The organism is Gluconobacter sp. OJA (assembly GCF_039638325.1).
In the GTDB taxonomy this organism is placed as follows: Bacteria; Pseudomonadota; Alphaproteobacteria; order Acetobacterales; family Acetobacteraceae; genus Gluconobacter; species Gluconobacter cerinus.
In genome coordinates, this window is the sequence record NZ_JBDIWI010000001.1 from 1927501 (window position 1) to 2042843 (window position 115343).

Below are 115343 nucleotides of genomic sequence, written 5' to 3' on the forward strand. Positions count from 1 at the left end.
TACAGCGCCCGACCTCGCGCAGCTTGTGGCGACGCAGCGCCGGATCGGATTGGTCCACGCCCGCATGCGCGTCCCGATGCACGTCGTCATGCATGGGGCACGCCTTCTTAAAAACACACTGAGAAAACTGCTTTTCGAGATTTTCCTCACACCTACCGATCTATCGACCGCCATCGACTACATCGAAAACATGATGGATCTGGCTATCGAAATGATGAGCCGAGAGTTCGTAAGGGATCTCCAGAAAGAAATTGAGACAGACGAAGCGTATCGACTTGTTACGCTCGGGCAGGACGTCACTCTTGAACGAGAAGTTCAACGTGCAGCACTCCTTGACTGGGGGCACAAGATTTTACTCGCCATTTGCTGCAACGCTCCCCCTCCCCTCCCCTCACTGGAAAGTTCAGGGTTTGGGCTTTGGCTCAATCACAAGGGAAGCCTGCTGTTCCCGAATACGATGGGTATCGAGCACATTCGAACCTCAATGCGTCGTATAGATCGTGTTCTGATTCCAGCTCTATCGGCTCAGGTTCCCCCTGACACAGCTCGCATTCACGAGCTACAGGCCCAGATAGAAGAAATCCGCTTCCTTATGGACGACCTTTTTAAAGAGAGTGAGGCACTTGAAAGCGGGCGCGATCCTTTAACCTCTACTCTTAATCGCCGTTTTCTACCGACGATCATGGCGAGGGAAGTCGCTCAATCTCTCCGTCGGGAAGTTCCGTTCAGCATTCTTATGATCGACATTGATCATTTCAAATCAATCAATGATCGCTACGGGCACACTGGTGGGGATGCCGTCTTGAGAGGTGTCGCTGAAAAGCTAATCTCCTCCTGCCGGACAAGCGACTTTATCTTCCGGTATGGTGGTGAAGAGTTTCTGATCGCGTTGGTTGAGACGGATATAAAGAGAGCGTTCCAAGTCGCGGAGCATATTCGTGAAAACGTCACGCATATTCTCACTCAGCCAACAGGTTCTTCATTTTCTGTGACGGTTTCGATCGGAGTAGCCACATTTGATGGACATCCGGACTATACCCATCTCATCGAAGATGCCGATCGCGCCCTCTATTATGCCAAAGCTGAAGGAAGAAATCGAAGCGTCATTGCGACCGATGCTTTAGCGAGCCTTCCGCAGCTTCAGTAAATTTATATACTCTAGGAAAAACACCCCTATCTGAATTTGTTCTTACACAAATTCAGATAAGAGAAGCGCACTTGAGAGCTTACTGCTCGTTCATTGCGGTATTCAGGATTGCAGCAAGACGGACACCTGCCTGCTGCAACCGAAGCTCGATGATTGGCCAAGCAAGGGCTGTATAGGCGTCCTTAATATCTGCTCCTTTAATCTGGGGAAGTGCGCCATAAGCAACAGACCGTGCCAGGGAATGGCTTTCGTCAGCCCAATCAATAACGGCATGGCGAACATCACCACCAGAAAGATCAGCCACCCAGTATGCCGTCTCATCAGGTGTGATAGTCGACCCCAGTCGAGTGGCTTCATCACGAGCACGACTGAAGTCGATGGAATAATGAGGCCCAACAACCAAATTAGCCTGCCGATCCAGCACGCCTTCATCCCATAGGGCATGGAGATTCATATGCCCATTTGCGGTATCGCCAAAATATGAAAGGCGGATAGCATTCCCGCCTTTATCGTTATTCCGCTCCGCAGCATGCAACGGCTGATGCAAGTCACCAACCAAGTGTACAACCCACTTCAAAGCATAAAGCCGCCGCTCCGGAGAGGCCGTGTGATCAGCAAGGGTTTTTTCCAGCTCGGGCAATTTCTCAACGACGCAGTTTCCATCCGCACAGTCGCGGGCCTGGTCATATGCTGGCTGAGAAACATCTGTATCAACGTAATGCCAAAGTAGAGTCTCTGGCTCTCCGCCCTTCTTTTTAGGAACATGTCCGATCGTATCTGGCCATGATGCGACCTGATCCAGCGTTTGATGACCTTCCATTGCCAAAAGTGCCGTTGTTGCTTTCGCAGCCGCTGGCGTCAGGCGATCCTGAGCAATATCCGCGACAATCGCATGGCCATACGGTCCCCAGGCGAACGCCTGAGAAGTCATTCCTATCGTAGCAGCACAGAGCAGAGGGACAGAAAGAAGCCAGGAGCGCATAAAAGAACCATCTCGGACGTTATGAAGTCTTATTGCTTTTCTCACCCTTCCCAAACACTCACAAGTGACTCTCTTGGTACACTGAACCGATTAAAATGACCGAACGGTTCGGCCTACCCCTTCCCTCATGGCTTCTGACCTCGTAGAGAGGATTAAGGACTAAAATGACTGAAATGGCGTGACGCAATTGCAAAAGCCACCTGCCCCGCTAGACCCAGCCCAATCTCCGCAGTGGAGCCTTACGTCAGAAGGGAACAGCCCTCTTCTGACACTTCGGGGTGTGTGGCTGGCAAGAACAGGAAACATTCCTCAGTTTCCGAAAGACGGGCTGCGTGCAGCACCTGCTGGAAGCACCATCACCTTTGATATGTCCCCCATCACCGACTGGGACACAGGGCTGATCGCTTTTCTTTGGGACATTAAACGCAGCGGGCACGACAGACATATTACTCTGGATGCTCAAAGCTTACCGGCCCCTGTAAGACAGCTTCTCGAACTCCTACCCGACGCCTCTGATGGCCCTCCTCCCGCGCCCGCCAAGCGTCTCCCCGTTCTTGAACGGATTGGAGGGCACACGATCAGTAGCCTCACTGAAATCGGCACCGTTACGAGTTTAGGTGGGATGACCCTTCGCGGAGGGCTTCAAGCTCTTACGGGGCGAAGCCGGATGCGTCTTTCAGATCTTCTGAGTGACACTGCAAATGCCGGCCCTCAGGCATTGCTAATTGTAGGCATCGTCAATTTTCTGATTGGTGCCATTCTTGCATTTGTTGGGGCGGTTGAGCTTCAGAAATTTGCTGCCGGTATTTACGTTGCAAGCCTTGTTGGCATCGCCATGGTTCGTGAAATGGCCGCCGTCATGACCGCCATCATCATGGCAGGACGAACCGGAGGCGCATACGCAGCGCGCATTTCCACCATGCAGGGCAATGAAGAAATTGATGCCCTTAACGTCTTCGGCATTCCAACATCCACGTATCTGATACTTCCGGCAGTCCTATCGCTCGTTATCACGATGCCATTTCTCTACCTCTACGGCTGCCTGATCGGCATGCTGGGAGGGTTCGTGGTCGCAATTTCCATGCTCGATATTACGGCTGCTGGCTATTTCCATCAGACAATCACATCCTTCGGTATCGGCCAGTTTATTTTCGCATTTGTTAAAAGCATTGTCTTCGGTGCGTTCATCGGGCTGACCAGTTGCCGGATTGGCCTGAAGGCTGGACGATCAGCCGCTGATGTTGGCATCGCTGCCACACGGGCTGTTGTGGTGGGAATTGTCGGCGTCATTGCGATTGACGCCATTTTCGCCGTTATCGCCGACGTGCTGGGAATCTGACGCATGACCGATACCAGAAAAACCGTTCTTTCAATGCAGGATGTCACTCTCGCATTTGGACCGAAGGTCATTCAGAAGAACATCTCTTTAGAAGTTAAGAAGGGCAGCATTTTTGCCGTTATGGGCGGCTCTGGCTGCGGCAAGAGTACACTTCTGAAAAGTATGATTGGCCTGCTTCGCCCCACGGCTGGCGAATATCAGGTCGATGGCGAAGATTACTGGTCTGGCACTGAAGCAGAACGAACAGAGCTCAACCACAGGTTCGGCGTTCTATTCCAGAGCGGTGCTTTATGGAGTTCCATGACTCTCGGGGAGAATGTCGCTCTTCCCCTTCAGATGTTCACGGACCTCAAGCCAGATGTCATTCGTCGGCTCGTAGAACTCAAACTGGGGTTTGTAGGTCTTCTGCCAGCCATCGACATGTCTCCGTCAGAAATCAGTGGCGGCATGCGGAAGCGTGCTGGCTTGGCACGAGCAATCGCACTGGATCCGGATATTCTGTTCTTTGACGAACCCTCTGCAGGTCTGGACCCAATCACGTCGGCACGCCTGGATGACCTGATTCTCAATCTCCGAGATGGTCTCGGCGCGACCGTCGTTATCGTCAGCCATGAACTCTCCAGTCTGTTTCACATCGCCGACGATGGAATATTTCTGGACGCGAAAAGCAAAATCCCCATCGCACACGGCTCTCCGCGAGACCTGCGCGACCACTGCGACGAACCTCAGGTCCATGCTTTCATGCATCGGGAACGCAACGAAGAAGGACGCAATTGATGAACAAGCAGGCTCTCGTAGGCGCCTTTGTTGTAGGTGGGATCGGTCTTGGCGTGGCAGCTTTTGTGCTGTTCGGCAATTTCCATCCCTTCACCCGTATGGAAAAAGCTGTCCTTATTTTCCATGGCGCATCGTCCGGCCTGTCGGTGGGTGCACCCGTTACCTTCCGTGGGGTTCAGGTTGGCGCGGTCGATAAGGTCGTCATCGAATATAACCCGCAGACACGAGACGCCTATATTCCGGTCTATGTCACGATGCGGCCAGACAATATTACCCTGACAAACAGCAGTGCCCACCATTTTCCAACAATCCGGAACCTCGTATCTCAAGGCCTCCGTGGAGAAATGAATCTCAAAAGTTTTGTCACGGGCTCTTCAGAGATCGACCTCGATTTTGCGCCTGATACACCAGCGGTCATGCATCCTGACATCGCCACCCTCACGGAAATTCCGACAAAACAGTCTTCCATCCAGGCGATGACCCAAACCCTTCAGAACCTACCGTTCAAGGAACTTGGCGACAACGCCAACGCGACCCTTGCCGCTGTAAGGGAGCTTTCTGACAAGCTGGACAGGGATATGCCGACCCTGATCGAAAGCATTCGTGCGACATCAGACCATAGTCGCGACATGATCGATGCGAGCAGAGACCTGGTTACGCACCTTCAACCGGAGCTTGAACATACCCTCAACAGCCTGAACCGACTGGCTGATGCCGGGTCCGATCAGTTGACTGCACGTGGAAAAGAGCTCCAAGCCCTGCTGTTAAGCAGCAATCAGACGATCCAGAAGGCTGGTGAAAGTCTGAACAATATTCAGAGCATTACATCTCCGCGCTCAGCGGACAGGGCTAACCTCGAAGCCAGCCTGCGCGATATCGCAGCAGCAGCCTCTGCCCTACGCGGCTTTGCAAACGATGTTGAACGTAATCCGCAACTTCTTCTGACGGGACGCCACTGATGAGACTGCACCTCGCCTCGCTCACTCTTGCTGGCCTGCTCCTCAGCGGCTGCTCCTCTCCACCAGTGCGGTTTTATACGCTCGGCGCGCCCGCCATCGGAAATGATCTGGCAGGCAGCACCGCATCAGCAACCGTATTAGCTGTCGATCCTGTCATTGTTCCTGACTACCTCGATAGTCAGGACATCCTTGTCAGAAATGGCGATCTTCTAGATCGCAGCGCAAATGGCCGATGGGCCAGTCGTCTGTCCAGAGGCATTACAGATCTCGTGACAGCGCAGCTCTCTCGCAGCTGGCCTTCTGTGTTCGTCACAACACATCCGACAGCAGGCTCTCCACAAACCCGGCTGGTGATCACTATCAACCGGCTGGATATCACGAAGTCAGGTCAAGGTACGCTAGAAGCAGACTGGTCCTTTGTCCCTGCTGACGAGCATCACCCGGTTGTACACCAGCGCGCCAGCTTCAGCACTCAGGGATCAACAGCCACAGATGACGGGATCACTGCCGTGACACGCGCGCTCGTGGATCAGCTTGCCGCTAAAATTGGAAATTCGTCCCCCGCAATGTGAGGGATTTTCAAATTTATAGAGGCCTTGAAAAAGGCCTCTTCTTTAATGTGTCTAGGCTTCTGGCTGCACATTCATCAACGCAGCCACAGCATCCCATGCGGGAGCAGCATCAGCAGCGCCATGACGTGTCGTTGCGAGCGCCCCGCACGCTGACGCAACCCGGACAGCCTCGGAAAGTGGCTTTCCCTGCGCCAGAGCGAAGGCCAGCCCGGCATTGAAACAATCCCCGGCCGCCACAGTATCAATGGGCTCTATGTGAAACGGTGCACTGTGACCGCTGCGTGTTCCATCATGCCAGAAAACACCCCGGCTTCCCATTTTTACAAGGACCGATTTCACGCCCTTTGCCAGAAGCAAGTCCGCAGCCCTCGCCGCGTCTTCTACAGTTTCTGGCCGAATGCCTGTTAGCTGAAAAGTTTCACTTTCGTTCGGGGTTAGAATATCGATTTCCTGCCAGAGCGCATCCAGAAGCCCCTTTTTCGGCGCAGGTGCCGGATCGAGCACAACTATAGCGCCCTTACTCCGCGCTTTACGGGCGGCTGCCAGAACTGCCTGCTGAGGCACTTCAAGTTGCAATAGAAGCACTGCCGCGCGCTCAATCCAGTCCGAGGCTGCGTCAACATCGGTTTCATCGACGGCCATGTTCGCACCACCAACAACGGTGATGCAGTTTTCTCCGCTCCCATCTATCCCGATCAGCGCAATTCCCGTGGCATGAGAGGCGTCTTCTCGCAGCGGAGAGAGATCCACCCCAAAACGCTCCAGCTCCTGGCGCGCCTGCGCACCAAAACCGTCCTGCCCTATACGCCCTGCCAACGCGACCTGAACCTCGGAACCGGACGCCAGACGCCCAGCCGCGGCAGCCTGATTACTGCCTTTACCACCGAGCATGACGGCATAGCTTTCACCATGCACGGTCTCCCCGGGAAGAGGCAGGCGAACGGCCCGAGCAGTTACATCAATATTGATGCTTCCGAAGGACAGAATCAGAGGCTTTGAGTTCGGCATCAGTTTGATCTCAGAGAATTCGAGGAATATTTCTTTAGCATCGGGGGCTAAGAGGCGTCAGCAGCAAAGGAACATCTTGTTTCCACGGGCTTTTTTTTCGCATTTTTGCCCCGACAGCTTCGACGTTGTTTTTTACTAAAAAGTCGTGAATTTTCGATATTAATGGTTTCATTACTAGGATAGGGTTTCGCAGGCCTTGGGGAAACAAGGGGGCCTTTTACCGGCGTTTCCACAGCAGAACCAAAAACATTTTAACTGACAGGGTAAGTCTAATTATGTCCTCTGCCAATCGACAGACATCCTCTCGAACTGCCACGAAAAAGGTAGCGTCCGCCTCTCGTAGCAAAAAAGCCACCCCTGTCGTTCTGGAGGCCGTTATCGAAGAGTCTCCTGTCGTGGTAGAGCCAGTTGAAATCACGGAAGAGCCTGCAAGCGGCCCATTTCTTCCTGACCTTGTCTGTGCTTTCGACAAGGCGTGGTACATGCGCGAATACCCGGATGTGGCAGCATCTGGCCTGGATCCAGCAACGCATTATCGGGACGCCGGATATCGGGAAGGCAGAAAACCCAATCGCTTTTTTGACCCGGAAAAGTATCGTGCAGCCAACCCGGATTTAATGGAATATGAAGATGATCTTCTGATGCACTTCATATTCTACGGTCTGAACGAAGGTCGCAGCATCAGCTAATCCCTCTTTAAGCTTATTACACAGCGGGGCGCAGATATCTGTCATTTCATGAACCCATGCGCCCTGCGGCTTGCCCTTCCCTCCTGAACAGAAGAGAGTTGTGTCTTCGAACTATGTCAGGAGTCCCTGTCTCGTGAAAAAATCTCGCCCCCGTCTCGCTATCGATATGGATGAAGTGATTGCTGACGCCTTCACCGCTCAGCGCCTGTGGTACAAAGACACGCATGGATATCGCTGGACAGAAAACGAGTTGAAAGGCCACCATTTAGGGGATCTGGCAACTCCGGAACACGCTGCGGGAATGCAGGCACTTCTGCATGATGGACATTTCTTTGCTGACCTTGACGTCATGCCCGGCGCCAAGGATGCGCTAAAATTTCTAAGTCAGCATTTCGACATTTTCATTACGACAGCCGCGATGGAATACCCGGCGTCCTGCGCTCCCAAGTTCCAATGGCTTCAGAAACACTTTCCCTTCATTCCCGCGCTGAACATCGTATTCTGCGGTCATAAAAGTATTCTTGCTACCGATTTCCTTATTGATGACAACGTACGACATTTTCAGCATTTTCAGGGACAGGGCATTCTATTCTCTGCTCCACACAACCTGAATGTGGAATGGTCCCCACGGGTCGCCAACTGGAACGATGCCGTTGAATATCTGATGCAGCAGCATCCAAAAACAGAAGCTCTATAAAACGCTTCTTTGCAGCCTCAATCCCGGAAATTACAGCATTGTAAGCTAATAGGCTTTTTTGCTTTTGGATTTGTGGTTCTGTTTAAGATACAGGTTTTCACCCTAATTTTTTCAGCTTCTGGTCAGTGAGCACATTCCGTTTATGTCCACCCCTTATCGCGCTGGTGCGTTTCGCCTCTCCCCTGAAGATTATCGCGCGCTAACGGATGCCGCCCAAGCAAATCCAGAAGCATACTGGCAGGATCAGGGAAAAAGGCTGGACTGGATTAAAGCACCATCCAGCGCGCACGACACCGGGACGGGATGGTTCTCAGATGGAACGCTGAACGCCAGTTTCAATTGCCTGGATCGGCACCTCAAGACCCGTGCAGATCAGACGGCTCTGATCTGGCAGGCAGAAGAAGCGGAGCACATCATCCGCCTCACATATCGTGACCTGCATGAACACGTATGCCGTCTGGCGAATGTCCTGCGTGATCACGGTATTCGTCGGGGGGATCGCGTTGCAGTTCACCTGCCAACAGTGATCGAAGGCGTGGTGAGTATGCTGGCCTGTGCACGGCTGGGCGCAATCCATGTCGTGCTGTTCGGCGGATTCTCGCCTGAGGCTATTGCAGATCGGTTGGCCGACAGTGGCGCCAGTTTGGTTATCACGGCCAATGTCGGGCGTCGTGGCGCGAAACGCATCCCTTTCAAGACGACAATGGACTCTGCTCTGAGCCTGCGTCCCGACAGCTTGTCCGTAAAGCATGTTCTGGTTGTTAGTGTCACAGACGAACCCGTCCCCATGCAGGCTGGCCGTGATGACATGCTCAATCCACTGCTGGCATCGGCTTCGGCGTCATGCCCAATTGAAACGATGGCCTCTACGGACCCGCTGTTTCTACTGTACACGTCCGGAAGCACAGGCAAACCAAAAGGCATTGTCCACGGAACAGGCGGATACCTGACCTGGGCCTCCTACACCCACGAACTCGTCTTTGATCATCAGGCAGGTGATGTGTTCTGGTGCACGGCCGATATCGGCTGGATTACCGGTCATACCTATGTAGTTTATGGCCCGCTCTCGAACGGCGGCACCGTTCTCCTGTTCGAGGGCATGCCGTCTCATCCGAAGCCTGGTCGCTGGTGGGATGTTATTCAGGCCCATAAGGTCACCACATTCTATACCTCTCCCACCGCCATTCGTGCCCTGATGCGCGAAGGAAACGATGTTCCCCGCGAATACGACCTGACCTCTTTGCGGGTACTTGGAACTGTCGGTGAGCCGATCAGTCAGGAGGCATGGTCCTGGTTCGATGATGTCATTGGTGGTGGGCGTTGTGCCTTCGTAGATACCTGGTGGCAGACTGAAAGCGGTGGCATCCTGATTTCGCCCGTTCCAGGCGCGGTCAAGGAAAAGCCAGCGTCTGCAACACTCCCACTTCCGGGCGTAAATCCCATCCTGGTTGACGACAAGGGAGATCCGCTGGAGGGCGCAACAGAAGGTGTGCTCTGCATTGATGGATCATGGCCAGGTCGCGCACTGACGATCTGGAACGACGATGCGCTCTTTGAAACAACGTATCTTCGCCCCTACCCCGGCCATTATTTTACGGGCGATGGCGCACGACGCGACGAAGACGGCTATTACTGGATCACCGGCCGGGTTGATGACGTCATCAATGTTTCTGGGCATCGCATCGGCTCTGCCGAGATTGAAGACGCTCTGGCTGCAGAACATGCGATTGTTGAAAGTGCCGCAATTGGTATTCCGCATGACCTGAAAGGTCAGGGCATCGTCGTGTATGCTGTGGCCCGTGATCCGTCCCATCCTGACTTGGAAATGCTTGCCGTTCGCGCCATCGCTGCGAAAGTCGGGCGTTATGCGGTGCCCGAAAAAGTATATATCGTCCCTGATCTTCCGAAGACGCGCTCTGGCAAAAATGTCAGACGCCTGATGCGCAAAATTGCCTGCGGCGAGACTGATGGCCTTGGAGACCTCTCCACTTTGGCTGATCCAGAAATTGTGGAAGTTCTGATCGCTATTGTTCAGGGCTAACCAACCGGCACGACCAGCATTTCCAACGCAAGCTGGTCGTTGTCCTGCGAGGTTAATGTGATGAAGCTTCCCCGGCGCCGAAAGCTTCCCCCATCATGGCGAACGGATGTTCTGGCAGGGCTTTCGCTCGCTTTTACAAACATCCCGCAGGTCCTTGGTTATGCCCGCATTGCGGCTATGCCATCCGTCACCGGACTTTATACGGTTCTTCTGCCTCTAGTGGGCTTTGCCGCCTTCGGCTCTTCCAGACATCTTCTTGTCGCGGCAGATTCCGCAACTGCGGCCATTCTCTCTGGCGCCGTTACAGCCATGGCTACACCAGGAAGCGCACACTACATGGCTTTGGTCAGCGCCACCGCGCTCCTTGCCGGGATGCTGCTTCTGGCGGCCAGATTGTTTCGCCTCGGTTTTTTGGCAGACTTTCTTTCTCGAACAGTCCTTGTTGGCTTCATGACAGGGGTCGGCGTCCAGATCGCCATTTCCATGTTTCACGACATGCTCGGCATCCAGACGACATCGCATAACCCCGTGATGCAGGCGGTCGAAACTCTCACTCAGGCCGATCATCTCAACCTGACATCCACCCTTACCGCCGGCGCCACCGTAGGCGGCTTGCTCTTTCTAAACCGGTTTTCCCCCCGATGCCCTGCCGCATTACTGGCTGTCATTGGCGCTATTCTAGCAGACAGAACAGTCCCATTCCTGACGCGGAATCTCTCGACGCTTGGCCCTATCCAAAGCGGACTGCCGACCTTCCAAATACCCATTATCAGCTGGAATGAACTGCTTGCGCTTTTTCCGGTGGCAGCCTCATGCGTCTTCGTCATCATCACCCAAAGCGCTGCGACATCCCGTGTGTACGCAACACAGTTCGACGAAGAACTGAATGAGAACAGGGATCTGACGGGATTGGCAGCTGCCAACATACTTGCGGCAGTCAGTGGTACCTTCACGGTTAATGGCAGCCCAACTCAGACAGCTATGGCAGTGCGAGCAGGTGCCCGGAGTCAGGTCGCACAAGTTGTCTTTTCTCTTTCCACCCTGATCGTGCTCCTCTTCCTCACCACGCCTTTGCAATACCTTCCACAATGCGTACTCGCTGCGATTGTCTTCACTGTCGCGCTGGGAATGATCGAAATCCGCGCACTGCTTTCAATCCGTCAGGAAAGCCCGGGGGAGTTCTGGCTTGCACTTGTGACAGCGGCAGTTGTTGTTGGCGCCGGAGTAGAACAAGGCGTTCTGACAGCCATCGCCCTGTCGCTGTTTCGTCATGTGCGCCACAGTTACGATCCTCACACGGCCGTTCTTCAACCCTTTACTCCTCAAGGCCCGCTGGAAGCCGTTCCAGCCCGCGGGGGCCTGGAGAGTGAGCCTGGACTCATTATCTTCCGCTTTTGTGCGGACCTGTTCTACGCCAACTCTACTCGCTTCAACCGAGACATCCTGACGTTGCTTAGCGATGCCCCGCACCCCGTTCGCTGCATTCTCATTGAATGCAGCCCCATCACGGATATTGATTATTCGGCAGCCAACGACCTGCGCCTGTTACTCGCAACACTCAAACAGAGGCAGGTAACGATGATTTTTGGACGCGTAAGCCAGGATCTCAGGGCAGATATGAACCGGCATCATTTGATAGTCGCAATCGGTCCAGAAAATATTTTTGAAGAACTTCACACTGCCCTTGCCGCCGCCAGGCGTTATACAGACGCGACAAACCATACACCGGGCAGCATCGCTCCCACACACACGCCATCATGATGACCTTCTGGACGACACCAAGATGATATTCCCCGCTTACTGGAAGACCGTCGGACCATGATGGATGGCGAACAGGACAAGAAAAAAGATCTCGGCAGGCGGCAAAGCAAAAAGGATCGCACCGCGACAGCGCTAGCGTGGGAGGCACTCCGGCTGTTTTCTACTCAGGGATATGAAGAAACGTCTGTCGAGCAAATCGCCGAAGCTGCCAATGTCTCCCGCAGGACACTGTTCCGATACTTTTCAGGCAAGGGAGACATCATCCTGGCCTGGACCAGCGACATGACTCAGGCATTTAATGATGCGATTGCGTCTGCCAGTCCGGATGCTTCGTTGCAGGATATGGTCCTTCTGGCCCTTCTTCCGGTTGTTCGAAGGATCACCGCCAACCGGGAATACGCCTACGCGCTCGTACAACTCCTTGAGCACGAGCCCGCACTTCGGAGTGTCAGTCTGCAAAAATATGAGGAGTGGGAAGAGGCACTTGCCAAAGCCCTCATGGACCGCCTCCCCCCGACAGATATGCCATCACTAGCTGCAAGACTAATTGCACGGACCGCGATTGCAACTTATCGCACAGCTGTGGACGAATGGATGAAGACCGAAGGCCGCACAGATCTGGAACATATCCTGCGCCGTGCCTTCACGTTCCATCCTCTTCTCTGGATGGAAGACAGCCCTCTCAGCCTTGGCTGAAAGGGCTTTATTGTCTCAAAGATCCAGTTCAATCGTGAAGTGATACGTCCGTGGCAGGCCAGCAACCGCAGAGTTCGTAGCGCTTCCACCACCGTTGATGCTCGAGGGGTAAACAGAAGCCCAGTAGCTCTGGTTCGTGACGTTATCGACCCCAAAGCGGAACACGAGAGGCTGGTGATAAACGTGCGTTGCATAGCGCGCGCCCAGATCCAGCGTCACATAAGACGGAGCAAACGTGGTGTTATATACATTAGCCGCCCGGCGCCCCATGTAATGCACGTTCGCATTGACAGCGCCGCCTTTAAGAAATGGCAGTCGATAATCAATCAACATGTTCGCCATCAGAGGCGGCACGCCAACAACCTGCTTGTAGGACGTCTTGGCCACACCCGTGTTCAGCAGTTGAGCATCCAGCCAGGTCATACCGCCCAGAATGCTCAGATCCTGCGTCAGATTTCCTGAGGCCTGGAATTCAACGCCGTAATTCCGCTGCACACCGTAATTGGAATAAACATACGTAACAGGGTCTGTATAAGCGAATGGGCGAGACATTCTAAAGCCGGCAATATTCAGCTGCAGTCTTTTGGCCACCAAAATCTTGTAACCAACCTCATACTCTTCTGAACGCAGAGGAGCTGTCACTTCGTTTTCATTCACAGCGCCTGCGGGTGCCGAAGTGCCAGCCTGCAATGACCGCCCCCAGGTGAAATAAGCCGTCTGATTGGCCGCCGGCTTATAAAGCAGACTTGTCATCGGGCTAAAGGCAGCGGCACGGCTGTAGGACGACGTTTTCGTGCCACTCGTTGCATAGTTATTGGTGCTCAGCCAACTCCAGGCCAGCGTGCCCATGATGGACCAGTGCTTGCCCAGAGAAATCGTATCCCCGGCCAACAAGGACTGCGTCATAGTATCAGCAGATTTATAACGTCCGGAATAATAAGGCTGTGCACTCGGAAATCTCTGTGGGTTGCCGATTGTCGCCTGTCCCAGAGTCAAAGTGCCAGTCGATGACGTCGGGTTGTAGTTCCCCATGACGTAACCGTTGGTTCCGATTTCGATCTGGTGCTTCAGTGGGCCCGTATGAAACGATCCATTCAAATAAGCCGTATTGCTGCCCGCCACGAAATCATTCGCCGTCGTCGCAGCTGAAATTGTCTGACGGTAAAGTCCCGCAGAGTTCAGCAGCTGGTTACCCGTACTGAAAACATTTCTGGCAGCATTCTGCCACATCCCACCCAGCTTCAGGCTCCAGTCATCATTGAAGTGATGAATGATCTTCATCAGGGCAGTATCGGTTTCCATGTTGTAACCGGCTTGCTTCTGACCATATCCCTTCTGGCTAAGATCAGGAGCATCCGGTAGCTGAATAGTCGTTGCGTACGAAAAGCCACCCGGATAGCCGCGCTGGGCATATGTGTACTGACTGGCATCAATCTGAATGACTGTCTTCGGTGAAAGGTGAATGTCGAAATCACCACTCACCAGGTTACGCCGCAGGTGGGAGTCTGCGACGTAACCCTCCCCGTTCTGGTTCAACAGGTTCAGGCGGTAGCCAAACCACTTGTTGTGGCCGACCCGACCTGAGACATCGAGGCTTTCCATGGGGGCGCCAATGGAATCAACACCCACCACAAAACGCTCTGTCTGCCGGTCTGTCGGGCGCTTCAATGTGAAATCAAATGTGCCCGCCGGATTTTGCGGACCATACACCGCACCAGCCAACCCATTCAGAACCTGAACACTATCAAACTGCTCCGCAGCATAAGGTGTGGTGATGACCATGTTGAGGCCATCCATACGCGTGTTAGCAATAACGTCGCCCTCAAACCCACGGGACTGAGGCCGACTGGTATTCGGATCACCACGCATTTCAAGCTGGGCAGATGGCACGAATGCAATCAGATCATTGATGTTTCTGGTCTGCTGGTTAACCAGAACGTCGTGCGGCACCACCATGACAGACATCGGCGTATCCAGAATGGATCGCGTGCCAAGGGGGCCAAGAGAGGCTTCCTTCGTGCGGTATTCTGCTGCCGTGCCACTTCCGTTACGACGATGAACAGTGATATTCTCAGGTTCAGACGCGCGTACAGACTTCTTCGTGGCTGCTTCCGGAGTAGCTTTTTCTTTGGTTTCTGCCGCATAAGAGGGAACATTACCCATGACAGATCCAGCCAGAAGGTACAAAGCCAGCCGCGAGAGTTTCATGCCTGAATCCTGTTCGTTGTTCTAAATTCTCCGCACCTTCTACATTTTGGCACTCAGTGCCACAATTTGAGTTTGCTCAAACTGCCTGATGTGGCGATCTTTTGAGGCGCACTGTCTCTTCAGAAACACAGTTCGTCATGGTCTGCATTCCGGAGCGCCGTTCTCTTAACTGGGATGTGCGGCTGGAAACCGCCAGAAAGCGGCTTTCTCTAATGCCCGATGTATCGTCCAGGCCGATGGAACACCATGAGCACACTACTCATGGCAAAAGCGCTTACGGCTGACAGCACAGCCTTTTCCCACGGCAAAAAGAAAGCAGACAGCGTCAGAATGGCTGCATCAATCATGATCTGAACGCGGCCGGCGTTCAGGCTACGACTTTTCTGAAGCCAGAGCGTGATAACGCCTGTCCCGCCCACACCCGCCTGATGACGAGCCAACGAGAGAATACCCATCCCAATCACCGTCCCGCCGAATATCGCCGCGAACAGAGGCTGGACATACGCAAGTTCCATAACGCTCGGAATAACGCTCGCGAGGGCAGTAATACCAAAACTGGCAATCGTGGTCTTAAGCGCGAAACGGGCACCCATGGCGCGAACGGCAAAAAGAAGAAACGGTATGTTGATGACCGTGAACAGATTTCCAGGCGTCATCGGCACGATGTAGGATAGCAGCAAGGCAATACCTGCCACACCACCGGTCACAAGCCCGGCCTTGTGCAGACACATCAGCCCCATCACAATCAGAGAACAACCAATCAGGAAGGCGTAAACATCTTCTGCGTGGGAGTGACGCAGCCCTGGGCCATAAGGCGAAGTCATATCCGGAAATCCAGTCGCTCGGCGGCTAAAGCTTTAAAAATAGCCGCGTCAGATCCATGAGAATTTCGCCAGATAGTGTAGTCCTTGTCCCCTGCACAGCCCCTTTCATTCCAAGGGAATATTGTTTCAATCGGGCTTCCCTGATCTTGTATGAAACTGCTGATAGAAGCCCGTTTTACGTATGTTTGGAAACACGGTTTTCACAGCCGGCGATTCTGGAACCATGCATTATGAGCGCGCTGAGATCACACATTTCCTGCGATACCGGGTTCGATAGCCGGACATCCGCGATATGCTCGTGAGCAATCTCCCCTTGGCGAAGGGAAACCGAGAGGATTTTTCCGGAAATCTCGCAACAAAGTCCGAGGTTTTGTCTCTCTGTTACAATGGTGACCAATTTTCGCCACATCGGGAGACCCTTGATGGCGCATTACGAACGGAGTTTTTTATGTCCACCAAGACTAAACGATCTGTAGCTCTGCTGATGGGCTTGGCACTCGCTATCGCCCCTACAATAGCGAGTGCTCAGGGAGGTCCAGGAGGCGGCCGTGATGGCGGTGGCCCAGGTGGCGGCGGGGGACATCGCGACGGTGGTGGCCCGAATGGTGGTGGAGGACATCGTGACGGCGGCGGCCCGGGCGGTGGCGGACGCGGCCAAGGTGGAAATGGTTATCGTGGAGGCCCGGGCGGAGGCGGCGGTGGCTTCCGTGGCGCAGGCCCTCATCGCGGCATGTGGCGCTCTGGTGATCGTTACAATGGTGGGGGCGTGTTTGTTGATAGCTGGCATAGATACCCAGGCCTTTATGCCCCACCTCCGGGATATCGCTGGATTGATTACGGTGGAAGCTTTCTCCTCGCCGCAATCACAACGGGCATCATTAGCAACGTCATTATGGGCAATGTGAACGGCCCGGCGGTGGTCGCTCCGACGCCGTATCCGAGCTACGGGCCTACCCCCGCTCCATACCCCGCACCTGGATACTAATTTCCAAGTTTGACAAAAGGCGCGTTACAGACGACGCGCCTTTACGAACCTTTTCCATAATAAGCGTCACAGACGGCCATCAGATATCGGTGGCCATACGCCGTCAGAGCCGGACTGTCCTTGCCCAGCGGTGAGAACCAAGAGCCAATTGCTTGAATTAATTCAACGGCTGCGGAGGCTCTTCCAGTGGAGGAGGCTCTGTCGGCAAAGGTGACGGCGGCATGGGAGGCTGAGGCGGTCGCGGGGTTGGTAGATCAACCACCCCTGCACTGACCGCCTTCAGACCAAACGGCGGATATGGGGAAGGCCCCGGCTCTTCGGGCAACTCCACATCTGGCCATTCGTCTGGCTCTGGCGTTTCCTCTTCCTCAGAGGGGTCATCAACCATCGGGTCACCATCTGGAAATAATGGATCCTCCGTACCCGGATAATCCATTCGAAAGACAGATCTGGAAAATGAGGTACTGACCAGGATCGACATGTTCGCCTCCTACAGGGTGAACACTAAATTCTTCACCACAGCAAAGGTTCAAATTATCTCAAAAGAAACCTGATAGGCGTTTGATATATGAGCGCGCCGGGAGAACGGAGAAGCAAAGCGACAAAGGCCACTTTCTTCTAGTATATTGCATGCCTCTCCAGTGACGGACACGGCGGTATTGGAAATGGCATCCGCACACGTCAGTTTTCTTTGCGGCCCGGATTGTCCCGTAGTACACTTGCCCTTATGCGCTACCTTCCTCTTTTTGCCCTCATTTCTCTTTCCGCATGCTCATCAGCCCCGTGGTTGACTGGCCAGACTGACAGCCATTGTGTGCGTGAGCAGATGTTTACCGGGACACAGGGCAATCCTCTTCCCTTTAGCCATGCGATGCAGGTGTGTGCGGTCGCAGCGCAGAAGAGCAACGACGGGCATCCAAGGCCTCTCGATTTTAGAGACGATGCGACACTGCAGGCGATGGCAGAAAACCCGGATTACAACACGACCTCTGCCTCATTTGTTCACCGAGAGGCAAAAACGAAGGTTCCAGGCGGTGTTCGAAGAGTGAATATCAACTAAAAACTCCCTACTCAGGGGAAGAGGTATGGACACGAAATTTTTCAGGATGCGAGAAATAAAGCAGCTTTAATAAGATTTTTATGCATAAAATTCATACAAGTAGCGGGCATTATCTTTTATAATCGCAACAAATAAATATACGCTTCGAATAGTATTTTACAGTCTGAGTAACATTTTATTTTACTCCATTCAGATGTTTTCCCTTGCATCTCAAACGCAATACCCCCATTGTCTTTTTAGCGGGTGCTTTTACTGGGGTAACCGGCGCATGTTGCGCCATTCTTTCTCCGTAAAAGTTATGATTTCGTGTGTGTTTTGTGCACGACCGCTATTGTTAAAAAAGGAGCCTCGTTATGGCAACAGGCACCGTAAAATGGTTTAACTCCACCAAAGGCTTCGGCTTCATTCAGCCGGACAATGGTGGTCAGGACGCGTTCGTTCACATCTCTGAACTTGAGCGTGCCGGCATCCACACCCTCAACGAAGGTCAGCAGGTCTCTTACGAGCTCGAAGCTGGCCGTAACGGCAAGACGTCTGCAGTAAGCATTAAGGCTCTTTGAAGCTTTAATCAGCAGCTCGTCTGTGCGAAAAGCCGCTCTTCGGAGCGGCTTTTTTTATGCCTAAACGCCCAATCTTAATTTAGGCGTATATGCCCCCTAGCCGCGTTAGCGCTGCACTCCCCTACAACTCGCCAGTTTCAGACTTTTAGCGCCCCGAAACAAATACAGAAAAAATATTTTACGTGTCATCAAAGGTAGAAACAGATATGTGCAAATATAATTTTATTGTCGTATATCTCTACTGATTTGAAGAAGGTTCTGTATGGCGCTATCCGCTCAAAAGAAAGAATGGATGGGTTTATTCTTTGCAATCTTTCTTGTCACGACCTTAGCAATATTTGGGTGGATCGGATGGCAGAAAGTATCTGGGGATGATTCCATCACACATGTCACCATCGCAAAAATCGTCTCTGTAGACAAAATCAATGCGGGCTTGGGTGCACCAACGTCATACAAAATAACGTATGACCTGCACGGAACAATGATCAGTAATTATTTTACGGATGATTGGTACCAGACACACAAGACAAGAAAGCATTTTCTTGTCACATACAGAATGTCGAACGGCTACCATATCGACAGCATTCGCTAATATCGAAATTTACAATCCACAGAGAGGGCTATTCATCGCCCCCTCCGCACAGTGCAGGATCAGGCCAAGCCTTCTTCCTGCAGCGCCCGCTTTGCAGAAGGGCGAGACATCACTCTCTCCCGCAATGCCCATGCTTTGCGGTGATGAGAAATATCCAGTTTCTTGAAAACAGCCCACGTCATGATAACAGCTGCGTAAGCGTCGGCTTGCGTGAAGTCGTCTCCAAGCCAGTAAGCTTTGTCGTCAGACAGCATATCCTCGAACTGCGTCATCCGCCGATGGATCTGTGCATGAACAGACTTCTCAGCCTCCTCCGTCAGGTTCGGGGCAAACAGGCCGCCGAATGCGCTGTGCAGATCACCACAGAACCCGAGAGCTTCCTGCAGTCTCGCTCGTTCGAGGGAGCCGTAGGCTGGCCGAAAAGCCAAAACGTCCGAATGATCTCCAATATACTGAAGAACTGCCGAATTCTGGGTTAAAACAACGCCCGGCTCAATCTCGATTGCCGGTACGGCTCCTCGTGGATTGATGGCAAGATAATCTGCGCCGGTCTCTGTTGTCTTCGTGGTCGTATCTACTTTTTCAAGCGTATACGGCTGACCGATTTCATTCAGAATAATATGCGCGGCAAGCGAACACGCACCAGGCTTGTAGTAAAGCTTCATAATCACTTCTCCATTGCGCGAAGACGCAGGGAATAGAATGATCTTATTCCTCATCCGAGAAAAGGCGGGAAATATCCCGCCTTCTTTATGCGAAAAAAACTCAGGGCTGCTTTTCAAAAGCTCCAGCAATGGTCAGGCTAACGTCATCGCCAACATAGGGAACATACTTTTTGACGCCGAAGTCACTGCGATGGATTGTTCCCGTAGCCTGGAAGCCAACCGTGTAGGCCTTGTCCATCGGGTTCACACCAGCGCCAACGAAGTGCACATGCAGAACAACGGGCTTCGTCGTGCCATGAAGTGTCAGATTACCACTGACAACTGCATCTTCAGCACCTACCGGGGAAACTTCCGTCGAGACGAAAGTCGCATCCGGATATTTCGCAGCATCAAACCACTCATTGTTTTTCAGCTCATCCGTCAACACCGAGCTGGATGTCGCCACGCTGGAAACCGGAATTGTCACGGAAAGCTTCGATTTCTCCGGATGGCTGGCATCCAGCTTAAGGCTGCCACTCACGTTGGAGAACTGTCCCGAATAGTAGGAAAAACCAAAGTGCAGGACTGAAAAATTGACCTGGGTATGGCCAGCTTCAACCTTGTAAGAGCCACTCTTCACATCGGCCGGCGCAGCGGCAATGGCAGTAGTGGATACAGCAGCGCAAGCAAGAGCTGCAAAAGCACCAGAGAGTATTTTCTTCATGGGAGGATCTTTCTTTTTTGAATTGAAACAGAAGCAAGTTCAACCGAAGCGGAAGCCGGACAACGCCTTCCCCATGACGGTATCACTATAATCTCGGACACCCGGGTCCGTTCCTGCCGCGCCCGCCACAAACATCAATGGTAACAGATGCTCGGCCTTCGGATGGCAGTCTTGAGCAAACGGAGCATCTGTCCATCGTGCCAGCCGGGACGAACGCTGGTTAGGCTCCTCACTTACAGCCCAATAAAGCCAGTCATCGAAATGCCGAGACTGCTCGTCAGCCTCTGCGTCTGGACGCAGGAAACGTCGCAGATTGTGATACGTCATCCCGGCTCCCACCAGCAGCACGTTTTCATCTCGTAGCGGGGCCAAAGCTCTGCCGATTTCCATCACGTCCTCAGCCGTCGCATTCAACGGTAAGGAGATCTCAACGACGGGAATATCGGCCTTTTCGAACGCCAGCATGAGCGGAATGAACACTCCGTGGTCAAACCCACGATAGGCATCTCCACCACTCGCAATTCCCGCCTTTGCAAGAAGATTCTGAATACGTTCAGCAAGCTTCGGAGAGCCTGGGGCCGGATACTGGAGCTCGTAAGTGTGGGCAGGAAAGCCGTAATAGTCATAGATCAGTTGGGGATGAGTGCCTGTTGTCACAGTAACCCGGTCAGTTTCCCAATGCCCCGACATAACAACCAAAGCAGCAGGACGCTGAGGCAACGTAGCAGCGACCCCACGCAAATGCTCCGCCATTCGATCCCAGACATCCGGCCAGTCCATGAAAAAGCAGGGACCACCCCCATGAGGAATAAAAATAGCAGGCTGGCGTTCTATCGGCCCTGTCTGCCTCGAATTATCCGTCATGAGAAACTCCGTCGTCAGTCGATCTGCCGCGAAGGTTGTCATCAAACTGGGACAACGATAATCCTGACTACAGGAAAGTCATCTGGCACCAGGAGTGTGAAGTGCTCGACCGGATTACCAGTATGCAAGCCTTCGTTCGGGTGGTGGGACAAGGAAGCTTTGCTGCTGCCGCACGGTCTCTGGGCCTATCCCAGACGATGGTGACAAAACACGTGTCAGCGCTCGAAGCCCATCTGGGCGTAGCACTTTTCCATCGCAGCACGCGCCGTCTCTCACTGACTGAATCTGGGCAACTCTATCTCGATCGGTGCCAGAAACTCCTGAGCAGCCTCGAAGACATGGAGCAGGAAGTCACCGCAGGCGCAGCCGAGCCCCGTGGGCTGCTGCGCATGAATACGCCCGTATCTTTCGCCATTCGCCATGTCGCCCCTCTCCTGCCAGAGTTCAGCCAGAAATACCCTTTGGTGACAGTCGAACTGGGCGTGGATGATCGCCGCGTCGATCCTATTGCTGAAGGGTGGGATTTAACTCTCAGGATCGGCCATCTGTTGCCCAGCAGCCTCAAAGCCCGGCGTCTGGCGCATATCAACTTCACGCTTTGTGCCGCCCCCTCCTATCTGGCCAAACACGGCACTCCGGCCACGGTCAGTGACCTCGAACATCACACCTGCCTCGGCTACACCCTCAGCGACCCCGTGGGCACCACACGCTGGAGTTTCGGACGCCGGGGAGAACGGACCATTCCGGTCAAAAGCAGTTTGCGCTCCAATAATGGAGACGTTCTGCGCACGGCAGCATTGGCTGGCCAGGGCATTCTTTATCAGCCGACATTTATTGTCGCCGATGAGCTTCAGTCAGGCCTTCTCAAACCTATCACGCTCGATACTCCCTTGCTTGAAGGGCCAGATCTGCATGCAGTGTATGTGCCCACAACGCACGTTCCGCTCAAAGTCCGAGTGATGATCGATTTTCTGGCGGCACGTTATGCGCCCGTTCCTCCATGGGAGCGAGCAAGTCATCAGTCCTGAAGGCGATATCTGGCTCTCACCAGCACATCCTGTTCAAGCATTTGCAGAACGTCCCGCTGCTCCTGAACACCGACAAGAACGACCACTCCCCGAATTGTCGATCTTGCCCCCGTCACATGATCCTGAAAAACTTGGGCCAAGACCATCGACAGCCCCTCTCGCGAGCAGCAGGAACACCCAATGCCGTGTCTCTTGCGAAATGGAGAGGGTGCTGGCAAGGACACTACGTCTGACCAGCCCTCTCCCGGTACATCCGCTACAAGAACGACGTCTGCCCTGCGCGATGACGGCCAGTTAGAAAGATCCGTGACAACCGAGAGAAAGAGCTGAGACATCAGTTGTTCAACCGGCCGCTTGGTGCCGCAACAGGGTGGCGCCCCCATGTGTTGGTGACAATAACGCCAGCCATAACAATGGCACCGCCAATGAGTGTCCGGAACGTAGGAATCTCATGGGTCAGAATATAGGCCAGAACCATCGTGACAGGCGGGAGCAGATACAGCAGCGCAGCGCCCCGCGTAGCTCCCAGATGCCCGATCACAAAGGCCCAGGCAGCATATCCGATTGCGGCGGGGAAAATGCCCAGTTCCAGCACGGATGCCCGTCCTGCCCATGATGCATGAGAAAAACTGGCCAATCCTTCTGGCAGCCATGGCAGCAGGAACAGAGCACCACTGATCAGAATATAAGCGATCGTTGTAAGAGCACCGTACCGACGGATCAGCCCTTTCTGAAGATTCGTGTAGAGCGCTCCGCAAACAGCAGCTCCGAACACGAATGTCGCACCTGAACCGAAGGACAATCCCCCGGCCTGCCCTTGGGCAATTAGAACAACACCAGCAAAACTCAGGATGGACCCAGCCCATCCCAAAAGAGACATGCGCTCACCAAGAAACGCCATGGCGATGAGCCCGGCCATAAGAGGCGCTGCGCTGATAAGGAGGCTCGCGGCCCCCGCGGAGACTGTCACTTCGCCACAGTTAAAAAAGATATTGTACAGCGTGATGCCAACCGCACCGCATCCCAGAACCTGCGGAATATCAGCTTTTTGCAGACGAGCTGGGCGTTTCCAGAGCAGCCAGCCCCCCGCAGCAATGGCGGCGATGGCATATCGTACGGCCGCGAGCGGGATAGGTGCAAAGTCATGCAGGGCAATACGCACAACCGGATACGCACTGGCCCAGGACAGAATGGCGACTGCTATAAAGAGTGGAAGGAAACGACCAACTGAATTTGTCATTGCTGTTCCGCGAGAAGGGATTCCCAATTCAGGAAGATGCACCACATATGACAGGCCTGTTAAAAGAAGGACAGGACAGATCCGGTTTGCCAGCAGCTTCCCTCAACCGTTATACAGGCAGGCCTCCATGCTGGGCCCAATCGCCTGGCATAATATCCCGTCCTGATTTTATTCCTGAAGAGCGCCTCAATGTCCTCACGTCCCCATCTGCTTGATGCCCTGTCAGACCAGGTTCTGCTGTGTGACGGTGGTATGGGATCGCGCGTGCAGATGCTCGATCTGGAAGTTGAGAAAGACTACTGGGGCCAGGAAAACTGCACGGAAATCCTGAATCTTTCCCGCCCTGAGCTGGTTCGCGAAATTCATCGCGGCTATTTCGAAGCTGGCGCGGATATGGTCGAGACCAACACGTTTGGTGGCTCGATCGTTACTCTTGCTGAGTTCGACCTTCAGGACCGAAGCCGCGAAATTAACCGTGTTGCTGCCACGCTGGCCCGAGAGGCCGCAGAGACCTTCTGTGACGGCCGCCATCGTTACGTCATGGGCTCCATCGGGCCCGGAACGAAACTGCCGACGCTTGGCAACATCGATTATGACACGCTCGAAGCCGGCCTGATCGAACAGTGCCGTGGCCTGATCGACGGTGGTGTCGATGGGTTCCTGATTGAGACCTGTCAGGACACGCTCCAGATCAAAGCTGCCGTCAACGCGGCCAAAGCCGCACGGATCGAACTCGGGTCGGACGCTCCCATTTTCGTACAGGTGACGGTCGAAACCACCGGCACCCTCCTCGTTGGACCCGACATCGCTGCGGCAGCCACAACCGTCAACGCGCTGGACGTCCCGTCTTTGGGCCTGAACTGTGCGACCGGCCCGCAGGAAATGGCTGAGCACGTCCGCTGGTTGTCTGAAAACTGGCCGGGCCTGATTTCCATGCAGCCCAACGCCGGTCTCCCGGAACTGGTAGATGGTAAAACAGTCTATCCTCTCAGCCCGGACGAGATGGCTGTGTGGATGGAGCGTTTCATCCGTGAAGACGGACTCAACCTGATCGGCGGGTGCTGCGGAACGTCCACGCCTCATATTCAGGCTCTGGACGGCATGCTGCGCCGCGTGGGTGGCGAAAAATACCGTCCGGCTCCGGTCAAGCGTAGCACGATCTGGATGCCGTCTGTATCCAGCCTCTACTCGCAGGTGCCGCTGAGGCAGGAAAACAGCTACTTCTCCATCGGCGAGCGCTGCAACGCCAACGGTTCAAAAAAATGGCGTGAACTTCAGGAAGCAGGCGACTGGGATGGCTGCGTAGCCGTCGGCCGGGAACAGGCTGCCGAAGGCTCCAACGCTCTGGACGTCTGCACCGCCTTCGTTGGCCGAGACGAAGTCGCGGAGATGAACGAAGTCGTCACGCGCTTCACGTCATCCGTTAATGCGCCTCTGGTCATCGATTCAACCGAGACACCAGTCATTGAGGCCGCTCTGAAGCTGCATGGCGGCAAGCCGATCATCAACTCAATCAATTTTGAGGATGGTGAAGAGCAGGCGCATGCCCGCATGAAGCTGGCAAAGAAGTTCGGCGCCGCGATGATTGCCCTGACCATTGACGAAGTGGGCATGGCCAAGACGCCAGAAGACAAGCTGCGCATTGCAGAACGTCTGGTTGATTTCGCCTGTAATCAGTATGGGCTGCCCCAGTCCGACCTGATGATCGACCCGCTGACATTCACCATCGCAACGGGCATGGAAGACGACCGTAAGCTTGGCGTCTGGACGCTTGAGGGTATTCGGATGATCCGGGATAAATTCCCTGACATCCAGATCGTGCTGGGTCTTTCGAACATTTCCTTTGGTCTGAACCCTGCGGCACGTGCAGTTCTGAATTCCGTATTTCTGGACCATGCCGTCAAAGCAGGCATGACCGGCGCGATCGTACATGTTTCAAAAATCCGTCCGCTGCACCTGATTGCACCGGAAGAAGTGAAAGTCGCGGAAGACCTGATCTTTGACCGTCGGACTACCGATTATGATCCGCTCCAGAAGCTTCTGGAGCTTTTTGCTGGCCGAAAAGCTGCGGATGCCGTCAAGAAGCGCCGCGCTGAAACACCTGCGGAACGCCTCAAGGACCGGATTGTAGACGGGGACCGTAAAGGCATCGAGGATGATCTGGATGCCGCCATGCAGGATATGGCCCCGCTCGACATCATCAACACCGTTCTGTTGGACGGCATGAAAGTCGTGGGCGAACTTTTCGGCTCTGGCAAAATGCAGCTTCCGTTCGTGCTGCAATCTGCCGAGACCATGAAAACAGCCGTAGCCTGGCTTGAGCCGCACATGGAGCGCAAAGAAGGCCAGCATCGCGGCACGATGGTTCTTGCTACGGTGAAGGGTGACGTCCACGACATTGGCAAGAACCTTGTGGACATTATCCTGACCAATAACGGCTATCAGGTGATCAACCTCGGCATTAAAGTGCCTTTGGCTGACATGATGGCTGCAGCCAAGGAACATAATGCTGACGCTATCGGCATGTCAGGGCTCCTCGTAAAATCCACCGTCATCATGCGTGAGAACCTCGCGGAAATGAAACGGCAAGGCTTCGATGTTCCCGTTATTCTTGGTGGCGCGGCCCTGACCCGAAACTACGTCGAAGAAGAATGCGCCCTGTCTTACGGAGACGGCGAGCCAGGCCGTGTCGCATACGCCAGAGATGCGTTTGATGGTTTGTCCCTGATGGACAAGATCGCGCAAAAAGAGTTTGACGGCTATCTGGGAGCGATCCAGAGCCGCCGTGCGGGCAAGGCAAGCCGCAAAAATGCGCGTGCTCCGGAAAGTGCTGAAACGCGTGGCTTCGGCACAGTTGATCCTGCCGCTGCCAGGGAGCGTCGCAATCGGATCTCAGGCGAGTTGCCTCCTCTCACGCCGCCTTTCTGGGGCGCCCGGGTAGTGGAAGCTGCGCCTAATGCCGTGCTGCCGTTCCTGAATGAACGCTCACTCTATCAGTTCCAGTGGGGCTTCCGGAAACAGGGACGCTCCCTTGAGGAGTTCATGGAGTATGCGAAGATGGAACTTCGCCCCGTCCTGAAGCGCATGCTGGCGCTCAGTGCGGAGCAGGAAATCCTTCGCCCGCAGGCCATCTATGGATACTGGAAAGCTGCTGGTGACGGAAACGATCTCATCCTGTTTGAAGAAGATGGCAAGACAGAAGCCGCGCGCTTCACCCTGCCCCGCCAGCCGAAGGACGACGGCGAGTGCATCGCTGACTTCGTGCGTGACATCAATGATGAGCACCGCGACGTTGTTGGGCTTCAGGTTGTTACCGTTGGGCAGAAAGCATCAGACCTTGCCCGGGAATGGTTCGAGGCCAATCGCTATCAGGATTACCTCTATCTGCATGGCCTTTCGGTCGAGATGGCGGAAGCCATGGCTGAATACACCCACAAACGGATCCGTGCAGAGCTTGGTTTCGCGGCGGAAGATGATCGTGACATGGAGAAAATGCTCTCCCAGTCCTATCGTGGGTCACGCTATTCCTTCGGCTATCCTGCCTGCCCCCGCCTTGAGGATCAGGAACCAATCCTGCGCCTTCTGGATGCCGAGCGCGTTGGGATTTCCCTCTCTGACGGGTTCCAGCTTCATCCTGAGCAGTCAACGTCTGCTCTCGTGGTGCTGAATCCGCGCGCCAAATACTTCACTGTCTGACTCAACGGAGAACCACGGTCATGGCATCACAGCAAATCGGCGGGCTTCTTGCCCAGCTTCGACTCATCAACGGTGAACGTGGCTTCTTCGCCAACTTTTTTGGCCTCTTCTGCGTGGCCTGTCTTTTGGGACTGGCCAACATGTTCAGCCGCTCTGTCCTGCACGCAGATATGGGATGGCTGCTCAAACCACTCATGGTGGTCATGGCCCTGTATTTCTTTCTTCCCTATCTCCTGTTGCTCATCATTGACCGACGCAGCACCAACTAACGTTCATTCATCTTACACTTCCAAAAAGACGCCCCAATATGGGGCGTTTTTCTTATCTGCACTCCGTGAGAGCACCGCATATAGATTGTCTTTTCAGCTGTCGGATTTATAATAATTTTACAAAATTGAAGATTTTTCATTTCGGATATTCCATGACAGTTCTTTCCCCCTCCGCAGAAGAACGCCTGCACACTGTTCTCTCCCGGCTTGAAACACGGCTGGGCAGCCGGATCAGCAGGGTCCCTTCTGTGCTGGAAGAACATAGTCACGGTGAAGCCATGGAAGCAGCTCGCCTGCCCGGAGCTGTCATCTTCGCTGAAAGCACGGACGATGTTTCAACCGTTCTGAAAGAATGTCATGCCTCTCGCGTTCCTTTAGTCGCGTTTGGTGCTGGCACTTCTGTTGAAGGGCATGTCACGCCGCCAGAACACGCCATCAGCCTCGATCTCTCCCGCATGACCGGCATTGTGGAGATGAACCCGGACGACCTGGATTGCCGCGTACAGGCGGGCCTCACCCGACAGGCTCTCAACACACAGATCCGCGATACAGGACTTTTCTTTCCCGTCGATCCGGGCGGTGAAGCTACTCTGGGCGGCATGTGCGCGACCCGCGCTTCCGGAACGGCAGCCGTGCGCTACGGCACCATAAAGGAAAACGTGCTGGGTCTGACTGTCGTGCTTGCGACCGGTGAAGTGATCCGAACCGGCGGTCGCGTCCGCAAGTCTTCCACTGGCTACGATCTGACGTCCCTCTTCATCGGCTCTGAAGGCACGCTCGGGATTATTACGGAAATCCAGCTCAAGCTGCATGGCCGCCCTGACACCCTCTCCGCTGCAGTTTGCCAATTTGAATCCTTGAACGATGCTGTTCAGACTGCAATGGAAATCATCCAATGCGGCATTCCGATTAACCGTGTGGAATTGATGGATAGTGTTCAGATGGATGCATCCATCCGATACTCCAAACTGACCGGCTATCGCCCCCTGACAACGCTATTTTTTGAATTTGCGGGCGCCCCTGCAGCCGTACAGGAACAGGTTACCGCAACCCAGGAGATCGCTCTCGCAAACAATGGGCTTGGTTTTGCCTGGGCCGACAGCGCGGAAGACCGGGCACGTCTGTGGAAAGCGCGCCATGATGCCTACTGGGCCGCAAAGGCCATCGATCCAACCGCCCGGGTCATCTCAACAGACTGCATTGTTCCAATCTCACGACTGGGGGAACTGATTGCCGGTGTCTCAAGCGACATTGCCGCATCCGGTCTTAAGGCCCCTCTTCTGGGCCACGTCGGAGACGGAAATTTCCATACGCTCATCATCACCGAACATTCCCCGGACGGCTATGCTCAAGCCCTGGATCTGGACCGGAAAATTGTCGGTCGGGCACTGGCTCTCGGAGGTTCCTGTAGTGGCGAGCACGGGGTTGGACTGGGGAAACTGGAGTTTTTGGCTCAGGAGCACGGTGAAGGCTCACTCGGCGTCATGCGTGCGCTGAAGAATACGATGGACCCTCACCATATTCTCAATCCGGGAAAGCTGCTTCCCAACGGGCCCGTTTATCGGGGATAACACCACCCTTCTGATATTCTGCTTTTACGGACCCTGCCTGCAATGTCTTCAGCTTCTGCCGCGTTCCCGGATGTCGTTCTGATTGGAGGCGGCATCATGAGCGCAACTTTCGCCGCCCTCCTGAAAGAACTGTCCCCCGAACTCTCCATTACGCTGTTTGAAACACTGGAACAGTGTGGGCAGGAAAGTTCAAAGGCCTGGAACAATGCCGGGACCGGGCACGCAGGAAACTGTGAACTGAATTACACGCCGCAGCGTGCAGATGGCAGCGTGGATATTTCCAAGGCTCTGGCGGTCAACACCGAGTTCGATATTTCCCGCCAACTCTGGGCGCACTGGGTACAAACCGGCCGAATTGCAGATCCGGGCACGTTCATTCACGCCTGCCCTCATGTCAGTCTTGTCTGGGGTGAAGCTGACGTTGCTTTTCTTAAAGCGCGCTACACCGCCATGGCCAACCACCACTGCTTTGACGGAATGGAATATAGCGAAGACCCTGCTGTCATTGCGAGTTGGGCCCCTCTTGCGATGGAAGGTCGGGATCTGTCTATTCCTGTGGCAGCGACCCGCATTAAAAGCGGAACGGATGTCGATTTCGGGGCCCTGACCAGAAGCCTTCTCTCTGGCTTGCAGACCGCCCCCGGCTTCCACAGCTTCTACCGTCATCGCGTGACGGACCTGACCAAAACAACCGATGGTCGTTGGCGTGTCACTGCGGTCAATATGCAAACGGGGGCACACAGGTCTGTGCTGACGCGATTTGTCTTTATCGGCGCAGGCGGTGCAGCACTGCCCCTCCTTCAGAAATCCGGTATTCCTGAAGCACGCCGATACGCAGGCTTCCCAGTGAGCGGCTTGTGGCTGCAATGCACCAACCCTGCCATCACGCAGCGCCATCATGCGAAAGTTTATGGAAAAGCGCCCGTCGGATCTCCCCCAATGTCTGTCCCACATCTGGATACGCGGGTGATCGACGGGAAATCCTGCCTTCTTTTTGGTCCGTATGCGGGTTTTTCCACCAAATTTCTCAAGAGCGGCTCCTGGAGGGACTATTTCGACTCCTTGAACAGCAGCAACATCATTCCCGCCATGACCGCAGGCAAAGATAATCTGTCGCTCCTGAACTATCTGGTGCGCGAAGTAACACAGAGCGACCACAAGCGCTTCCAGTCGCTTCTGAACTTCTATCCTCAGGCTGATGAAAGCCAGTGGACGAAGATTGTGGCCGGACAGCGTGTTCAGATCATCAAGCCGGACAAAGGCCTTCATGGTGTCCTGCGCTTCGGCACAGAGCTGGTCCGCAGTTCCGATCAGTCGCTTGTTGCAATTCTCGGTGCATCTCCAGGTGCATCCATCGCAGCCTCAGTAGCGCTGCAAGTCGTGGAAAAGTGCTTTCCTCAGAAGATTTCTTCAAATGAATGGCTGCCACGTCTTAAAGAGATTTTCCCCGCCTATGGGGTGGATCTGAAACAGAACGCTACCCTTTGCCGCGAATTACGCACGAGCACTGCTGCTTCCTTGAATATTGATGCCTGAGTGCGTCTAAAATTGTAGAAAAGCATCTATCCGTTGTGTATACACAATATTTATGCATAACCGTATTGCTCTTTTCCGGGCTGAACGAGGTCTTTCACGTAAAGACCTCGCTGAAGCCGTAAAGGTTAACCCCCAGACGATCGGCTATCTGGAACGCGGCGATTACAAACCCAGTCTGGAACTCGCGATGAAGATCTGTGCGGTTCTGAAAGCAGAGGTCGAAATGGTTTTCTCTCTGACGCCATTTGATTCACTTGTCGAACAGATGCGCGCGCGCATGGAGGCTGGAAAACAGTGACATTCTCTCCTCGCCCCACTGACAAATTTTTCAGCGTCATTGACAATGTAGCCAATATCATTGGCCGTCCTGTTTTCTGGCTTGGAGGACTGTTTCCAGACGGAACACCGGTGTCACCGACAAACACAATTCCCCTCTGGAAACCTGTCACGATTGCAGTCTTCGCAACCATACTTTTCCCAAGCGCAATATTCCTGCTGAGCCCCGGCTGGATGATGTCAGTATTCTTCATCAGCGGAACGTTTCTTTTGAATATTTGCGCCCGGATAAAACTGCAGCATCCTTTGTACAGACTGAGTGCTTGGGACAGGGATGAACGAGAGCAGCAAACCATCCTGACATGCCGAAACTCTGCCCTCGTCGTGATGAGTGCAGGAGCTGTCATCATGCCTCTGTTACTGGCTTTTACGCTCATTCATGACCAGTTTCAGCTGAGCCAACTGAAAACAATCAGCCTCATTACTCAAGCTTTCCTGTGCCTGAATTATCTTGTGACCCTCGCGTCGGCAGCACAAATTGGCACATTGGCCTGGCTGGAACGCGATCAGCCATCATCACCGGATGCCGCCTGAAATTCCAATTTTTCCTGGCCAACCCAGAACATAAAAAAGGCCGGCCTTCGTCCCCCGACGAATAGACCGGCCATATCAAGCAGACCTGAAGAGCGGTCAGGCTGCCTGAACTGTATCAACCTTTGGCTTGCTGGCGCGCACTGGCGCAGCACTCGCCGCATGCGGCGTTAGGGTGCGCTGAACTGCATTCTGCCAGCCGTCCAGCATGATGCGGCGCTGGGCAGGATCCATACGCGGCGAGAACAGACGCTCCTGAGCCCAGGTTGCTGCAACTTCTTCCAGGCTACCCCAAACACCAACGTACAACCCGGCAAGGAAAGCAGCGCCAACGGCCGTGGTCTCAACGTTTACAGGGCGCTCCACATCGGCCTTAAGCATGCTGGCGAGGAACTGGGCAAACCAGTCGTTAGCGGCCATGCCACCGTCAATACGCAACGTCTTGGCCCGCATCGCACCGTCCTGACGCATGGCGTGAACGAGGTCATAGGTCTGGTACGCAACAGATTCCAGCATCGCACGGGCAATGTGTGCCTGCGTCGAGCCCAGCGTGAGACCACAGATCATGCCGCGTGCTTCAGGATCCCAATGTGGCGCGCCAAGCCCAACAAAAGCTGGCACCATGTAAACGCCGTGGCTGTCCGGAATACGGGTTGCCATATCATCGGTCTGAGACGCATGCGTGATCAGTTGCAGACCGTCACGCAGCCACTTGATGCCGGCGCCTGCCACGAAGATGGATCCTTCGAGAGCATAGGTCGTCTTGTTGCCAATCCGGTAACCAATGGTCGTCAGCAAACGGTTATTGGACTGAATTGGCTTCTCGCCTGTGTTCAGGAGCATAAAGCAGCCCGTACCATAGGTCGCTTTCGCCATGCCTTCTTCAAAGCAGGCCTGCCCGATGAGAGCAGCATGTTGGTCACCCGCCATACCACCGATCACGATGGATTCACCAAACAGGTCAGGCTCTGTTTTGCCAAACAGGCCGCTGTTATCCTGGACTTCAGGCAGAAGCGCACGAGGCACATTGAACAGGTTCAGCAGTTCATCATCCCACTGAAGGGTGTGAATGTTGAACAGGGAGGTGCGGCAGGCATTCGTGATGTCGGTTGCATGGCGTTTGCCACCCGTCAGACGCCACAGAAGGAAGCTGTCGATCGTGCCCGCGGCCAGTTCCCCTGCTTCAGCACGCTTGCGGGCACCTGCAACGTTATCAAGAAGCCAGGCAATCTTGCTTGCTGAGAAATAGGGGTCCAGCAGAAGGCCCGTCTTATCACGAACAATTTCTTCGGCGCCCTGCTCACGCAGGCGATTACATTCCTGAGCCGTCCGGCGATCCTGCCAGACAAGCGCATTATGAATGGGCTTGCCGGTCTTGCGGTCCCAGACCACGACTGTTTCGCGCTGGTTGGTAATGCCGATCGCAGCAATCCGCCCAACACCACCAGCCGTGGAAATCGCTTCACGCGCCGTCTCGAGAACATCTTCCCAGATATCTTCCACGTCATGCTCGACCCAACCCAGCTCAGGATAGTGCTGGGGGAATTCGCTACGTGAAATGGACACGGCGCGGGCATTGCTGTCGAAAACAATACTACGAGTCGATGTCGTGCCCTGATCGATCGCGAGAATGTAGTCTTTCTTTGCCATGCTACTTACTCCGGAAACGGACAGATCAAGAGACCTTGTCGATGACGGGACCTGTTGAGGCAGGTACGGAAGGGTTCGAAACAACGAGCACAGGCTCGGCTAGGTTTAGCGCTTCAGATGATGGCGCAGATGCTACCACAGAAATCCGAGGCATGAAGGGGCGAAGACCATACTGGTAGATCGCGGCACCAATCGGACCACCAACCATTGGCGCTGCAATGGGCACCCACCAGTAGTTGGACGGAGCCGGAATGGCAGCCTGCCCCCACCCTGCAAAGAAGCAGAACAGGCGTGGACCAAAGTCACGAGCCGGATTGATGGCCCAGGCTTCCAGATACCCGGCAGACGCACCAATAATAGCAACGAGAAGACCAATGATCAGCGCACCGGAATTCGCCTGCGGAGCCTGCGTATTGTACTGGCAGGTCACGGCGAAAATACCGAACACCAGAACACCGGTCAGAACAGCCTCATCCCAGAAGGCATGAGCGACACTGATGAAATCGCCAGGATGCGTGAAGAACACGCCAGCAGAGCCGCCATCCAGTGCACGCGTCAGGCCATGAGCCGCATTGTAGTGGTCAATGACCGGCACATAGAGCGAGTACACGAGTGCCGCACCCGCCAGACCGCCCAGAACCTGAGCACCGATGTAGGGTACGACCTTCTTCCATGAGAACCCACGGAAGAGCGCAAGTGAGAGCGTCACAGCCGGGTTGGCGTGTGTGCCGCTGACTGCACCGGTGGCGTAAATCGCAACTGTAACGGACAGCCCCCAGACGATACAGACGCCCCAGTAGGCCGTCTTGTACGGGCTGGGGTCGTAAAGCGAATACATGGCAGCGACGCCATCTCCGAAGAGAATGATGATGGCGACAGCAAAGAACTCAGCAAGGAGTTCACCAAGGTAGCGTTTATTCTCTGACATGACCGGATGTCCGACATGAGAATTGAAGGAAAGATCAGGCGACGTCCTGCCGCCATGTTCCGGAGGTCTCGGAGTTGGCCGAACGTTCTGTTCCGGCGCGCTCCTCGATATAGGTCTGGAGTGCGGCTTTCTCGGCATCAGTCATGAACAGACCCAGCTTCGAGCGACGCCACAGCACGTCCTGCGCAGACCGTGCCCATTCGTTGTCGATCAGATAATCGACTTCGCGCGCACTCAGTGTCTTACCGAACCACTGCCCCATATCGGCTTCTGCCTGCGTAGCGATATCAAACGCCCGCAAACCGTAATTCCGCATGAGCCGCCAGGCTGTGTAAGGCGCCAGATGAGGCGCGTACGCCTGCAGCTTCGCCACCTGACGGTCAAAATCAGCCGGGGCAAAATCCCCACCGGGCAGTGGCGTCTCAGCAGTCCAGGATGGACCGCCCAGCACAGGAAGATGTGGAACCAGCTTCTCAAGTGCATGCTCGGCCAGCTTGCGGAACGTCGTGATCTTGCCGCCGAAAACAGACAGGATCGGTGCACCAGACGCATCAACATCCAGCACATAGTCACGCGTTACAGCGGACGCATTGCCAGAGTTGTCGTCATAAAGCGGACGAACACCGGCATACGTCCAGACCACATCATCCGGGCTGACTGACTTCTGGAAATAGCGGCTGACGCTCTCGCAAAGATACTTGATTTCATCTGCCGAGATTTCAACCTTGCCAGGGTCCTGCTCCCAAGGAACGTCCGTCGTGCCGATAAGCGTGAAATCCTGCTCATAGGGGATCGCGAACACAATCCGCTTGTCCGGATTTTGCAGGATATAAGCCTGCTTGCTCTCGAACAGGCGCGGCACCACAATGTGGCTTCCCTTGACGAGACGCACCTTGTTACGGCTCTGCACGCCAACACGATCCTGAAGAAGCTCTGCGACCCATGGTCCAGCTGCATTCACAATGGTCTTGGCCTGAACTGTCCGTTCTTCACCACTGTCGCGGTCAAGAAGCGTTGCGGTCCAGAGCTGTGGCCCACGTTCAGCTTTCACAAGTTTGGTGCGCGTGTTGATGGAGGCCCCCAGACGGGTGGCATCCATGGCATTGAGCACAACCAGACGGCTGTCCTGCACCCAGCCATCGGAATATTCGAACCCACGCACGTATTCGCTCTTGAGCGGGCGCCCCGTCACGTCCGTGCGGAGGTTCACCGCGCGCGTTTTCGGCAACGTCATGGTCGTGCACAGGTGATCGTACAGGAACAGGCCGGTCCGTAGCAGCCAGGCAGGACGCAGCATCTTGGAGTGTGGCAGAACGAAACGCATCGGCCAGATGATGTGCGGCGCAATCTTTAACAGACGCTCACGCTCAATCAGGGCCTCACGCACCAGCCGGAATTCGTAATATTCCAGATATCGCAGACCACCGTGGATCAGCTTGGTGCTGGCAGAAGACGTATGACTTGCAAGGTCATCCTGCTCGACAAGGATGACCTTCGCACCACGGCCTGCGGCATCACGGGCAATGCCGCAGCCGTTGATGCCCCCACCGACCACAAGCACGTCATAAGGCGCGCTTTGCGGGCTTGAAGGCGAAACTTCACGAATCGATGACATAACAATCTCCTGCCACCACGCTCAAAAACGAGCATCTGATGTTCGTTTTCGCGCATATTGAACGATAAAGTAAAGAGGGCTCTTCGATTTATAACAGATTAGTGTTCTTTTTTTCGCGTACTACTGTGATGTTTGAGCGATATGTAGCGTCACATTTGCCGCTTCCAGAAGGGCCCGGAACGCGTCCGAGACCGGCCGATCGGTAATCAGATCGTCAATATCTGCCAGTCCACCGACGCGCCCCATAGGCTGCCGACTGAACTTTGTATGGTCGGCCAGCAGCAGAACACGGCGAGAATTTCGGATAATCGTACGGGCACACTGAATTTCATTCAGGTCAAAATCCAGCAGCGTCCCATCGTCGGCGATGCCGCTGATGCCGATCACGCCATATTCTGTCCGGAAGGAATCCAGCGTCTCAATTGCAGCAGCGCCCAGAATTGCCCCGTCCTTGGGACGGAGCTCTCCCGCTGCGATCACGGTTCTAAAATCAGGCCGTCCGGAAATAAGAGACGCAACATGGAGGTTGTTAGTCACGACCCGCAGGTCACGATGCCCACCCAGAGACCGGGCGAAAGCCTCGGTTGTCGTACCAATATTAATAAACAGGGACGAACGGTCAGGAATAAGAGACGCCGCGCAACGGCCAATCGCATCCTTGGCCTTCAGGTTCAGAATCTGCCGTTCATTGTAGGCGATATTTTCAATGGTGGAGTTCGGTGTCGCTCCACCATGATGTCGGGTCAGAAGCCCCTGCTCTGCCAGAAACCCAATGTCACGCCGAATGGTTTGAACCGCCACATCGAACTGCTGTGCCATGTCCTCGTTCGACACATAGCCCTGACTGCGAACCAGTCGGATGATCTGTTCCTGACGAGGGTTGATCCTGATGGTGGGGTTGCTCATGTACACTGACCTGAAATGATTTACAGAGCAGTGTGACAACACGAACAAAAACGCGCAATCACGAACTTTGTCAGCGACAGACCCCGTGGCGCTTTTTAATCACTCCACCATCAAAGACATTTCAGATTTCGATATTCTGAAGAACCTTGAAGCCTTCAAAGACTGGCGGTCCCACGGTCAACACTTTGCCTTGTCCGGCGCCGGCATGAGCAGCGCGGAACTGCTCAGACTGTGTCCAACCAACAAAGACCTCATAAGATTCCCAGACCGTATGAGACGCATAAAGAACATGATCTTCTTTGGCTGGTCCCTGCAGGAATTGAAAACTGACAAATCCCGGGACTGTCTTCAGCAGGACTTCCCGCTCCAGCCAGCGCTGCCGAAAAGCATCTTCACTATCAGGCCGTACCTTGAAGCGATTCATTGCAATATACATGGTGTCTCTCTCTTGTTGATATCTTCCGGCATGACGAGATCATGCGGAACAACGAACGGACGCCCCGTGCTGCAATGTTGATGAATGCAGCCATCAGGAATCCCAAAAACGTCGTGGAGGAGTTCAGAAGTCAGGATGTCACGGGGTAGACCGTGTGACTGTATCCGCCCCTGATGCATAACGACGATACGATCAGCACAGGCCGCAGCCCAGTTCAGATCATGAAGAACCAGCAACACGCTTCCACCATGCGCCGCATGCATCTTTGCAATCTGAAGAATGAGGCGCTGCCGTGCCATATCCTGTGCGGACAACGGTTCATCCAGCAACAGACAGCCAGGCGCGCCGTTCCGCGCTGCGGCCTCAAGCTGCGCCAGCACTCGCGCGAGATGGACGCGCTGCCTTTCGCCCCCGGATAACGTCATAATGTCGCGTTCCATGAACGATGACAGCCCGACGCGATCCAGCGTGTCCTGTGCAATCGCAACACGTTCAGCCATCGGGCGGCCCTGCCCGGAAATCGCAGTCCCCATGAGAACCAGTTCCAGCGACGTGAAGCGCGCACGCATCGGACATTCCTGGGGCAAGAGCGCACGGCGGCGAGAAAGTTCGCCCGCAGAAAGCGATCCAATTTTTGAGCCATCAAAGCGGATTTCACCGCCATGCAACGGCATCAAACCGCATGCGAGCTTCAGGAGCGTACTTTTGCCCGCGCCGTTAGGTCCCACAACAGCAACGATTTCTCCTGCCGCGAGCGCCAGATCAAGATTGTGAACAATCTCACGACCACCCGCTCTGGCTGAGGCTTTCTGAATTTCCAGTGTCATGATGGAATGTCCGCTCCATGAATACGGTTCAAAAGCCAGACAAAGACCGGGGTTCCGAGTGCTGCGGTAATTATGCCAACCGGCAGTTCCGCAGGAGCCGCAACCAGTCTGGCAATCGTATCAGCCGCAGTGAGAAGAATAGCCCCAAGAAGAGCGCTCCCAGGCAGAACCAGACGGTGGTCTGGACCGGTGACCAACCTCACAAGGTGAGGAACCACAACGCCGACAAACCCAATGGCGCCCACAAACGCGACTACCGGCCCAACGGACGCTGCCACCCCCAGCATTGCCAGCCGTTTTGTCCGCTCGACAGGATACCCCATCAAAGCAGCATCCGCTTCACCAAGAAGCATGGCGTTCAGAGGAACAGCGAGACGTGTCGCAATCACGCCTGCAAGGACAAGAAATGGCGAGAGCAACCCAATACGCTCCCAATTTGCCCCTGAGAAACTTCCAAGAGTCCAGAACGTCAGATCTCGCAGCGCCGTGTCGTTGGCGCGAAAAATGAGAATGCCCGTCAATGCGCCAGAAAAAGCTCCGAACGCGACGCCAGCCAACAGAACAGTCGTGACAGAGGTGATGCCAGCGCGGGTCGCAAAGACGTAAAGAAGGATTGTGACGAGAAAGCTGCCCAGCATTCCAGCCAAAGGCACGGCCCAGCCGTTTAGAAACCCTGACTGAGCCATATCAACGCCTAAGACGATGACGCATGAAGCAGCCAGAGCAGCCCCGGAAGACACCCCAATCAACCCAGGATCAGCCAATGGATTTCGAAAAAGCCCCTGCATCGTTGCACCCGCAGCCCCCAAAGCTGCACCTGCCATGGCGGCGAGAACAACACGGGGCGCACGAATATGCGCGATCACCATCCAGGCCAGATTTCTGGTCGCAACGTCAGGTGCATGCAGGAGCGTACCAATGCCTGCCCCGCTTGCACCAACCTCGACTGCGACTAGCATGACAAGAATTAGCAGCGGCAGAAGCGATAGTAAGATCCAGCCCGCATGCACGCGCATTGCCCTCACGCAGGATGCTCCGCTTTCGCCATCAGCCGTGCCAGATCCAGCGCCGCTTCGGGCGTTCTCGGACCAAATCCCAGAAGACGCTCCCCTTCCATTTCCACAATGGCTTTTTTCTGCCCCGCTGGCGTCAAACTGAATCCGGGATCGCTCAAGAGAGCTTTGCGGATATCCTCGCCCCCCTGGTTCATTGTGAGAATGATATCGGGCTTCAGGGTTACAAGGGATTCCGTGTTCAGAAGCTTGTAGCCCTGCAGATCTGCTCCAACGTTGACGCCTCCTGCAAGCCGGATAACGGCATCGGCAGCCGTGCCGCGCCCCGCCGCGAGCGGACGGTTATTCGTCATTCGCATAATAAACAGGACGCGCGGTGACGTAGCATGTGTGTCGCGCCAGTCTTTAAGAGCAGAAAACTTCTGCTGAATATCCTGAACAAGCTGCGTGCCCGCCTGCTCACGGTTCATAACTTTTGCCAGAAACTGCGTCCGGCCAATAATAGCGTCGGGCGAAGGCGTTGAATCTACGAACACAATGGGAATACCTGACGCCACCAACTGAGACATGGCATCGGCTGGGCCTGCTGCGTCCATCGCAAGAATGAGATCCGGCTTGACGGATAAAACCCCTTCCGAGGAGATGGCCCGCATATAGCCCAGAGATTTTTTATCTTTCAGTGCGGCTTCCGGCCAGGTCGAAGTCGTATCAACGGCGACAATTTGATCGGCTGCACCGAGACGATAAAGCGTCTCGGTGATTGTTCCCCCAATGCAGGCAATTCTGGAAGCGGCTCCCAGAACAACCTGACGACCGCGATTGTCCGTCACCGTCCGGGTTGCTGCATGCAGGCAGGATGGCGTCAAAGCACTGGCACAAACCAATGCAAGAAAATTGCGGCGTTCCAATCCTGATTTATTCATCGCCCCTGCCCTTCTCGTATCAGCAGACATTCGCCACCGAAAAAAAACGATATCATGCAATCAAAAGTCATTCTCATTTAAAGACTAACTCTTTCATTCTGACTGGCGGAGAAAATCTCCTCTGAGTTCAGAGCGGCCATCTGATCCAGACAGCTGGAGAAGCGGGCAAAAGCCTCCTCAGCAGCCGAAACACAAATCGCCCGATCCAGATCAGCGCTATCGATCGCCGCCTTAAACGTTTTCCACGACAGGCCCCGACCTTCCGGTGCAGGAGCCAGATGCCGCGCCCCGAAACTTTCTGTCAGCCCAAGAGACATTGCCATCTTGGACAGGATATTCGCGCCCAGCTTCGATCCTTCAGCAACGTATAGCCAACCTACGGCAACCGAAGGGTTGAACGGAATCACGTTCCCACGATGCGCCATTGGGGCTGCCAGACCCAGATCACGCATGTCAGCTTCCACCCAGGGAAACCGGTTGCGTGTCTCAAGATCGGGAAGAAGGTTTCGTAACATTTCGTTTTCGTAAATATTTGTCATATCTCTCAGGAAGACATACTGAGACAGAAGAAAGATCCGATACCCGTCCAGACTGGAAAAAATTCCCATGGACATGATCTTGTGATCGGTCCGGTCATGAATGGATTTTGTCTTTTCCCGTAGCGCCAGGGAAAGCGTATTGTCGGTGAAAAACGCGCTCATATCCGCCATTTCTCCTTTTAATCTCAGCTTAAATGAATGCCTGAACCGTTGGCTCCCTTCCCCACAGGAAAGAGTCGACGCGGGCTCTGTGTGGCATATTCATCCACCCGCTTCAATGAAAATGAGAATCACTATCATTTAGATTGACGCCATGAAATTCCATCGCCATTAGATGCGAACAATTCTCATTTAAGGGTGTAAGTTTCCATGAGCAGGCAAAGCGCTCGTCCAACACGTTTTCTGCGACAGTCCATGCTGGCAACGTCTGCGCTCGTCTGCATTTTTGCAGCTTTATCATCTGCTCAAGCCCAGACGAGCAAAGACTCTGAGAAAGTCACTGATGCAAAAACAGACAGCATCCCAGCACATACCGGCGCAGCCCCTACAGTTCAGCTCAAGCCCCTCCACGTTCGAGGGCAGGCTGCTGCAGACATCATCGATTCCATGAAGGTTGATCCGGATGCGGACTATAGTGCTGTCGGAAAGCCGCGTGTCATGACTACAACGACCACGCTGAAAACCCTTCAATCCCGCATGATTGACAGCATTTCGGACTATGCTCGTCGCGTGGACGCGGGAGTGAATTACAACAATAACAATCTCAGCATTAATATGCGTGGGCTGGATCAGAACCGCATTCTCACCACCATAGACGGCATTCGAACAATCTGGGCGAATGACGGCGCACGTGGTGTCAGTGGTGGTGTTTCATCCTATGATTTCAATTCTCTTGGCTCGATCGACATTGTCAAAAACGCGAACTCTGGCTTTTTCGGGACAGGTGCACTCGGCGGCGTTGTTTCACTCAAGACACTTGACCCGGAAGACCTTCTGACAGGCAACAAGGCATACGGCGGCCTGACCAAACTGACATATGATGGGTCCAGCGAGAGTGGATATCTCAATCAGGCCCTTGCTGGACGTTACCATAATACAATGATTTTAGTTCAGGGCGGCTATCAGACTGGCAGCCAAACCGGAAATATGGGCGGCACAGGCGGCGTTGGGTCCACACGATCAGACAAAGATCCCGCTTCCTACACGCAAGGAAACTTCCTAGGTAAAATTCACCAATACGTGGAAGGCGGTCATCGCTTCGGCTTAACCGGTGAAGTATTTGATCGAAATTATAACGAAAACACCCTGAGTAGTATTAGCTCAACATACAGCCGCTATCACACACTGGAAGAAAGCAAGCGTACGCGCGTTTCCGGAAGCTACGATTATAAATCTGAGAAGCCAACGGCCTTTATCAGCGAAGCGCATCTCATTGCTTATTGGCAGAAGGTCAACTCAATCACAGATACAGCCGCCAATCGTCTGACATCGCCCATTGGCGAATATGATCGGGACAGTAACCTCGCTGTTCAGTCCTATGGAACGACGGGCTCAATTACGTCCAATGTTTTCACCGGCCCATTTCACCATGTGATTACCCTTGGCGGAGAAGCCTACATCACAGACACAAGCCAGTATGCTGCTGGTCTCGATAATTGTACGGCACAGGTCTATGCGTGCAGCTTCTTGCATGTAAACCAGTCTGATATGCCCGACGTTCACGGAACTGATCTCGGGGCAATTGTTCAGGATCGTATTGGTTTCGGGAAAATGGAATGGCTGCACGTCACGCCAGGCTTCCGCTTCGATCACTACAGACGTAGCCCACAGGACACACCCAGCTACACCAAGAATGCAGCGTATGAAGGCACACCAAACGGAGCCAGTGGCTCGCATTATTCCCCGAAGGTTCTGGTCGAAGCTCGGGTCCTGAAAAACCTCACACTTTACGGACAATACTCCCAGGCTTTCCGTGCTCCGTCTGCGACAGAAATGTATCTGACCTATGGTGGTACAGGCAGCTACGTCTCAATCGGAAACCAGAACCTTAAGCCTGAAACCAGTCGTGGCTGGGAAGTTGGCGCGCGATATGGAGATTCCAAACGAGGCGCCACAGTTTCGTTCTTCGATAATTACTATCACAATTTCATCGATACGATCACGACAACGGCCTCAGCAGCCGGCATCGGCGGATATTACCCGTTTGGTGTTTTCGAATACGTTAATCGACAGCATGTCCGTATTTACGGCGTAGAAGCACGCGCTAACTGGACTTTCGCCAATTACTGGCAGGTATGGACGTCCCTTGCCTATTCTGATGGTCAGGATACCGATGAGCATGTGCACCTGAACTCCGTTGCACCATTCCGCGGAATTGTGGGCGTTGCCTATAACCGAGAGCACTGGGGCGCGAATTTCTCCACGACATTCGCGGCTGCACGTAACAAGGTGCAGAACATGGCGTCTAATGTAAATAAGACACCGGGCTATGCACTATTCGACTTGACGGGTTGGTATTCACCGAAATTCTTCCCGAACCTCCGTGTTCAGGCTGGAATGTATAATATGTTCAACAAGCGTTATTATAATGCACTGGATGTGCCTGACAGCATCAGTGTTCCCAAGTCCTATTACACACAGCCTGGCCGTAGCTTCAAAGTCACGACGCTTATCAATTTCTAAACGTCAGAAACCCGTTCTGAAGCACCGTGGCCCACGCCAGAACACGTCACGGTGTTTCAAAAAAAACCAAGGGTCTCGCACCCAACCCCAGCTTTCACTGTTCGCAGTACCTTCCGACTGGAAAGCTGGATTTCAGTTAACGTCCCGTCATCTTCATTTGCGACAAGCACAGTTGTTCCGTCTGGACGGAAAGCAGCGTCCATTGGCTTTTGCCCCACAGGAACCGGGTACTGGTCCCACTGTGGCAGACTGATCAATGTCACAATCGGCTCGAAATCTCCGATAACCAGAAGCCATTTCCCATCGGGACTAACGCGTACAACCTGCGCACTTTTATGATGATGCTTCAGTTCAACTTCCTGACGCAGCTCTCCCGCATCCACATCAATAAGAAATAAAGTTGGTTTGAGCGCATTACTGACGACCAGGAATTTTTCATCCGGCAGATGATCGATGCCAGCAGAGGGCGCGGGCAGAACGATCGTGCGCCTGACGCTGTCATCACCAATACGAAGAACAGTCAGTGTCGCATCTTCTTCGTTTTCCGTGACGATCAGCTTACGCTGCGGAAGGATGGTAAGCCTGTGTGCATTGCGAGAAAATGCCTGCAGGATATGGATAACTCTTTTCGTCTCCGGATCAATCACTGCCACAGCAGAACTGTTCTCACAGCAAACATACAGCAACCCGTCCGGCCCAAACCGTAATGTATGCGGTGACTCAAGGGGTGTCAGATCAATGTCTGAAATTTTTGTTCTGGCATACAGATCTATAACGGAAACAAAATGGTTTGGTATGGGATTGTTGCCGTGAAAACCATTCCCATACGCTGGAACAAATGCAAGCCCGCGCGTCTCATCTATAGCCAGCTCATGCGGGAGACTTGGCATCCCCCCAATATGATCCAGCACTTCAAGCGTTGTAGGATGCAGGAAAAGAAGCTGTGCCCCCTTCTTGTCCACAACAATTAGCCCGCTGCAATGACTAAGGGTCATAGGACTGTCCTTGCTCTTATTTGTGTCAGGTTACTCCCGATATAAAACAATATAAGAGGTATTTAGTTTTGAATGGTCTGGTCAGGATGCTGTCACGAAAATGCCAGCCCTAATAAAAGCCCAGACCAGGTGTTTTGTAAAAAACGCGTCAGAAAGAACTAACGGGCGACAATTCTTCTGAACTCAAAAAAAACAGTTTCAGGCCATCATTGCCATGGGCATGTCAGCCGACGGAATGTCTGCGATATGCAATTTGACACCTGCCCCCATCATTCTGTCAGCAGTCTCTCCAGAAAGGCCTGAGTCCGTAATAACGGCATCAAAATCCGTCAGATTTGCCAGATGATTCAGGGCGCTAATTCCAAATTTTCGACTATCCACCATTAAAACGCGGCGATCAGCCATGTTCATGAGCGCACTCTTGGCTTTGATCAGATCTTCGTCCTGATGATAGGCAGAAAGACCGTGAATAGCCGAGGTAGACATGAATAATGTGTTGATCCGAAGCGACGTAACGCTGCGTTCACATAAAACTCCGAGAAATGCATCGAATGTTGGATTGTAACGCCCACCCAGTGCTATCAGGCTGATGTCACGAGACCGTCCGATCTTTGTACTGATCCCCAGACTGTTCGTCACGACTGTAAGTTGACCGATTGCTGTCAAGCGTTCGGATAGAAACCGCGATGTTGTGGAGTCATCCAAGGCAATCGTATCGCCTTCTTCGATCAAGCCAGCAGCAATCGCTGTAATACCAAGCTTTTCCTGCACAGCCTGTCGAGCACGAAGCATGATGCTGCTTGCTGCTACAGCATTCGAAAGCGTCGTAACGCTTTCACCAACTTTACGGATCAGGCCCTGTGTCGCAAGCGCGTGCAGGTCACGGTTCATGGCTGCACGGGTCATGGTAAACTGAACAAGCAGATCCTGGATCAGAACACAGCCATGCGCCGTAACGTAATCCAGAACGGCTTGACGCCGTGCGGACAAAGCACGGCTTCCATGAAGGATATCGGGCATCATGCAGGTGCTCTTTCCTCGATCACACGATCAATCAGCTTTTCGAAGTCAGGAACTGACCAGCCAGCGCGCCCCACAAATACGCCATCCACATTTGGCTGGCTCACATAGCTGCGGGCATTATCCTGTGTAACACTTCCGCCATAGAGCAGCGGTACGCGATCGCCGATATCCTTGCCGGCGATCTCACACAGAACAGCCCGCAATCCGGCATGGACTTTTGCAACACAGTCGGTATCTGCAGCGCGCCCGCCCGCCCCGATGGCCCAGACCGGTTCGTAAGCAATCAGAATATTTGGCAGGTCTGCATGTGCCACGTCATGCAGAGCAATTTTGAGCTGCCGGGAGAGTGTCTCTGCCGTGACGCCGAAATCATACTCTTCGAGGCTCTCGCCAATGCAAAGCAAAGGACGCAAGCCATGGCGAAGGGCCGCGGACATCTTGCGACTGACAGTCCAGTCTGTTTCCGCAAAATGCTGCCGCCGTTCCGAATGGCCGATCAGTACGATATCCGCACCGCACTCTTTCACCATGCCGGGGGAAATTTCACCCGTCCAGGAGCCGCTCTCTTCCCAGTGCATATTCTGGGCGCCGACAAGCACGTCTGCACCTTTCAGAACGCTCGCAACAGCCTGCAAGGACGTAAATGGTGTGATGATGAACGGCTTCACGCCATCCGGCGCTCGATACGCCTTAAGCGCTTCTGCAGCAGCCAAGGCCTCGGCAGGTCCCTTGTTCATCTTCCAGTTCGTACCGATCCAGACCGTTTTGCGAGTCACCATTCATCTCCCGACAAGAAGGCAGCGACCATCGAATCTTGATCGCTAAACCTAAGCCATGTTTAGCGTTAAATCATAACACTCCAAAGACATGAAGTTCCGAAGGGAGTGATATTTTCAATTCAACTCTCCGTACCTGCTCTCCAGCAAAGATCTGAAGGCAGGTACGAAGACGCTGAAAACAGGAACTTTATTGCCTCTGCGAGTTTTTTTAAGCTGCCCGCTCCAGCAGAACGCTTTCCGTCACCTGACTATCGGCATCCGCTGGGCGCAGGGTGGCAATGCCCTTCCGGGCAAGACCATCATGATAGAAATGCGTAGCTTCGTTAGGAGAGAGGTCTCCATCCGTGACGCGACGCATCGCTTCAATCAGCAAGAGCGGGTCCGCTGCATCCACAATCTTGCGACCAAACAATGCAGCTCTGGCACCACTGTTCTGGGCTTGATGAATCAGCTCCAGACAGTCACGCGTCGTGCCGCTTCCACCGCCCATAATCCCGACGATAACGCTTGGATCGTACTCGCACAGTTCCGCAAACGCCTCGCTGCCATTAAACGGCACCTTCAGGAAGACAGGCTTTTCTTCCTTGCGAAGACCCGCAAGCGCACGGGTAACCATATCATTCAGGAACACTCCGAAATCTTCAGGAGCGATATGCCCTTCATTTGGGTTGAAGACTTCGAGGAAATAAGAAAACCCGTTGATCTTGGCCTCTTCGCGGAACCGAGCGAACTCTTCCAGCGCCAGCGTATCCTGGTCAACATCGCCGTTAAACGTCATCGAATAGAGGCCAAGGTTTGTCTGCGCCCGCTCCAGTGACGCGGAGCGAAACGGAACAGACTTCTGGGAGCGATAATGCCCTCCCCGTCCACGCCACAGGTCTGTCGTATCGTTAGCACGAATTGCCGTCTTAACTTTGGTCCCGTCAAACGCATCACGCTCCAGCAGATCTTCCAAAATAGAGACCGAGGTCAGCATGATGTCCACAATATCCTGACGGATAATAGACTGGATCTCTGACAGATATTGCGGCCGTGTGCGGAACAGAGACTGTCCGGCTCTAGGATTGCGGCGATTACCCATCGCACTGATCCCGGCTGCCATATCTGAGTCCTTGGCGTCAGCAAGGATGAAATCATAACGCGTGTCTTTGCCAGCGCGCATGCGTGCAATTTTTTCTTCGTAACGGTTCATGGCTCAAGCTTTCAGAATTTCCGGGGTTTCAGCCGATAGAGGGAACTCACCCTGAAGGTTGTGCTGCTGCTGCCCCTCCCTCCAGGCGTCCTGAGCCTGACGTGCGGCTTCCCGCTCATCCCAGCCCAGCGTTCCTCCAATGATATTTGCAACTTCCAGCACGACTGCCGGCGTCATGGCGCCACTGAGTGCAATGGTCGTACGGCGGTAAAGAACGTCCGACAGACGGCGAACCAGCTCATTTTCAGCAATGAACATCAGTTCACGACGTGTGTAGGAGGGGAGCGTCCGAAGAGGAGCATCTGCTGCCTCCTGACAAAATCCCGCGATCTTTCTGGCCAGCGTTCCGTACCGATCCAGCAGTACGGAAGCACGCGGGCGCGGCAACCCAAAAGAACTCGCAAACCTGTCCAGATAGGATGTGTGCTGATCTGCATCCGGGAAGCCACGGCCGCCGCCGATAGCCAACTCCTGCGTTGATGTGCTTCGTGGGTGCCCCAGCAGCGCCAGTACACGATCTGCGACTTCTTCGCCCAACCCACGGAAAGTCGTCCATTTTCCACCCACGAGAGACAGAACTGGCGTTACACCCACCCTGTCTTCATGAACGATGTGATCACGACTGATCGCAGAAGGATCGGCAGCATTGGTGGCTGGTAGCGGACGAACACCGCTATAACGGTAAGTGACCTGCTCGCTTCCGATATGGAAACCGGGGGACAGATCAGCCAGCATCCGCAGCATGTAATCCTGCTCCTCGTCCGTACAGACAGCCTTGTCCGGATCGTCGATCCGGATATCGGTAGAGCCAACCAGGACATGACCAAAAAACGGATATGCAAGACAGATCCGTCCATCCGGCGTCCCGAAATAGACCATCCGGCCCTTCAGTTCCCGGAGCAGGTCATCATGCTTCAACAGCAGATGAGACCCTTTTGTCCCGCCAATATATTTTGTCGGGTTACCCAGGATCGTATTGATCTGATCAATCCACGCGCCGCCCGCATTAATCAGAACACGCGCCTTTACCGTTTTTACTTCATCGGTGAGCACGTCTCGCAGGACGAGTTGTCCGCTTTGGACAGTCTCGGGGACAACATAGGTTACCGCCTCACAGTTGGGAGCTGTTTCCAGCGCATCCTGCACGCATTCATATCCGAGGCGTTCAGGCTGCGTGATCGCAGCATCGTAATACTGTGCTGTTGCGACAACATCCTTCGCCATATGGGGCCATTCACGGCGCGTTTTCTGGCTGAGGGAAAGGGAATGTCGTGGCATGACGCGAGCGCGGCGCCCCAGGAAATCATAAATCTGAAGCCCGACTTCCAGAACCAGCGCGCCACGATCCGTCATTTTGCCGTCAAGGTTCAGGAAGCGACGAAATGATGTGACGATCCCTCCAAGCCATGTGCGGATCGGCAGAACAGTCGGCAATGGCCGAACGAAATGCGGTGCATTCCGCAGGAGCAGATTTCGCTCCAACGTCGACTGCGCCACAAGCTTGAACTCGCCCGTTTCCAGATACTTGATCCCACCATGGATCAAGCGGGAGGGTGCACAGGATGCCCCTGTACAGATATCGCTTCGATCCAGAATGAGCGTCTTCACGCCCTGAAGGGCCAGTTCACGAAACAGGCCAGCGCCATTAATGCCAGCCCCGATAATGACGACATCAAATTCGGCATTATCCGGCACGGCTGAAAGTGTCTTCACGAATGCATTTCCTTCGCGATTTCGGCTGAGAGCGCATAATTCAAGACGGACCCCACCGGGGTTTCCGGGGCTCTACTGACTTCACTACCGGCCTCATACAGACCGGACCAAAAAGGTTTCATCGCCAGCGTCAATGCAACGTATCGGCGGTAAATACCCTCGTAGATCCGTGCGCGAGCGGGGTCCGGCTGATAGACATTCATAGGAATTTCCTGAGCAGCCACAGCCTCCTCAAGATTTCCATAAAGCCCAACAGCAACACTTGCCGTCAGAGCCGCGCCCAAGGCTCCAGCCTCCCGAACGCTGGAAATTTCGACGGGCATATTGAGAATATCCGCAAACATCTGGGCAATAGAGGCCTGACTGCTACCGCCGCCCGAGACACCAAGGCGATGCACATCCCCTGTTTGACGCAGGGTCTCAACATGCTCGCGATGGTTGAAGATTGTTCCCTCAATCATCGCCTGAAACAGATCCGCTCGATCATGCCAGGACTGCACCCCAAACAGAGAGGCACTTGCTGGCGCTTCGTAAGGCGATCCAAAAAGAAACGGATGATACAGCGGTATCGGTCGTTCGCCGCGAGAACGCCCAAGCTTTGCCTCAACTTCCTTAGTGAGAACCTGAGCTGCCTCTTTTTCCTCTGGAAGAAGCATGCGCGCGAGCCATTCCAGATTACTGGACGATGCAGGCGAGATGGCCATGCAGTTCCACAATCCACGGCGATAACCCGCCCGGCAGGACCAGCCATCGCCTATGACAGGGCGACTGCGGAAAATTTCATTGATAGAAAAAGTGCCCGCCGTGATCGAAAGATCGCCCGGCCGCGTGTAGCCTGACCCCACGGCGGCGGCTGTTACATCATGCAGCCCGACGGAAACCGGCGTTCCTTCGCGTAGGCCGGTCGCACGAGCAGCTTCTGCCGTGATCGTTCCACCCTGGTCACAGGACAGTAGCATTTTAGGAAGCGCACCGCGGATTTCGCGCAGATCCAACGCCTCAAGGATGCTGTCGCTGTAGTCCTGCGTGTAGAGATCTGTGAAAGATGTGCTGGCCTCTGTCAGATCTGTCGCAATTTCCCCGGTTAGACAAAGCCGGATCCAGTCTTTGGCAAAAAAGACGGTACCAATGGCCTGATAACGATCAGGTTGATGGCGCTTCATCCAGGCCAGCAGAGTTGTTGCGGAGTAAGGGTACGGACGCTGCCCGGCGATAGGGACGATCTTTTCCAGCCGCCCTTCCCGCTTCCACTCATCATGAATTTCTGTGGCCCGACTGTCGAGCGACATAATCCCACGGCCTAACGGTTGACTTGAGCGGTCAAGAACGAAAAGTCCATCACCGTGCGCAGTGACCCCAACGCCAGCAATATCCTCACCGCTCAGTCCAGAAACGTCCAAAGCTTCCCGGACTGCCTCTACAACAGCCTGCCAAGCCTCATGCATATCCCGCTCAACGTGGCGGGGTTCATCCGTATGCTGGGGAACACGACGACGGCCAGTCCCCACAATTCCACCTGTCTTCGAGAAGATGACAGCCTTCGTCGTAGTAGAACCGCAATCGATCCCGATCGTGAAATCCTGGCGCATTTCGCCCTCCGGACATTCTCGCCATCAGCTTTAGCAAATCGCCCAACTGATAACACCATAAATGTTATTATTAGGTGATATAAGTGTTATCATGCCTTCGTCAATGTGATAAATATCACTTTCGTAGCGTCAAGAATCTTTGTGTGATTAATCCCGTGAAAAGCACACCACAGAGCCGATCAGAACATTACAAATTTGGTCAGCGCTGGTATGTAGATGTCGCGATGCCATAATTGGCCTTACCCGGTGACAAGGATCTTTTTGACAGATGACTGATGGTTCGGGCGTTCCAGCTACCTCTCCCGCCGTCCTTCTCAGCAAACGCCGGGATAACAGTGCCCGTCAGCAACAGATCCTCGACGTCCTTCTGGAAACAGGAAGTGCCACAATTGAGAATCTGTCTGAGCGTTTTGACGTCAGCAGGATGACAATTCACCGTGATGCTCACGCACTGGCAGCGCAGGGCCTGATCGACAAACTGCACGGCAGCATTGTTCTCAAGAATCGTGTCGTCACTCAAAAAACAGTCAATTTCCGAAAATCACGCGCGCCTGACCTGAAAGAATCAATTATTCAGCGGGCCATTTCGATGATTACGCCGGAACAAATTCTCGTTCTGGACGACTCTACGACGGTCGCAGCGATGCTGCCGCTCCTTCCGGCTCTCGCGCCCCTGACCATCATTACGAATGCCGTAGGCGTCATTCAGGCACTTGCTCCCTATCCCAACCTGAAACTGATTTGCCTGGGGGGCGACTATAACCAGCCTCGGAACGCCTTTTTTGGTCTGGTCTGTGAGCAGGCTGCAAAATCGCTTCGCGCCAATACGATGTTTCTTTCCACGTCGATCATTCACAACGAAACGGCGTTTCAGAACGATCAGGACGTTGTGAAGGTCAAACAGGCACTGATGCAAATCGCGGATCAGACCGTACTATTGGTCGACAGCACAAAATTTCGAAAAGGCGGCCTCCACCGCCTCGCCGCACTCAGCGATTTCGACGTTGTTCTGACAGACTCCCAATTGAAGCCCGCTATTCGCAAAGCACTTATTCAGGACGGAATTCACGTCGAAACATGTGGCTAGGAATTTAACGGCGACAGTACACAGCCCAGAATAGCAACGCAGCTGCGCAGACAAAATTCCGACAAAGATGCCGTAGCGCAGTTAAATACTGAAACGACGGCAGTGCATTATGCTCTTCTCGCGCTGCCTCAGGCCCATTAGCGGTCCGCTAGTCTTCGAAGTAAGACACTGCACCCTGACGCTATCGCCCACACCGGCACCCCTGACGGCTTGTGACAGTGTCGTCCCGGTTGAGCACCGCATATGCTCAGAAATCAACGAGAATCGGAGTGAGTATTGCATCGCCTCTACCTCCATTCAGAAAATGGAAGCTCTCTGGCGCCGACTTAATCTTCACAAACCCGCGAACATAAATTCAAGCCAGACACATAAAATTCCTGCTGCACCTGACGGTCATACACCCTGGATGCAGGCACGATCTGACAGAAACCCTCAACACAGCTTACCGCCCATGGGTATCTGGGATGGAATGGCGCTTTACCGCCAATCAGAACCATTTCTGGCACGATGTTTCAAAAAATAACACATTCTGAAAAAACGAAATTAACGATATATTGACGAAAAAAGCAGGCTTCGCGTATCACGGCGTGAGAGCTTCTTTGAGACACAGGAGATGCTGAAATGTGCGGCATTACGTTAAACGATTTCCTGAGTGTCACGAGATGGACACCTGCAGATCTGGCCATCCAGATTGATCGCCCTGAAAGCGATGTCGAATGGTGGCTCGATAACCATGACCACGTCCCTGAGCGACTAAAGCTCTGGATGAGTAAGATCGTGGACACTTTCCAGAATAATCCCCCTCCCAAAGGCTATGCCATGGAACGGTCCAAAGGATGTCTGTTTAACGATGATCCCTCTGCGACTGTGGTTTGCTCCATTTGTCGCTTCAAGGGAAAATGCCATCTCACGTAATGTCGGCCTCAGCGTAACTTTGCATCGACAGTATTGGTCGACGAAAACTGCGCTAGCCCTTTTTTAAGCGCAGTTTCGAAAGCGGTAAGAGTTTCCGGACCAACATAATGTTCGATGCCCTCCGCATCGATCCGGGCATTTTCCTCACTAATTCCCAACGCCAACAGAAACGCCTCCACAATTCCGTGCCGATGACGGGCCTTATGCGCCATCTGCTGGCCAGCATCCGTCAGGAAAACGCCCCGATACGGCTTTTGTGTCACCAGCCCTTCCGTTGACAGGCGAGCCAGCATCTTAGCCACCGTTGGCTGAGACACACCAAGACGACCGGCAATATCGACTTGGCGCGCTTCCTGCCCCTCAGCCAGAAGATCAGAAATCAGCTCGACATAATCTTCTACCAGCACCTTCTGCCTGGCAGCTCGATTGGCCCTGAACCCTTCTGAGTGGAGTTGCATGTCCACCAGGGATTTCTGCTTTTTCTTCTTCTGTTCCATTCTCAAGAAAACCGCTCAATCAATTATTCCCGACCGAATAAAACATTCTTCCTGTTAATTCCAGAGACCTCTGAGCGATCTTCTTTGGAAGAAAAATAAGACAATGTTCATGAATATAGCATATTGCATATTTTGCGGTTCCAAGCTTGAATGACATTCTGATGTCCGACCAACGCTCCGATGCCTCCACCCAGAAGTCCGCCCCCAGCAAAGCCTGGCGCTTTTCGCGTCATGACGATGCGGAACGACCAAGCCTGCCTGAGGTGTTTTCAAGCGTTCGGGTTCCTGAAGGGTCAACAACGTGGCTGAAGCGATTCCTCGCGTTCGTTGGGCCCGGATACATGGTGTCAGTTGGATATATGGACCCAGGAAACTGGGCGACGGACCTGCAAGGAGGCGCTCAGTACGGCTACACGCTGCTCTGCGTCATCATGCTTTCCAACCTGATGGCGATCCTTCTCCAAGCTCTCTCTGCACGCCTTGGCATCGCCACCGGTCGGGATCTGGCGCAAGCCTGCCGTGACCATTTTCCGCCTGCGCTGAACGTAGTGCTTTGGCTGGCATGCGAGTTAGCGATTATCGCGTGTGATCTGGCTGAAGTGATTGGAACGGCCGTTGCGTTGCAACTGCTCTTCGGCCTCCCTCTTCTGGGTGGCGCGCTCCTCTCCATTCTGGACGCCTTCATAGTTCTTCTGCTGATGGGCCGCGGCTTCCGGTATCTGGAAGCTTTTGTCATCGGCCTTCTCTCGATCATTGCGCTTTGCTTTGGGGTACAGCTCGTTGCGGCCACACCACCCGTTGCAGCAATCCTGAAGGGCGTTATTCCGACGCCGGAAATCGTGACCACGCCTGGAATGCTCTACATTGCGATTGGCATTATCGGTGCCACGGTCATGCCGCATAACCTGTATCTGCATTCGTCTATCGTACAGACGCGAGCCTATGAGCGAACGCCCGTTGGACGTCGTGATGCCATTCGGTGGGCAACATGGGACAGCACAATTGCCCTCATGCTCGCGCTATTCATCAACGCGGCCATCCTCATTGTGGCAGCCGCAGCTTTTCATGAAACAGGCCACCAGAATGTGGCCGAGATCGAAGATGCCTATCATCTTCTCTCCCCCATTCTTGGGCTCGGGATAGCCTCTACGCTTTTCGCACTGGCACTGCTGGCTGCTGGCACAAACTCAACCGTTACCGGAACACTGGCCGGCCAGATTATTATGGAAGGCTTCCTCCGCCTCCATATCCCGCATTGGGCAAGACGACTGCTGACCCGCGGCCTGGCGATCATTCCCGTCGCGGTGGTAACTGTGCTCTACGGAAGCCATGGCGTAGGCGCTCTGCTGATGGCCAGTCAGGTCATCCTGTCCCTTCAGCTTCCTTTCGCAGTCATTCCCCTTGTGATGTTTGTGTCTGACCGTCGCAAGATGGGCGAATTCACAATCAACCGCTTCATGACCGCACTGTCATGGATCGTCGCGGGCCTTATCCTCATCCTGAACTTCAAGCTTCTGTACGACACTCTGGTCGGCTGAACGACACCCCAGAAAAATTGAGAACCAACTATGGCAACAGCATTTTTGCGCTCAAAATTCGCCCCTAGATATAGCAAATGCTATATTAAACAGCACACCGCAAATTCAAGAGTTTCAACTGTCCCCTTTCGGATAGCAATTGCAGGAACCACGCTCCTTACAGGGCTACTGGCAACTGATGTATTTGCTGCCGATAATGCGCCATCCGGCGAGCCCCAAAAGAAGATTTCCAAAAAATCTGAAAAGAGAACTATTCAAACCAACGACAAACCTGCTGAACACGTCACTGTCATGGGGCACCTCGATCAGGCGCGTGGACGTATTTTCCCCGGCCTGGGCGCAGTCTCCTACGGTATCGATCAACGACAGATCCAGGCTACGCCTCAGGGGCAGAATGCTTCTTTCAGCCAGATTATGCTCAGAATGCCTGGCGTCGTGCAGGACAGCTACGGAGAAGTGCATGTGCGAGGCGAACATGGCGGCCTGACTTACCGGGTCAACGGTGTCCTGCTTCCCGAGGGCCTGAATGGTTTTGGTCAGGAACTGGATACACGCATTATCCAGTCGGTTGACCTACTAACGGGAACCCTCCCCGCTCAATTCGGGTTTCGTACGGCCGGCATTGTGGACGTACATACAAAGAGTGGATCCACCCTGAAAAATAACCAGCTTTCACTCTATGGCGGCAGCTACAACACTTTTGCACCGTCCTTACAATTGGGCGGTTCAAAAGGGCGCTTTGAATATTTTACGACGCTGTCCATGAACCGGAATAATATTGGTATCGAGAACCCAACCGCCTCCTTCCGCGCAACACATGACACAACGCAGCAGGAAAAGGCGTTTGGCTATTTTTCATGGAAGCTGAACGACACCGACCGTATCTCGCTCCTGACAAGTGCATCTTACGCAGATTTTGAACTTCCCGACACGACCGGCCTGCAACCGGTTTATCAACTTGCTGGAACTGACTGGTCACACCCCTCTGTACAATCACGCTTTCTGGATGACAGCCAGACAGAGCAAAACTATTACGCCGTCGTTTCATACCAGCACAGCGCTGACAAACTGAACCTTCAGCTCTCACCGTATTTTCGTTACGGGCGCATCGATTATACGCCAGACCCGGCTCGGGACCTTATTTTTCAAGGTGTAGCCGAACACGAAGTCAATGACTTCACAACTGGGGGCGCACAATTCGATTTGTCTTATGATATCGCTCCGCACCATACCCTTCGGGCCGGTCTTCTGGGTCAATACACCTCCGAGCGCCTCGATACTGACTCTCTTGCATTCCCGGTAGACGAAACTGGCCAACAGACTTCGTCTACCCCTCTCCGGCTGATAGACAACACGGGCAACTGGTCCGTTGAAGCGGGTGCTTACGTTCAGGATGAATATCGCATCACCCGCAAGCTCACTTTCAATTATGGTATTCGCTACGATCGGTTTGCATCGTCTTTTGGAAACGAAGGACAACTCAGCCCGCGCGCTAACCTGGTGTGGAAGCCGTTCAGAAGCACGACCTTACACATCGGCTACTCCAGGTTCTTCGCACCGCCTTCTCCGCAGTACGTTTATCCCTCAACACTGGCGCGTTTTGCAGGAACCACAAATGCCGCAGCCAATTTGACAGATACGCCCACGAAAGTTGAAACCTCCAATTACGTGGATGCTGGCATTCTCCAGCATATTACCCCCGAATTACAGATTACAATCGACGCCTACAGTAAGTGGGCACACAACCTTACGGATCTTGGACAATTTGGTCGTGCGGTTATCCTCGCGCCATTCAGCTATCGCCGAGGTCATGTGTATGGTGCAGAGTTTGGAAGTTCCTGGAGGCGCGGCCCTTGGTCTCTGTTTGGTAATTTCTCGTTTGTAAAAACGGCAGCTCGAGAAATCAATTCCGCCGAATACCAGTTCGATCCAGAAGAATTGAGCTACATTCGCGCACATGCCATCCAGTTAGACCATCAGGGACAGTATACGGCCAGCGCTGGCGCATCCTATTCCAGCAAGCATCATCTGGCTTATATAGATTTCCTGTATGGATACGGCCTGCGGAGTGGCTTTGCCAATCTTGAGAAACAGCCCCAGTACGACATTTTTAATGTCGGATACCAGTACACCTTTACCCGCGTCCCTCTGGGGCATGATCTGAAAGTTCGCGCTGACATCGTAAATCTGTTCGACAAACGCTACCAACTTCGAGACGGTAGCGGCGTCGGCATTTATCAGGCGCAATACGGACAACGACGAGGCACTTATTTCTCACTCGTGTCCGATTTCTGAAAACAACCTAACCTCAGGCCCGCTCAGGGTCTGAGGGAAATCCTTTACGACGCAGCACAGGCTGACCGGCCTCGGGCCGCACCGCCCAGAGCATCAAAAAGGCCCCATAAAGAATTGCAAATGCATCTACTGCCAAAGCTGAATCCTGCATGTGTGATAATGGTGTAACCACAAGTGCGGAAATCGGCATCATCCATGTCAGGATTGCCGAAAATATCAGTAAAGTGCGAATAGCTTCCCGCTCCTTAAGCCACAACGCCACCCCATTGCACAGCAAAAAAACCCCGAAATAAACAAGCTGCACAGTGACCGTTTGACTGCCTGCGGGCAGCAGAGGCGCCGCACACAACACAGCTGATATACCGGCTACACACCCAAGCGAACATCCGATCGTCAATGCACAGAGTATTCGTGTTGATTTTGTATCCTCTACACGTCCCGTTCCGCGCTCACGACGCCTACGCGACACCACCCAGAGCTGATTGCCCGCATAGAACATAAATGCGCCACCGAGCCCGAGAAGCACATATCCCCACCGCACACTCTCTCCGCCAAAACTGCCAAAATGCAGAACGAAAAATGATGTCAGCACGGACTGCGACCAGCTCTGATGACCGGGCATATACTCGGTAGACACGAGCCTGCCGCTATATGGATCGACGCCCGCAAATCCTCCACCCGCCCCACGCGCGCCATAGCGTGGGTCTCGTCCTGTTATTCTGAGAGCCAAATGGCCGCCATGAGCGCTGCTATAAGCCAGAGTATCGGGAATGAACCCCGGCGCTTGTGTCGCAACAGTTTTAATAATCTGATCTGGGTCGAGAGGCTTCCGTAGTTTTGCCGCGGGACCATGAGGATGCGGCCCATGCCCCGGGCCTGCTGCACCATGCTGAGCCTGCGGGTGTTGTATCAGGAGCGCCTGCTCCGCCATGTAGATCTCATCATGAAATGCAAACACCACTGAGGTGAGCGCCATGATGATATGAAAAGGCAGAGAAAACAGGCCCAGCATACTATGCATGTCGAGCCACATTCTTTTGACGTTTTGACCCAGTCGAATTGCAAACAGGTTTTTCACAAGCCCGGGGATAACAATAAGCGTCCCTGAAATCAGGGCCACCGCATAAAGCAACGCGACCACGCCCATAAGGAGCCGCCCGGCTTCATGAGGCATGGAAAGCCCGACCTGCTGATGAAGCATATTGATGAAATGTGCGGCCTGAGAAGGCTCCTGACGCACCGTCACCAAAGAGCCATCGGGTGCCAACGCTGAAAAATTGGCGAAAGACGGGCCGTGCATCCGCTCTGGCATTCCCCAAATCAAGGATGCGGGCTGAGAAGGCGTTGGATGTAAAACAATCGTATAATTACGTTGCGCTTCCGGATGCTCAGAAAATGTCTTTTCCAGCAATACTGGCATTTTCTCCAGTGTTACTGGCGGCGGCAAAGCCACTGGTACCGAGGCCCAATCCTGCAAAGGCCGCTCGAACATCGTTACCGATCCGGCATAAAATGCTACAAATAGGAAAAGGCCACAGACAATCCCGACCCAGCTATGGATTTCCCGATACATCCGGACAATGTCAGCGCGGATTTTCACGACATCATACTCCGCACACCTATATAAATAGCCCAGAGGACAGCATTCGCTCCTCCAAGCATTGCCCACGCACGCCAGCCTGATCGAAACAGAAAGCAAGTCCCGAGAATTCCCGTCCAGACCGGAACTACGAGCCACATCAGGAACTGTGAACCAACTGCCCTGGGTTGCCCGTCAACATGCGCGAGCAGACCCAGAATGCCCATCAGGGCAAAGGAAAGCGTGAGTCCAAGGACAAGACCGGCGCTCGCTTTGGGAAACCAGTTCCGACTGCTTAGCATCACGGGAGTTGATGTCATGACATCCTCCTTCGCCAAACCGCGGCAGCCAGAGGAACCAAAGACCAGACAATCATGATAAGCGTCAGAAACTCGGAAACTGCGGTGCCGCTACCTTCGCTTGCGAGCAGCATGAGCAAGGATGCACAGAGGAGCGTGCTTCCGGAAATCATACAGAACCGAAATGCTGGACGCTTCTTACGCAATTGTTGAGCGGGCGATGCCATATAGAGCATAAGCGCACCACCTGCCCCCAGAACGGCCGCAATCCATATCGTTATCATAACGGTTTACTCGAATTACCAACGATATTCCAAACGAGCAGTCAGATTACGACCCTGCCCATAATAGCAGGCGGATACGGCTGTACAGGTCGCGACAAAACGCTTGTTGGCGATGTTTCGGGCATTAAACGAAAAAGATAATCCTTTGTAGCGCGGATGCGCCGTCGCGAAATCATATCGAAGGAACAAATCGAACAACGTATAATCCGGAATATGTAGTGTATTTGCCGTATCCCCGTAGCTCGTGCCTGTATAACGGACACCACCGCCGAGACCGACACCCGCAAAAGTTCCATGCTGGATGCGCTGGTCTACGAAGAGAGACGCCATCCACTTGGGGGCCTGTCCAAGATAATTGCCGACCTGAGATGCCGTATTGGAGCGCGTAATCTTTGCTTCACTGCGAGTGCCGGTAAAGATCACCGACATGTCCCACGGCAGGTTTGCCTTGCCTTCAAGTTCCAGCCCACGAACCCGGCCCTGCCCTGTCTGAACCAGGCACGTTGATGTGCCACAGAGTGTGCCGTTCGGATCATAAGTCGTCATGTTATTCTGGGTAATCTGGTATCCACCAAAAGTGACGTAGATACTCTTCCCGTACTGATACCGAATACCACCTTCATACTGATCGCCAGTTGTCGGCTTGAAAGCCTTTCCTCCCAATGACGTGGATGGGTCAGAGACTTGTGGCTGAAACGACTGAGCGTAACTGAAATAGGGCACGAGACCGTTATCAAACATATAAACGGCACCCGCTCGCCAGGTAAATGCATTGGAATTCGTGATGTACCGAGATTTCGTGAGAACATTGAGCGTATTATCGCGCGCCCAGTCCTGACGTCCACCAATCGTGACCCGAAGGCGGTTAAACTTCAACTGATCCTGAAAATAAATTCCGTTCTGGCTGCTGATGGTTGCCGTATAGACCTGCGGGCTAAGATTGTCTGAATACCCAGCACTCCCGCGTGCTTTCGGATTAAAAATATTCAGGATCGGCAGAACATAAGAAGACGCCACCAGATCGCGGCTATGCCGCCAGTTCGTATAAAAATAATCAGTGCCAACCAGGAGCATATGCCGCACAGGCCCCGTACGAACATGCCCTTCAAGTTGCGTATCCGTCGTGACACCCTGAGACTGCCCTCTGCCTTCCACAGCACGCCGATTAACCGTTTCGCCTGCAATACATCCAGCCACTGTCGCCGCGCATTTGGCCAGCGTATCGCCAGAAAGCACTGTCGCTCTGTAAAGCGTGTTCAGATACGTGTAACGCGTATTGTTTCGGACCGTCAGGAAACGGTTGAATTTATGCTCCAGAAATGAGCCTGCCAAAGCCTGGTTTCGATCAAACGTATCCCAGTTCGGCTCACCAATATTCGCATCATTCGCGATATGGCGACCCTTGGATGCATACAGCGTGCCCGTCGCTGGCAGGAACTGGAATGTGGAGCCCCCCTGATCCCGCTGATACTGCGCAAGTAAAGTCCAGACCGTCTTGGGTGTAATTTTCCAGGTCAGGCTTGGGGAGATGTAGTAGCGGCCAGTCCGTACTTCATTAACCTGAGTGTCACCATATCGAGCGAGGCCGACAATCCGGCCTGTCAAAGCCCCATCATGCGTCAGTCGGCCAGACACATCCCCTGAGGCCTGCCCCTGCCAGTTGGACAGGTTGGTAAATCCGCTGCTCTGTAGAAAGAACTCGCCTTCGCTCTTTTCCGTCGGACGCTTCGTCACAAGATTAACCACGCCCCCTGGCGCCGTCTGACCATAAAGGGCACCGGAAGGCCCCTTCAGAACCTCAATCTGCTGAAGTGCAAACGGATCAAAGGACGTTCTGGTCCACTGTCCGCCTGATGGCAGACGCAACCCATCGACAAAGTTGTTGTTGGATGAAAATCCACCCGCACCAAACCCACGGACAGACACTTCATCCACTCGACTGTCGATGCCGGATGGCTCAGCCTGTACACCCGCAGTATAGGCCAGCGCATCCGCAATTGACGGCGATGCGCGTAGTTCGATTTCTTCGCGGCTGACGATGGAAATGGACTGAGGAGATTCAATAATCGGTGTGCGTGTCTTTGTCGCAGAAGACGCGTGGGACATGCCGGTCGCCGTCACAACAATGACTTCCGCTTTGGACTTTGGCGCCTGCGGCTGTCCGGGCTTCTGAAGTTGTTTCTGGCCCCTGGACTGAGCTTCATCCGTAACAACAGACGTATCTGCACCTGCAGCGGCGGAAGTCAGCCCTGCCAGCACAAGAGCGGGAAAGACAGTATATTTGACGACAGAAGAAGACATGCTGGCCCACCGAGAGAGGATCGGAACTGGAGCCCTCATATTTGCAATTGATAATTATTGTCAATTAGATGTTATCAAGGGAATTGCATCAAAGAATGCCTAACCCCGGCACGGCCAGATACATCTCAATAAATATTATTGTTTTTCAATTATATAAAAGGAAAATATGCTATCTCTGACTCAGTGACTGGCGCGAAAAACGTTCCATCCCGTATGCTGAACAAGACGCTCAAGGGCACGTGTTCCCAGCAGCGAATTGCCCTGCGCATTCAAACCCGGCGACCATACCGCAACCGACGCGACACCCGGAACAACTGCCAGAATACCACCCCCAACGCCTGACTTTCCTGGCAACCCAACCCTGATCGCAAAAGAGCCGGACCCGTCATAATGTCCACACATCATCATGAGAGCGAGTACGGTCTGGGCATTTCGCGTGGAAATGACGCGCTCGCCCGTTCGGGGATTAATTCCGCCCGTCATCAGATAGGTGCCCATTTCCGCAAGTTGCCTGCAACTCATGGTCAACGCGCACTGATGAAAATAGAGGTCCAGCGTTTCATCAACGGGATTATGAATATTCCCGAAGGTCCGCATGTAATTGGCTAGAGCCTTGTTGCGAAATCCGGTCTCCTCTTCCTGCCGCGCCACATCCCGATCAATCAGGATGGTATCCGGATCTGAGCTCATGGGCTTCAGGAAGCCCAAAAGCTCATTCTGCGCGCCGTCCAAGCCATACTGGGATGTCAGAATATCCGATACGACAATCGCACCCGCATTGATGAACGGGTTTCTCGGAATGCCATTTTCACTTTCAAGCTGGATGATCGAATTGAATGCACTGCCCGACGGTTCCTGACGCAGGCGGCTCCAGAGCCCGGCGTCCACCGCATTAAGGGCGAGCGTCAGGCCAAAAACCTTTGAAACGCTCTGAATGGAAAAAGCTTCTTCAGCGTCCCCAACAATATGACTGCCGCCTTCTGCATCGATAATGGCCATTCCAAACCGACCGAGATCGACGTTTGCCAACGGCGGAATATAGTTTGCCACCTGCCCCCGATCTGTCTCGGCACGCATTTCCTCTGCAATTTCCGTGATAATAGCGGTCAGTGACGGCATGTGGGGTTATCTCCAGTTCAGGCGGTTGTAAGACCTTTCACAGAGCAGCCTATTGAAAAAAGGCCTTTTTTAAGAACAGGAGCCATGCATCTTACGCGCAGCTCTTTATTCAGGGTGAAACAACGCGATGACGAACGACCTCACCCACAATCACAAGCGCGGGTGAAGAAACCTGTGCTTCTGCGGCCTGAGCCGCCATTGTTCCGAGTGTTCCCGTCAACACACGTTGCCCGGGCTGGGTTCCCCGTTCCACGATGGCTGCCGGCCAGTCTGACGGCAGGCCATTTTTTACCAGCCCTGCCATCAGAGCTGGTAACGTCGAAATTCCCATATAGATAACGACAGTCTGACGGCGATCCGCCATGTCATCCCAAGGCAGATCCAGCACGCCATCCGCCCGTGCGTGCCCTGTCACAAACAGACACGCCTGAGCACAATCCCTATGTGTAAGGGGAATGCCCGCATAGGACGCACATCCACTGGCAGCGGTAATGCCCGGCACAACACGAAAAGACACCCCCGCGTCCACTAGCGATTCAATTTCCTCGCCACCCCGCCCGAAGATGAACGGATCGCCCCCCTTCAGACGCAGAACTCGTTGACCGGCTTTCGCGTGACGGACCATCTCGCTGTTGATTTCGGACTGTGGCATCGCATGGCGATTACGCTGCTTGCCCACAAAAATCAGCTCCGCGTCACGTCGAACACGTTCGAGCAACACTTTGGGTAACAGATTATCGTAAAGCACCACGTCAGCATTCTGCATGAAGTGGAGGGCCTTCAATGTCAGAAGATCGGGGTCGCCGGGCCCGGCGCCCACAAGCCAGACCTCGCCAGCAGCCCGCTGTGCTGACAGGAGCACATCAAGCACACTGTCAGCCCGAACCTCATCGCCTGCCAGTGCAGCTTCTGCGCCTGCTCCGTCCAGAAAATCTTCCCAGATCCGTTTCCGATCCTGCACTGCAGGATATTGTGCGGACACCCGCGCCCGGCGGGACTGCATATACGCGGCGAGTTGCCCCGTCCCATGCGGCATCCAGCTTTCAATTTGTTCCCGCAGTCGACGCGCCAGAACCGGTGCTCCGCCAGCGGTTGAAATTGCCACACGTACCGCCCCACGCCGAACCTGAGCAGGCGTAATGAACGTGGACGGCTCCGGATCATCAACGGCACAGACTGGAATATTTAACGTGTCAGCAAGAGCAGCCACTACGCGATTAACGCTCCGATCGTCTGTTGCCGCATAGACCAGACGACACCCCGGCATGACAGTCTGTAAAATATCAGCGTCAACGCGACCGCCTACATGCCGCGCCAATCCCGCATCCACCCACTCCTGAACAACGCCATTCAGGGCTTCCGCAACAATCTCGATCTGCGCACCATGATCAAGCAAAAGCCTGCCTTTGTTGACAGCAACTTCGCCGCCGCCAACCAGCAATACACGTGCGCCCTCCAGACGAAGGGAAATGGGAAACCAGCCTGTCTCAACCCCGGATGCGGGCATCTCTATATCCATGTGCGTTCAGAATAACAGTTCCAGAACGGAACGCTGTTTCTCTTCCCTACACGGCCACCCCGAACAGGCAAAGACAGGATGCCCTCAGAAAAACCCAAACGACCTTGAGTTCAGGCTTCTCTGTAAAAGGTAAGGGTCAGCGGTGCCCGTACCCTCCGCCGCCGCCAACGTAAGGTCCGCCTCGGCCTTCGTGATGATGATGTCCCCGTCCATGATCGTATGGCCCGTAGCACGCCATCAGGGGTGCCATCATGGCAAAACCCAGCACCATCATTGCAAGACGCTTCATGGGAAAATCCTTTTGAAAGACTGAACCGATAAGATTTCTATTCAGGAAATATGGCTGCTTTCCGGCGACAGTTTCCCTGATGTTACGCGGCAAGCCCTTGAAGACCCACTTGCATTTGTGTCCTGCACGGACGGGGAGTTACCATTTTAACCATTTTCGCATATAATTTCGAACGACTGTAGGACAACCGTTCGCCTGCACTCGCCCCAGGAGCGCGACATGATGGCTGAATTTATCGTCAAGGCGATCAAATCGATCCAGAACGGTATGGGTTTTCCAATCCTTCTTGGAATTCTGGTTCTACTCGTGATCGCCGGATATCTGGTGCTTTACGCGCTGGTAATGTGACAGGACGCCATCTCTCAGGATCAGGCCTGACTTTGGCCTCAAATTCCCAATCGTCAGGACCGATTTTGATGACCACACACGAGATCAAGAAGCGTCTCGATTTTCTCCGCGAAGCCTCCAAGCTCAAAGATGTGCTTCGCCGCGCTTTTACTCTGGGTGGTCAAGCTGAAAGCACCGCAGAACACACCTGGGGTCTATGCCTTCTTGTCATGACCTTCGCCGACCAGCTTGAAGGCATCGATCTGCTGCGTCTCCTTAAGATCTGTATTCTCCATGACCTGGGCGAAGCCATCCATGGCGATATTCCGGCCATTTCCGTTGAAGCTTCCAGCAACAAATCCCAGCAGGAACGTGAAGATCTCCTGACCGTGATGGCCCCTCTTCCCGAGCATTTAAAAGAAGAGTTTCTTGAGCTTTGGGATGAGTACGAAAATGCCTCCAGCCCTGAGGCAAGGATGGCAAAGGCTTTCGACAAACTCGAAACCATTTGCCAGCATAATACTGGCATCAACCCGCCAGACTTCGACCATGAATTCAATCTGACTTATGGGCGCCGCTATACCGATCACTCAGCATTAACCCGTGCGATCCGCGACGTCATTGATAGTGAAACCATGCGAAACGCTGAGAAAGTCTGAACTCAAGCTGATTGTTTCGGAGAATTTTGTTTCTCGACAAAAAGAAACAGTTTCCCCAAAAAATACCCCACTATGGTTTCTGCGTCAGGGAATGACTTGACGATCCTTCGCTGCTCCAGACACAAACGGAGCTCATAAACTTGCAATTCCGGGAGATCGGCAGGCCACAGCATGACCAGCCACCATTCTGGCACTCCAGCCGCTACACGCTCCCGATTAAATCTTAGAAAACTGACGTGCTGCGGTTTCAGCGCCGCCCTCTCCTGCGGCTCAGCCTGGGCACAAAGCACTAATACGGCGGGCACAACCCCATCCAACGTATCCGGCAGCACGACATCCACAACGGAGCATATCGTCGTTACCGGCCATAAACCGGAAGGAGCCGTCATTGGTGCGCCAAAACCACTCATGCAAATCAGCGCAGATGAGATTAAATCCTATGGCGTCGATACCGTAACGGATCTGTTGAGCACCATTTCGCCTGAGACACGCTCTGGACGGGGAGCGACAGGAAATGCTCCTGTTGTTCTTTTAAACGGCAAACGAATTTCCGGCCTTCAGGAGGTTGATGACCTTCCCTTTGAAGCAATTGCACGTGTGGAAATTTTTACGGAAGAAGAAGCCCTCCGTTATGGCTATGCGGCAGATCAGCGCGTCGTCAACATCATCACCGTCAAGCACTTCAGGTCCGTTCGTGCGCGCGTATATGGCGAAACATCCACGGATGGGGGTGAAGAAAATGGCGCTCTTTCCCTCAGCTTCACGCGCTTGCAAGACGAACGGCGCATCAACCTCAGCGCTCGTTATACGGCCAGTTCATGGCTGAGAGACAGCCAGCGCAACGTGGCTCCCCCGGCGGCAAACTCACTCTACGCCACACAGGGCAACCTCAGTACGTCAGATGGTACCAGCCTGGACCCGGCCCTTGATGCTCTGTCCGGACAGACCGTCACTATGGCAGGAAGCCCATCCTTACCTTTCGGGCAGGCCGCAACGGTGGAGGATATTCTTCCCTACGCGAACAATCCCAATACCAGCACGAATGCCTCGGCCTATACCCTTCAGCCGCGCAAGCACGAATTGAACCTGAACGGGGTTTACGCTGATCGTATCACTGAAAATATCAGCTCGTCTCTCAATGTGAGTTTTGATCATCAGGATCAAATCAGTCTACAAGGCCTACCGCATGGGGTACTCACGCTGCCTGGCGGAAGTTTCTATTCACCATTTACCCAGTCTGTTCAGCTTTTCCGCAGTTTTGGAAACATCGCCCCCCTTCAGCAGACCGCACACACCGAAACAGGGCACGCCGGCCTTAATTTTAATGGCGATCTCGGGGACTGGAAGTGGAATGCCAAGGGCAGCTACGATTACACTCAAACAGTCACGAACAGCCAGACTGGGCTGTCGCTCACAACGGCCCAGGCAGCCCTGAATTCCAACGACCTTTCTTTCGACCCATGGACAACAGTTTCTCCAGCCTGGTTAGGCAAGCGCCTCGTCAATCACGGTCGCACCACAAGTAATCAGGGTCAGATCAGCGGACTGCTCTCCGGTCCGGTTTTCACGCTTCCTGCTGGAGATGCCTCCACCAGCATTGCAGCCACGGGAACACTCAGCCAGCAAAACGCTGTATCCACCGTCAATAACGTAACATCTCGCGCGGCCATCAGCCGAGATATTGGTACAATTCGGATCAACGGCGACCTTCCGATCGCAAGCCGAAAGAACCACTTTCTGTCTTTTCTTGAAAAGCTGGATGCCAATGTGAACGGTGCGGTCAGCCAGGTGTCCCACTTCGGAACATTGGGAACCGTCGGTGGGGGCGTCACATGGGCGCCTCTCACATGGATCCAGCTGCCGCTCTCCATCACTGAACAGACAGAAGCACCCGCAGCCTCCTCCCTTGTAGCGCCCACAATCGAAACTCCGAACGTCACAACATATGACTATGTGCGTGGAGAGTCCGTTCAGGTCACGACTGTATCTGGCGGCAACCGGAACCTGCGGTCAGCCGATCGACATGAAATCAGTCTTGGTGCCATCCTGTCCCCCCCTTTTCTGGACGGATCGCGACTGCACATCAATTACGTGCATGACAACACACACAATCCGGTTCTGTCTTTACCGACTGCCACCGCAGCCATTCAGGATGCTTTCCCGGATAACTACCAACGAGATGCTGACGGCGTTCTGGAACGTGTGGATTTAAGGCCAGTCAACGCCGACTATGAGAAGCGGACAGAATGGAACACCACCTTCTCGCTCTCACGTCCCTTCGGAAACGAGCCTGACAAAGCGCACCATAAAGGACGGCCAGGCAATACCACGCAGGGTCGTTATTACGTTGTCCTGACCCAGGTCTGGCGGTTGAACGATACTGTGCGATTACGATCTGGCCTCCCCGCTATAGACCTCCTAAACGGCGGAACGATAGGTGGCCTTGGCGGCAAACCCCGTCATGAAGTGGAACTTCAGGCAGGAGCTTATCGAAACGGTATTGGCATCAGGCTGGACGGCAAGTGGCAATCAGGCACATCAACTCTGGGCAGCACGTCCGCAGGCAGCCTGTATTTCAGTAGCCTCGCAACCCTGGATTTTTCTGTTTTCGTCACTTTGGGAGACATCCCCCGCTGGAAACACAGCGACTGGGCTCAGAATTTTAGAATCATGTTGTCGCTGGATAATGTCTCGAACAACCGCATTCACGTTCATAACGGAACCGGCGCCACACCGGCTGGATACCAGCCTGCCTTCATGGATCCCATGGGGCGGACTATCGGACTGTCTCTTCGGAAATCGCTCTAAAATCGCTCATCACGGCTTCTTGGCACTGCCGTCCAAAGATGTGCGCGAAAGTTAGATTACACACTGACACAGAACGCGAGCTTGCCTTCAAACAGTTGAGATCCTTGCAATTCTGCAAAGTTCTCGCGTGCAGGTCTCGTCCCAGAACGGCTCATGTTCATCCCTCCGTGGAGGTGAATGCAACGTTTGGTCATAAAATGTGAGTTTAGATTTTCTCTTGAGACCCTATGTGTGAAGCAGATTTGTGACAACGATTTGACAGCCATGAAAGTTTCCTGCGCCTGATGTCGGCCGAAGAACCGCCTTTACAACTCCCGAAAGTGGCCGGTGTCCGACGCGTCATGAGCAATGTTGGCGTGCTGCTTGGAGGACGTGTCGTAAATGCGCCCCTAAGCCTCCTCCATATCTGGATGGCAACACATTTCCTTGGAAGTTATGGCTTTGGTCTCATCGCCATGATGTACGCCTTCGCGCGTACCATGGGCGATCTGGTCGATTTCCAATCCTGGCAGACAGTGCTGAAATATGGCCTTCGCCCGCTGACAGAAGGAGACCGGAAAGGGTTTCAGCGCGTCATAGCGTTCAGTTTTCTGCTGGATGGCCTTGGAGGGTTGCTTGGGTTTTGTGGCGGCCTGTTCATCAGTATCTTTGCTATGAAAATGCTGGGCTGGCCGCCAGAAATACACCAGACAGGAACAATATTCTGCCTGTCGATCCTGTTCATGGCATCCGCCACCCCCACAGGTCTTCTGCGCATCTTCAACAGATATGATCTGATTTCCATTCAGGGCGTAGTCGCCACTCTCGTTCGCGTCGTGGGTACTTTTTTCCTCGCCGTAAAAGGCGCGTCCGTACCAGCATTGGCGTTCGTGTGGATGTTCGCCGAATTTGCAGCGTGGGCAACACTCGGGTTTATGGCCGTCCGAGAATTGATCCGCCGGGATCTGATGCGTGGCCTTACAAAAGAACTACGCGATCTGATCCCTGACCTGCTGAATGGGCATTTCTTTCGAACCCATCTTGGTATCAGGCGCTTTGCGCTTTCCACAAACCTCAATTCTGCCCTGGCTCTGACCTTCGGACATATTGGGACGCTTGTAGTGGGAGCGTTCGTTGGCCCCGCAGGTGCCGGATATTATCGGGTGGCCAGCCAGATTGCCGCTGGGATCGCCAAGCCAGCCGCACTGATTCAAACAACCGTGTACCCGGAAATGGCGCGCCTTTGGCGTGATCGTGCGACAACCAAGCTTTACCGCCTGACCATTCAGGTGGCTCTTGCCGCAGGTGGGATCGGGACAGTTCTCCTTGCCGTGACCCTTCTGGCAGGCCGCCCCCTTTTACAGCTTTATATCGGCCCAACAGGTGCAACGCAGACGATGCCAGTTACACTCTGGCTTCTTGCAGCGGAAGTTGTTGCTGTTTGGGGCCTTCCGCTCGAACCCCTCCTGTTCACAACAGACCGTTCCGGCGCTGCGACATCTGCGCGTTTCCTGGACTTTCTTGTATTTTTTCCGGGGCTTGTTCTTGTTGTCCGCAGATACGGTCTCGATGGAGTTGGTCCTATTACACTCTGCGGGGTCATGCTCCTGATCGGACTTCAACTTCTTCTGGTTCTTCGTAAGCCCTCTCTGCGCACGATTTCCCAGCCATGAAAGTCGTCTTTCCCTTAATCGCCCAGCGACACCAGACGCTACACGCTCTACCAATCGCACTGGAAATGTCAGCCCGACACCCAGAAGTCGCGGTCCATATTGCGTGCCTGACAGCAAGTCATCTGGAACTCGCGCGCTCGTTGGCTACGCTCTATCCGGAGTCTCGCGTTCAGTTTGACCTGCTTCCGATTTCAGATGCACTTCGGCATCGGATTGAAGCACAGGGACTACGAGTCCTTGACCGCCTCATGGGGCTGTTTTTCTCCCGGAAGTATTTCAAGGGCTTCGATGCCATTATCGTTCCCGAAGCGACCTCTCTTCAGCTTCGACACATGGGCGTTCGGACACCCCGTATGATCTGGACGGGCCATGGGGCCGGAGATCGTGCCATCGGCTTTGCAAAACATCTCAGAAAATTTGATTATCTTCTGGTTCCCGGCCGTAAAGTCGAAGAGCGGATGCTGGAAAAAGGCATCATCCGTCCCGGCTTCTATCACCGTGGCACATATGCAAAGTTTGATCTGGTTCGTCGGATGCATGCACGTCGACCACCGCTTTTTAATAACGGTCGCCCGACAATCCTGTATAATCCGCATTTCGTGCAGCGTTTCTCGTCATGGCGCATGATGGGCAAGAAGCTGCTTGATTTTTTTGCAGCACAGGATCAGTACAATCTGATCTTTGCTCCTCATTTCCGGCTGTTTGATAACCATCGCCCGGAAGGAGAAGCCCTCAGACGAGAATATGCGGGTCTGTCCCATATGCTAATCGACCCAGGGAGCGAACGAAGTATCGACATGACCTATACCATGGGCGCAGACCTCTATCTCGGGGATGTCAGCAGTCAGGTGGCGGAATTCATGATACGACCGCGCCCATGCCTGTTTCTCAACGCTCACGAAGCAGCCTGGCAGGATAACCCCAATTATCAGTCTTGGACGCTTGGCCCGGTGACGGATAATATTGCCGATCCTGAACAGGAAATCATGAAGGCGTTCGACACACACTCACGTTTTCTTGAGACCCAGCGCCAATATGTACTAGAGACATTCGAAACTTTGGGCGAACAGCCCACGGCACCCGCCGCAGCGGACGCCATAGTTAACTTTCTACACAAGGCCGCCTGATGTCCGGCGATCCTAATGGAGCTAGTCTAGGTTTGACCGAGGACACCCAGAACCCAACTCTTCCCTCCGCTCCGACGCCGAGCCGCTCTGGCCTGACCAGACGGTACGGGGACTTCACGAGCTTTGCCGCAGCCCTGGACTATGCAGCCCAGGGCGAGAGTGGATTCAATATCTACTCTGGCCGCGGACAATTGCTGGAAGCCTTGCCGTATCGAACGCTCCGCGAACAGGCAATTTCCATGGCTCAGCGTCTGCTTGGCCTTGGACTGGCAGCAGGAGACCGGGTGGCCATCGTCGCAGAAAGCGATGGTGACTTTGCCCGTATCTTCTTCGGTTGCCAGTATGCAGGGCTCGTTCCAGCTCCGCTGCCGCTTCCTGTCGCTTTTGGCGGACGTGAAGGATATGTTTCCACCCTCCGTGGCATGATTCAGAGCGCTGCAGCACGCGCTGTTGTGGTTCCGGACGTGATCGGAAGCTGGACATCGGAGATCGTTGAAGGGCTGGATCTGGTTTTCGGCGGCTCCCCCGCTGACCTCTACCGTCATGCTGAAGCCAATGTAGAGCTTCCGGAAATCAAATCCGAAAATCTGTCCTATCTCCAGTTTTCGTCTGGCAGCACGCGTTTCCCAATGGGCGTTTCTGTCACTCAGGCTGCTGGAATGGCCAATGCACGCGCGATTGCCCGTGATGGTCTCAAGGTTTATCCCGCAGAAGATCCCCGCGATGATCGCTGCGTGTCCTGGCTGCCACTCTACCATGACATGGGCCTGGTTGGGTTTTTCCTGACTCCCCTGACATGCCAGTTGACGGTTGATCTCCTGCCGACCCGCGAATTCGCACGTCGCCCCCATGTGTGGCTGGACCTGATTTCGCGCAATCGCGGCACGATCGCCTACAGCCCCTCTTTTGGCTACGAGCTATGTTCGCGTCGCAGTGGCCAGGCGGATCTGGACCTCTCCTGCTGGCGCATTGCGGGGATCGGCGGCGACATGATCCGCCACCATATCCTCGAAGGCTTTGCCGAGCGTTTTGAATCCAATGGATTTGATGCCCGCGCATTCGTCGCGAGCTACGGTATGGCCGAAGCAACCCTGGCTATCAGCTTTGCCCCGCTCAACACCGGCATTCAGACCGACACGATCGATCTGCGCACGTTGGAAAAAGACGGCCTCGCCAAGCCTTCCAATGATCCCTCTCACGCGCTCCGCACTTTTGTGCTTTGCGGTGAAGCACTTCCTGAGCACGAGATTGAAGTCCGTGACCCGCTCGGTAACATTCAGCCTGAGCGCCACGTTGGCTGTGTTTTCGTCCGTGGACCGAGCCTCATGTGCGGCTATTTCCGCCGCCCCGAAGAGACCGAAGCCGTTCTCGATGCTGATGGATGGCTGAATACTGGCGATCTTGGCTACCACCTGAAAGGCCAGGTTGTCGTAACGGGCCGCGCCAAGGACCTTATCATCATCAACGGCCGGAATATCTGGCCGCAGGATCTGGAATGGTCTGCCGAGAGCGAGATCAGTACCCTCCGGTCCCGCGATGTCGCAGTCTTCTCCCTGGAAACGGAAACAGGCGAGAATATCGTCGCACTTGTTCAGTGCCGTGCAACCGAAGAAGAAAACCGCAACACGCTCCGTGATGAAGTCACGAGCCTGTTCCGCCGTCAGCATGGTGTGGACGTGCAGGTTATTCTGGTTCCGCCCCGCACCCTTCCACAGACGTCTTCCGGCAAGCTGACGCGTGCCCGTGCCAAGACAATGCTTCTGTCAGGTCAGTTCGATCTGCAGACCGAGCCAACCAACTCCGCAGCCTGACGGACACACCTGACCGCTTTTCCTCTCCCTGCTCAGGGAGGGGGTGGCGAACAGACGTGCTTTGACGCATAAAGCGCTCACAAACTGCATAGTAAGACCGAGAGTTCAATTCCATGACTGACAGCGTCGCCGGCATCTCCGGAATGATCATAGAAAAGCTGCTTGCCAACCCGAAAGTGCCGCGGGACATCAATGGCAACAGCAAGATCGTCGAAGATCTGGCTTTTGACAGCCTCGCCGTCATGAACTTCGTCATGGAAATTGAAGATGAGCTGGACGTGTCTGTCCCGCTCGACAAGCTGGCAGATATCCGCACCATCAACGATCTGGCTGCCTGCCTTCATACACTGAAGGCAAGCCACGCGTGATTGATATCTTTGCAAAACACGCCGCCCTCCGGGCAGCCTATGACGGATTGACGGCAGTTTCGCCACGCAACCCGTTCGAGGTCGTGATTGAACGCCCGCTCTCAGCCACGGTCGGTCTGATTGAGGGGCGTGAGACGCTTCTGTTCGGAACCAACAATTATCTGGGCCTCAGCCAGTCAGGGCACGCAGCGGAAGCCGCGATTGAGACAGCCCGCACAATGGGCGTCGGCACAACGGGCTCCCGGATTGCCAATGGCACCTTCGGCCTGCATCGCAAGCTGGAAGAGCGCCTCGCTTCTTTCTTCGGCCGCAAGCACTGCATGGTGTTCTCTACGGGATATCAGGCCAACCTCGGCACAATTTCTGCGCTGGTTAACAAGGACGATGTGCTGCTTCTGGATGCAGACAGCCATGCCAGCATTTATGACGGTGCAAAACTGTCTGGTGCGCAGGTCATCCGCTTCCGCCACAATGACCCGGTCGATCTTGAGAAGCGCCTTGCACGCCTGAGCGATCATCCTGGCGCCAAGCTGATCATCGCGGAAGGCATCTATTCCATGACGGGGAACGTTGCCCCGCTGGACAAGTTTGTCGAAATCAAGAAGCGCCACGGCGCCTACCTGATGGCTGATGAAGCACATTCCTTTGGCGTGCTAGGTGAAAACGGTCGTGGGGTTGCAGAACTCCAGGGCTGTGAAGACGGCATCGACTTCGTAGTCGGAACCTTCTCAAAGTCGCTCGGAACAGTGGGCGGATATTGCGTCACGGATCATGATGGCGTTGATCTGATGCGCCTCTGCTCTCGCCCGTATATGTTCACAGCCTCCCTCCCCCCGGAGATCATCGCGGCAACGCTGGCTGCTCTTGATGATATGGTTGCACATCCAGAACTTCGCACCCGCCTCCAGGACAATGCTGCACGTCTTCATGCCGGATTGAAGGCCGCAGGCCTACAGACCGGCGAACATGTTTCGCCGGTGGTTGCCGTGACGCTTGAAACGGTGCCTCAGGCTGTCGGGTTCTGGAATGCCCTTCTTGAAAACGGCGTTTACGTTAATCTGTCTCTCCCGCCCGCAACACCTGACAACCGTCCGCTGTTGCGCTGCTCGGTTATGGCTGCTCACAGCCCTGAAGAAATTGATCAGGCAACAGCCGTCTTCAAGCAGGTTGCCGAGCATTTCCGAGACTGAGTACGGCGTCGTTTAAAGCGCAAAAAGGGGACTGTTCCAGACAGTCCCCTTTTTTATGGGCTTTATCCTGAGAAATAACGTCAGGCGGCTTTGCGCAAACGTTTCATACGTAAAAGCAACGCAGGCAAAGTGAGCAAGGGATGTCGCCGCTCAAACTCAGAGAGGGCCAGATCAAGCCCTGTATGACGCTTGATTTTCCACGCCAGATAAGACGCACCGTTTTCAAAAGTAAACGCCGCTTTCACGAGCCGCGCTACGTTTCGAGGCTTGCCTGACGTCCCAACAAGCGCCCAGCGCCGTGCTGCCCGTTTGCGCAAAGTCGGCGACACGGTCGGCTCAAGCATTTCGCCCACTGCAGAATAACCAAGATGCGCTCGCGCCCATCCCAGGGTCAGCATGCTACTGAACCGCGCCTCTTGGCCAGCAAGCAAACTATTGCCGCGCCCCTTCTTCTCAACACGCAATTCTGAAGCATAAGTGTGGGCAAAAAGGGTCCGCCAGTATTCAAGCGCCGTCATGTGCGGCGCACCCAGGAGGGCAGCCCAGCAGGACGCAGTCGTCACACACCGCGCCAGCAAGTCCAGCAACATATCCGCTGCATGCTCGTCTCGAACCCACACGAGACGTACAGGCTGACAAAACCGTGCCCATAGTGTCGTATCGAGCGCGCCAAGTGACGTACGGTCTTCGAACTGCTCCCGCGACAATACCGCAATCTTTGCGCGCAACGTGCGATGACCGTCTTTGAATTCGGCGTAACGGACATTTGGAGGAAGAAGCAGGTTGCCGGTACGAGCAACCATACTGCCCGTAAAATTTTTTGAGCTTTCCGTCACGATATAAAAATCGAGAATACCGTCCGGGTCTGCTGCGCGGAGCACCGAACCATAAAACAGAACACCCAGAGGCGGACGTGGGAAAGCACGAGCCAGAGCATCGGCGAAAGCTACAGCGCTCTCATCAACCGGCGTTGTCAGCTCTTCAATGAGAATTTTTTCAAGTGCATCAGGCATGGAGGAAACGGAAGGCTGGCCCACGTTCAAGTCGAATACGCCCGCTCTCTGAGGGTGTAAAAACCTCTCCGTCCAGGACAAAGTCACTTCTTGTTTCAAGCATCATGTCGTCTGTTCGGCCACTCACATAGTCAGGATGACGCCGCAGCCACCGGGGCGCACGTCCACACAGAAGCGCAGCCGTCGCACGGGCAAGGTTTTCCGGGTAGGCGCTGACATCAAGATATCGCAGACCTTCCACATTCGGTTCCGCATCCCAGAACGGCCAGATTCCATGAGAAAGCCGGGATAGTCCCGTTGAAAGAAACATGAAGCTGTTCCCGTCATAAGCGTGGCCAGATGTTTCAACCCGTAGAGGCTCCCCCTCCAACCAGCTCTTGCGACTTTTACGGAAAAGGAGACTGACAACGGTGCTGAAGAGCGTAAAGCCTACAGCCAGATCATGGGGGGCAAACCTGACGACTGCTGGAGAATGCGCCGTACGAACAGCGCGCGCATAGCCCGTACACCCTCCAAACAATCCGAGCACTGGCTTGCGGTCTGTGTCTGGCCAAGAAAGACAAATGGGTGTGCGTGTGCTCGATCGCATTGCAGCCCCTTGTTGCAAGCGATTGATAGCCTCCATCTCCCTCAGCCCGAACCCGATATCCCCAGCAATGAGATTGGTGTTCCCTGATGCGATTACGGCGATATCGGGAAGGCGATCTGCTGGATATGCACGCGCAATGGCTGTCAGCGCAGCGCTGATTGTTCCGTCCCCACCATCAATGGCAATGGTTCGGACTCCCTGCCTGCAAAGGTAATGAACATGTTCGGTCATCCCTTCACGACTGTCTGATGGAACGAAATTCTCTCCGAGAAGCGCCTTGGCCTCCGTAGCGAATACGGAACCGCCGCGCCGGTTCTTACGGCTGCGAGCATTATGAATAAGGGCAAATCGCACTATAGGGGGAATTCTTCGTTTTTGTTCGGAGCTATGCGGGCGGGTCTAGCACGGCTATGATGTTTCGGCCAGAATGCGAGCTTCCCCTTCCGGCAGAAAGACTGACAAGGCTTCATTTCCTCCATGCCCCATGATCTCCCCGCAGAAACGTCTTCTCAGCGGGAGACGTGCGCCGTCGTTCTGGCCCATCTCTCGGACCCTCACCTCCCACCTCCTCCGGTTCGCTGGTGGGAAGCTCTGAACAAGCGGGCTCTCAGTCTCATTTCGTGGAAAAAGCATCGTCGGCACGTTCACCTGGCGGCTATATGCATGGAAATTGTACAGGATATTGCCAGAGCCAACGTTGATGCCATTCTTGTCAGCGGAGACCTGACGAACTTCGGCACGCCAGCAGAGTTCACCCTGGCTGCCGAATGGCTGGAAAAGCTCCCGGCGCAGACATTGGTCATTCCGGGCAATCATGATTGCATGATCCGTCAGTCCCCTGAAAAGGGGATCCTGCAATGGGAGAAATGGTCTGGGGCGACTTATCCGTACGCCCGCATCCACAACGGCGTTGCCATTATCGGTGTGAACTCGGGCATCCCAACCCCACCGTTCATGGCTTATGGCCGGGTTGGCCACAAACAGCTTGCCCGACTGGAAGCTCTGCTGACGCAACTGGGCGATGCCGGACTCTGTCGTGTTGTCATGATCCATCATCCCCCCCGAAAAGGGCTGGTGCCATGGCGGAAGTCGCTGCTCGATCATCCCGCCGTGGCAAAGCTTCTTCAAAGAACTGGTGCTGAAATCGTTCTCCATGGGCACTCCCATGACGCGACCCTGACACACATCGCCGGAACTGAAATACCGCTTCTTGGGGTCGCCTCTGCATCCCTGACAGACAAACGTGCTCATCGACAGGCCTGCTGGAATCATCTGACTATTCGCCCCCGAAAAAGCGGTTGGACGATTGATCTTGCCCGACACCGGCCGGATGGGAGCATTACGGAACAGGCCTCCTGGTTCCGACCGCAAGGTACGCAGGCATGAAGCAGCGCGCCTCCATTCTGGACAGATATCTACTGTGGCAGATGATGCCACCGTTCGTTATCGCCCTCTTTGCGATGCTCGTGGCGCTCCTTCTGGAACGCCTGCTCGTCCTGTTCGATTATCTGGCCTCAGCCGGAAGCTCCCTTGCGACCTGCATCGCGCTGCTGACAGATCTTCTGCCGCATTATTTCGGGATCGCTCTTCCAGCCGCGCTCTGCATCTCGGTTTTTCTCACCATCCATGGAATGAGCGACAATAACGAGATTGATGCACTTCAAGCTGGACGTGTGTCTCTGCTGCGGATCAGTCGGCCCTTCATGATTGTGGGTCTGCTGCTGGGGGCCGTAAGTGTGCTGCTCTACGGCTATATTCAGCCGGTTGCGCGCTACGATTATCGGGCCGGCTTCTATTTCGCGGCTCATACAGGCTGGGCACCGCATCTTCAGGCAGGAATGTTCGCGTCCACGTCTGATACGGCAGTGATGACGGCAGACAGCGTCAGTCACGGCGGCACCCACATGAGGCGTGTCTTCATCCGGGAAGTGAACAAGAATGGTCTTGCTCACATCATCACCGCCCGCCGCGGCATGCTCACAATTTCAGATAAAACCCGCAGCACCCAGATGGATCTCTGGGACGGTGAAATCGTCGACGATCCCTTCCCCGGAGCCGCTAATCACAAACCGACGGTCACGCATTTCTCGCATGTCGTTCGCGTCATTGATCATCCTGCAAAAGAGACGACCTTTCGCTCTCGTGGAATTGACGAACGGGAGCTGACGCTTTTCGAGCTCGCACATGATCTTCGTTATGGCGTACCGGGCATCGAATATCGGACGCTTCGTGCAGAAATCGATTTCCGCATCGCACATGCCCTTGCCATCCCGTTTATCCCCCCCCTGGCCGTAGCGCTGGCCATTGGCTCACGGCGTAGAAAGTCGGTGTGGGGATTGATTGCGGTTTCGGGCATTCTTGTCGGGTTTGACCAGATGCTCATGTTTGGACATAGCCTGGCTGCGACGGGCCGCCTTCCCATCTGGCTTGCCATCTGGGTGCCGGAAGCGCTCTTCTGCATTGGCTGTCCCGCCACTCTGCTGCGCCGGTCGCGCGGTTCCTGGAAACGCCGCAAACTGGTTCGCCCGTCATGACCGCCCACGCACCACACTATGTTCTGTATCGTTATCTGAACCGTGCACTTCTGGGGCGCTTTATGCTCTGTGGTGGCGTGCTGGTCTCGCTGCTTGAGATCCTTGCGCTCCTTGAAAAAACGACGCCCATTCTCAACCGAAATCTGGGCTTCAAGGGCATCCTGACATTTGCACTGCTGCATCTTCCTGCGCTCAGCGTCGAGATCATGCCTCTGGCATTCATGGTCGGAGCACTGTTCCTCCTGATGCAGATGACGCTGTCATCGGAAATGTCAGCCCTTCGTGCAGCCGGACTTTCCACGATCAATCTCTACAAGCGCTTTCTGCCAGCCATCCTGATTGTGGGTTTTACCGGAACAGCCATGCAATACTGGCTCATCCCCCCGTGCGAAAATGCGCTTGCAACATGGTGGAACAAAACGGACCCTGATGCAGCGAAGCCCGACACCCCCTCAAAGCGTATTCTCTGGTTTCGTGCAGGGCCGACTCTTGTCCGTATCGGCCAGTTTGCGCATGGCGGGGCGTTCCTGCGGGATGTTACCATTTATCACCGGGACCCGGGTGGCCTTCTGACAGGGACCGAGCACGCCGCGACCCTGACTTATGATGGCAAGGACTGGCACCCGACCGGAGCGCAGGATCTCACGCTGACGGATAATGGCGCTTTTGTAAAAATCACTGGTGGTGACAATAATTTTGCCATTCCGGCGACGCCATCAATGATCATGACGTTATCGGAAGATAACGCTGCCGTGACCCCAAGTCAGATCGGGGCCATCCTCCACAAAGGTGCACCTGCCAGTCTTCCCCGCGCAACGTACCGCATGGCACTCTTCAGTGGCATTATTCTTCCGTTTCAGGTCGCAGTAATGCTTTTATTAGCGCTACCAGTGATCTATATCCCCCCTCGGGCAGGACTTCGAAACCCGCTTCCGGTCTATGTGCTGGCCGCGGGAATGGGCTTCGTGATCCTGCAGGGAATGATTTCCGCACTGGGCAATGCTGGAACGCTTGCCGCGCCACTGGCGGCCTGTGCGGGCCCACTTCTGGGCGCCCTTCTTGGGCTGACCTGGGTCCTGAGGATGGAGGAAAGATGAGCAAGTCCAAACCATGGCAGAACATGTCGTCCCTCCGGACGGGGCGCAGCTTCGATCTCGGAAAGATGTCGCTGCCTCAGTTGTGGATTGCCTATCTCACCTACCCTACCATCCTTCTGTATTTCGTACTGATCGTTGCAGCAGCTTTCGGAGCACTTCATTTCTCCCATAGCCTGGTGACAACGCTAATACCCGTTCCTGTCGTGATCGTGGTGTATCCGCTGGCCTGGTACATGATCCATCGCTTCATCCTGCATGGACGCTGGCTATACCGGAACCACTGGACCGCTTCGCTCTGGAAGCGCATCCACTTCGATCATCACCAGGACCCCCATCTGCTGGATGTGCTGTTTGGATCACCCCTGAACACCGTCCCGACCATGGGCATCATCACCATGCCGATCGGATATCTGATCTGCGGCTGGAGCGGGGCATTCTGCGCCCTGTCCACAGCGCTCGTGATGACGTGCATCTATGAGTTTTTTCACTGCATCCAGCATCTGGCCTACAAGCCACGCTGGAAGTGGGTTGCCCAGATCAAGCAACTTCATGTTCTTCATCATTTCCATGATGAAAATGGCAATTACGGGATTACAAACTACGTGCCAGACCGCTTTTTTGGCAGTTTCTACCGTGAAGCCCGTGACCGCGCACGCAGCCAGCACGTCTTCAATCTCGGCTACGATCTGGATGAAGCCAAGCGCTATCCCTGGGTCATGAACCTTACAGGCGCTCCGCCCAAAGATCGTCCTGATGGGGCACGCTCTTCCTCCGACAACAGCCGCACAGCGTGAGCCTTCCCGTTCTCGTACTCGCTGGTTCTCGTGATGGTGAGCGTGATGTTCTGGCACAACTCGGAAAGGTCTCGCACAAAGCGCTCCTTCCGGTCGGCGGCCAACCCATGCTGGGTCGCGTCTTGCGCGTGCTTGAGAGCATGCCTGCTCTCGGACCAATTACGATCAGCATCGAAGCACCAGACCGTATTCGGGACATTTCCGGCGAGGCCCGTGTTCTCCGATCGGCACCGTCTCCCAGCGAAAGCGTTGCGGAAGGTCTCATCAAGGTCGGGACGCCTTGCCTGGTGACAACGGCTGATCACGCGCTGCTGCGTCCAGAATGGATTTCAGAATTTCTTGGTAAAACGGCTGGATGTGATCTTGCCGTGGGCGTCGCTCTTCGGGAAACTGTAGAGCGAGACGTCCCGACCACGAAGCGCACCTATATTCGCCTCGCAGACATGAGCTTTTCCGGATGTAATCTCTTCTGGATGGGCACACCGCAAGCTGCAGAAGTGGTCGAACTGTGGAAGCGGCTTCAGAAAGACCGCAAACGCCCCCTGAGAATGGCTCGAACACTGGGGTTCGGAACGCTTCTTCGGGCACTGACAGGCCGCCTGGATTCCACGGCTCTGTGTCGTCGGATCGAAGTTCTGACGGGCGCCAAAATACGTCTCGTGCCGCTTTCTGAAGGTCAGGCCGCCGTAGATGTCGATAAGCCTTCTGACCTGACACTCGCTGAACAGCTTCTGGCACAACGGTCTTCATGAAAATTGCTTACGTCATCAACTCGCTCGAATGCGGTGGCGCGCAGCTTCCCATTCCGGACATTGTCTCCGTTCTCCAGCAGCGAGGTGGCGAAGTCACAGTTTTCAGCCTCGAAAAACGTGATGGACTGGCCATTCCCGTTCTGGAAAGCCACGGCATTGAGGTTCGCGTAAGATCCGGCGGCAACAAAGACCATTTAGCGGCCTGGCGCTGGCTGCGCGATGAAATGGACGCATTCCAGCCAGATCTGATCTGGACGTCCCTGACCAGAGCTACACTCCTCGGCCAGCGCGCAGCCAACAGGCTTGGTGTCCCGGCAGTCCACTGGCAGCATTCTGCCCGGTTGAAGTCCGCCAACAGCCTCCTGCTCCGGCTTTTGTGCCGGAAAGCGGAACTATGGATTGCAGACTCCCCTACGGTTGAGGATTTTGCCCGCAAAAGTCTGGGACTACGGAACCGCGTTCTTTCCTGGCCAATTTTCCGGGCCAATCCTCACTGCCCCACAGCAAAGGCCTGGCGTAAAGGACAGACCGTCCGTATCGGAAGTCTTGGCCGACTGCACGCCGTAAAGGGGTATGACCTGCTTTTCGAAGCACTGGATCTGCTCCGTGATCACCCGGACCTTCCCCCCTATCGACTGTCCTTAGCCGGAGACGGCCCAGAAAAAGAAGCACTGGAACAGATCGCCAGGGAGAAAAAACTCCCGGTCGATTTTCTCGGACACTGCGACAAGCCGTTCGAATTTCTGTCGACGCTGCATCTTTATGTTCAGCCGTCCCAGTGGGAAGGCATGTGCGTTGCCGCCCATGAGGCCATGGCCTGCGCGCTGCCCGTAATTGCCACGCCAGCCGGCGAAATCCCTCACACCATGGAAGACGGGCATTCCGGTCTTGTGGTCCCGTTCAACAACGCTCCGGTCCTGGCCAGTGCAATTGCTGAACTCATCATGACGCCGGGAAAGCTCAAACCCATGGGGCGCCTCTCCCGAGAGCGCGTTCTGGAGCGGTTCGGCCCGACGGCGTTTCTACGTCAGGGAAATGCCGTTCTGGACCGAATTCCTGGCTTCAACCCAGCCCCAGACGACGCTTCACATTCATAAGATCCCGACGCGGGCCAATTCCAACACGCTTGACGTCAACAAGTGTCACCTGACCAGCGGCTGAGAGCGTGTGGAAACCGTCCGGAAAACGACGTCGCAGCACGGCAGGCGCATCCAGCACATCACTTGGTGTCACTTTCGGCAACCCGCGCTCAAGCCCTTCAATCTTCAGCAGACGGATGCCTTGGCCATAAGTGTCACGGCAGTCTTGCGTGGGAAGGAAGAGCTCTCCATCGACATCAACCGGAGTGCCACCCGGACGCGCTCCCGCACGGTCACTCAAAAACAGTCCAAGATGTTTCCAGGGCCCCGTAAGACTATCTGCTACGGAGATGTGCAGAGCGCTTTGTCGCTCGTCTCGCGTGCCTGCGGGCGTCCAGAACATCCACCAACGCTCGGCATAATGGAACGGCGTGGCGTCAATCGCGGCCTCTCGGAAATCAAATGCTTCGACCTTTTCCCATTCCAACGGAAAAGCTTTGGCCCGATACAGGGTCAGGCGGCCTGAAGCACTGGCCTCGGGCAGCATGTACGTCTCCCCGCCATGCTCAAAGACATACGGGTAGGACAGATGCCAGTCTTCACGCAGGACAGGCTTTTGCTGAATCAGCTTTCCTGTCCGGTCATAGACCAGAACATCAATGGTGCCTTTGGGGGCCCGATAGTCAAAGGCTTCCGCAAAAACATGCAGCTTTCCGTCTCGCCAGAGACCAAAAGGATCGGCCAGAAAACGGTGATCTCCGATATCCGGCAGGGTTGTCACCTCAAACCCGTTGAGACTACCCGCTCGGATCAGGTCCGCCAGAGGAGCGTGGATAATGGCGCAACGCCAGTGGTCCGTGCGTAGAAACGGCATGCCGACTCTCCTTGAAAAACGCGAACAGGGGCAGACGTAAAGCGCAGATCCGGGCAATATGGAACCATGAGTTCGGTCCTTTCCGAGATCCCGCCTGGTTTCCCTGAACGACAGTTTGCCATCCGGCGTGCTGTTTTGGGGCTATGTCGCGCCATGGGCTGGGCAGCAATCAACGAATTTGCTCTTCCCTCGGCCGGGCGTCGCGCAGACGTGATGGCCCTTCTGCCCGATCACAGCCTGTCCTGCATTGAGATCAAATCCGGACTCCGCGATTTCCAGACAGATCAGAAATGGCCGGATTACAGGGACTGGTCGGACAGGCTGTACTTTGCCGTCGATGATGGCTTTCCGCTGGAGGTTCTGCCTCCGGACGTTGGCATTATCACTGTCAGTCTCAGCATGGTGCCCAGTAGCCTCTTCCACAGTGTGGTGGCGGAATGCGCCATCATCCGTGACCCCGCAGAACACCGGATCGCACCGGCACGTCGGCGGACAATTCTGCACCTGTTTGCCACCACGGCCGCCAGTCGCCTCATGTCTCTTGAGGACCCGGCCATCACTGCATCCCTGCGCGCAGCACGCCGCACAGAATAGGATATGTCCATGAGTTTTGACCCTATTGCCGTCCGTCTTGAAGCCGCCCGCAGTGTGATCCGGGACGCAGCGGCCCTCGCCCTTTCCATGCGCCCTCAGCCTGGTGGCCCGACTGGCACCCTTAAAGGCCGCCAAGACTATCTGACGGAAGCAGACGGAGCGGTTGAAGCCCTCGTCAGCCGTCGGATTCAGGAACTCTTCCCGGAAGATGGTTTTCAGGGCGAAGAAGGCGGCCTGACACGTGAGGGGCAGTTCCGCTGGGTCGTGGACCCGATTGATGGAACCTCCAATTTTGCACGCGGGCGAGACCGGTGGTGCGTGTCGCTGGGTCTGCTTGAGGACAATGTACCCGTTGCTGGCGTTATTGAGGCCCCGGCCCTCAACGAAGTTTTCACTGCTCAGAAAGGCAAAGGCGCCTTTCTGAACGGAAAACCCATCAAAGCCTCCCCTATTAGCAACCCGCAGGAGGCCATGATCGAAATGGGATGGTCCTGCCGGGTGTCGACCGAACTGTTTGGTGAAAAAATCAGTGCCATCATGTCTCTGGGCGCCATGCCGCGTTCAGGCGGGTCCGGGGCCCTGGCTTTGGCAGACGTCGCATGTGGCCGCAGCGATGGCTACCTTGAAATTGTGATCCAGCTTTGGGATGTGGCCGCAGCACTGATCATTCTGGAAGAAGCTGGCGCTACTGTCTCTCCGTTTCTTCAGACGGGCGGCCTGACAGGGGGAGCCACTATCCTTGCGGCTGCACCCGGCATTGCGCAAATCCTGTCAAACGCCGTGAAGGTGGAAATCTGACACGACCTGTTGCCCCGCACTCGTGATTTGGCCTTATTTCACGCATAGTGCGGGAAGATCTATTTTTGCCGTTAGCAGAAGGTAAGTTTTATGACCCTGTCCGGTCTCCTGCGTTCGACCGTTCTTGCCGCCACAGGGTGTGCAACGCTCGCTGCGTGTTCTGGCACCACCACCACCACAGCAAGCGAACAGCAGATCGTTGTGGATAAAGCGACGCTGGCTGTTCAGGACCTGTTTGCAAAAACAACCTCGACATCCCGCTCACAGCAGCTTCTGGCGGAAGCCAAAGCCGTCATGGTGTGCCCGTCTGTTCTGAACATGTCTTTCGGTCTGGGAGGCTCTGGCGGTCGCTGCGTTCTCATGAGCCGCGATGCGCGTGGGTCATGGTCTGATCCCGCATTTTACCGTCTGAGCACGGGATCTCTGGGTGTTCAGGTTGGCGTCCAGAACTCCGAGATGATTTTCTTCATTATGTCCCAGCGCGGCATTCAGGCCCTGCTGGATAGCCAGTTCAAGTTTGATGCGACAGCATCTGCATCTTTCGCCACGATCGGAACTGGTGTTGAAAGCAGCACGGCCGGAGCAAAGAATACGGACATCTATGCGGCACAGAAGGCTCAGGGCCTTTATGCGGGCGCAGCCCTTGGTGGCTCCAAGCTGACGGTGGATAGCGGCGCAAACCGCGCTTACTACAATCAGGCTGTTGGTCCTGAAGACATTATCGTGACGATGCGCGTCAACAATCCGTCTGCCGATCCGCTTCGTCGCATGATGATGAACATTGCGAAACTACCCACAGCCTCCACGGCCCGCTCAACAAGCGCAACAGCTCCAGCCTCTCAGGGAAGCACGTCAACGGATATCGACCCCGTAAGCAGCAGCCCCTACCCCAGCAACTACGACACCTCGAAGCCGTACAGCACCCAAACGCGCGGCGTGCAGAGTTCATCTCTGAACCCTGTGAAGTAAGACAAAAAAAGCCCCGCACATGAAAATGCGGGGCTTTTTTTATTGTGGAACGACCGGGATTTTTCCTCGGTATGCCCGGATATTTCGGTCCTGCTCCTGAAGTGTCTCAGAGAAACTATGACCACCCTCACCCGTAGCGACGAAATATAACGCCTTACCTTCCGCTGGATGTGCGGCAGCCTCAAGAGACGTCTTGCCCGGTGAGCAGATTGGCCCCGGTGGCAGGCCGGTTTCCAGGTAGGTATTGTATGGGCCAGGGACCTGAAGATCATCATGCGTCAACGGGCGGTCCAACGTCCCCAGACCTTCGCTAAGGCCATAAATGACGCTTGGATCCGTCTGCAGGCGCATGCCAAGTTTGAGGCGGTTCAGAAAGACGCGTGCCACCATTGGACGTTCAGTCGGTACGGCTGTTTCCCGCTCGATCAGGGATGCAAGCGTCACCAGATCCTGCGGGCTCTGAATCAGGCCATCCAGAGCTTCCACATCACGCTTGTCCCAGATGGACTGCACCTGAGCGTCCATCATGCGTTTCAGGCGATCAACCATGGATTGCCGTGCAGTACCACGAACATAGGCAATCGTCTGAGGAAGGACGCTTCCCTCCACGATTTGAGGAACGTCTCCCGTCATGAACGGTGCTTTGCGAAGAATATCCGCAATCTTCAGCGCAGTCAGACCTTCAGGAACAGTCAACTGATGGGAAACAGGTTTACCATGCCGCAAAATTTCCAGCACATGAGCCACAGATACTCGTGCGGGAAACTGAAGCTCCGCCGCATGAATCTGTCCATTCCGATGCGTCAGGAAGGCTGACAGCCGGAAGAAGGCTCCGGAGGACCATGTTGGGGAAAGAATTCCGTCATCCTGAAGAGCTTTTGTAACCGTCGCATTATTACCGCGCGGAATGACAAAGGCTTTTGTTTCAGGAAGCGGACCAGGGTCAGTGTAATGACCGTACCCGGCCACCGCTGCTGCGACAAAGAGCAGCGGCGCCATAAAGATTGCCAGCTTACGGCCAGCCTTGGGGGGAAGAAGAGGTTTTCTGTTTTCTTCGCCGTCCGGCTGGCTTTCAGGCATAAATCAAAACGACTCCGCTCAGTCCTTGCAGCGCTTCAGGATAATGCTGGCATTCGTACCGCCAAACCCGAAGCTGTTGGACAGAGCAACATCAACCTTACGCTTCTGAGCCTTCAGAGGCACACGATCGATTACGCTCTCGCGTGCCGGATTTTCAAGGTTCAGCGTGGGCGGCACGATGCCGTCACGGATGGCCTGAAGGCAGAAGATCGCCTCCACAGCACCCGCTGCGCCGAGAAGATGGCCGATGGCAGACTTGGTGGATGACATCACCAGGTTCTTGGCATGGTCGCCGAAGAAACGCTCGACCGCATCCAGTTCCAGATCGTCAGCCATGGTGGAGGTGCCATGCGCGTTGACGTAGTCGATATCGGATGCCTGAAGACCACTGTTCTTCAGGGCGGCCTTCATGGCGCGGAAAGCACCTTCATGCCCTTCAGCCGGGGCTGTGATGTGATGAGCGTCGCCGGACAGGCCATAGCCACCGATTTCGCCATAGATCTTCGCACCGCGAGCCTTGGCGTGTTCGTACTCTTCCAGCACGACCACACCGGCACCCTCACCCATAATGAAGCCATCACGATCCTTGTCCCACGGACGGGACGCCTTGGTCGGATCTTCATTGGAACCGGTGGATAACGCACGTGCCGAGCAGAAACCGGCAATACCCAGCGAACAGATGGCAGCTTCCGCACCACCAGCAATCATGACGTCTGCATCACCGTACTGGATCAGACGGGACGCATCGCCAATCGCATGCACGCCTGTAGCGCAGGCTGTAACGACAGCATGGTTCGGTCCCTTGAAGCCGTAACGGATCGAAAGGTGACCGGAAATGAGATTGATAAGCGCAGACGGGATGAAGAACGGTGACAGACGACGGGCCTTGCCGCTCGAAACTGTCAGGGAGCCTTCATAAATCGTCTGTAGACCACCGATACCGGAGCCGATCATCACGCCTGTGGCGCAGCGATCATCTTCGTTCTCAGGCTTCCAGCCCGAGTCCTCGACGGCCTGGATGGCAGCGGCCAGACCAAGATGGATGAAGCGATCCATTTTCTTCTGGTCTTTGACCGGCACCCAGTCAGACAGCGTGAGACCGCCTTCTTCGGTCGGTCCCTCAGGAACCTGACCAGCGACCTGCGCAGGGAGTTCGGAAGGATCAAAATGAGTAATACGCCCGATACCGGACTGCCCTTCGATCAGACGCTTCCACGTCAGTTCCGCACCCACCGCAAGTGGGCTGACAACACCGATTCCGGTAACGACGACGCGTCTTCCGTTGATTGCATTCCCGCTCATCGATGCCTCATGTCTCACGTTGTAAACGACCATACGATACGGCCTGAACGCCGCTCCGTGTATCCGCCCCTGGTAGTCGAGGCGGGATGGGACCAGCCTTAGACCAGTCCCGAAAGCGCCTTAGGCAGCCTTCTGCTTCTCGATGTAGTCAATCGCGTCCTTGACGGTGGCGATCTTCTCGGCTGCATCTTCCGGGATCTCGACGGAGAAAGCTTCTTCGAAAGCCATGACCAGCTCAACCGTGTCGAGGCTGTCTGCGCCCAGATCGTCAATGAAAGACGCTTCCGGCGTGACCTTGCTTTCTTCAACGCCGAGGTGCTCGACAACGATCTTCTTCACCTTGTCAGCGATATCGCTCATCTGTTTGTTCCTTCTGCCCGTTCAGGGCGTTACAAAAAACTCGTATTGCCGTCTGCCAGTCCGGGAACCCATCAGGGCTTCCAGCGCAGGCCACCTCTCCTTTCGGAAAGGCGTTGCCACCGGCCGAACCGGACATCGGCCTTCATCAGACCGGGCAAAGCAGCGCGCGATTAGCACGCTTTGACCTGAAACGCCAAGCGTCTCAGACCATGGCCATGCCACCGTTGACGTGCAGGGTCGTTCCCGTGACCCAAGCAGCCTCGTCAGAAGCCAGATACACCACTGCCGCAGCCACGTCATCCGGGTTTCCCATCCGACCGAGCGGAATGGAGCCAACCAGCTTTTCGCGGATACCCTCAGACAGCACATCCGTCATCGGCGTTTCAATAAAACCAGGAGCCACAACGTTGACCGTCACACCGCGAGGACCGGCTTCCTGAGCCAGTGACTTGCTCATACCAACGATGCCAGCCTTTGCAGCTGCATAGTTGGCCTGACCCGCATTTCCTGTCGTTCCAACAACAGACGCGATGGAAATGATGCGGCCAGCGCGACGGCGCAGCATTCCCTTAAGGGCAGCGCGAGCCAGACGGAACGGGCTTTCCAGATCCACCGTCATGACCTGCGACCAGTCACTGTCCTTCATGCGAATGGCGAGCGTATCGCGCGTCAGACCCGCATTGTTCACCAGAATGTCCAGCGGAGCCCCGGCTACTTCTTCAGCCTTAGCCACAAGACCATCAGCTTCAGACGCATCCGACAGGTTAGCAACCGCAATATGCGTGCGCTCACCTAGGCTGTCTGCCAGTTCCTTCAGAGCCACTTCACGTGTGCCGCTGAGAACAACCGTTGCGCCAAGGGCGTGAAGCTGACGGGCAATAGCTGCACCGATGCCACCGGATGCACCCGTGACGAGTGCGATCTTGCCAGAAAGAGAGAACATGGTTCGTTGTCCTTACAGAGCCTTGAGCAGGGCTTCGATTTCAGCAGGTGTGCCAGCATTGTCCGTGGCAAGATCAGGAGCAATACGACGCGCCAGACCGCACAGCACCTTGCCGGCTCCCAGTTCATGCATGTTTGTCACGCCCATGGCCGCCATGGCCTGAACGCTTTCGCGCCAGCGGACCGTTCCCGTAACCTGCTTCACCAGAAGGTCGCGGATCGCGTCAGGATCCGTTACCTTCGCAGCAGTCACATTGGCAATAACCGGGACGCTCGGCGCAATCAGTGTAGCCGTTGCCAGCGCTTCGGCCATTTCACGACCGGCAGGCGCCATCAGTGACGAATGAAACGGCGCGGAGACCGGAAGTTTCACAGCCCGCTTGATGCCACGCTCCTTGGCAAGGGCAATGGCGCGATCCACGGCATCCATGTGTCCAGACACAACGATCTGGCCACCGCCGTTATCATTGGCGATCTCAAGGATCTGTCCCTGGGCTGCATCTTCACAGATGGACTGTGCCTGCTCAGCCTCAACTCCGAGAAGGGCTGCCATGCCGCCCTCACCTGCAGGAACAGCCCGCTGCATTGCCTGACCGCGCAGACGCAGCAGACGGGCACCCTCAGCAATACCGAGCGTGCCAGCAGCAGCAAGAGCAGAATATTCTCCAAGAGAATGACCAGCCAGCAAAGTGGCCTTGTCTGCCAGTTTAAAGCCACCTTCGGTTTCAAGGGCGCGAACAGCAGCGAGCGATACGGCAAAAAGTGCTGGCTGCGTGTTCTCGGTCTTTGTCAGTTCTTCCGCTTCGCCAGAGAACATCAGCTTTGACAGATGCACTCCGAGGGCATCGTCAACTTCCTGAAAAACGGCACGGGACGAAGCAAAGGCATCATGCAGGGCCTGCCCCATTCCGACTGACTGACTGCCCTGACCCGGAAAGACAAAAGCGTGAACCGACATGGATCCCCCTGCTGGCATGAAAAACAGGCTCAGGGTGATGCTGTTTCACACGCGATCTGTCAAATTCTGCATTATCTGTCAGGTGTGAATGTCACGTATGCCTCACCCGGAATTTTAACCTGGACCCGGCCAAAAGGCTTGCTGGAACGGAATACCGTATCCTCTGCATAGTCCTGCGGCCGAAGCAGAACAGTCATGGGTTCCCTGCTCGCGTTTGACGCCAGCACCCGAACGGTGCCGCTCGTCACCGCTTCAAAATTCGCTCCCGGAGGAATATCTATCTTGAGCCGATGAGCATCCGGCATGAACCAGGACAGGATCACACCCGTCAGATCACGGATGCACGCATTGACCTGATGCAGCCAGTGACGGGCCTCTGTGCCGGTAAATGTCTGCCGCGCAGGCAACGCGACCACCAGAGACAGCTCCGTTCTGACATTATGCCCGATGGCTTCTGTCTGAAGGACTGGCGGGTTCTCTGCCTTCAGGCGGTCTGTCAGCGGGAAATGCATGTCCCGGTCCTGGCCGAAGAACAAGGGAATATCCCCATCCCGGCTATGAACCATAAGCCGCGCTTTTGAGGGGTAATCATGGTCAGGCAGCAACTCGCCTGTGAAATGGAGTGAAAGACCCTCTTTTGCCGCCTGTGGGAAGCGCTCAAACCGCTCATAGATGCGTGCGATGTCCTGATATGTCGCAACGCGCACATCATGTCGGCCAGCGACAATAAGATGCTCCTCAGAAGCACCGCGCGCCTCGTGAAGCCCGACACAGGAAAGGAATGCGATGAAACATCCCATCAGAAGACGATAGGTCATGAATTTACTTTACAACAAATGATGTCTTATTCAATTTTTTGCAGAACAATCAGAACCTGCGGCAGCCTTACCGGATTATCCAGATATTCAATCAGGCGAAACATCCCGCCCCAAGCTTTAAGAATATAGTTCCGTGGTATGATGGCCTCTCCATAATGCGCCTGAGGCTGAGGACGCTTTGCAGATGCTGCATGCAAAAAGCGTCCAGCTTCAAAATGTGAATTTGCCTGCGCTTCATCCACAAAACTGTTTGCACAGGCTTCATGCCATGGATGCTCCAGCCGCATTCCAGAAGCACGACGCAAGCGCTGCTCTGCACAAAATGACAGAAACCGCCGGCTCTGCGTCGTAAAGACAACCAATCCATCTGGCTTTAGAAGCCGATGAAATTCCCTCATCCAGTGGCCAGCCAGAAATTCATCCAGATGTGAAAATGTCGACCAGGACGTGATCAGATCCAGCGTACTAGGCACGAGCGGCAATGGTGGCACCAGCCCTGCCTGCAAGAAGGGAAGAAATGGATTGGCGCGCCGTGCCGCCATGAGAAAGCGGTCCGTATGCTCGACGCTGACGAGGGACTGGGATCGCACATCTTTCATGAAAAGACGCGCCATCCGCCCCCACCCACATCCGAAATCAAGAACGGAAGTCTCCGGCTTCACAGGCCTCCCCGCGTAAGCGCAATACGCCTTTATTTCCCGATAAAAGACATGCGCCTCATGAATGGAAACCTCCCCGTGATGCCCATGAATTTCACGCTGTAGATCATCCGGGGGGAACTCAGGCATCCGAACGCCCTGCACCTCGTGTCCGCCAAGGGACGAGACCAGAACATGCAGCCATTTTTCATCCGCAAGCCCGTGAAAGGCTTCAAAAACAGCATCCGTCCTGTCGGAGTGGGTCATTCTTCTACCGTTACGCCATGTCAGTAACGATTTATTAACGCACTTCCACCAACAAGAGAACCAAGCCGCCTCCCCATGAAAAATCCTGCCCCGCGCTTTTCAGATACACCGCGAGAAAGAGTTCTCACATAAACTGGATATGGCTCTTAAACCCCAAAAGAGCCGCATCCCGCAGATTGTATTGGGCATTCGGGTGAATGTAATACTCAAACAGAGGTGTAAAAATCACACCCTTCACAACATGGATAGCGTAGTTGAACTCCATCACGACCGCATCCTGCTGAACTCCTGTCGCATGATTGGGGAGTGATTGCCCTTTACGGATCAGCGCAGCTTCACTTCGGCTCACACCAGACGCAATCTTGGTGTAGGTGAGAGAAAATCCGAGCGTATCGTAGGGTCGAGACTTCAGAAATCCGCGGTTAATCAGTGCACCATACACGAGATACCGGCGCAGGGATGTATGGGGATCATTGTAAATAAGCCCCGTCATCGCCGTCAGGCCTGAGCCTTTTGTCCGATAGTGCAGCAACTGCTGATCCAGCATGACCCATGTTGACCAAGACGCGCTTCGCTTTTTATGCGCAAGTCCGCTCTCTGCATAAGAACCGTCATACAGATCATAATAGTTATCAGTCTGCGGCGTACTGAAGAGCTGGGCCCCAAATTTGTAATGGCCAGGCAAGGTTCCATGCCCGAAAACCGGCTCCCAGGCTGTTTCAATCGGTGCTGCATACCCAATGATGTTGGCCCCATTAAATTTAAAGCCGGTCCGATGCTGATAGACTTGGTAAATCCCGTTTTCGATCGGATACACCCCCGTCTGAACATAGACAGACCGAACCGGCCGTCCTCGAACCCGAAATCCCCAGGTCGCAGCAGGATAGCCAGCGTCAAAATTCGTGTCCGTAATCCCTTTGGGACGACCGCAGAAACTACCGTTCTGGAAATTGCAGAACAAAGGGCTCGCCGCAAAATCCGAAATTTCTGACATACGGCCCGCGGCGATCGCCAGACGCCCACCGTAAAGCGTTTCTTCCCCGTACATATAGACCAAATGCACGACAACATTTCCGCCACCGCCATAATCTTCGGAAGCATGATTGAGCCAGTCACCAAACATGCGATTGGCCGTCGTACCGTATCGTCCCACCGTAATCATGTGCGTCGCAAAACCACGCAGGCCAGCAAGCTTTTCCCAGTCTACGTCAAGCTGCATGGCATACTGACCCGCATTGCTCGCGCCCTGCTTGTAGTTTTCAAATCCCGGCGTTGTTCCGCGCGTCGGTTTCGTTATCGCTCCGGCAAATTCATTCGTATTATCGACGAGGAAATTGATGCCACGCTTACGCAGCCAGTCTGACAAAGGATTGGAGACGATAGCCTCAGGATGGGAAAATGCTGGAACGGTTGTTTCACGCGATGCATGGACAGGAAGAGGCGTTGAAACCAACTGACTTGGCGCAGATCCAATATCGCGGTCCATGACCTGAGCAAAAGCAGGCAGCGATACGAAAATACTGAGAAACCACACGAACCATGAGCTTTTCAGAGCATAACCCAGCACACGAAGATGCAAATCTGCCGCCCCTATTTGAACAGGAATAATGTTACATCACTCCCCCTGAAGCGAATTGCGCCCGATCCAGAGTCAGCGTGCAAAATCCCTACGCGACGGAGCATTGTAGCGTAATTAACATTTTAGAATTTCTCGTAAATTTGATTAATAATTCACAAATATAAAATAATTAAAATATTTTTTATTATTTATTTTAAAGTAAAAATACTTGTGAAAGTGAAGTACGTTTTATATTAATATTCAAATATCTACAAAAGCGTTAATTTAGAAAATTACTCATGTAATATTTCTTTCACATGAAACACGTTTGCGTGCCTATTTTCGAAAACATGTCTTTTTTTGTGGAAAATCAAAGCTTGAAAGCAGAAGACGTTTACCATTCGTGCGAACCACATTTCGTGGCGCATGAAGAGAGAGGAAATTTCTGCATGTCTCTTTCTGGTAAAATTGCCGCTGTAACCGGGGCGGCTCAAGGGATCGGCAAGGCCATCGCTCTTCGTCTGGCGCGCGAAGGAGCTGACATCATTCTACTGGATGTCAAACAGGAAACCGTTCAGCAGGCTGCCAAGGAAGTTGAAGCTCTTGGCCGACGTGCTATCGCTCTAACGGCTGACATCAGCAATCGCGATGAATTTCAGAAGACCCTGAAAGAAGCCTCCAGCCAGCTGGGCGGCCTCGATATCATGGTCAATAACGCCGGCATCTGTCAGGTGAAGCCTATTCTGGACGTCACCCAGGAAGAAGTTGAGAAGATTTACCGCATTAATGTTCAGGGCGTGATCTGGGGCATTCAAGCTGCGGCCAACATTTTCAAAGAGACCGGCAAGACGGGCAAGATCATCAATGCCTGCTCCATTGCTGGTCATGAAGGCTTTCCCCTTCTCGGGATCTATTCTTCCACAAAGTTCGCAGTTCGCGCACTGACGCAGTCGGCCGCCAAAGAACTGGCAGCCTTCGGTATCACCGTAAACTCCTACTGCCCGGGCATCGTCGGAACGGATATGTGGGTCGAGATCGACAAGCGCATGTCTGAGATTACCGGCGCTGAGCTGGGCGCAACGTACAAGAAGTATGTTGAAGGCATTGCGCTCGGACGGGTCGAAACAGCGGACGACGTTGCTGGCTTCGTCGCATTCCTGTCGGGCAAAGATTCCGATTACATTACTGGCCAGTCCATCCTGATCGATGGCGGCCTCGTCTACCGCTAAGGCAGTAGATACAAAAAAGGGCCGGAGAAATCCGGCCCTTTTTTGAAATCCTCAGGCATCCCGCGGAATAAGGCGTCCACGCTGCCATGCTTCCGCAGCATCATCAGGGTCCTGCCCTTCAACGCCGATATTATAATCCAGCGCACTCATGACCTTGTTGCCGAGCATCATCTCGGACAATTCGTCAAGAAGATCCGTGTCTGCCTTGCGGGCTACATCTTCCCGCAGAACCATGCGCGCAGACATTTCCCCGCCGAGCAGCTCGTCAGGGTCCTCAACCAGCGTCAGCAACGCGGTGTGGAATACCGCATGTGGCTGAGTGGCGACCACCAGCGGAGATTCGCCATCTGCCTGCGCCTTTTCCAAACGACCGATCAGAGCGGCTTCCCCCACAACTTCAAGCGGCAGGGAAGATAGGGCAGGAAGCTGCTTGAGTGCTTTTTCAAGAATCTCGCGGCTGTCCTCTGCAACGATCACCCGATCCACGTCGGCTGATGTCAGCGCATTGACAGGACCGAGCGCACGCAGCGCAGCAAACGAAATCTGTGGCTGATACAGATCCCCGATGACACGAAAGCTAGGCCCAGCGAATTTTTCATCGCGCGGGAACCAGGCAGAGACCAGAAGATCGACTTCGCCCTGCTCCATGGCTTCCGCCACATCTTCAGGGTCGAGATCCACAAACTCGACGTCCACCTCATGCGCTTCGAGAACACGGGCGACCGCACTGGCACACCCGGCATGAAGCGAGGTGTACAGATGGCCGATCGTCATTTGCGTCATGAGGCAGTCCGTCAGTCAGAAAATTGAAACGTGAGACCGTGGATAAGCCTCACGCTTCATTTTGTCACGACCCTTACCAGATCTTTACGCGCTGGTCCGGGGCCAGATAGAGCTTGTCGCCCTCTTTTACGCCGAATGCATCGTACCAGGCGTCAATATTGTGCGCTGGCATGTTCACACGCGTGACGGCCGGGGCATGCTCGTTCGAAAGCATCTGCTGGCGCAGCGCATCCGGCCGATCCTTCTCACGCCACACCTGAGCCCAGCCCAGGAACACGCGCTGATCGCCCGTCAGGCCATGAACGGTTGTCTGCGGCTTGCCATGCAGGGAGTCATGATAAGCCTGCAGACCAAGGTTCAACCCGCCGGAATCCGCAATGTTCTCGCCCATGGTCATCTTGCCGTTCACATGCGTGCCCGGCAGAGGTTCCTGCGCGTCGTATTGTGCACCAAGACGATCGGCCAGCTTCTGGAAGGCATCAGAAGATGCTTTGGTCCACCAGTCATTCAGACGGCCATGTTCATCATAATGACGGCCCTGGTCGTCAAAGCCGTGGCTCATCTCATGACCGATCACGCCACCAATGGCACCGTAATTCACAGCCATATCGCCCTTCGGATCGAAGAACGGCGGCTGAAGGATGGCAGCCGGGAAAACGATCTCGTTCATCGTCGGATCGTTGTAGGCGTTCACGGTCTGCGGCGTCATGCCCCACTCGTCACGATCCACCGGCTTGTCGAGCTTGTTCAGCTCATGCTGCCAGTTAAACGCGGCGCCACGCACGGCATTGCCATACACGTCGCCCTTGCGAACTACGAGGTTGCTGTAGTCCCACCACTTTTTGGGATAGCCAACCTGAATAGCGAAGTGATCCAGCTTGTTCAGAGCAGCCTTACGGGTCTGCTCGTCCATCCATGTGTTGTGCTCAAGGCGATCATGGAAGGAAGACTTCACCTTCTGCACCAACTCCGTAATCTGAGCTTGTGCTGACGGCGGGAAATAACGGGCAACGTAGATTTTACCCAGAGCCCAGCCCATGGCGCCATTGGTCACGCGCGTCGCACGCTTCCAACGCGGAGACTGCTGCGCCACGCCCGACAGCGTGCGACTGTTAAAGTCAAAGGATGCGTCAGAGAAATCATGAGACAGATAGGCTGCGGCATTATCTGCCAGATGGAAGGCTAGCCAAGCCTGAAGTACGCTGTAATCAGCTTTCTTCAGAACGCGGGACATAGCTGCGATGCCATCCGGCTCGCGTACGTCCACCTTACGATCGGCAATATTTTCGGCCGGAAGCCCTGCAGTCGTCAGGAACGTGACCCAGTCAAAGTCTGGAGCGATCTTTTGCAGCTGCGTGACCGTCATCGGGTTGTAGAGCTTGAGCGGATCGCGCGTCTGATCGCGGGGGATCTCAACCTTGGCAAGCGCCGTTTCAAGATCGACAACAGCCTGCGCGTTCTTGGCTGGATCAGCCCAGCCCACAAGCGTCAGCATCTTCGCGATATAAGCCTGATAGGCCTTCTTCTTGTCGGCCAGCTTCGGGTCTGTGTAGTAGCTGATATCGGGCAGGCCCAGGCCACCGCTGACGCCAATGCTCATGCCCTGATCAAGCATCAGCATATAATGTTCCGGATCTTTCTGATCCTGCTCGACGCCAATCTGAAACGTCGAGAACGCCATGGAATTCAGGGACGTACCAAACGCTTCGGCCAGGCTCTTGGCATCACTGACCTTGCGGATCTTCTCCAGATCCACAGCAAGTGGCTTGGCTCCCAGAGCATCAACAGCCTTCTGGTCCAGATAACTGGCGTAGAAGGTGCCGATCTTGCCCATGTCATCAGACGGCTCGGCAGAAACGTGCTTCTGTGCTTCGCTCAGGATCGCCTTCTGGCGCTCCATGGACAGTTCGTACAGAATACGGAACGGGCCATAGCTGCTCATATCGCCTGGAATTTTCAGGTTCTTGAGGTACGTGCCGTTGGCATATTCGAAGAAATTGTCGCCCGGCTTAACGCTGTGGTTCATGCCGACTTCATCAAAGCCCCAGCCTGAATTGTAACCGGCGGCCTGTGCACTTGCGGCTGTAAGGCCCATAGCCAGCGCAAGTACACTCGCACCTTGCGTCAGGCGGCGTTTAACAGAAACTGTAGTCTTCACATTATGCCTCATGTTCTGGCGATCGCCGTAGCATGAGGCATAAAAGATCATTTCGTCAAAAGGCCGTCCATACAAACGGAGACTTTTTGTTACTTCCCGCTTTTGCGGGTTGTCTTGCGTGCTTTGTCAGCGGGGGCGGAGACAGCCAGCACGTCATAATCAAAGACCATAACCTTATCGAGATATGGCCCGGCAAATTCCTTGAAGGCCTCATGGGCAGGGTCAAAGAACGCCGGATCTGTCACGACGGGCTTGCCAACATAGTAGTTCCGGTCCCCTTCAGAGCGGAACGTCACGAGGAACGCTTGCTGCAGGCCGCCCTCTACACCTTCCCCACTATTCTGGAACCCGGTCTCAATGCTGACCACAACCGGGCGACCGTCCGGGCGGCGGCTGTCCTGCGCAAGATGCAGAAAACGGCCGGACACTTCTGCACGCTGTGCCGTCGTGGCGTCCTTCTTGTACCGGAACATCACCATGTGCCGCACGGTGCCAACATGCCAGTCCGCCGCTGTAAACTGAGCGTATCCGACCTGTCGGGCAAGCTGCTGGGAGGCCACCGTTGCGGCTGCCGGTGTGTCGCTTGTCACCGGGCCTGATGTCGCGATCGGCAACGAGTACGGATCTGCTTTGGCTGAGAAGCCCTGCGACAGCCCTGCGATGGACAGAAGGGCAGCTGCTCCCCAGATAAAGCGACGGGACAGAAGTGGTCGAACGTCCATTCTCAAGCTCCAGTTACAAGACAGAAAATGCAGCCCTTCATGGCACGAAATTGCCTCTTCCGTCTTGTGAATTTCCGTAAGTCTGACGAACCGTCAGGCCGCAATCTGGCGCTGAAACGATTTGCGACGCCACTGGATCAGTCGATACACCCCATTCGCTGCCAGCTTCTGCCAACGGGAATGCGGGGTGAAGCCGATTGTCTTGAAGATCATCGCCGTCACACGATCAATGTGCTTCTGCTGATAGAATCCCATGGCTTTCGACATGTAAGCCGCAATGCAGCGCTTGTGATCATAGGGCATATCCGGGGATTCATTGGTCGTATGATAGGCGGACGCCAGCTCATCGTCCTCACTCTCGGTCACACGCCCAAGAGCAATACGCGTCCGTGCCCACACACTGAGCTTCTCGCGCTTCAGATAGCGATGCATGTGATCATAGAAGAGTTTGAAATGCCGGTATTCATCGGCGGCAATCTGCTTGCAGATGGCTTTCAGCAGGGGCTCATCTGTCGCATCCGCCAGCGCCGTGTAAAAAGACGACGTTCCCGTCTCGACCATACAGCGTGCGATCAGTTCCCCCGTGCGGGACCCGCGGATAGACGCATCGACGTCTGCATCAATCTTGTAACTTGCGCGATAGCGCTCAAAAGCCTCTTCATAATCCCAGCTCGGATCTGCCAGCATAGCCCAGCGGCCCAGAGCATCTCCGTGCTGAACTTCTTCCACTGCCCAGTTGGCTGTTGCCGCGCTGAAATCCGGGTCTCCCACAAAGACGTGTCTCAGATATTCAGCGTAGTCCAAGCCATTCTTTTCAACGACTGAAGCAGACTTCACCAGAGGAATGATATCCGGGTCCACGCGGGATGGATCAAAGGAATCCCAGTCCATCTGCTCGATACGCCAGTGTTTCATCGCTTTGCCTCGTCCGTTTTCCGGCTCATAATCATGACGATGAGATGACACGCCGGGGCCATTTTGGGTAGGTGTGACGCAACAACGTTGGAGAAAGCCCCGTGACGGCTCAGAAAATGACACAGCCAGACGTCCGCCACGACTGGACGCGCGCTGAGGTTGAAGCGCTGATCAACCTCCCCTTCCCGGACCTGATGTTCCGCGCCCAGGAACTGCACCGTCGTTATTTCGACCCCACAAAAGTGCAGATTTCCACGCTTCTTTCGATCAAGACCGGCGGCTGCCCCGAAGACTGCGCCTACTGTCCGCAGAGCGCCCGACACGAAAAAAGCGTGAAGGCCGAGCGTCTGATGGCCGTCGAAAAGGTGATGACCGAGGCACGCGCAGCAAAGGCAGCAGGCGCAGGCCGATTCTGCATGGGTGCTGCCTGGCGCTCCCCGAAGGACCACGATCTCGACTCCGTTTGTGAGATGATCGAAGGCGTTAAATCCCTTGGTCTCGAAACATGCGTCACGCTGGGAATGCTGGACTCCGTACAGTCTCAGCGCCTGAAGGATGCCGGGCTGGATTATTACAACCACAACCTCGACACCTCCGAGGAATTTTACGGCTCCATCATCTCCACCCGCACGTATCAGGAGCGCCTCGACACACTCTCCAACGTGCGCGATGCTGGCATCAATGTCTGCTGTGGCGGAATCGTGGGTATGGGCGAAGATCTGTCCGACCGCGCCGGCCTGCTGATGACGCTCGCCAACCTGCCGAAGCATCCCGAGAGCGTACCCATCAATCTGCTCGTTCGCGTTGAAGGCACACCGTTAGGTGAGGCTGAAGCTGTCGATCCGATCACATTCGTTCGCATCATCGCTACGGCCCGCATCATGATGCCGGAAAGCCATGTGCGTTTGGCAGCAGGGCGTGAAAACATGACCGATGAGGCACATGCTCTGTGCTTCCTCGCAGGTGCCAACTCCATCTTCTGTGGCGAGAAGCTCCTCACCACGCCAAACCCTGCTGAACACCGTGACCGTCAACTTCTGTCCGCTCTGGGCATGACGCCGATGGTTCAGTCTGAAGCAGAAATGGGAACGCTACGTCCTGCCGTTCCGGACGTTCCTGCCTACGAAGCGGCTCTGTCCTAACCAACAAGGGCGAGGCATGCTGTTTGCAGTGCCTCGCCTCATACATTGCTGATTAAGCTTTGAGACGCGCCGCAATATCAGCCACACGACGGCCATAGCGCTCAGCCGTCAGCAGGTCTCCCTTCTGCACGCCATCGATCCCCGCATTTGCTGGAGCGCGCGCCAGAAGCCCGACTGAGCCGCCCAGATTGTTCGGATCGTCGCCCGTGGCCTCAAGAGTGTTGGACGGCGGAATTCCCAGACTCACCCAGATGCCACCATGCTGGGATGCAAGTGTTTGCAGCGTAATCAACGTCACCTGCTTGTCCCCGTTCGGACTGGCGGAGTTCGTGAAACCACCGAACACCTTGTCCTGCCAGCCGCGCGTGAACCAAATTTTGGACGTGGCATCTGCAAATTTCTTAAACTGCCAACTCACATTCCCCATGTAGGTTGGCGTTCCAAAGATGATGGCATCCGCGCCATCCAATGCGGCCCACTCTGCTTCGGTAATCTCACCATCCGCGCTAATTGCCACGAGTTGAGCCTCAGCTCCCTGCGCCACATGCTCCGCCACCACTTTGGTGTGCCCATACCCTGAGTGATAGACGACCAAGACTTTAGACATCGTTCCTGTCCTTCGAACCAAGAGATCAAACATACAATGCGATACGTGGTATCCATTGGAAACCAGCACCCTTTCTGGTATTATGTTGGAAAATTCGAGACAAGAAGGCACTTTCAAGACACATGGTAACCTCGCAGAAACCAGACACCCCGGCACGAAACCTCTGTTTCAACGTCTATGCAAAAGAGTGTCCGACCCGCATGGTGCTTGACAGGCTCGGTGACAAATGGGCCCTTCTTGTGCTGGACCGCCTTCAGAATGACGTTGTGCGCTTCAATGCCCTCAAGCGGGACATCAATGGGATTTCACAGAAGATCCTGTCTCAGGTTCTGAAAAACCTTGAGCGTGACGGGCTTATTTTAAGGCAAGCTTATCCAACCGTGCCCGTCACTGTTGAATACAGCCTCAAACCTCTTGGAGAGACCCTGATCCAGGCTGTTTCAAGCCTCACGCACTGGGCTGAAACCCATATGGCTGACATTCAGGACTCTCAACGTCTTTACGATGAAGCAAAAAACAGCGCGCTCTGACATTTTGCGCCTTCCATAAAGCCATTTTTCAACTTTTCCCTTGGCCTCGTAGCCGTTCTTTCCTAAACCCTCGCCCTTCGCGAATTCGGGACGGGACCAGCCAAAATGACGACGCAACCTCTTAAAGCGCCAAAAATTCGCGTCGGCATCGACTTTGGAACGACCAACAGTGTCGTCGTCATCGCAGATGAGCAGGGCAACACGCAGCCTGCCATCTTCAACTTCATTGACAGCCCGTCTTCCGAAACCTGCCGCACCCTGCTCTGTCTCTGGATGGATCAGGAGGGCAATCGACGCGTTCTTCAGGACGCTATCGGGCTTGATGCCATCGAGGCTTATCTGGATGATCCGGCAGAAAGCCGCCTCATCATGTCCATGAAGACCTATCTGGCTCAGGGCTCGTTCCGCGAGACACGTGTTTTTGCCTCGACAATGACGCTTCAGAACCTGATCGCCCGGTTCCTGCGCTCCCTGATGGACAAAGCCGGCATTACACCAGAGCAGGTCAGCACGACGATCGGCCGGCCCGTGCGCTTTGCTGGTGAACTGGCCGACGACGATCTGGGTGTGAAGCGCCTGAAGGAAAGCTTTGTCGAGGCAGGTTTCGCTGAGCCAAACGTCGTACTTGAGCCCGAAGGGGCTGGCTGGCGCTTCATGCAGCGACTGGACGCACCAGCAACCGTGCTGGTGGGAGACTTCGGCGGCGGCACAAGCGATTTCTCTGTCATGCGCTTTGACCCCCATGGCACACCGCGCACCGTCACACTGGGTCATTCCGGTGTGGGGATCGCGGGAGACCAGTTTGACTTCCGTATTATCGACAATGTCATCGCACCCGCACTCGGTCGGGACACGACATATCGGGTGATGGGTGGGCAGCCTCTTCCCGTCCCTATTGAATGGTATGCGAGCCTCGGGCGTTGGCATCGCCTGTCCCTGATGCGCACCCCTCAAACCCTTCGCAGCATTGCAGACGTCGCAAAGACGGCCTCCGATCCGCAGAAGCTGCGAAATCTTCTGCGTCTGATTGAAGATCAGGAAGGCCAGAACCTGTATCGGGCGATTGGTCAGGCCAAAAGCGATCTCTCACGGCACGACACCACGGTCCTAAAATTCAGCCACCGGGACCTGAAAATCGAGCAGACCATCACGCGTGCAGATTTCGAAAGCTGGATCAAACCCGATCTGGAAAAACTCGCAGCAGCCATCGACGATGCTCTGAACGTTACAGGCCTCGGCATTGACGATATCGATCATGTCTTCCTCACCGGCGGCACATCTTTTGTTCCGGCTGTTCGGAAGTTATTCACGGATCGCTTTGGTGAAAGCCGGGTCGATGGCGGATCAGAATTCGTCTCTGTCGCTGAAGGTCTGGCCCTGATCGAAGTGGAAGCAAGAGCCTCGGCCTGAATGTTCAGGCCGGGCTACTGGTCAGGCGATCTGGAGAAATGGGGCTCATCGCGCGGGCAGAGACAACGGCCTCACGGAACGTTCCTTCCAAAGACAACTTGAAGGCCGCATCCGTCTTTCCATAGGCCCTGGTCGTGAGACAGACACCTGAAGAGGTAAAAATTTCCACGACCGAACCATCTACGAAAATATCCAGCATATTGCGGGCGGCCAATGGTAAGGGTGCGGAATCTCCATTGGCCATCAATTCTTTTCCGGGCCGGTATGGATCGTAATCAAGCTCCAGAAATGGCCCCTGCCCTCCAAATGTCAGGCGCCCCGCCTCGGTTCCGATAAAGGTCAGACGCATTCGGCCGTTCGGTCCATTGGGAGCGGCCCAGGACGAGGACGTGAGCTGGCGGAAATGCGGGCCTTCCAACGCAGTCAGATTGGGATGGGGCGCAAGACGCAGAGCGGCATCCCCGTCAGCCGTAAGAACCCGCGGTAAAGACATGACACCACTCCAGCCCGCTTCCATGGCCCCATGACTGCGCTCAGGCTTTTCAGGAACCCAACCCCAGAGAACACGCCGCCCGTGCTCATCCAACATGGTCCGTCCGGCGTAGAACGAGCCATATCCAAGCGGCTGAATAATGCGCGGATGAAATGCGCCTTCGCTGTAAATGCCTGAAGCATAATAAACAGTGCTGCCCAGCGAGTAGATCAGAACCCAGGTATCGCCGAGCGCAAAAAAGTCCGGGCATTCCATGGCATCGTCGTAAGCGCCAGCCTGATGCGTGGGGCCATAGAAAAGAGCGCGATAGGTCCAGTCTTTTAGATTTTCGCTATCGTATTTCAGAATGACGCCACCCGGACCAAACTCGGATTGCCGAACGTTGGCGCCCAGCAGCATGTGCCACCCCTCGTGATCCTTCCAGACGAGCGGATCGCGAAATCCATCAACATGCAGTCCCGGCGGGGGCTCAGACAAAACCGGGACGGAGTTCTGCTTCCAGTGCATCATCTGGAGATCAGATGTCGCCGTACACTGCACGGATGGCTCAATGCCCGTGTAAAAAGCGATCGCCTGATCTTCAACGATCACAACGCAACCACTGAAAACTCCGAGAGCATCTGGCCCCCCGGGAACAGGGCTCATCGCAACGGGTTCGTGATGCCAGTGAACGAGATCAGGGCTGGTCGCGTGGGCCCAGTGAATGTTTCCAAACGCAGCTTTGTCCGGACCCCACTGATAGAACATGTGATAGCGACCATTGACCCAGACCGGGCCGCAGGGATCGTTCATCCACCCATAAGGAGCAATCAGATGATATTGAGGGCGCAACCGATCCGCAGCCATCACAGCGGCTGACGGAAGACGATAAGGCCGCGCCTGACTCCTGTGCGTCAGCCTCAGAGCGAGCAAGGCCACTCCAGACCCAAGAACCATTCGCCTGGATGTAGGCCTCATCTTCTCTCCTTCTCGTTCCGATTTCGTTACTATCGAATGAGAGGGGCGGCTCTGGCAATGACGGAAAAATTTTTCCTTTGATCAGCGAATGGCTGCTGCAGGCGCACTCACGGCAGAGACCGTGATGGAGGCTCTCTCCACATGGCCAGTCTGCTGCACGCTTCGGCTTGAGAGTTCCTGCTGTCGTAAAGCGGCGGCGGTGTTCATGTCACCCTGTGCTTCAGCAGCTTGAGCCGCGACAAGCAGAGCACGCCGCATTCCCTCATAGTCCTGCGCATCCCGTCTCTTCTGTGTCAGGGACATGGCTTGTTCCAGCGCAAGTGCTGGCGCATGATTCAGGAGTGCCAGACGGGCCGCCAGATCCTGATGGTCCAGCATGGCAGCAGGCTCTTTTGAGGGAGCCAATAATGCTTCCATGCGGGCCAGCTGCGCTGTGTCACCCTGATCCGAAGCCCCCAGACCAGCCAGATAAGCCGCACGATTGCGAATACCCACATCAGGCGACTGAAGCGCCACGAGCGCGGACGCCTCAGAACCCGTCAGATCATGCTGCCGATAGAGCGCTGCACTTCTGACAAGTTCCAGATCACTGGTCTGACTGTACTGACGCAGCTTCAGAGCTTTTTCGGTACGATCGAGTGCTGTCAAAGCATCCGCAGGCTTGTTTTCTTCCAGCAGGGCCGTCGCAAGATTGAAGCCCGCATCATGGATCTGGGCGGCATCATCCCGGATAAGGGCACGGTCCATCGCCGCACGGTACTGACTTTCGGACTGGTCTGGATGTCCAAGCTCAAAAGCGCTCCGCCCGGTGTCCATGGCGTTTTCATAAGCCTGATCCGGATCGGGTCCTTTGGTCACAGACGAGCAACTCGCCATGGCAAGACACAGCAGAATCATACGCTTCATGGACGGACAGCCTCCGCTGGCAGACGATGACTGGGCGCTTTCTGCGCTGTACCACCCAGCAACCATAGGCCTCTGAGCTGATCTGTCAGCTTGCGGAGGCTATTGGCACTCGCTTCCGCCTGCGTGATGAGCGCAGGAAGCTGGGCTGTTGCAGCACTGGTATGGGTAATCGTTTCCTGCACCTGCGGCATGCTCTTGCGAAGGGTATCCGTGGCCGATTTGGCATTGTCCATCGTGCCATCAGCTTTCGTCATGACACCCCCAAGCTGCTTTTCGATCGGCTGAAGGCGGGCGATAACTTCTGTAAGATTTTCCAGCGCCTGATTGGCTTTCTGAAGGGTATCATCCTTCGAGAGAAGGCCGCCAACCGTGCCCTTACCAGCCCGCATGTCCGTCAGCATGTCGTTGACCTGCTTGGTAATGGCCTGAACGCTATCCATTGCAGGGACGAGCTTGTTTCTCAGGTCCGTAACCGTCTGGGTAATCACGTCTGCCGGGTTTGCCTCTACCGTTGCGTTCAGCACGGCATAGCCCCAGTCCATGTCTTCCCCACGTCCACGACCTAACTCGATATAGCTGGCGCCGGCCACCACGAAACGATGCCGGATCACCGCAGCACTATCCTGCCGGATGAAGGGCACAAACTGTGGCTCGATATAGCCCTCGGCATACATGCGGCCAGTGCTGTTCAAATCCAGATGGCGAATTTCACCGGCATGCACGCCCATGATCTCAATGTCGTCACCAATAGCCAGCCCGGCCACGCCGGTTTCCGGCAGGACAAAGTGGATCTTCTTCTCGGGTGTCAGCCACTGCTTGAGAAAGCCGGCTTCTGCCACCGCCACAGCAAAGAGGACGATGGTCACAAGGACCAGCAATCCCACCCATTCATCCGCATAGCGGTTCTGGAAAAGCGGGCGGGCAGTGTCAGGGCGGCGTACGCGAAACATCAAGACCCTCGCATCGAAAACAGTCCATCATCATACAGTCGGAGGCGAATGGTCGCATCCGCTTCATACGCTCCCCAGCCGCTGTCATTCGGGGCAAGCCAGACAACAGCACAGCCCCGGTCACGCGCATCCGTCAGCGCAGACAGAAAGGCGTTCATGAGCGGAGGATTGGCACTTCCCATCGGATTTTCCAGTAGAAGAAGTGCAGGCTCCCCCAGAAACGCACGCACGCAGTCCGCGCGGCAACGATCCAGAGGAGACAGTTTGCCCGGAGAAACGACCGGCAGACCAGGCAGACCAAACTGCATTCCCAACTGCACGGCCTGTTGCATCAACCGTTCCTCGGGCACCCGAGTATGATGCAGTTGTGGCCAGAGAATGTTCATGTGAGTGCCATACAGGTCGATCCACCCGCCATTGGCCACCATCCGCCCGATCCGCCCCCGCAAGGCCGCAGCCCGGCGTTCATCCAGATCAGACCATTCAAGCCCCATACAGCGGGCAATTCCGTCATCCAGATCTACCAGCCCGACACACATATCGGCAAAGAGGCTGGCCTGCTGCATATCCCGACATTCAATCAGGGCGCAGTCCCCCGGATTCAAACGCAGGTTATAACGGACAGAGGCCAAACCACTGCCATCAAAGCGCGGACGGGCATCCAGCAACTCCAGAATAGGATCAAGGATGTTCAGTTCAGCAGGCGGGACTGTCTTTTCGTCGGCCATATCAACCGAGCCAGACGCTGAGGACGACATTAATCGTCATGATGGACAGAATGCCACGCGCAAATCCTCGGGGCATCAGAGACGAAAGATCGTCTTCAGTCGTGGCATCCATCCCGGACAGGCATGAGCACACACCGACCGCAAAGCCACTGAAAATGAATTTGGCGGGAATGGCGAAATAGTCGACCGGGTGCATACTGCTCACCACCTGATCCAGAAACGCCCAGACCGGCATGGTGATAACACCTTCAACACGACACACCGCATAACCGACCAGCAATGCCGTCAAACTGAAGATGATGCCCAGCGTGAACCCACTGATGGTCATGGCGAGACTTCGCGGAAGCAGAAACGCCACGAACGGGTCAATCCCCATCCCTGTCAGAACGCGCATCTGACCACCCGTCGTCAGGGTACCCAGTTCCGTCAGCATCAACATCCCGGAACGCCCCAGAAGAATGACGCCAACCAGCACCGGAGCAATCTCCCGCACCATCACGGTAGACAGGATCGAGCCCGTCATCTGGGCCATCCCGGCAAAACCCAGCCAGTAAACGGCCTGCGCCACAATTCCGAACCCTGTCAGAGCGGCCGTCACCAACACACTGAGAAGACCGCCGCCTGTGGCCTGCTGAAGGGAGTGCCAGAATTCGATCCGCACAGTCCGGCGCCATGACGTCGGTGACAGACCAACACGAATAACGCCCCACGAGGCACCAATAACCATCAGGGTGAACCGCATCTGGGTCCGGGTAAAATGCCCCAGAGTGCCCAGGGCATTCTGCACGCGCGGAATACGATCGAAGCGGGTTTTCATCGCCGCCCTGCCAGAATGAAGCTGCGGGTCACACCGCTGTTGGGCAGATAGAACATGCCCCGGGCTCTGAAGAGGAAATGCTCCCGAAGCTGAAGATAGGCCTGTTCCGAAACCTGAATTGTCCCCGCATCCGGCGCGCTGGCAGCCAGAAGCTCAGCCACATTGATAGCCTCGCCCCACAGATTGAAGACGGACGGCTCCTTGCCGAGCATCGCAGCCATAACAGGCCCAACATCAATGCCCACGCGGAAGACCGGATCAATATCTACGGACGCCAGCAGCGACAGGCAGGCTTCACGGATGGAGACCGCAGCATCTGCCAGACGCAGCACGGCACCCGGATCGGGCTCCTGCGAACATCCGCCAACCAGCACCAGACGGTTACTCACCACCTGAACAGAGAACAGCCCTGTTTCCCGGGCAATGCGTTGAATATCCTCGCTGAGCGACGAGACAACTTTCATGGCGCGTTCGGCGCTGTGGCTATCCATTGCATAAGGATCAGCAAAGGAAATCACCATGACCGGCACCTGCGGGTAAATCCCGCTTGGCACCACGCCGTCCTGAACACCCGAACCCGGTGGCAGGAGGAAGCCCTCATCGTAACGCGTGTCTTTCAGCTCATGCGACACGCTCGGACGCGCCCCAGCCTGCTGGTCTCCCTGATCCAGAGCCTGAGAAAACCGTAGTGCCACGACCGACGAGACAATCGCGACAATATGCTCCATCGCGTCTGCTCTGGAGGGATCTTCCAGAACAATAACACCAACAGCCTGATGCCCACGCATAACCGGATGAAAGACGAGCGACTTGGCCTCGACGGATCGCATGATGATACGCTGGAAGTTCTGACTGCGCTCATCCTGACGCGCATCTTCAATGAAAAGGGAATGCCCTTCCATCAAGGCATCGAAAAGCTTGCTATGCTCGCGTTTCGTAATCTCGATGCCCGTACTGTGAACATCCCGCACGGGGTCAAAAGCATCCTCGCACAGCAGACGTTCTCCGTCCGGCAGCAATCGCCAGAGGCTGGCCCGACGGGAGCCGGTCCGCGCTGCCAGAGCTTCGGTCAGGATCGGGACATCATGCGACGCTTCAAACAGATCCGGGGTACTGGCAATTTCATACAAAGAGGCATTTTCCGCGCGCATCTGCTCACGACCAATTTCAAGCCGTTTGCGCAGGCGCTCAATGCGCCGCCCCTGTATGATCAACCCGAGCGCCAGCAAAGAGGCCAGCCCGACGACCAGTGCCGAAAACCAGAGGTTCTGACGACGCGCTGTAACGGCAAAGTCCGAGAAATCGTTTTCTGGCGCATTCAGCAACAGAACCCAGCGCCTGTGCACGAAGGGGAGCGTCGCGGCGATGGTCACGTAATTCTTATTGCGCGCCGTCACGAGGCCCGGCCCCGGTCCTTTGACCCTGAAAGTATTCAGAGCCCGAATGAAAACAGGCTGTGTCTTCGGATCAAGCTGCATATGGGCGGGATCGAAGGACGGCTCCGCACCATCCTCGCCCATATTATGCCCGGCGATGATCTGCCCCTTCATATCCACGATCACAGCTCGACCGCTACGGCCAACCTGAAGCTCGTTAAGAAAAGACGTCAGCCGGTTCAGGGAGATATTGGTAGCAAAAACCGCGTGGTGCCCATCCTTCATCGGGAAGGCAATGGACGCGGTGATGGTAAACTCGCGAGCCGCTAGATATGCGTATGGGTTGGTCCAGTAGAGCGCTCCGTCTCCCCGTCCAATCCTTTTGATGCCGCCCTGAAACCATGGGCGCGCCGTGACATCATATTTGTCAGCCGGATCAAATGCCGTGCCCAGATATGTGCCATTCTGGTCCACGTATGTGTGCCGATAGACCTCATGACCATTCTCGACCTGAAAATGCGTCTGCTCGTAGTCCTTGCCATGCCGTGTCACCATCCAGAACTGGCCCTGATCACTGGCCAGATAAAAGCTGTCCACCTGGGGCGTATGAGCCAGCATGGAACGGCCATAGAGCATGAACGAGTCTGGTGACGTGTCCGTCAGCGGTGAACCAAACATGTCTGGGGCGATGCTGGCGCTATCAGATGCCGGAGACAGATAATTCCGGACCTCTTCCGTCACATACTTCTGCTGGCTGCGCAGCAGGTCAGAGGAAAGCGCAATCGCGCCCTGACGGGTGGTCCGATAGTTGTGCAGACTGATCGCAATAATGGCGGCAATGACCAGCAGCACACCAACAATAGGCCCAAGAAACTGCAGAACCTTTTGCCGGCTACTGGCTGGGCTACGTGTCGGATCAACAATCTCGGCAGCTGACAAGGGCGTGTTACTCCGGAAGCACGGATAGTCTGATGGTATTTCTGACAGGCTTTGACATGCCAATATCTCCTGCCGATTAATCTACCGCAACCCATACGATACTGAACGAACGCTCGAACCAGCAGGTTTTTTGCCTGCTTCCAATAAACTTTCGTCAATTCTTGCTCTGTACAAAGAGACAGCTTAATCCGTATCGTACAAGTCCTCTTTTATTCGTCTTCAGTCGGCAGCATATCATACTGCCCCGCCTTTCATTCACGCATGCCCCGGTGCCTCCCATGATTGAACTGCTCCTCCACCGCTCTGTTCTGACTTTTTCAGGCGCTGACAGAGCGTCATTCCTGCAAGGGCTGATCACGAATGACGTTCAGTCCCTCTCACCTGGTAACGCGGTCTGGAGCGCCCTTCTGACGCCACAGGGCAGATGGCTAAGCGAGTTTTTTCTCTTCAGCGATGGCGATCGCATTCTGATGGACTGTCCATCAGAGCATTCAGAAATGCTGGTCAAAAAGCTGTCACGCTTTCGTTTGCGCGCAGACGTCAAAATTGAACTGACAGCACTGCATGTCATTGTTGGTGCCACTGAGACGATACCACCTGAAGCGCTCTGCTCCGCGCCCGACCCACGCTGCGAGAGCGCCGGGTGGCGAGCGATTGTCTCCCAGCCACCTGTCGAAACTACATCGGGCCATGACTGGCTGGACCGACGTCTCTCTTTTGGCCTTCCCGACACGGACGACTTCGAGAGTGAAAAAACGCTCGCGCTGGAAGCCAATCTGGACCTGCTGCACGGCGTGTCATGGAAAAAAGGCTGCTACATGGGGCAGGAGTTGACCGCCCGCACCCATTATCGTGGTCTTCTCCGCCGCCGCATCCTGCCAATCACGGTGAAAGACAGTACTTTTCCGGAAACAGGCGGCATTCTCACAATGGGGGACAAAGAGGTCGGTGAATTGCGCTCACGTCATGGATCTCACGCTCTGGCCCTCCTCCGGCGTGAAGCGTGGCTTTCGCCAGACCTTGCTTTTGAGGGCAAACCAGTCTCCGTTGTGTGGCCTGACTGGTTCCCTGTGGAGATGCGTTCGTGACCTATACCCCGCCTGCCCCCGCCATCGTCGATGACATCGTCAGCCAAACGAAGTTCGATGCGAATGGTCTGATTTCCGCCATCGCGCAGGACACGAAAGGCGTCATTCTCATGCTTGCGTGGATGAATGCGGATGCTCTGCGGGAAACGCTTTTGACGGGGCGTGTATGTTACTGGTCCAGGAGCCGACAGTCTCTCTGGCGCAAAGGTGAAACGTCAGGCCAGCAGCAGCATCTTATTGAAGCCCGGCTGGACTGTGACATGGATGCCGTCCTGATGATTGTGGATCAAACTGGCGTCGCCTGCCACACCGGGCGTCGCAGCTGTTTTTATCATGGCGTCACACCAGACGGGCTGCGCGACACCGCACAGCCCGAAATCAGCACCAAAGAACTATACGGTCACTGACTGACGTTAACGGGCACCGCTGCTCCCGGCAGCGGCCAACCCGGCATCATGAACGTTGCCGGGCAGTTGTCCTGCACCTGCGGGGATGAGAGATAAGCGCCATTCCCCGGGAAGACTGAAAGCTTCTTCGGGTCCAGAGTGAACCAGAACTGTGTCAGGACAACCCGACCCTCGTGGTCAGGCTCACACTGAAACTGAAGTGCTCTTTCCTCCCGAACACCCGTGAGCTGCACGAACATCGACAGCAGATCGTCTTTCTTCACCTGAAAGCCGCTATGCTGTGCGAGCCACTGGCCATAAGCTGAAGACGCAAAACGATCCCGCAGGATCATGGACGTGACGAAGAACTTGTCAGCGTCATATCCGAAACAGCGAGCATGCTTGGTATATTCATGCACATGCAGCGGGTGCTTGAGGTGTGGCACCACGCTTGCCAGTGCATTCTCAGTGGCAGGCTGAAGCTTTGGCGGCGCGTCGTCATGGTCATAAATATCGCACCCCTTCATCCACCACTGCTGCACAGGCACTGCCTGCGCTTCTAGGGCATGCGGCTCGGATGCCCAGAGCCCGTGTAGACCGATCAGATGGTTATGAGGTTGTCCCGTGAGACATCCTCCGCCCGTTGCACAAAAACCGGGCTGCCAGGTTAGGGCCAGTGTATCGTGGCTGAAATCCGCATGCGTGACGGGGGTCAAGGCTGGCCCAACAGGAGCCTGCGACGACACGCAGCCCCCTAGAACAAGCAGGGCGGCAACTATAAGACGTCTCATGCCTTCAGTCCTTTGGCGTGATAGCTCAGATGATCAGCAATGACGGTCTGAATAAACCAATAGGAATGGTCACTGTCGTCATGCCGGCGCATGTCCAGCGCTTGCCCACATTCTTTTGCGGCTTCAACAAGGGCGTCCGGACGGAGGTCAATGAGATACTGATCCTGAAGCCCCTGATCCACGAGAATTGAAGTCGGATGCTTATGCCCGCTCCGCAGCAAAAGCGTGGGGTCACATTCCTTCCACTTCGCAGGGTCTCCGCCGAAATAGGCATCAAAGGCTTTTCGCCCCCAGGGGATAACGCTGGGATGACAGATGGGCGCGAGGGCCGAGACTGTTTTCCAGAATTCCGGATGGTTTAGGGCCTGATTGAGAGCTCCCATGCCGCCCATGGAATGGCCCATAATTCCGCGTCGATTTCCATCCAGCGGAAACAGGCTTTCGGTCAGAGCGGGAAGCTCCTTCCGGATGTAGCTCTCCATCCGGTAATGGGCACTCCATGGCGCGTGCGTCGCATCCACGTAGAACCCAGCCCCGGTTCCTAAGTCATATTCATCATCTTCACCGGCTGTTCCGGTGTTCCGGGGAGACGTATCAGGCGCCACAAGCGCAATGCCGTGTTCCGCAGCGAAACGAACGGCATTGGACTTGATGAGAAAAGTCTCATGCGTACAGGTCAGACCGCCGAGAACATGAATAACCGGAACATTTTTGCCTGCCAGAGCCTCTTTGGGCAGAAAAATCCCAAAAGTTGCAGGTACGCCCAGTTCAGATGACTGATGCCTCAGAAAACGGACAGACCCGCCACAACAGGCATGCTGCCCAAGCGTCTCAACATCAGTCATGCTCAATACTCCACGACGCTGCGGATGCTCTCGCCGCGCGTCATGAGGTCAAAGCCGTGATTGATTTCGGAGAGCTTGAGTTTGTGGGTGATGAGGGAATCAATGTCGATCCGTCCATCCATGTACCAGTCCACAATCTTGGGAACATCCGTGCGGCCCCTCGCCCCACCGAAGGCTGAACCGATCCAGCGGCGACCCGTCACAAGCTGGAATGGGCGCGTGCTGATTTCCTGCCCTGCCCCGGCCACCCCGATCACGCAAGACACACCCCAGCCCCGATGAGCACTTTCCAGAGCCTGCCGCATAAGGGTGACATTCCCCACACATTCGAACGTGTAGTCTGCGCCGCCGCCGGTCATCTCAACCAGATGCCCCACCAGATCACCGTTCGGGCCCAGGTCCTTGGGATTGACGAAGTCCGTCATGCCGAACTCGCGGGCCATCTGCTCCCGGGCCGGATTGACGTCAATACCGATGATGCGTGTCGCCCCGACCATCTTGGCGCCCTGAATGACATTCAGGCCAATCCCGCCAAGCCCAAACACGGCGACAGTCGATCCCGGTTCCACCTTGGCCGTAAACATGACTGCCCCGAGCCCAGTCGTGACACCGCAACCGATGTAGCAGACCTTGTCGAACGGCGCGTCAGGACGGATTTTCGCAAGGGAAATTTCCGGCAGAACCGTAAAATTCGCGAAGGTCGAGCACCCCATATAGTGATGGATGGGCTGACCCTTGTATGAAAACCGGGATGTCCCATCCGGCATAACGCCCTTGCCCTGCGTGGAGCGGATGGACGTACACAGATTGGTCTTGCGAGACAGGCAGGACGGGCACTCACGACATTCCGGAGTGTAAAGCGGTATGACGTGGTCGCCCGGCTTCAGATGTTTGACGCCTGGCCCCACTTCCCGAACGATGCCCGCACCCTCATGCCCGAGAATGGCCGGAAAGAGGCCCTCCGGGTCCTGACCAGAAAGCGTGTACTTGTCCGTGTGACACAGACCAGTCGCCTTGATCTCGACCAGAACTTCACCCGTTTTCGGGCCTTCAAGCTGCACGGTGTCAATTTCAAGAGGCTTTCCGGCCTCAAAGGCAATCGCGGCGATGACATCCATCTGAACTGGCTCCCTGATATATGTGTACAAAGTGTCTCATGAGGGAAACGGGACGCAAGAGCCGCGTTACGCTTTACACTCTTCTCCTGCCCTGACACTTGACGCTCGAAAGGTTTCTTTTCCGGTTCGAGTGGCAAAAGAGTGCAAGAGAGTGGACATCTTTTGGTGTTGGCCGGTCACACTTTTCACGGTTAGTTTCACCGGCCATACCGTTTTCAGGCAAGGAGCACAGGCTTGATCGTCAATCGCCAACACGGGCTAGCCATTCTTTTCAGAGAGTCCTTGCCACCTCTTCTGATTCTGGCGCTCTGGGACCTCGTGGTCGTCATTCTCTTCCAGATCTATCATCAGGAGTGGATGGACCAGCCAGCGCTGCCAATTTCTCTCATGGGCTCCGCACTGGCCATTTTCCTGGGCATGCGCAACAACGCGGCCTATGCCCGGTGGTGGGAAGGACGAACCCTCTGGGGCTCCATCACGAACAACTGCCGGTCGTTTGGCCGTGAGGCTGCATCCCTGCTCGGCGGGCGGCCTGATCTGGCCAGATTGATGGCAGCCTACCCGCATGTCCTGCGCGCAGCTCTGCGTGGTGACAAGACGGGCGAGGAAGTAGATCGCCTTCTTCCGTCCGACATCCGTGAAAAAGTCTTCGCCTGCTCCAACACAGCCAACGCCCTGCTTTACGAAATTGGCTTTGGTGTGCAGCAGGAAGTGGCTCTCAAGAATATCGACGGCGCCGTCCATGGCACCGTGGACCGCATTCTGTCCGACATCGCCAATGCGCAGGGCGGTCTTGAGCGTATCCGCAATACGCCGCTCCCGGTGCAGTATTCGGTCATTCCCGAAATCGCGACGCATCTTTTCTGCATCATTTTGCCGCTTTCCGCCGTGCAGACCTTGGGGTGGATTACTCCGCTTGGTTCCAGTGTCATCGGGCTTCTGTTCCAGATGCTGGATCGCAGTGGCCGTGACCTGCAGGAACCGTTTATTGCCAGCGTTCATGCCCTCCCGATGCACACGATGGCGCGGACAATCGAGCGTGACCTGCTTCAGCCGATTGGAGAGCCTGCTCCTGGCATCATTCAGTCCAAGCACGGCGTTCAGCCCTGATTGGACATGATAGTGCAGGACAGGAGGGGGTTTTTCTGGTATCATCCGTGGCTATGAACACCTTCAAGACCCCCCCGAAGGGCGGCATGACCGACGAAATGGCTCGTGCCGCAGCCAAGTACACCGCCCGTCAAACCGACCCTGAACACGGCACTGACCCGTTCAGCGAAGGTGACTCCATCGTCTATGCCGCCCATGGCGTAGGCCGCGTGGAAAAGATTGGTATGGTCGAAGTGGCCGATACCATGATCGAGATGATCCAGATCTCGTTCCCCGGCAATCAGATGATGCTCCGCATTCCGCTTGCGAAGGCCCGTAAGGCTGGTCTCCGCAAGATCGTGACGCGGGATATCGTGGACAAGGCGATGACGGTCATCAAGGGCAAGCCGCATGTCAGCAAAGGCATGTGGGCCCGTCGTGCTGTCGCCTATCAGGAAAAGATCAACTCCGGTGATCTGATCCAGATTGCGGAAGTTCTTCGTGACCTGCGTCGTAACGTCGACAGCCTTGATGGCAG

107 protein-coding genes (2 of these 107 only partly in view) are annotated in these 115343 nt (G+C 54.9%); 50 read left to right on the forward strand and 57 right to left on the reverse strand.

Going from position 1 to position 115343, the window contains the following annotated elements:
* Nucleotides 1-1147, forward strand: the 3' portion of a protein-coding gene (locus tag ABDK75_RS08750; RefSeq protein WP_211498020.1) for a diguanylate cyclase. 260 nt of this gene lie to the left of the window's left edge; only the last 1147 of its 1407 coding nucleotides appear in the window; its start codon lies beyond the left edge, outside the window; its stop codon occupies nt 1145-1147.
* Nucleotides 1148-1226: 79 nt separating this feature from the next.
* Here ABDK75_RS08750 and ABDK75_RS08755 read toward each other — a convergent pair whose 3' ends face one another.
* Entirely contained in the window at nt 1227-2078 is an 852-nt protein-coding gene (locus tag ABDK75_RS08755; protein WP_244591027.1) for a S1/P1 nuclease, read from the reverse strand.
* A 229-nt stretch (nt 2079-2307) separates the two neighbouring features.
* Here ABDK75_RS08755 and ABDK75_RS08760 point away from each other — a divergent pair, with 229 nt between their 5' ends.
* The 4 genes from ABDK75_RS08760 to ABDK75_RS08775 are packed head-to-tail and all read left to right on the forward strand — an operon-like array spanning nt 2308 to nt 5776.
* On the forward strand, nt 2308-3468 hold the full coding sequence (locus tag ABDK75_RS08760) for an ABC transporter permease (protein WP_346005586.1): 1161 nt from the start codon (nt 2308-2310) through the stop codon (nt 3466-3468).
* 3 nt (nt 3469-3471) lie between these two features.
* Entirely contained in the window at nt 3472-4245 is a 774-nt protein-coding gene (locus ABDK75_RS08765; RefSeq protein WP_046899474.1) for an ABC transporter ATP-binding protein, read from the forward strand.
* The gene (locus ABDK75_RS08770) at nt 4245-5204 is read left to right on the forward strand and encodes an MlaD family protein (RefSeq protein WP_346005587.1); all 960 of its coding nucleotides are present in this window, start codon (nt 4245-4247) and stop codon (nt 5202-5204) included. The genes ABDK75_RS08765 and ABDK75_RS08770 overlap by 1 nt, the downstream gene beginning before the upstream one ends.
* A complete protein-coding gene (locus ABDK75_RS08775; RefSeq protein WP_211516471.1) occupies nt 5204-5776 on the forward strand; it encodes a membrane integrity-associated transporter subunit PqiC in 573 nt (190 codons plus the stop codon). The genes ABDK75_RS08770 and ABDK75_RS08775 overlap by 1 nt, the downstream gene beginning before the upstream one ends.
* A 51-nt stretch (nt 5777-5827) precedes the next feature.
* Here the strand turns inward: ABDK75_RS08775 and ABDK75_RS08780 are convergent, their stop codons facing one another.
* Nucleotides 5828-6784, reverse strand: coding sequence for a ribokinase (locus tag ABDK75_RS08780; protein WP_346005589.1), 957 nt, complete (start codon nt 6782-6784; stop codon nt 5828-5830).
* 275 nt (nt 6785-7059) lie between these two features.
* Here ABDK75_RS08780 and ABDK75_RS08785 point away from each other — a divergent pair, with 275 nt between their 5' ends.
* The 5 genes from ABDK75_RS08785 (at nt 7060) to ABDK75_RS08805 (ending at nt 12668) form a co-directional block, all read left to right on the forward strand.
* Nucleotides 7060-7473, forward strand: coding sequence for a hypothetical protein (locus ABDK75_RS08785; RefSeq protein ID WP_346005590.1), 414 nt, complete (start codon nt 7060-7062; stop codon nt 7471-7473).
* A 133-nt stretch (nt 7474-7606) separates the two neighbouring features.
* Complete coding sequence (locus tag ABDK75_RS08790) at nt 7607-8170, forward strand: 5' nucleotidase, NT5C type (RefSeq protein ID WP_346005591.1); 564 nt, start codon at nt 7607-7609, stop codon at nt 8168-8170.
* 142 nt (nt 8171-8312) lie between these two features.
* On the forward strand, nt 8313-10211 hold the full coding sequence (gene acs, locus ABDK75_RS08795; RefSeq protein WP_346005592.1) for an acetate--CoA ligase: 1899 nt from the start codon (nt 8313-8315) through the stop codon (nt 10209-10211).
* Nucleotides 10212-10271: 60 nt separating this feature from the next.
* Nucleotides 10272-11972 carry a SulP family inorganic anion transporter gene (locus tag ABDK75_RS08800; protein WP_346005593.1) on the forward strand — a complete coding sequence of 567 codons (1701 nt, stop codon included), beginning with the start codon at nt 10272-10274 and terminating at the stop codon, nt 11970-11972.
* A gap of 57 nt (nt 11973-12029) precedes the next feature.
* A complete protein-coding gene (locus tag ABDK75_RS08805; RefSeq protein WP_086633914.1) occupies nt 12030-12668 on the forward strand; it encodes a TetR family transcriptional regulator in 639 nt (212 codons plus the stop codon).
* Between the two features lie 15 nt (nt 12669-12683).
* Here the strand turns inward: ABDK75_RS08805 and ABDK75_RS08810 are convergent, their stop codons facing one another.
* Nucleotides 12684-14876 carry a TonB-dependent receptor gene (locus tag ABDK75_RS08810; protein WP_346005595.1) on the reverse strand — a complete coding sequence of 731 codons (2193 nt, stop codon included), beginning with the start codon at nt 14874-14876 and terminating at the stop codon, nt 12684-12686.
* A gap of 209 nt (nt 14877-15085) precedes the next feature.
* Nucleotides 15086-15700, reverse strand: a complete 615-nt coding sequence (locus ABDK75_RS08815; protein WP_346005596.1) for a YitT family protein — start codon at nt 15698-15700, stop codon at nt 15086-15088.
* A 448-nt stretch (nt 15701-16148) separates the two neighbouring features.
* Between ABDK75_RS08815 and ABDK75_RS08820 the strand changes: the two genes are divergently transcribed.
* On the forward strand, nt 16149-16685 hold the full coding sequence (locus tag ABDK75_RS08820; RefSeq protein ID WP_080951373.1) for an RcnB family protein: 537 nt from the start codon (nt 16149-16151) through the stop codon (nt 16683-16685).
* 157 nt (nt 16686-16842) lie between these two features.
* Here ABDK75_RS08820 and ABDK75_RS08825 read toward each other — a convergent pair whose 3' ends face one another.
* A complete protein-coding gene (locus tag ABDK75_RS08825; protein ID WP_346005598.1) occupies nt 16843-17166 on the reverse strand; it encodes a hypothetical protein in 324 nt (107 codons plus the stop codon).
* 932 nt (nt 17167-18098) lie between these two features.
* Between ABDK75_RS08825 and ABDK75_RS08830 the strand changes: the two genes are divergently transcribed.
* Together ABDK75_RS08830 and ABDK75_RS08835 are read left to right on the forward strand one after the other, a co-directional pair.
* Nucleotides 18099-18305 carry a cold-shock protein gene (locus ABDK75_RS08830; RefSeq protein WP_046899487.1) on the forward strand — a complete coding sequence of 69 codons (207 nt, stop codon included), beginning with the start codon at nt 18099-18101 and terminating at the stop codon, nt 18303-18305.
* Nucleotides 18306-18567: 262 nt separating this feature from the next.
* Entirely contained in the window at nt 18568-18897 is a 330-nt protein-coding gene (locus tag ABDK75_RS08835; protein ID WP_099210114.1) for a hypothetical protein, read from the forward strand.
* Nucleotides 18898-18956: 59 nt separating this feature from the next.
* Here the strand turns inward: ABDK75_RS08835 and ABDK75_RS08840 are convergent, their stop codons facing one another.
* From ABDK75_RS08840 to ABDK75_RS08850, 3 genes are all read right to left on the reverse strand, one after another.
* Nucleotides 18957-19562, reverse strand: coding sequence for a glutathione binding-like protein (locus ABDK75_RS08840; RefSeq protein ID WP_346005599.1), 606 nt, complete (start codon nt 19560-19562; stop codon nt 18957-18959).
* A gap of 100 nt (nt 19563-19662) precedes the next feature.
* Nucleotides 19663-20265: a YceI family protein gene (locus ABDK75_RS08845; RefSeq protein WP_211498009.1), complete on the reverse strand. Its 603-nt coding sequence runs from the start codon at nt 20263-20265 to the stop codon at nt 19663-19665.
* A 39-nt stretch (nt 20266-20304) separates the two neighbouring features.
* A complete protein-coding gene (locus ABDK75_RS08850; RefSeq protein ID WP_346005600.1) occupies nt 20305-21129 on the reverse strand; it encodes a class III extradiol ring-cleavage dioxygenase in 825 nt (274 codons plus the stop codon).
* Between the two features lie 101 nt (nt 21130-21230).
* Here ABDK75_RS08850 and ABDK75_RS08855 point away from each other — a divergent pair, with 101 nt between their 5' ends.
* Nucleotides 21231-22157, forward strand: coding sequence for a LysR family transcriptional regulator (locus ABDK75_RS08855; RefSeq protein ID WP_346005601.1), 927 nt, complete (start codon nt 21231-21233; stop codon nt 22155-22157).
* On the opposite strand, the gene ABDK75_RS08860 is transcribed toward ABDK75_RS08855, so the two are convergent.
* Both ABDK75_RS08860 and ABDK75_RS08865 read right to left on the reverse strand, forming a co-directional pair.
* The gene (locus ABDK75_RS08860) at nt 22148-22492 is read right to left on the reverse strand and encodes a hypothetical protein (RefSeq protein WP_346005602.1); all 345 of its coding nucleotides are present in this window, start codon (nt 22490-22492) and stop codon (nt 22148-22150) included. The genes ABDK75_RS08855 and ABDK75_RS08860 overlap by 10 nt on opposite strands.
* Entirely contained in the window at nt 22492-23397 is a 906-nt protein-coding gene (locus tag ABDK75_RS08865) for a DMT family transporter (protein ID WP_086633950.1), read from the reverse strand. Before ABDK75_RS08865 ends, ABDK75_RS08860 begins: the two co-directional genes overlap by 1 nt.
* 189 nt (nt 23398-23586) lie before the next feature.
* Here ABDK75_RS08865 and metH point away from each other — a divergent pair, with 189 nt between their 5' ends.
* From metH to ABDK75_RS08895, 6 genes are all read left to right on the forward strand, one after another.
* The gene (metH, locus tag ABDK75_RS08870) at nt 23587-27093 is read left to right on the forward strand and encodes a methionine synthase (RefSeq protein WP_346005603.1); all 3507 of its coding nucleotides are present in this window, start codon (nt 23587-23589) and stop codon (nt 27091-27093) included.
* A 20-nt stretch (nt 27094-27113) separates the two neighbouring features.
* Nucleotides 27114-27362, forward strand: coding sequence for a hypothetical protein (locus ABDK75_RS08875; RefSeq protein ID WP_099210124.1), 249 nt, complete (start codon nt 27114-27116; stop codon nt 27360-27362).
* A gap of 152 nt (nt 27363-27514) precedes the next feature.
* Nucleotides 27515-28933, forward strand: coding sequence for an FAD-linked oxidase C-terminal domain-containing protein (locus tag ABDK75_RS08880; RefSeq protein WP_346005605.1), 1419 nt, complete (start codon nt 27515-27517; stop codon nt 28931-28933).
* 42 nt (nt 28934-28975) lie between these two features.
* A complete protein-coding gene (gene mqo / locus ABDK75_RS08885) occupies nt 28976-30469 on the forward strand; it encodes a malate dehydrogenase (quinone) (RefSeq protein ID WP_346005607.1) in 1494 nt (497 codons plus the stop codon).
* 52 nt (nt 30470-30521) lie between these two features.
* A complete protein-coding gene (locus tag ABDK75_RS08890; protein ID WP_211516457.1) occupies nt 30522-30767 on the forward strand; it encodes a helix-turn-helix transcriptional regulator in 246 nt (81 codons plus the stop codon).
* Between the two features lie 386 nt (nt 30768-31153).
* Nucleotides 31154-31339, forward strand: a complete 186-nt coding sequence (locus ABDK75_RS08895) for a hypothetical protein (protein WP_143412304.1) — start codon at nt 31154-31156, stop codon at nt 31337-31339.
* 96 nt (nt 31340-31435) lie between these two features.
* Here ABDK75_RS08895 and glpK read toward each other — a convergent pair whose 3' ends face one another.
* The 9 genes from glpK to ABDK75_RS08940 form a co-directional block, all read right to left on the reverse strand.
* Complete coding sequence (gene glpK / locus ABDK75_RS08900) at nt 31436-32986, reverse strand: glycerol kinase GlpK (protein WP_202206729.1); 1551 nt, start codon at nt 32984-32986, stop codon at nt 31436-31438.
* Nucleotides 32987-33011: 25 nt separating this feature from the next.
* Nucleotides 33012-33914 carry an MIP/aquaporin family protein gene (locus tag ABDK75_RS08905; protein WP_346005609.1) on the reverse strand — a complete coding sequence of 301 codons (903 nt, stop codon included), beginning with the start codon at nt 33912-33914 and terminating at the stop codon, nt 33012-33014.
* Between the two features lie 34 nt (nt 33915-33948).
* Nucleotides 33949-35529 (reverse strand): glycerol-3-phosphate dehydrogenase, encoded by a 1581-nt coding sequence (glpD, locus tag ABDK75_RS08910; RefSeq protein ID WP_346005611.1) that lies wholly within the window; start codon nt 35527-35529, stop codon nt 33949-33951.
* A 120-nt stretch (nt 35530-35649) separates the two neighbouring features.
* Complete coding sequence (locus tag ABDK75_RS08915) at nt 35650-36435, reverse strand: DeoR/GlpR family DNA-binding transcription regulator (protein ID WP_346005612.1); 786 nt, start codon at nt 36433-36435, stop codon at nt 35650-35652.
* 121 nt (nt 36436-36556) lie between these two features.
* Nucleotides 36557-36871 (reverse strand): antibiotic biosynthesis monooxygenase, encoded by a 315-nt coding sequence (locus ABDK75_RS08920; RefSeq protein ID WP_346005613.1) that lies wholly within the window; start codon nt 36869-36871, stop codon nt 36557-36559.
* On the reverse strand, nt 36856-37698 hold the full coding sequence (locus tag ABDK75_RS08925) for an ATP-binding cassette domain-containing protein (RefSeq protein ID WP_346005614.1): 843 nt from the start codon (nt 37696-37698) through the stop codon (nt 36856-36858). The genes ABDK75_RS08920 and ABDK75_RS08925 overlap by 16 nt, the downstream gene beginning before the upstream one ends.
* Nucleotides 37695-38714: an iron ABC transporter permease gene (locus ABDK75_RS08930; RefSeq protein WP_346005850.1), complete on the reverse strand. Its 1020-nt coding sequence runs from the start codon at nt 38712-38714 to the stop codon at nt 37695-37697. Before ABDK75_RS08930 ends, ABDK75_RS08925 begins: the two co-directional genes overlap by 4 nt.
* A 5-nt stretch (nt 38715-38719) precedes the next feature.
* Nucleotides 38720-39634, reverse strand: coding sequence for a hemin ABC transporter substrate-binding protein (locus ABDK75_RS08935; RefSeq protein ID WP_346005616.1), 915 nt, complete (start codon nt 39632-39634; stop codon nt 38720-38722).
* Nucleotides 39635-39711: 77 nt separating this feature from the next.
* Nucleotides 39712-40335, reverse strand: a complete 624-nt coding sequence (locus ABDK75_RS08940; RefSeq protein ID WP_086633953.1) for a biliverdin-producing heme oxygenase — start codon at nt 40333-40335, stop codon at nt 39712-39714.
* Between the two features lie 252 nt (nt 40336-40587).
* Here ABDK75_RS08940 and ABDK75_RS08945 point away from each other — a divergent pair, with 252 nt between their 5' ends.
* The gene (locus tag ABDK75_RS08945; RefSeq protein ID WP_346005851.1) at nt 40588-42855 is read left to right on the forward strand and encodes a TonB-dependent hemoglobin/transferrin/lactoferrin family receptor; all 2268 of its coding nucleotides are present in this window, start codon (nt 40588-40590) and stop codon (nt 42853-42855) included.
* Between the two features lie 56 nt (nt 42856-42911).
* Here ABDK75_RS08945 and ABDK75_RS08950 read toward each other — a convergent pair whose 3' ends face one another.
* The 6 genes from ABDK75_RS08950 to ABDK75_RS08975 form a co-directional block, all read right to left on the reverse strand.
* On the reverse strand, nt 42912-43850 hold the full coding sequence (locus ABDK75_RS08950) for a surface layer protein (RefSeq protein ID WP_346005618.1): 939 nt from the start codon (nt 43848-43850) through the stop codon (nt 42912-42914).
* Nucleotides 43851-44048: 198 nt separating this feature from the next.
* Entirely contained in the window at nt 44049-44873 is an 825-nt protein-coding gene (locus tag ABDK75_RS08955) for a DeoR/GlpR family DNA-binding transcription regulator (protein WP_064274112.1), read from the reverse strand.
* A complete protein-coding gene (locus ABDK75_RS08960) occupies nt 44870-45652 on the reverse strand; it encodes a triose-phosphate isomerase (RefSeq protein WP_099210144.1) in 783 nt (260 codons plus the stop codon). The genes ABDK75_RS08955 and ABDK75_RS08960 overlap by 4 nt, the downstream gene beginning before the upstream one ends.
* Before the next feature lie 208 nt (nt 45653-45860).
* A complete protein-coding gene (locus tag ABDK75_RS08965; protein WP_346005620.1) occupies nt 45861-46844 on the reverse strand; it encodes a hypothetical protein in 984 nt (327 codons plus the stop codon).
* A gap of 3 nt (nt 46845-46847) precedes the next feature.
* Nucleotides 46848-48557, reverse strand: coding sequence for a glycerol-3-phosphate dehydrogenase/oxidase (locus ABDK75_RS08970; protein ID WP_346005621.1), 1710 nt, complete (start codon nt 48555-48557; stop codon nt 46848-46850).
* A complete protein-coding gene (locus ABDK75_RS08975; protein WP_346005623.1) occupies nt 48554-50146 on the reverse strand; it encodes an FGGY-family carbohydrate kinase in 1593 nt (530 codons plus the stop codon). The genes ABDK75_RS08970 and ABDK75_RS08975 overlap by 4 nt, the downstream gene beginning before the upstream one ends.
* A gap of 268 nt (nt 50147-50414) precedes the next feature.
* Here ABDK75_RS08975 and ABDK75_RS08980 point away from each other — a divergent pair, with 268 nt between their 5' ends.
* Nucleotides 50415-51233, forward strand: a complete 819-nt coding sequence (locus ABDK75_RS08980) for a DeoR/GlpR family DNA-binding transcription regulator (protein WP_046899512.1) — start codon at nt 50415-50417, stop codon at nt 51231-51233.
* A gap of 621 nt (nt 51234-51854) precedes the next feature.
* Complete coding sequence (locus ABDK75_RS08985) at nt 51855-52148, forward strand: hypothetical protein (RefSeq protein ID WP_046899513.1); 294 nt, start codon at nt 51855-51857, stop codon at nt 52146-52148.
* An 8-nt stretch (nt 52149-52156) separates the two neighbouring features.
* Here the strand turns inward: ABDK75_RS08985 and mntR are convergent, their stop codons facing one another.
* The gene (gene mntR, locus ABDK75_RS08990) at nt 52157-52645 is read right to left on the reverse strand and encodes a manganese-binding transcriptional regulator MntR (RefSeq protein WP_099210153.1); all 489 of its coding nucleotides are present in this window, start codon (nt 52643-52645) and stop codon (nt 52157-52159) included.
* 161 nt (nt 52646-52806) lie between these two features.
* Between mntR and ABDK75_RS08995 the strand changes: the two genes are divergently transcribed.
* Both ABDK75_RS08995 and ABDK75_RS09000 read left to right on the forward strand, forming a co-directional pair.
* Nucleotides 52807-54183, forward strand: coding sequence for an Nramp family divalent metal transporter (locus tag ABDK75_RS08995; RefSeq protein WP_346005624.1), 1377 nt, complete (start codon nt 52807-52809; stop codon nt 54181-54183).
* Between the two features lie 291 nt (nt 54184-54474).
* Nucleotides 54475-56478 (forward strand): TonB-dependent receptor domain-containing protein, encoded by a 2004-nt coding sequence (locus tag ABDK75_RS09000; protein WP_346005625.1) that lies wholly within the window; start codon nt 54475-54477, stop codon nt 56476-56478.
* 13 nt (nt 56479-56491) lie between these two features.
* Here ABDK75_RS09000 and ABDK75_RS09005 read toward each other — a convergent pair whose 3' ends face one another.
* The 6 genes from ABDK75_RS09005 to ABDK75_RS09030 form a co-directional block, all read right to left on the reverse strand.
* Nucleotides 56492-58078: a PepSY-associated TM helix domain-containing protein gene (locus ABDK75_RS09005; protein WP_346005626.1), complete on the reverse strand. Its 1587-nt coding sequence runs from the start codon at nt 58076-58078 to the stop codon at nt 56492-56494.
* Complete coding sequence (locus tag ABDK75_RS09010; protein ID WP_346005627.1) at nt 58075-58377, reverse strand: hypothetical protein; 303 nt, start codon at nt 58375-58377, stop codon at nt 58075-58077. The genes ABDK75_RS09005 and ABDK75_RS09010 overlap by 4 nt, the downstream gene beginning before the upstream one ends.
* A gap of 278 nt (nt 58378-58655) precedes the next feature.
* Entirely contained in the window at nt 58656-60941 is a 2286-nt protein-coding gene (locus ABDK75_RS09015; RefSeq protein ID WP_346005628.1) for a TonB-dependent siderophore receptor, read from the reverse strand.
* A 180-nt stretch (nt 60942-61121) separates the two neighbouring features.
* Nucleotides 61122-62060 (reverse strand): glutaminase, encoded by a 939-nt coding sequence (locus ABDK75_RS09020; protein WP_211500173.1) that lies wholly within the window; start codon nt 62058-62060, stop codon nt 61122-61124.
* A 109-nt stretch (nt 62061-62169) separates the two neighbouring features.
* Nucleotides 62170-63567, reverse strand: a complete 1398-nt coding sequence (cysG, locus tag ABDK75_RS09025; RefSeq protein ID WP_346005629.1) for a siroheme synthase CysG — start codon at nt 63565-63567, stop codon at nt 62170-62172.
* A gap of 148 nt (nt 63568-63715) precedes the next feature.
* Nucleotides 63716-63868: a hypothetical protein gene (locus ABDK75_RS09030; protein ID WP_167386096.1), complete on the reverse strand. Its 153-nt coding sequence runs from the start codon at nt 63866-63868 to the stop codon at nt 63716-63718.
* Between the two features lie 219 nt (nt 63869-64087).
* Between ABDK75_RS09030 and ABDK75_RS09035 the strand changes: the two genes are divergently transcribed.
* From ABDK75_RS09035 to spt, 8 genes are all read left to right on the forward strand, one after another.
* The gene (locus ABDK75_RS09035; RefSeq protein ID WP_256445572.1) at nt 64088-64216 is read left to right on the forward strand and encodes a hypothetical protein; all 129 of its coding nucleotides are present in this window, start codon (nt 64088-64090) and stop codon (nt 64214-64216) included.
* A 68-nt stretch (nt 64217-64284) separates the two neighbouring features.
* Complete coding sequence (locus ABDK75_RS09040; RefSeq protein ID WP_346005630.1) at nt 64285-64854, forward strand: HD domain-containing protein; 570 nt, start codon at nt 64285-64287, stop codon at nt 64852-64854.
* 171 nt (nt 64855-65025) lie between these two features.
* The gene (locus tag ABDK75_RS09045; RefSeq protein ID WP_346005631.1) at nt 65026-67662 is read left to right on the forward strand and encodes a hypothetical protein; all 2637 of its coding nucleotides are present in this window, start codon (nt 65026-65028) and stop codon (nt 67660-67662) included.
* A 284-nt stretch (nt 67663-67946) separates the two neighbouring features.
* Entirely contained in the window at nt 67947-69314 is a 1368-nt protein-coding gene (locus ABDK75_RS09050; RefSeq protein WP_346005632.1) for a lipopolysaccharide biosynthesis protein, read from the forward strand.
* Nucleotides 69311-70441, forward strand: a complete 1131-nt coding sequence (locus ABDK75_RS09055; RefSeq protein WP_064274096.1) for a hypothetical protein — start codon at nt 69311-69313, stop codon at nt 70439-70441. The genes ABDK75_RS09050 and ABDK75_RS09055 overlap by 4 nt, the downstream gene beginning before the upstream one ends.
* Nucleotides 70441-72252, forward strand: a complete 1812-nt coding sequence (locus tag ABDK75_RS09060; protein WP_346005633.1) for a fatty acyl-AMP ligase — start codon at nt 70441-70443, stop codon at nt 72250-72252. The genes ABDK75_RS09055 and ABDK75_RS09060 overlap by 1 nt, the downstream gene beginning before the upstream one ends.
* A gap of 113 nt (nt 72253-72365) precedes the next feature.
* Nucleotides 72366-72620: an acyl carrier protein gene (locus tag ABDK75_RS09065; protein WP_046899528.1), complete on the forward strand. Its 255-nt coding sequence runs from the start codon at nt 72366-72368 to the stop codon at nt 72618-72620.
* On the forward strand, nt 72617-73810 hold the full coding sequence (spt, locus tag ABDK75_RS09070) for a serine palmitoyltransferase (RefSeq protein ID WP_086634113.1): 1194 nt from the start codon (nt 72617-72619) through the stop codon (nt 73808-73810). Before ABDK75_RS09065 ends, spt begins: the two co-directional genes overlap by 4 nt.
* A gap of 80 nt (nt 73811-73890) precedes the next feature.
* Here the strand turns inward: spt and ABDK75_RS09075 are convergent, their stop codons facing one another.
* Together ABDK75_RS09075 and ABDK75_RS09080 are read right to left on the reverse strand one after the other, a co-directional pair.
* The gene (locus ABDK75_RS09075) at nt 73891-74823 is read right to left on the reverse strand and encodes a hypothetical protein (protein ID WP_346005634.1); all 933 of its coding nucleotides are present in this window, start codon (nt 74821-74823) and stop codon (nt 73891-73893) included.
* Nucleotides 74816-75766 carry a diacylglycerol kinase family protein gene (locus tag ABDK75_RS09080; RefSeq protein ID WP_099210178.1) on the reverse strand — a complete coding sequence of 317 codons (951 nt, stop codon included), beginning with the start codon at nt 75764-75766 and terminating at the stop codon, nt 74816-74818. The genes ABDK75_RS09075 and ABDK75_RS09080 overlap by 8 nt, the downstream gene beginning before the upstream one ends.
* A gap of 123 nt (nt 75767-75889) precedes the next feature.
* Here ABDK75_RS09080 and ABDK75_RS09085 point away from each other — a divergent pair, with 123 nt between their 5' ends.
* The 6 genes from ABDK75_RS09085 to ABDK75_RS09110 are packed head-to-tail and all read left to right on the forward strand — an operon-like array spanning nt 75890 to nt 81686.
* Entirely contained in the window at nt 75890-76798 is a 909-nt protein-coding gene (locus ABDK75_RS09085; protein WP_346005635.1) for a metallophosphoesterase, read from the forward strand.
* Nucleotides 76795-77946: an LptF/LptG family permease gene (locus ABDK75_RS09090; protein ID WP_046899531.1), complete on the forward strand. Its 1152-nt coding sequence runs from the start codon at nt 76795-76797 to the stop codon at nt 77944-77946. The genes ABDK75_RS09085 and ABDK75_RS09090 overlap by 4 nt, the downstream gene beginning before the upstream one ends.
* Nucleotides 77943-79043 (forward strand): LptF/LptG family permease, encoded by a 1101-nt coding sequence (locus tag ABDK75_RS09095; RefSeq protein ID WP_086634109.1) that lies wholly within the window; start codon nt 77943-77945, stop codon nt 79041-79043. Before ABDK75_RS09090 ends, ABDK75_RS09095 begins: the two co-directional genes overlap by 4 nt.
* A complete protein-coding gene (locus ABDK75_RS09100) occupies nt 79040-79837 on the forward strand; it encodes a sterol desaturase family protein (protein ID WP_346005636.1) in 798 nt (265 codons plus the stop codon). The genes ABDK75_RS09095 and ABDK75_RS09100 overlap by 4 nt, the downstream gene beginning before the upstream one ends.
* Nucleotides 79834-80589 (forward strand): nucleotidyltransferase family protein, encoded by a 756-nt coding sequence (locus ABDK75_RS09105; RefSeq protein ID WP_346005637.1) that lies wholly within the window; start codon nt 79834-79836, stop codon nt 80587-80589. Before ABDK75_RS09100 ends, ABDK75_RS09105 begins: the two co-directional genes overlap by 4 nt.
* On the forward strand, nt 80586-81686 hold the full coding sequence (locus ABDK75_RS09110) for a glycosyltransferase (RefSeq protein WP_346005638.1): 1101 nt from the start codon (nt 80586-80588) through the stop codon (nt 81684-81686). Before ABDK75_RS09105 ends, ABDK75_RS09110 begins: the two co-directional genes overlap by 4 nt.
* On the opposite strand, the gene ABDK75_RS09115 is transcribed toward ABDK75_RS09110, so the two are convergent.
* Nucleotides 81652-82542, reverse strand: coding sequence for a hypothetical protein (locus ABDK75_RS09115; RefSeq protein ID WP_346005639.1), 891 nt, complete (start codon nt 82540-82542; stop codon nt 81652-81654). The two genes, ABDK75_RS09110 and ABDK75_RS09115, sit on opposite strands and share 35 nt — an antisense overlap.
* A 66-nt stretch (nt 82543-82608) precedes the next feature.
* Here ABDK75_RS09115 and ABDK75_RS09120 point away from each other — a divergent pair, with 66 nt between their 5' ends.
* The 3 genes from ABDK75_RS09120 to ABDK75_RS09130 all read left to right on the forward strand — a co-directional run bounded on the left by ABDK75_RS09120 (nt 82609) and on the right by ABDK75_RS09130 (nt 84903).
* Nucleotides 82609-83136 (forward strand): MmcB family DNA repair protein, encoded by a 528-nt coding sequence (locus ABDK75_RS09120; protein WP_339405255.1) that lies wholly within the window; start codon nt 82609-82611, stop codon nt 83134-83136.
* A gap of 9 nt (nt 83137-83145) precedes the next feature.
* Nucleotides 83146-83934: an inositol monophosphatase family protein gene (locus ABDK75_RS09125; protein WP_346005640.1), complete on the forward strand. Its 789-nt coding sequence runs from the start codon at nt 83146-83148 to the stop codon at nt 83932-83934.
* Nucleotides 83935-84024: 90 nt separating this feature from the next.
* Entirely contained in the window at nt 84025-84903 is an 879-nt protein-coding gene (locus tag ABDK75_RS09130; protein ID WP_046899537.1) for a lipid-binding SYLF domain-containing protein, read from the forward strand.
* A 39-nt stretch (nt 84904-84942) separates the two neighbouring features.
* Here the strand turns inward: ABDK75_RS09130 and mltG are convergent, their stop codons facing one another.
* From mltG to ABDK75_RS09170, 8 genes are all read right to left on the reverse strand, one after another.
* A complete protein-coding gene (gene mltG, locus ABDK75_RS09135; protein ID WP_339405258.1) occupies nt 84943-85983 on the reverse strand; it encodes an endolytic transglycosylase MltG in 1041 nt (346 codons plus the stop codon).
* A gap of 18 nt (nt 85984-86001) precedes the next feature.
* A complete protein-coding gene (fabF, locus tag ABDK75_RS09140) occupies nt 86002-87285 on the reverse strand; it encodes a beta-ketoacyl-ACP synthase II (RefSeq protein WP_202206687.1) in 1284 nt (427 codons plus the stop codon).
* A gap of 120 nt (nt 87286-87405) precedes the next feature.
* A complete protein-coding gene (locus ABDK75_RS09145) occupies nt 87406-87645 on the reverse strand; it encodes an acyl carrier protein (RefSeq protein WP_007282219.1) in 240 nt (79 codons plus the stop codon).
* Nucleotides 87646-87847: 202 nt separating this feature from the next.
* A complete protein-coding gene (fabG, locus tag ABDK75_RS09150; RefSeq protein WP_346005642.1) occupies nt 87848-88588 on the reverse strand; it encodes a 3-oxoacyl-[acyl-carrier-protein] reductase in 741 nt (246 codons plus the stop codon).
* A gap of 12 nt (nt 88589-88600) precedes the next feature.
* Nucleotides 88601-89545 (reverse strand): ACP S-malonyltransferase, encoded by a 945-nt coding sequence (gene fabD / locus ABDK75_RS09155; protein ID WP_346005644.1) that lies wholly within the window; start codon nt 89543-89545, stop codon nt 88601-88603.
* A 71-nt stretch (nt 89546-89616) separates the two neighbouring features.
* Complete coding sequence (locus ABDK75_RS09160; RefSeq protein ID WP_346005645.1) at nt 89617-90363, reverse strand: hypothetical protein; 747 nt, start codon at nt 90361-90363, stop codon at nt 89617-89619.
* A gap of 26 nt (nt 90364-90389) precedes the next feature.
* Nucleotides 90390-91268, reverse strand: a complete 879-nt coding sequence (locus tag ABDK75_RS09165; RefSeq protein ID WP_346005646.1) for a class I SAM-dependent methyltransferase — start codon at nt 91266-91268, stop codon at nt 90390-90392.
* Between the two features lie 124 nt (nt 91269-91392).
* Complete coding sequence (locus ABDK75_RS09170) at nt 91393-92820, reverse strand: carbohydrate porin (protein ID WP_408874431.1); 1428 nt, start codon at nt 92818-92820, stop codon at nt 91393-91395.
* Nucleotides 92821-93275: 455 nt separating this feature from the next.
* On the opposite strand from ABDK75_RS09170, the gene ABDK75_RS09175 reads away from it, so the two are divergent.
* On the forward strand, nt 93276-94055 hold the full coding sequence (locus tag ABDK75_RS09175) for an acetoin reductase (RefSeq protein ID WP_346005648.1): 780 nt from the start codon (nt 93276-93278) through the stop codon (nt 94053-94055).
* Between the two features lie 51 nt (nt 94056-94106).
* Here the strand turns inward: ABDK75_RS09175 and ABDK75_RS09180 are convergent, their stop codons facing one another.
* The 4 genes from ABDK75_RS09180 to ABDK75_RS09195 all read right to left on the reverse strand — a co-directional run bounded on the left by ABDK75_RS09180 (nt 94107) and on the right by ABDK75_RS09195 (nt 98633).
* Nucleotides 94107-94838: a glycine betaine ABC transporter substrate-binding protein gene (locus ABDK75_RS09180; RefSeq protein WP_346005650.1), complete on the reverse strand. Its 732-nt coding sequence runs from the start codon at nt 94836-94838 to the stop codon at nt 94107-94109.
* A gap of 73 nt (nt 94839-94911) precedes the next feature.
* Complete coding sequence (locus tag ABDK75_RS09185) at nt 94912-97071, reverse strand: M13 family metallopeptidase (RefSeq protein WP_346005651.1); 2160 nt, start codon at nt 97069-97071, stop codon at nt 94912-94914.
* Nucleotides 97072-97085: 14 nt separating this feature from the next.
* Nucleotides 97086-97718, reverse strand: coding sequence for a Dabb family protein (locus tag ABDK75_RS09190; protein WP_064274083.1), 633 nt, complete (start codon nt 97716-97718; stop codon nt 97086-97088).
* 93 nt (nt 97719-97811) lie between these two features.
* Nucleotides 97812-98633, reverse strand: coding sequence for an acyl-ACP desaturase (locus tag ABDK75_RS09195; RefSeq protein ID WP_046899547.1), 822 nt, complete (start codon nt 98631-98633; stop codon nt 97812-97814).
* Between the two features lie 116 nt (nt 98634-98749).
* On the opposite strand from ABDK75_RS09195, the gene bioB reads away from it, so the two are divergent.
* Complete coding sequence (gene bioB / locus ABDK75_RS09200; RefSeq protein WP_064274199.1) at nt 98750-99775, forward strand: biotin synthase BioB; 1026 nt, start codon at nt 98750-98752, stop codon at nt 99773-99775.
* A 52-nt stretch (nt 99776-99827) separates the two neighbouring features.
* Here bioB and ABDK75_RS09205 read toward each other — a convergent pair whose 3' ends face one another.
* Complete coding sequence (locus tag ABDK75_RS09205) at nt 99828-100382, reverse strand: flavodoxin family protein (RefSeq protein ID WP_346005653.1); 555 nt, start codon at nt 100380-100382, stop codon at nt 99828-99830.
* 200 nt (nt 100383-100582) lie between these two features.
* Here ABDK75_RS09205 and ABDK75_RS09210 point away from each other — a divergent pair, with 200 nt between their 5' ends.
* Together ABDK75_RS09210 and ABDK75_RS09215 are read left to right on the forward strand one after the other, a co-directional pair.
* A complete protein-coding gene (locus tag ABDK75_RS09210; protein ID WP_249207698.1) occupies nt 100583-100912 on the forward strand; it encodes a helix-turn-helix domain-containing protein in 330 nt (109 codons plus the stop codon).
* Nucleotides 100913-101017: 105 nt separating this feature from the next.
* Entirely contained in the window at nt 101018-102322 is a 1305-nt protein-coding gene (locus tag ABDK75_RS09215) for an Hsp70 family protein (RefSeq protein ID WP_346005656.1), read from the forward strand.
* 4 nt (nt 102323-102326) lie between these two features.
* Here ABDK75_RS09215 and ABDK75_RS09220 read toward each other — a convergent pair whose 3' ends face one another.
* The 6 genes from ABDK75_RS09220 to ABDK75_RS09245 form a co-directional block, all read right to left on the reverse strand.
* A complete protein-coding gene (locus tag ABDK75_RS09220; protein WP_346005657.1) occupies nt 102327-103772 on the reverse strand; it encodes a glycoside hydrolase family 32 protein in 1446 nt (481 codons plus the stop codon).
* An 81-nt stretch (nt 103773-103853) separates the two neighbouring features.
* Entirely contained in the window at nt 103854-104678 is an 825-nt protein-coding gene (locus tag ABDK75_RS09225; RefSeq protein WP_346005658.1) for a hypothetical protein, read from the reverse strand.
* Entirely contained in the window at nt 104675-105628 is a 954-nt protein-coding gene (locus ABDK75_RS09230; RefSeq protein ID WP_264648385.1) for an MlaD family protein, read from the reverse strand. The genes ABDK75_RS09225 and ABDK75_RS09230 overlap by 4 nt, the downstream gene beginning before the upstream one ends.
* A complete protein-coding gene (locus ABDK75_RS09235; protein ID WP_064274077.1) occupies nt 105628-106356 on the reverse strand; it encodes a hypothetical protein in 729 nt (242 codons plus the stop codon). Before ABDK75_RS09235 ends, ABDK75_RS09230 begins: the two co-directional genes overlap by 1 nt.
* Before the next feature lies 1 nt (nt 106357).
* Complete coding sequence (locus ABDK75_RS09240; protein ID WP_046899556.1) at nt 106358-107173, reverse strand: ABC transporter permease; 816 nt, start codon at nt 107171-107173, stop codon at nt 106358-106360.
* A complete protein-coding gene (locus tag ABDK75_RS09245; RefSeq protein WP_346005659.1) occupies nt 107170-109488 on the reverse strand; it encodes an adenylate/guanylate cyclase domain-containing protein in 2319 nt (772 codons plus the stop codon). Before ABDK75_RS09245 ends, ABDK75_RS09240 begins: the two co-directional genes overlap by 4 nt.
* Before the next feature lie 278 nt (nt 109489-109766).
* Between ABDK75_RS09245 and ABDK75_RS09250 the strand changes: the two genes are divergently transcribed.
* Together ABDK75_RS09250 and hisI are read left to right on the forward strand one after the other, a co-directional pair.
* Nucleotides 109767-110576, forward strand: coding sequence for a folate-binding protein (locus tag ABDK75_RS09250; protein ID WP_346005660.1), 810 nt, complete (start codon nt 109767-109769; stop codon nt 110574-110576).
* A complete protein-coding gene (gene hisI, locus ABDK75_RS09255; protein ID WP_046899559.1) occupies nt 110573-110983 on the forward strand; it encodes a phosphoribosyl-AMP cyclohydrolase in 411 nt (136 codons plus the stop codon). Before ABDK75_RS09250 ends, hisI begins: the two co-directional genes overlap by 4 nt.
* On the opposite strand, the gene ABDK75_RS09260 is transcribed toward hisI, so the two are convergent.
* Genes ABDK75_RS09260 through ABDK75_RS09270 form a run of 3 tightly spaced genes read right to left on the reverse strand, consistent with a single transcriptional unit; the run spans nt 110977 to nt 113716 of the window.
* Complete coding sequence (locus ABDK75_RS09260; RefSeq protein WP_346005661.1) at nt 110977-111753, reverse strand: ribonuclease T2 family protein; 777 nt, start codon at nt 111751-111753, stop codon at nt 110977-110979. The two genes, hisI and ABDK75_RS09260, sit on opposite strands and share 7 nt — an antisense overlap.
* Nucleotides 111750-112598, reverse strand: coding sequence for an S-formylglutathione hydrolase (fghA, locus tag ABDK75_RS09265; protein WP_346005662.1), 849 nt, complete (start codon nt 112596-112598; stop codon nt 111750-111752). The genes ABDK75_RS09260 and fghA overlap by 4 nt, the downstream gene beginning before the upstream one ends.
* A gap of 2 nt (nt 112599-112600) precedes the next feature.
* Complete coding sequence (locus tag ABDK75_RS09270) at nt 112601-113716, reverse strand: S-(hydroxymethyl)glutathione dehydrogenase/class III alcohol dehydrogenase (RefSeq protein WP_064274070.1); 1116 nt, start codon at nt 113714-113716, stop codon at nt 112601-112603.
* A gap of 234 nt (nt 113717-113950) precedes the next feature.
* Between ABDK75_RS09270 and ABDK75_RS09275 the strand changes: the two genes are divergently transcribed.
* Both ABDK75_RS09275 and ABDK75_RS09280 read left to right on the forward strand, forming a co-directional pair.
* A complete protein-coding gene (locus tag ABDK75_RS09275; RefSeq protein WP_346005663.1) occupies nt 113951-114826 on the forward strand; it encodes a bestrophin family ion channel in 876 nt (291 codons plus the stop codon).
* Nucleotides 114827-114879: 53 nt separating this feature from the next.
* A protein-coding gene (locus tag ABDK75_RS09280; RefSeq protein ID WP_046899564.1) for a CarD family transcriptional regulator crosses the window boundary here: on the forward strand, nt 114880-115343 show its 5' portion. The gene runs 124 nt beyond the window's last position; 464 of the gene's 588 nt are visible here — the first part of the coding sequence; its start codon is at nt 114880-114882; its stop codon lies beyond the right edge, outside the window.

Excerpts from the sequence above, each read along its gene's own strand:
- ABDK75_RS09165 (WP_346005646.1), bottom strand. The coding sequence starts at position 91,268 with ATGACCCACTCCGACAGGACGGATGCTGTTTTTGAAGCCTTTCACGGG.
- ABDK75_RS08955 (WP_064274112.1), bottom strand. The coding sequence starts at position 44,873 with ATGATGCCCGATATCCTTCATGGAAGCCGTGCTTTGTCCGCACGGCGT.
- ABDK75_RS09225 (WP_346005658.1), bottom strand. The coding sequence starts at position 104,678 with ATGAAGCGTATGATTCTGCTGTGTCTTGCCATGGCGAGTTGCTCGTCT.
- ABDK75_RS09020 (WP_211500173.1), bottom strand. The coding sequence starts at position 62,060 with ATGCCGTCACTGACCGCTATTATCACGGAAATTGCAGAGGAAATGCGT.
- ABDK75_RS08935 (WP_346005616.1), bottom strand. The coding sequence starts at position 39,634 with ATGAATAAATCAGGATTGGAACGCCGCAATTTTCTTGCATTGGTTTGT.
- ABDK75_RS09055 (WP_064274096.1), top strand. The coding sequence starts at position 69,311 with ATGAAAGTCGTCTTTCCCTTAATCGCCCAGCGACACCAGACGCTACAC.
- ABDK75_RS08865 (WP_086633950.1), bottom strand. The coding sequence starts at position 23,397 with ATGACAAATTCAGTTGGTCGTTTCCTTCCACTCTTTATAGCAGTCGCC.
- ABDK75_RS09010 (WP_346005627.1), bottom strand. The coding sequence starts at position 58,377 with ATGACATCAACTCCCGTGATGCTAAGCAGTCGGAACTGGTTTCCCAAA.
- ABDK75_RS09240 (WP_046899556.1), bottom strand. The coding sequence starts at position 107,173 with ATGAAAACCCGCTTCGATCGTATTCCGCGCGTGCAGAATGCCCTGGGC.
- ABDK75_RS08875 (WP_099210124.1), top strand. The coding sequence starts at position 27,114 with ATGGCATCACAGCAAATCGGCGGGCTTCTTGCCCAGCTTCGACTCATC.
- ABDK75_RS09095 (WP_086634109.1), top strand. The coding sequence starts at position 77,943 with ATGACCGCCCACGCACCACACTATGTTCTGTATCGTTATCTGAACCGT.
- ABDK75_RS09120 (WP_339405255.1), top strand. The coding sequence starts at position 82,609 with ATGAGTTCGGTCCTTTCCGAGATCCCGCCTGGTTTCCCTGAACGACAG.
- ABDK75_RS08825 (WP_346005598.1), bottom strand. The coding sequence starts at position 17,166 with ATGTCGATCCTGGTCAGTACCTCATTTTCCAGATCTGTCTTTCGAATG.
- mltG (WP_339405258.1), bottom strand. The coding sequence starts at position 85,983 with ATGCCTGAAAGCCAGCCGGACGGCGAAGAAAACAGAAAACCTCTTCTT.
- ABDK75_RS08960 (WP_099210144.1), bottom strand. The coding sequence starts at position 45,652 with ATGGTGACTCGCAAAACGGTCTGGATCGGTACGAACTGGAAGATGAAC.
- bioB (WP_064274199.1), top strand. The coding sequence starts at position 98,750 with ATGACACAGCCAGACGTCCGCCACGACTGGACGCGCGCTGAGGTTGAA.
- ABDK75_RS09015 (WP_346005628.1), bottom strand. The coding sequence starts at position 60,941 with ATGTCTTCTTCTGTCGTCAAATATACTGTCTTTCCCGCTCTTGTGCTG.
- ABDK75_RS08785 (WP_346005590.1), top strand. The coding sequence starts at position 7,060 with ATGTCCTCTGCCAATCGACAGACATCCTCTCGAACTGCCACGAAAAAG.
- ABDK75_RS08845 (WP_211498009.1), bottom strand. The coding sequence starts at position 20,265 with ATGAAGAAAATACTCTCTGGTGCTTTTGCAGCTCTTGCTTGCGCTGCT.
- ABDK75_RS08975 (WP_346005623.1), bottom strand. The coding sequence starts at position 50,146 with ATGCGCCAGGATTTCACGATCGGGATCGATTGCGGTTCTACTACGACG.
- ABDK75_RS09205 (WP_346005653.1), bottom strand. The coding sequence starts at position 100,382 with ATGTCTAAAGTCTTGGTCGTCTATCACTCAGGGTATGGGCACACCAAA.
- ABDK75_RS09035 (WP_256445572.1), top strand. The coding sequence starts at position 64,088 with ATGATGGCTGAATTTATCGTCAAGGCGATCAAATCGATCCAGAACGGT.
- acs (WP_346005592.1), top strand. The coding sequence starts at position 8,313 with ATGTCCACCCCTTATCGCGCTGGTGCGTTTCGCCTCTCCCCTGAAGAT.
- ABDK75_RS08905 (WP_346005609.1), bottom strand. The coding sequence starts at position 33,914 with ATGTCAGAGAATAAACGCTACCTTGGTGAACTCCTTGCTGAGTTCTTT.
- ABDK75_RS08815 (WP_346005596.1), bottom strand. The coding sequence starts at position 15,700 with ATGACTTCGCCTTATGGCCCAGGGCTGCGTCACTCCCACGCAGAAGAT.
- ABDK75_RS09040 (WP_346005630.1), top strand. The coding sequence starts at position 64,285 with ATGACCACACACGAGATCAAGAAGCGTCTCGATTTTCTCCGCGAAGCC.
- ABDK75_RS08775 (WP_211516471.1), top strand. The coding sequence starts at position 5,204 with ATGAGACTGCACCTCGCCTCGCTCACTCTTGCTGGCCTGCTCCTCAGC.
- ABDK75_RS08805 (WP_086633914.1), top strand. The coding sequence starts at position 12,030 with ATGATGGATGGCGAACAGGACAAGAAAAAAGATCTCGGCAGGCGGCAA.
- ABDK75_RS09050 (WP_346005632.1), top strand. The coding sequence starts at position 67,947 with ATGTCGGCCGAAGAACCGCCTTTACAACTCCCGAAAGTGGCCGGTGTC.
- ABDK75_RS09235 (WP_064274077.1), bottom strand. The coding sequence starts at position 106,356 with ATGGCCGACGAAAAGACAGTCCCGCCTGCTGAACTGAACATCCTTGAT.
- ABDK75_RS08830 (WP_046899487.1), top strand. The coding sequence starts at position 18,099 with ATGGCAACAGGCACCGTAAAATGGTTTAACTCCACCAAAGGCTTCGGC.
- ABDK75_RS09075 (WP_346005634.1), bottom strand. The coding sequence starts at position 74,823 with ATGCCTGATGCACTTGAAAAAATTCTCATTGAAGAGCTGACAACGCCG.
- ABDK75_RS09190 (WP_064274083.1), bottom strand. The coding sequence starts at position 97,718 with ATGGACGTTCGACCACTTCTGTCCCGTCGCTTTATCTGGGGAGCAGCT.
- ABDK75_RS08925 (WP_346005614.1), bottom strand. The coding sequence starts at position 37,698 with ATGACACTGGAAATTCAGAAAGCCTCAGCCAGAGCGGGTGGTCGTGAG.
- ABDK75_RS08810 (WP_346005595.1), bottom strand. The coding sequence starts at position 14,876 with ATGAAACTCTCGCGGCTGGCTTTGTACCTTCTGGCTGGATCTGTCATG.
- ABDK75_RS09045 (WP_346005631.1), top strand. The coding sequence starts at position 65,026 with ATGACCAGCCACCATTCTGGCACTCCAGCCGCTACACGCTCCCGATTA.
- ABDK75_RS09085 (WP_346005635.1), top strand. The coding sequence starts at position 75,890 with ATGCCCCATGATCTCCCCGCAGAAACGTCTTCTCAGCGGGAGACGTGC.
- fabF (WP_202206687.1), bottom strand. The coding sequence starts at position 87,285 with ATGAGCGGGAATGCAATCAACGGAAGACGCGTCGTCGTTACCGGAATC.
- ABDK75_RS09250 (WP_346005660.1), top strand. The coding sequence starts at position 109,767 with ATGATTGAACTGCTCCTCCACCGCTCTGTTCTGACTTTTTCAGGCGCT.
- glpD (WP_346005611.1), bottom strand. The coding sequence starts at position 35,529 with ATGTCATCGATTCGTGAAGTTTCGCCTTCAAGCCCGCAAAGCGCGCCT.
- ABDK75_RS08945 (WP_346005851.1), top strand. The coding sequence starts at position 40,588 with ATGCTGGCAACGTCTGCGCTCGTCTGCATTTTTGCAGCTTTATCATCT.
- ABDK75_RS09175 (WP_346005648.1), top strand. The coding sequence starts at position 93,276 with ATGTCTCTTTCTGGTAAAATTGCCGCTGTAACCGGGGCGGCTCAAGGG.
- ABDK75_RS09130 (WP_046899537.1), top strand. The coding sequence starts at position 84,025 with ATGACCCTGTCCGGTCTCCTGCGTTCGACCGTTCTTGCCGCCACAGGG.
- ABDK75_RS08880 (WP_346005605.1), top strand. The coding sequence starts at position 27,515 with ATGACAGTTCTTTCCCCCTCCGCAGAAGAACGCCTGCACACTGTTCTC.
- ABDK75_RS09110 (WP_346005638.1), top strand. The coding sequence starts at position 80,586 with ATGAAAATTGCTTACGTCATCAACTCGCTCGAATGCGGTGGCGCGCAG.
- fabG (WP_346005642.1), bottom strand. The coding sequence starts at position 88,588 with ATGTTCTCTCTTTCTGGCAAGATCGCACTCGTCACGGGTGCATCCGGT.
- ABDK75_RS09145 (WP_007282219.1), bottom strand. The coding sequence starts at position 87,645 with ATGAGCGATATCGCTGACAAGGTGAAGAAGATCGTTGTCGAGCACCTC.
- ABDK75_RS09060 (WP_346005633.1), top strand. The coding sequence starts at position 70,441 with ATGTCCGGCGATCCTAATGGAGCTAGTCTAGGTTTGACCGAGGACACC.
- cysG (WP_346005629.1), bottom strand. The coding sequence starts at position 63,567 with ATGCCCGCATCCGGGGTTGAGACAGGCTGGTTTCCCATTTCCCTTCGT.
- ABDK75_RS08850 (WP_346005600.1), bottom strand. The coding sequence starts at position 21,129 with ATGACGGATAATTCGAGGCAGACAGGGCCGATAGAACGCCAGCCTGCT.
- mntR (WP_099210153.1), bottom strand. The coding sequence starts at position 52,645 with ATGGAACAGAAGAAGAAAAAGCAGAAATCCCTGGTGGACATGCAACTC.
- ABDK75_RS08890 (WP_211516457.1), top strand. The coding sequence starts at position 30,522 with ATGCATAACCGTATTGCTCTTTTCCGGGCTGAACGAGGTCTTTCACGT.
- ABDK75_RS09160 (WP_346005645.1), bottom strand. The coding sequence starts at position 90,363 with ATGACCTATCGTCTTCTGATGGGATGTTTCATCGCATTCCTTTCCTGT.
- ABDK75_RS09000 (WP_346005625.1), top strand. The coding sequence starts at position 54,475 with ATGGGGCACCTCGATCAGGCGCGTGGACGTATTTTCCCCGGCCTGGGC.
- ABDK75_RS08930 (WP_346005850.1), bottom strand. The coding sequence starts at position 38,714 with ATGCGCGTGCATGCGGGCTGGATCTTACTATCGCTTCTGCCGCTGCTA.
- ABDK75_RS08840 (WP_346005599.1), bottom strand. The coding sequence starts at position 19,562 with ATGAAGCTTTACTACAAGCCTGGTGCGTGTTCGCTTGCCGCGCATATT.
- ABDK75_RS08770 (WP_346005587.1), top strand. The coding sequence starts at position 4,245 with ATGAACAAGCAGGCTCTCGTAGGCGCCTTTGTTGTAGGTGGGATCGGT.
- fghA (WP_346005662.1), bottom strand. The coding sequence starts at position 112,598 with ATGACTGATGTTGAGACGCTTGGGCAGCATGCCTGTTGTGGCGGGTCT.
- metH (WP_346005603.1), top strand. The coding sequence starts at position 23,587 with ATGTCCTCACGTCCCCATCTGCTTGATGCCCTGTCAGACCAGGTTCTG.
- mqo (WP_346005607.1), top strand. The coding sequence starts at position 28,976 with ATGTCTTCAGCTTCTGCCGCGTTCCCGGATGTCGTTCTGATTGGAGGC.
- glpK (WP_202206729.1), bottom strand. The coding sequence starts at position 32,986 with ATGGCAAAGAAAGACTACATTCTCGCGATCGATCAGGGCACGACATCG.
- ABDK75_RS09195 (WP_046899547.1), bottom strand. The coding sequence starts at position 98,633 with ATGAAACACTGGCGTATCGAGCAGATGGACTGGGATTCCTTTGATCCA.
- ABDK75_RS09210 (WP_249207698.1), top strand. The coding sequence starts at position 100,583 with ATGGTGCTTGACAGGCTCGGTGACAAATGGGCCCTTCTTGTGCTGGAC.
- ABDK75_RS09115 (WP_346005639.1), bottom strand. The coding sequence starts at position 82,542 with ATGCCGTTTCTACGCACGGACCACTGGCGTTGCGCCATTATCCACGCT.
- ABDK75_RS08940 (WP_086633953.1), bottom strand. The coding sequence starts at position 40,335 with ATGAGCGCGTTTTTCACCGACAATACGCTTTCCCTGGCGCTACGGGAA.
- ABDK75_RS09090 (WP_046899531.1), top strand. The coding sequence starts at position 76,795 with ATGAAGCAGCGCGCCTCCATTCTGGACAGATATCTACTGTGGCAGATG.
- ABDK75_RS08995 (WP_346005624.1), top strand. The coding sequence starts at position 52,807 with ATGTCCGACCAACGCTCCGATGCCTCCACCCAGAAGTCCGCCCCCAGC.
- ABDK75_RS09270 (WP_064274070.1), bottom strand. The coding sequence starts at position 113,716 with ATGGATGTCATCGCCGCGATTGCCTTTGAGGCCGGAAAGCCTCTTGAA.
- ABDK75_RS08755 (WP_244591027.1), bottom strand. The coding sequence starts at position 2,078 with ATGACTTCTCAGGCGTTCGCCTGGGGACCGTATGGCCATGCGATTGTC.
- ABDK75_RS08915 (WP_346005612.1), bottom strand. The coding sequence starts at position 36,435 with ATGAGCAACCCCACCATCAGGATCAACCCTCGTCAGGAACAGATCATC.
- ABDK75_RS08920 (WP_346005613.1), bottom strand. The coding sequence starts at position 36,871 with ATGTATATTGCAATGAATCGCTTCAAGGTACGGCCTGATAGTGAAGAT.
- ABDK75_RS08780 (WP_346005589.1), bottom strand. The coding sequence starts at position 6,784 with ATGCCGAACTCAAAGCCTCTGATTCTGTCCTTCGGAAGCATCAATATT.
- ABDK75_RS08835 (WP_099210114.1), top strand. The coding sequence starts at position 18,568 with ATGGCGCTATCCGCTCAAAAGAAAGAATGGATGGGTTTATTCTTTGCA.
- ABDK75_RS09065 (WP_046899528.1), top strand. The coding sequence starts at position 72,366 with ATGACTGACAGCGTCGCCGGCATCTCCGGAATGATCATAGAAAAGCTG.
- ABDK75_RS08895 (WP_143412304.1), top strand. The coding sequence starts at position 31,154 with ATGCCTCTGTTACTGGCTTTTACGCTCATTCATGACCAGTTTCAGCTG.
- ABDK75_RS09220 (WP_346005657.1), bottom strand. The coding sequence starts at position 103,772 with ATGAGGCCTACATCCAGGCGAATGGTTCTTGGGTCTGGAGTGGCCTTG.
- ABDK75_RS09180 (WP_346005650.1), bottom strand. The coding sequence starts at position 94,838 with ATGACGCAAATGACGATCGGCCATCTGTACACCTCGCTTCATGCCGGG.
- ABDK75_RS08860 (WP_346005602.1), bottom strand. The coding sequence starts at position 22,492 with ATGTCTCAGCTCTTTCTCTCGGTTGTCACGGATCTTTCTAACTGGCCG.
- ABDK75_RS08965 (WP_346005620.1), bottom strand. The coding sequence starts at position 46,844 with ATGAACCGTTACGAAGAAAAAATTGCACGCATGCGCGCTGGCAAAGAC.
- ABDK75_RS09100 (WP_346005636.1), top strand. The coding sequence starts at position 79,040 with ATGAGCAAGTCCAAACCATGGCAGAACATGTCGTCCCTCCGGACGGGG.
- ABDK75_RS09125 (WP_346005640.1), top strand. The coding sequence starts at position 83,146 with ATGAGTTTTGACCCTATTGCCGTCCGTCTTGAAGCCGCCCGCAGTGTG.
- ABDK75_RS08820 (WP_080951373.1), top strand. The coding sequence starts at position 16,149 with ATGTCCACCAAGACTAAACGATCTGTAGCTCTGCTGATGGGCTTGGCA.
- ABDK75_RS09230 (WP_264648385.1), bottom strand. The coding sequence starts at position 105,628 with ATGTTTCGCGTACGCCGCCCTGACACTGCCCGCCCGCTTTTCCAGAAC.
- ABDK75_RS09030 (WP_167386096.1), bottom strand. The coding sequence starts at position 63,868 with ATGAAGCGTCTTGCAATGATGGTGCTGGGTTTTGCCATGATGGCACCC.
- ABDK75_RS09260 (WP_346005661.1), bottom strand. The coding sequence starts at position 111,753 with ATGAGACGTCTTATAGTTGCCGCCCTGCTTGTTCTAGGGGGCTGCGTG.
- ABDK75_RS08765 (WP_046899474.1), top strand. The coding sequence starts at position 3,472 with ATGACCGATACCAGAAAAACCGTTCTTTCAATGCAGGATGTCACTCTC.
- ABDK75_RS08800 (WP_346005593.1), top strand. The coding sequence starts at position 10,272 with ATGAAGCTTCCCCGGCGCCGAAAGCTTCCCCCATCATGGCGAACGGAT.
- ABDK75_RS08950 (WP_346005618.1), bottom strand. The coding sequence starts at position 43,850 with ATGACCCTTAGTCATTGCAGCGGGCTAATTGTTGTGGACAAGAAGGGG.
- ABDK75_RS09215 (WP_346005656.1), top strand. The coding sequence starts at position 101,018 with ATGACGACGCAACCTCTTAAAGCGCCAAAAATTCGCGTCGGCATCGAC.
- ABDK75_RS08985 (WP_046899513.1), top strand. The coding sequence starts at position 51,855 with ATGTGCGGCATTACGTTAAACGATTTCCTGAGTGTCACGAGATGGACA.
- fabD (WP_346005644.1), bottom strand. The coding sequence starts at position 89,545 with ATGTCGGTTCACGCTTTTGTCTTTCCGGGTCAGGGCAGTCAGTCAGTC.
- ABDK75_RS08980 (WP_046899512.1), top strand. The coding sequence starts at position 50,415 with ATGACTGATGGTTCGGGCGTTCCAGCTACCTCTCCCGCCGTCCTTCTC.